Raw genomic sequence first — 115,343 nt, 5'->3', positions numbered from 1 at the left:
GGCGGCGCACTGCCGGTCAACACCGACGGCGGCTGCATCGCCAATGGCGAACCCATCGGCGCCTCGGGCTTGCGCCAGGTCTACGAAGTCGTCCAGCAGCTGCGGGGCCGGGCCGGTGAACGCCAGGTCCCCGGCGGGCCCAGGGTCGGCTTCACCCATGTCTACGGTGCCCCGGGCGTCAGCGCGTGCACGGTGCTGTCCCGCTGAACACCCGACCGACCATGCCCCGCTGAACGGAGGTGGAGGAGCAGATGAGTGGTCCCCCGGAACCCGAGGAGTTCCGCGCGCAGGCCCGGAAGTGGCTCGCCACGGCGGCCCGGCCCCGCACCAGCGACGGGGAGTGGGGCAGTGGCTCCGACTCCGTCGCCGTGTTCGAGAACCGGACCGAGGAGCAGGAGCGCGAGCACACCGCCCGCACCCAGGAGTGGGAACGCACCCGCTACGACGAGGGGTGGGGAGCGCTCAACTGGCAGGCGGCGTACGGAGGTCGCGACCTGCCCGCGTACTACGAGCAGCTCTACCGCTCCGAAGAAGCGGCTTTCGACGTGCCGCACCGCACCGAGATCTTCCCGGTGACGCAGCAGCTCGTCGCCCCGGCGATCGGCGTCTGGGGCACCGAGGAGCAGAAACGGCGCTGGCTGCGCCCCATGCTGCGCACCGACGAGCTGGCCTGTCAGCTCTTCTCGGAGACCGAGGCAGGCTCCGACCTCGCCGCCGTGCGGACGAAGGCGGTGCGCGACGGCGACAACTGGGTGCTGGACGGGCACAAGGTGTGGACCTCCGGGGCGACGGTCGCGACCTGGGGTGTAGCGGTGTGCCGCACCGATCCCGACGTACGCAAGCACGCGGGCATCACCGTCTTCCTCGTACGGATGGACGCACCCGGCGTCACCGTGCGGCCCATCCGGCAGATGACCGGAGGCGCCAGCTTCAACGAGGTCTACCTCGACGGCGTGACCGTACCCGACAGCGACCGGCTCGGACCGGTCGGCGAGGGCTGGCGGGTCACCCTCAGCGTGCTGGCCGCCGAGCGCCTCGACTCCGGCAACCTCGGCCTGGACAACGCCGACCGGGCACTGGAACTGGCCAGGAACCTGCCCCGCCCGCTCACCGGCGGCGAACAGCAACAGGCCGCCGATCTCTACCTGCGCGCCCTCGTGCAACGGCTCATCGGGCTGCGCGTGACCGGCGCGCTCGTCTCCGGCCGGGAACCCGGCGCGGAAGCCTCGGTCGGCAAGCTGTACGCCACCGCGACCATGCGGCGCACCAGCGATCTGGTGTCCGAGCTGCTCGGCCCGCGCCTCGTCGCGGACACGGGGGAGTGGGGCACCTACGCCTGGACGGAACACCTGCTCGGAGCGCCCGGCTACAGCATCGCCGGCGGCACCGACGAGATCCAGCGCAACATCCTCGCCGAGCGCGTACTCGGCCTGCCGAAGGAGCCCTCCCGATGAGCACGGCGAGCACGGCGACCCAGGTGACGGAGCTGGCCGCCCGCGTCCGCGACCGCCTCGCCGCCCGGCATCCGGGCGCCCCGATCGGCGAGTTGAAGACCCTGCCGGGCGGCCATTCGGGACTGACGTACTCGGTCACGGCGGGAGACGCGCGGTACGTCGTCAAGGCGGTCCCCCCGGGGCAGCGGCCCATCGGACGCAACGACGTGCTGCGCCAGGCGCGGGTCCTCGCGGCGCTGGCCGGGTCCCCGGTGCCGGTGCCCGGCGTCGTGGCCCTCGACGAGACGCAACCTGCCTGGTTCGCGATGGACTTCGCGGCCGGAGAAGCCGTCGAGCCCGTACTCGACGAGCCCGAAGTGCCCCCGGAGACGGCAAGGGCCCGGATGCTGGAGATCGCCTCCGTGCTGCGGCGACTGCACGACACCGATGTCCGTGCCCCGGAACTCGACGCACCCGAACCGCTCGACTCGGCGGGCGAGTTGGCACGGTGGAGCCGCACCATGCACGCCGTGCCCGCCGAACTGCGACCCGGTGGGGAGGAGCTGCTGGCGCGCCTGGCCGAGGAGGTGCCCGGCGACCTCCCGCCCGTACTGCTGCACGGCGACTTCCGCCTCGGCAATGTGCTGTGCGTCGGCGAGAGCCCCGTGGCGGTCGTCGACTGGGAGATCTGGAGCGTCGGTGACCCGCGCATCGACCTGGGCTGGTTCCTGCTCCTCGCCGAACACCGCAACTTCCCGCAACTGGGCCGCGCCGTGCCGGGCCTGCCCACCGAGACCGAGTTGCTGGACGCCTACCTGGACGGACGCCCCGCGCTGCCCGCCATGGACTGGTTCCGGGCCCTCGGCCGCATGAAGATGGCCGCGATCATGGGCCACAACCTGCGCCGGCACCGCGAGGGCAGGCACCACGACCCGGACCAGGAGCGCCTGCCGCCCACGATCGCCGCGATGATCCGCTCGGCGCGCGACATCCTCGGCTGATCCGGACCGAGCACACAAGTCCAAGAGGAGCAATCGTGGATTTCGGATTCTCGCCGCAGGCGAGTGAACTCCAGGACCGCATGCGGTCGTTCATGGAGCAGTACGTCTTCCCCGCGGAAGCCGTCTACGACCGGCAGCTCGCCGAGGCCGACGACGGGCACGCGCTGCCGCCGGTGATGACCGAGCTGAAGGAGAAGGCGCGCGCGGAGGGTCTGTGGAACCTCTTCATGGCACACGGCGACTGGGGCGCGGGGCTCACCAACCTCGAATACGCCCCGCTCGCCGAACTGGCCGGCCGCTCCATCATCGGCCCCGAGGTGTTCAACTGCTCGGCGCCCGACACCGGCAACATGGAACTGCTCGCCCTGTTCGGCACGCCCGAGCAGCAGGAGCGGTGGCTGAAGCCCCTGTTGGAGGCCGAGATCCGGTCCTGCTTCGCCATGACCGAACCCGAGGTCGCCAGCTCCGACGCCCGCAACATCCGTACCCGCATCACCCGCGACGGCGACCACTACGTCGTCAACGGGCGCAAGTGGTACACCTCCGGGATCCTCGACCCCGACTGCAAGCTGATCATCCTGATGGGCAAGACCGACCCGGACGCACCCACCTACACGCAGCAGAGCATGCTGCTCGTCCCCCGGGACACCCCTGGCGTCACGGTCGTGCGTGACCTGCCGATGTTCGGCTACACCGACCGGTGCGGGCACGGCGAGGTGCTCTTCGAGAACGTCCGCGTACCGGTGGAGAACATCCTCGGAGGGGAGGGGCAGGGCTTCGCCCTCGCCCAGGGACGGCTCGGCCCGGGACGCATGCACTACGCGATGCGCGCCGTCGGTTTCGCCGAGCGCGCGCTGCAGCTGATGTGTGAGCGCACCACCGAACGCGTCGCCTTCGGCGGACCGCTGGCCGATCAGGGCGTGGTGCGCGAGTGGATCGCCCGCAGCCGCATCGAGATCGAGCAACTGCGGCTCCTCGTCCTCAAGTCGGCGTGGCTGATGGACACCGTCGGCAACGCCGCCGCCCGGACGGAGGTCGCCGCGATCAAGGTGGCCGCCCTTGAGGTCGCCCACAAGGTGGTCGACCGATCGGTGCAGGCGCACGGCGCGGCGGGCGTCAGCGACGACACCGTACTGGCCCGGCTGTACGCCATCACGCGGGCGCTGCGCATCGCCGACGGCCCCGACGAGGTGCACCTGCGGACCGTCGCCCGCCAGGAACTCGCCAAGTACAGGAAGCCCGGTCCGGACACCGGACACCACCCGACGGACACGAAGGCAGGAGCGGCGTGAGCGCCAACACCCTCGACGGCAGGGTCGCCGTCATCACCGGCGGATCCCGCGGCATCGGCCTCGGCATCGCCACCGCCTACCGCGCGGCAGGCGCGCACGTGGTGATCGCCGCACGCAAGGCGGCCGGACTCGCCGAGGCACGCGAGGAGTTGCTGCGGGTCAAGGGCGACGGCGACATCCACACCGTCGTGGCCAACGCAGGCGAACCGGAGCAGGCCGAGGCATGCGTCGACGAGACGATGGCGCGCTTCGGGCAGGTCGACATCCTCGTCAACAACGCGGCGACCAACCCGTACCACGGCGACCTGCTCGACCTGGACCTGCCGCGCGCGGAGAAGACCGTACGCGTCAACCAGTACGGGATGATCGCCTGGACGCGCTGCGCCTGGCGGGCCTGGATGGCCGAGCACGGGGGAGCGGTGATCAACATCGCCTCCGTCGGCGGGCTGATCGTCGACCCGCACATCGGCTACTACAACGCGACGAAGGCCGCCGTGCTGCACATGACCCGGCAGCTCGCCTACGAACTCGGGCCGCGGGCCCGGGTGAACGCGATCGCCCCCGGTCTGATCAAGACGGAGCTGGCGCGTGCGGTGTGGGAGGTCCGCGAGCCGGTCCTCACCGCCAAGCTGCCGATGCGCCGCCTCGGCACGGTGGAGGACGTCGCGAACGCGGCACTGTTCCTGGCCTCCGACGCCTCCTCCTGGATGACCGGCCAGACCCTGGTGCTCGACGGCGGCGCGACCGCCCTGCCGATCGGGGTGGACGAATGAGCGCGCCACGAGCCGCCGCCGAACTGTTCTCGCTGGCGGGCAGGACCGCCATCGTGACCGGCGCCTCCGCCGGGCTCGGGGCACGCTTCGCCGCCGTCCTCGCGCAGGCCGGCGCCACCGTGTTCGCCGCTGCCCGCCGCATCGAGCGGCTGACGGAACTCGCCGACTCCGACGCGCGTATCCACCCCGTGGCCTGCGACGTCTCGGTCGAGGCCGACCGGGCGAGGCTGGCCGGAACGGCACTGGCCGCCACCGGCCGCATCGACATCCTGGTCAACAACGCGGCCACATCGGGCGAGACACGTGCGCAGGACGAGTCCCCGGACGCCTTCGCCGAGGTACTCGGCGTCAACCTCACCGCGCCCTTCCACCTCGCCCGGCTCACCGTGGAGGCCCCCGCAGCGGAGGGCGCCCCCACCACGGGGAAGAGCATCATCAACGTCTCCTCCATCCTCGGCCTGGTCTCCGCCGCCCCCCTCGGCGGCGCGAGCTACTCGGCGTCCAAGGCCGGACTGATCGGCCTGACCCGGGAGCTGGCCGGCCAGTGGGGCCGCAGCGGCACCCGCGTCAACGCACTCGCCCCGGGCTGGTTCCGTACCGAGATGACCGCCGACCTCTTCGGCGACGAGGCTTCGAGCCGCTGGGTCGACCGCAACACCCTGTTGCACCGCGGCGGCGACGGCCATGAGCTCGACGGCGCGCTCCTCTACCTCGCCTCGGACGCCTCCACCTACTGCACCGGTCAGGTCCTGACCGTCGACGGCGGATGGACGGCGCGATGAGCGTCGGCATCGAGGTCCAGGACGACGGCCTGGCCCGCGTCACCCTGCGCCGGGGCGACGCGGGCAACGCCATCGACCTGAACATGGCCCGCGGACTGCTGGACGCGGCACGGGTCTGTGAGCGGGAAGGCGTCCGCGCCGTACTGCTCACCGGCGAGGGGAGGTCCTTCTGCGTCGGCGGCGACCTCAGGGAGTTCTCCCGGCTCTCCGGCGAGACGCTGGAAAAACACCTGTTCGCGGTGACCGACGCGCTGCACGACGCCCTGCGCACGTTCGCCGCGCTCGACGCGCCCATGGTGGCAGCGGTTCAGGGCGCGGTGGCCGGCGCCGGTATCGGCCTCGCCGCGGCAGCCGATGTGACCCTGGCCGCCGACAACGCCTCGTTCACCGCCGCGTACACCGGGATCGGCTATGCGCCGGACGGCGGAGTGAGCTGGTTCCTGCCCCGCCTAGTCGGACCCAAGCGGGCCCTCGACCTGCTGCTGACGAACCGCAGGCTGCCGGCAGCGGAAGCCGCGGCGATCGGGCTGGTGAGCCGGGTCGTGGCCCCCGGCGAACTGACCGCCGAGGCCGCGCGGACAGCCGAGGCGCTGCGTCGCGGCCCCACCGCCGCCTTCGGCGCCACCCGCCGGCTCGTCGCCGCCGGACTGACCTCGGAGCTCGGCCCGCACCTGGACCGCGAGGCCCGCGCGCTCGCCGCCGCGGCCGCCTCCGACGAGGGTCGCGAGGGTGTCGCCGCCTTCCTCGGCAAGCGGGCACCCGAATTCACCCGCGTCCCGCCCGGGCCGTGAGCCCCCTCCCCTCCACCGAACGCAGCGAACGCAGCGAACGCACCGAACGCAGCGAACGCACCGAACCGACCGAACTCATGGAGCCCACCGTGCCGGAAGCATTTGTCGTCGGAGCCGTCCGCACCCCCGTCGGCCGTCGCAAGGGCGCGCTCAGCGGCGTGCACCCCGCCGACCTCGGCGCCCATGTGCTGCGCGCACTGCTGGACCGTACCGGCGTGGACCCCGGCGCCGTCGACGACGTGTACTTCGGCTGCGTCGGCCAGATCGGCGCCCAGACCGGCAACATCGCCCGCACCGCGTGGCTGTCGGCGGGTCTGCCGCAGCACGTACCCGGCACCACCATCGACCGGCAGTGCGGGTCCTCGCAGCAGGCTGTGCACTTCGCCGCCCAGGCGGTCGGGTCCGGGGCCGCCGACTTCGTGGTCGCCGGTGGCGTGGAGGTGATGAGCCTGGTGCCCATCGCCAGCCCGATGTTCGTCGGTGAACAGGCGGGCCTCGGCCTTCCCTACGCCGGTGACGGCTGGCGCGAGCACTTCGGTGACCAGGAGGTCTCACAGTTCCGCGGGGCCGAGCTGATCGCCGAGAAGTGGGCCGTCTCCCGCGAGGACATGGAACAGTTCGCGCTCACCAGCCACCAGCGGGCGCTCGCCGCCCAGGCCGCGGGAGCCTTCGACGACGAGATCGTCCCGGCCTTCGGGCTCACCGCCGACGAGGGCCCGCGCGCCGACAGTACGCTGGAGAAGATGGCGGGCCTGAGGACCCTCACCGAGGACGGCCGACTGACCGCGGCGGTTTCCAGCCAGATCTCCGACGGCGCGGCAGCCCTCCTGATCGCGTCCGAGGAGGCGGTACGCCGCCACGGTCTGACCCCGCTCGCGCGCGTGCACACCATGGCTGTGGTCGGCTCCGACCCGATCCACATGCTGACCGGACCGATCCCCGCCACCGAGAAGGTGCTGGACAAGGCGGGCCTGTCGATCGGTGAGATCGACCTGGTCGAGATCAACGAGGCCTTCGCCTCCGTGGTCCTGGCCTGGCAGAAGGAGGTCGGCGCCGCCCCGGAGCGGGTCAACGCCTTCGGCGGCGCGATCGCGCTCGGGCATCCGCTGGGTGCCACGGGTGCGCGGCTCATGACCACGCTCGTTCACCAGTTGCGCAGGACCGGCGGGCGCTACGGTCTGCAGACGATGTGCGAGGGTGGTGGCATGGCCAACGCGACCGTGCTCGAAGTCCTGTGAGCATGCCAATTGGCAACTGAGTTCAACTTGGGTTTACTCTCGGGTACGGACACGCTGTGTGACGGCCAGGAGAGAGGGTCATGACCAGGATCGTTGAACCGGAGGCGGGGCCGCGGTCCAAGCGCGCGGCCATCCTCCTGGCCGCGGTGGACTGCTTCGGCGAGGCCGGCTTCGAAGCCACCAAGTGGTCCACCGTGGCCGAGCGGGTGGGGATCGGGCAGACTGCCCTCTACCACTACTTCGAGTCGAAGACGCACTGCCTGCTCACCATCATGCGGCTCGAACTGCAGCGTTCCCACGACCGGTTCGTCGAGGCGACCCAGGACGCGGAGGGGCCCGCCGAGGCGTTGCGGGCCGCGGTCCGTGCCGCGTACGACGTGTCCCCGCACGAAGTCCTGCAGATGCGCATCCTGCAGAACCATATGGACCTGCTCTCCGGTGGGCGCCGGTCCAAGCGCGAGGAGGACGAGCGGATCGCGGCCCGTCAACTGGTCCAGGTCGTCGAGAGGGACTGGACGAACCTACTGGTGAAGGGCATGTCCCAGGGTGCCTTCCCGCTGCGGGACGCGCACCTGCTGGGTGCGAGCGTGCTCGGTCTGATAGTCAGCGTATGGCGGTGGTACCGGCCGTCGGGGCCCACGCCGCTGTCGGAGATCAGCGAGCTCATCGAGGGCGCCTGCGTGCGGATGGTCGCCTCCTGACGCCGGCACCGGCACTGAGCCGGCACCGGCACTGACGCGCTGAGCGCACGCGACGCGGCCCCCTGACGGATCTCCGTCAGGGGGCCGCGTCGTCGTTCCCCGGTCCCCGAACGCCGGCCGAGTGCCGGTCGTGTGCGGTCGGGTGGATCGAGAATGTGACCAGCCATTGCCAGGCGCGTTTCCGCAGGATTAATATCGCCACTAAATTGAACTGAACTCAGGTCGATCTGAGGAGGGTCATGCGACGGCGCAGGACACGCTCGCTCATCGCCGTATTCGCCGCCCTGCTCGCCGTGACGGCGAGTGCCTGCGGCGGAGGTCCCTCGGCGGGGGACGACAAGGTCATCAAAATCGGTGCCTGGCTACCGCTCACCGGAGCCCAGGCCACTTTCGGGGTGCCCGAGAGGGCGGGCGCCGAAGCGTATTTCAAGCTCGTCAACGCACGGGGCGGGATCAACGGCCGCAAGATCGACTGGATCGTCAAGGATCACGCCGCCGACCCGCAGCAGACGGTCCAGATCGCCCGTCGTCTCGTGGACCAGGACGGAGTCGTGGCCATTGTCGCCGCGAACGGCACGTCCCAGAGCCAGGCCACGTTTCCCTTCGTGCTCGAACAGTCGAAGGTGCCGATCCTCAACACGCTCGGCGGGGACGCGTCCTGGTACGAGCCGGCCCGCGAGGGACTGTTCGGGCTGCAGACGCTGTACGAGGACCAGGCAGCCGCGCTGGGGGACTGGGTGGCGCGCGACGGAGCGAAGAAGGTGCTCGTCGTGCACAGCGACCCGGCGGCCTTTGTGAACGTCGCCGAGCAGATCGCCCCCGCTGCCCACAACACCGACGCGTCCGTCCAGGTGAAACAGCTGAAGGTCAAGCTCGCGACCACCGACTACAGTCCGGTGATCAGCAAGGTGAAGGGTCAGAAACCCGACGCCGTCGTCCTGATCCTGCAAGCGTCGGAAGCCGCGTCCTACCTGAAGGAAGCCAAGCTGCAGGGACTGAAAACCCCCTCGTACGGCTATGCGCCCGTGGCGGCCCAGTCCACGCTGACGCTGGCGGGCAAGGGGGCCGAGGGGCTCAAGTCGGTGCAGTTGGTCAAGTCGCCGAATGACGACGACGACCCCGCCATCAAGGAGTTCCGTACGGCGATGGCGAAGTACGCGCCCAAACAGCCCGCCGACTTCATCACCTTGTGGGGCTGGGAAGCGGCCAAGGCGTTCGTCGAGATCGCCAAGACCATCGACGGGCCGGTCACCTCGGAGTCGCTGACCCGGGCCTACCAGAAGGCCCGCGACGTCGACACGGGCGTGGGGCCGGTCCTCAGTTTCGGCGCCGGCCGGCACCTCGGCACCCGCGATGTACAGAAAGTGGTCGTCAGAAACGGCCAATGGGAGTCACTGGGTGACTTCTTCACCCCGCCCGTCCGTGACTGACGTCAGCGGCGGGCCCCGTCCGACCGGAGAAAGGACCACCATGGCCGGCGTACTGCGCGACTACATGGCACGTATGGACAGCGACCGCCCCGAGCGGGCGCTCGAACTGCTCACACCGGACTTCCGCTTCCGCATCGCCCTGCCGGGCCGCGAGGAGACGGGATGGTCCAAGGAGGACTTCGCCGCCTACATCGCGGGCCGCAACGCCGTCGAGAGGGCACATGTAGTGCTCCGCCACAGCATCGACGCCGATCTGGAGACCGTGTACGGAGTCCTGACCGAGGCGGGGGAGCCCGTCGGGTCCTTCCTGTCGGCCGCTGTCGTCACCGCCGACGGCCGGATGGCGCGCTACCAGTCGTACTTCACCACGACGTACGACCTCATCGACTGGCCGGAGAAGTAGTACCGGACCAGGCACGTGCAGCCCCTGCAGCTCGCGCAGCCCCTGCAACACATTCGGCACCTGCACCACGTACGGCACCTGCATACCCGCAGCATGCAATACCTGCACACGCCCCACCGCACAGAGCCGTAAGGAAGCCCGTATGACCGACACTCCCACCGGCGCCGCCCCCGCCCCCTTCCTCACCGCCTGGTTCGAGATCCTCGACAGTGACGAGCCGAACAGGATCCTCGACCTGATCAGCGACGACTTCTCGCTCTCCATCCTGTTCTCCGTCGGCGACGGCAAGGCCACCGACTTCGCCGGAGACCGCGCCGCACTGGTCGGCTACCTCGAACAGCGCGAGCGGGGCACCCGGACACATCACCTGCTGTCCGCGACCACACTCGGCCAGGACGAGCTCTTCCTCGGGGAGGTGCGGCGCGAGGGCGTTCCCGAGGCCAGCTTCGTCGCGGCCGGGCGGGTGGACGCGAACCATCGGCTGCAGCGTCTGCTGATCGGCCGGTCGTCCGAGATCCGTTTCGACTGACCGCAACCGACCGCAGACAACTGACTGCAGACAACTGACTGCATACAAGCGAACACATACAAGTGAACGCATACGACCGACCCACATACGGAGGACAGCCATGTACAACCTCGTCCTGCTGGCAGCGCGGCCCCCGGAGTGGACGCACGAGCAGTTCATCGACTGGTGGCGGGACGATCACGCCGCCCTGACCTACCGCCTGCCCGGACTGCGCGCCTGGCGGCACACAGCGATCGACCAGGCACTGGAGAAGCGCTCCGAGGGCTGGGACGGCCTCTCCGTGCTCAGCTTCGACTCCCCGGAGGACCTGGACAAGGCCCTTGCGAGCCCGGAGTGGGCAGACGCCGTGGCGCAGGTCGGGAACATGAAGGGCCGCCGCATCGCGGTGATGGGGCACGAGGCGCAACTGTTCACCGGCTGAGGGGCCCGGATCGCCACGGCCACGCACATCAGCCATGTACATGGGTCACGCACATCAGCCATACCCAGCAGGATTCACAGGTTCGTCACGGAGTTCGGCACAGCGTAGCGAGGAAGCGGCATGCGACAGGTAGTGCGGGAGTTTCAACAGAAGGCCGAACTGGCCGACTTCGTCGCCGTCATCGACGACATGGGCAGCCATACGGCCCGCGAGCTGCTCGCAGAGGCGGCCCGGCTCGCGAAGGCGATGTTCCCGGACGGGCCCGGCGGCACCGTCATGCTCCAGGCCGACAACTCATGGCGCACCGTCGCCGGCACCCTCGCCGTGGGCCTGAGCGGCGGGGTTCTCGCGGTGGTCAACCGGCACACCACTCGAGCCGAGTTCGCCGCGGCCTTCGAGGACATCCGCCCGGACGTCGTTGTCGCCGAGCCCTCGGCGATGGCGGAATGGGCGGTGCCCGAGCTGCTGCGGGGTATGGCGCAGGACACCGTGCTCGACGGCTGGACCGCCCACCGCGCGCCGGGACCGCCGGACGTGTCGCGCTGGGCGGGCGGCGTCCTCATCGGACTGACCTCAGGATCGACCGGCCGGCCCAAGGGCGTGGTGCAGTCCGAAGGGGCGCTGCGCTACGCCGGGACGAGCACCATCGAGATCAACGGCCTGAACCGCGGGGACGCGGTGGCCGCGATCGTGCCGCTGTCGTCGACGGCCGCGTACTGCTTCGGCGTTCACCTCGCGCTGCTGCTGGGCGGGCCGCTCGTCCTGACGGCGAAGTGGGACCGAGCGACCGCCATGCGGCGGATGGCTGACGCCGACGTCCGGTGGACCATGTGCGTACCGACGATGGCGCTGCAGATGGGGGCCGAAGCGGCAGGCTCCGGCATTCTCTCGGGAGTTCGCGCGATCACCGTGGGCGGCGGCCCGATGGACCGCGGTGCCCTGGCGCGCGCCGAACAGTCCCTCGGCACGAAAATCCTCCGTGTCTTCGGCATGTCCGAGTGTCTCGGCCACACCTCGCCGCGCCCGGAGGAGCCCGAGGACATCCGGCTCGGCAGGGACGGCCGCCCCTTCCCCGGTACGGACCTGCGCGCGCTCACCCCCGACGGGGCCGAAGCCGGACCGGGCGTGTCCGGCCTGGCGCACGTACGCGGCCCCTCACTCTTCCTCGGCTACGCCCGGGACGGCCGGGTCGACCCGCCGGCGCTGACGCAGGACGGCTACTTTCCCACCGGGGACCTGCTGATGACCCATGAGGACGGCACCGTCAACATCATGGGCCGCGAGAAGGACATCATCATCCGCGGCGGCCGCAACATCGACATCACCGAGATCGAGCGTGCTGTCGCCAGCTATCCGCGGGTGGCCAGGGCCTGCGTCGCGGCCGTCCCGGACGAGGTGCTCGGCGAACGGGTCGCCCTGCTCGTCGTCACGGAGGACGGCAGGGGCATCGACCTCGCGGAGATGACGGGACACTTGGAGGGCGTCGGCCTCGCCAAGACCAAATGGCCCGAGTTCGTCTACGGCATCGAGGAGCTGCCCCAGACCAAGGTCGGCAAGCTCGACCGCTCGGGTGCCCGGGAACTGGCCCACCGGCTGCGTGCGGAAACTGCGCACCCGGCCTGACGAGGGCGGTGGCCGGGGGTCGCCCCGGCACGTGTCCGGCCTGATCCACAGCGGCACACCAGCAAGCGAGGGACAAGCGAGGGAGAGTTATGACAGCGCGGTTCGACCAGGGCCCGTGGGCCGCAGCCGGAATCCAGACCGTGCAACCCGGAGTGCACCGCGTTCCCCTGCCGCTGCCCAACGACGGACTGCACGCGGTGAACATCTATCTGCTGGAGAACCTGGCGCAGGACAACGGCATCGTCATGATCGACGGCGGCTGGGCGATCCCCGAGGCCCGCAAGGCACTTGGGGAGGCCCTGCACGCCATCGGCCGCGACCTGGGCGACATCAGCCACATCCTGGTCACCCACATCCACCGTGACCACTACACGAACGCGGTGGAACTACGACGCCTGCTCGGCTCGCGCGTCTACCTCGGCGCGGGTGAACGGCCCGGCCTGGAGATGCTCGACCGGCTGCGCAGCGACGCACCCGCCGGCTCACTGGAGACGTTGCGCAGGGCCGGCGCCGGCGAACTCGCCGACCGCGTCGGGGCGATGGACCACGGCGGCTACGACCCCAGCGTCTGGGAGGCTCCCGATCGCTGGCTCGGGGCCGAGACCCTCCGTTTCGGCGACAGCGCGCTGCGCGTCGTACCGACTCCCGGACACACCAAGGGACATGTGGTCTTCCTGGACGAACAGCGCGGGCTGCTGTTCTCCGGGGACCACGTCCTGCCGCACATCACCCCGTCCATCGGCTTCGAACTGGCCGAGCCCGGGGGTCGGCCACTCGCCGACTACCTGGACTCGCTGCGGCTGATGACGCGGTACGCCGACACCCGTCTGCTGCCCGCGCACGGGCCGGTCGCCGACAGCGCCCACACCCGGGTCGCCGAGCTGCTCACACACCACGACAACCGGCTGGCCAAGAGCCTGACGGCGCTGGGGGAGCGCACGCTCGACGCCCACGCGGTGGCGCGGAAGCTGGGCTGGACACGTCGGGAGGTGCCGTTCGGTGAGCTCAACGACTTCAACCAGATGCTCGCGGTGAACGAGACCGCCGCCCACCTGGATGTCCTGGTGCTGCAGGGACGGGCCAGTGCGGCGTTCGTGGACGGGGTGACCCAGTACACGCGCGTGCGGTGAGACCGCATGGGCAACAGGGTGGGGGCGCGGCGGTTGCCGCGCCCCCACCCCGTTGTCAGCGCGCCGTCCAGCCGCCGTCCACGTACAGCTCGGACCCGGTGACGAAACCGGAGTCGTCCGAAGCGAGGAACGCCACCGCCCCCGCCACCTCGTCGGTCCTGCCCAACCGGCCCATGGGAGTGCCCTCGACCATCGCGGTGTACCGGGGCGTGCCCTTCCACAACTCACGGGAGAGGGGCGTCTCGATGAAACCGGGATGGATCGAATTGACACGGATGCCACGCGTGGCCCAGTGCAGGGCGGCGTTCTTCGTCATCAGCCGAACCGCGCCCTTCGCAGCGTGGTACGAGAACTGGCTCCCGAAGCCGCCGACCGTGCCGAAGATCGAGGCGACGTTGATGATCGAGCCACCGCCGGAGCGTTCGATCGCGGGCCCGCCATGCTTCATACCGAGCCAGACGCCGCCTTGCGTGACCGAGATGACCTCGTCCCAGGACTCCTGCGTCTCTGTCTCCACGGTTCGCATCCGCGCGATACCCGCGTTGTTGACGAGCACGGACAGGCCGCCGAAGTCGGTGACCACCCGCTCGACCGCGTCGTTCCAGGCCTGCTCGTCGCTGACGTCGAGTGGAAGACCCAGGGCCCGCGCCCCGTTGTCCGCCAGCTCCTTCACCAGTTCCTCGCAGCGGTCGGCGTCCAGGTCGGTCACCACCACCGTGGCCCCCTCCGCGGCCAGGCGACGCGAGACGGCACTGCCGATGCCGCCCGTCGCACCGGTGACCAGCGCGATCCGGCCGGACAGTCGGTCCTGCATGAGCTCTCCTTCGTTGCGCGAGTAACGCGAGTAAGCAGTAAGGGCAGTGGTCGGGGCAACAGCGGGGGCAGCCGTCACGGCAGCAGTTCCAGGCCCAGGTGCAGCAGGGCGGGCACCGCGGTGCCGACTCGCTCGAATCCGGCGCCGACGGTCTGTCCTGCGAGGTAGCGGGCGTGGATGCCCTCCGCGATCACGGCGAGCTTGAAACAGCCAAGGGCCTGGTAGAAGGCCAGGTCTGCGATGTCCCGGCCGGACTTCGCGGCGTATCGTTCGGCGAGTTCGCGGCCCGAGGGGAAACCGGGATTGGCCGTCGGGACGTGGCGCGCCCCGAGGACCGGTTCGCAGGTCGGGTCCCAGTACATGAGCAGCATGCCGAGGTCGGCGAGAGGATCGCCGAGCGTGGCCATCTCCCAGTCGACGATCGCTGCGATCCGCCCGAAGTCGCCGGGCGCCAGGATGGTGTTGTCCAGTCGGTAGTCGCCGTGCACGATCGCCGCTGCGCCGCTCGCGGGCACGGCGCGGACGAGCCGCCCGTGCAGCGCGTCGAGGTCGGGAAGGGCCCGGGTGGCGACCTTGTCCCACTGGCCGCGCCAGCGTCGCACCTGGCGGTCCAGATAGCCCCGGGGACGGCCGAAGCCGCCGAGCCCGACCGCGTCGGCGTCGACCGAGTGCAGTGCGACCAGGGCGTCCACGAGTGCTTCGGCGGCCTGCCGGACGTCGGCGGGCGGCAGGGTGGCGGCCTCGTCACCGTCCCGCAGGACCGCACCCTCCACGTAGTCGACGACGCAGAACGGTGCTCCGATCACTTCGGGGTCCGTGCAGGACAACACGGCTCGGGCGACGGGGACCCCGGTGCCCCCGAGCGCGGCGACGACACGGTATTCGCGATCCATGTCGTGTGCGGTCGGCGTCAGCACCCCCAGCGGCGGCCGGCGCAGCACCCAGCGGTGCGGCCCGTCGGTCACGGCGTAGGTGAGATTGGAGCGCCCGCCGTGCAGCAGTTCCAGACTCAACGGGCCCGCGCACTGCGGCACATGGCGCTCGAAGTAACGCTGAAGGGCGGGAACATCGACGCCGACCACTTCCGTGCCGGCCACTTGTGCGCCGACCACTTCCGCGCCGGGCGTTTCGGGCGTTGTCACAGCGCGGCCCGCCGCTCGTTCGCCGTCCGCACCGCGCGCTTGGCGATCGCCCAGCGGTGTGTCTCGGAGGGCCCGTCATAGATACGGAACGGACGCACCTCCCGGTAGAGCCGTGACAGCGGGGCGTCCGCCGAGATGCCGAGCGCGCCGCACACCTGCACGGCCCGGTCCACGACGCGGTTCACCGCTTCGGAGACGTACGTCTTGGCGATAGAGGTGTGCTGGGCGGCCGAGCGCCCCTGGTCCAGTTCCCAGCAGGCCCGCCACAGCACCGCCCGGCTGGTCTCGATGTCGATCTCGGAGTCGGCGAGCATCTGCTGCACCATGCCCAGTTCGGCCAGCGGCCTGCCGAAGGCCGAACGGCCTGCCGCCCGTTCGAGGGCGAGGTCCTGCGCCCGCCGCGCCACCCCGAGCCACCGCATGCAGTGCGTCATGCGCGCGGGTCCGAGACGTACCTGGGCGTACGTGAAGCCCTGGTCGACGGCGCCCAGCACGGCGCTGTCCGCGACCTCGCAGCCCTCGAAGACGACCTCGCTGTGGCCGCCGAACAGGCCCTGGTCCAGGGTGTCGATGTTCCGGACGATCCGCATGCCCGGGTTGTCGGCGTCGACGAGGAACATCGTCGCGCCGCCCGCGTCACCGGGGTGGCCGCTGGTGCGGGCCATGCAGATGGCGAACGCGGCGCCGTCCGCCCCGCTGATGAACCACTTGCGGCCGTCGATCCGCCAGCCGCCCCCGGTCTTCGTCGCGGTCGTGGCGAGCGCACGCGGGTCGGACCCCGCGCCCGGCGCAGGCTCGGTCATCGCGAAGCAGGAGCGCACCTCACCGGCGGCCAGTGGGCGCAGATACCGCGTCCGCTGCTCCTCGGTGGCCACCACCTCCAGCAGATGCATGTTGCCCTCGTCGGGTGCGGCGCAGTTGAGCGCGAGCGGTCCGAGGAGCGAGTATCCGGCTGCTTCGAACACCACCGCCTGCCCGCAGAGATCCAGCCCGAGTCCGCCCCACTCCTCGCCGACATGCGGGGCGAACACCCCGGCGGCGCGGGCCGACTCCTGGAGCCGACGGCGCAGCGGCTCAGGTCCGGCATGGACGTTCCCGTCGCACTTCTGCTCCTCGGGCAGCACTACCTCCCGTACGAAGTCCGTGGTGAGCCGCGCGATGCCGGCGACCCTCTCGTCGATCTCGAACCCGATGGACACGTTCACTCCAGAGTTTGGCTAATGACCATTAGCCATCAGAAAGGTGGAGAGGTATGCGCGTCAAGGGCGCGGGCTGTAGTGTTGCTTTCGTAGAGACGATGCCTGAGACCGTGCCCGGCTAATCACTGATAGCTTCAGGAGTCCGCGTGAGTGCAACCCAGGGCGGGCCGTACGAGCGGGCGCACCGGCCCGGGCGGCCGGAGGGCGCGCCCGCGGCCGACCGCAGGTCGGCGATCCGGCAGGCCGCGCTGCGGCTCTTCGCCTCACAGGGGTACCGGTCCACCACGATGACCGACATCGGAGCCGCGGTCGGCATCCGTGGCCCGAGCCTCTACAAACACGTGGCGTCCAAGCATGAGCTGCTGGCCGAGATCATGATCGGCACGATGGACCAGCTCATCGCGGACAACGCGGCGGCCGTCGCCGGTACCGATGACGTGCGCGAGCAACTCCGCCGCTCCGCCGAGGCACACATCCGCTACCACGCGCGCCACCGTCTGGAGGCCTTCGTCGGCAACCGTGAGATCGGCAGCCTGGAACAGGCCGATCAGGACCGGGTGCTCGGCCGCCGAAGCGACTACGAGCGCCGCTTCCGCGAACTGATCGAGCGGGGCGTGGCCGAGGGCGCCTTCCGGGTGCAGTCGGCCAGAATCGCCTCGTACTCGATCCTCGACATGGGTATCGGCGTGGCCAGCTGGTTCCACGAGGGCGGCGAGTTCTCCGTCGACCAACTCGCCTATCAGTACGGCGACATCGCGCTGCGCGTCGTGGGCGTGCGGCCTCCGGGTCCCGTACACGAGGGGCACGACGCGCCGGGTGCCTGAAGCGCGGCGGTTCGGCCCCGCACAGATGACACGGAGCCGCGGTGGCGCCCGTGGGCGGCGGCCGTGGAGTGTGTGGGCCGTGGTGTGGGGGCCGGTGGTCAGGCGGTGTGTCGCGGTGCTGGAAGGCGGGGGCCGCTCATAGTCGCGTGGCTGTGCGGACCAGGCCGGCGAGGGCGAGGGAGCGGCTGTGCGCGGGCCAGGCGATGTGGGTGACGACGGGGGTGGCGTCGGTCAGCGGGACGGCAGTGTGCTCGGCCCATAGCCAGGCGCGGGCCGAGTCGGGGAAGACGGCCATGGTGCGTCCGAGGGCGATCAGCTGGGCCAGCTGCGTCTGGTCGTGGATCTCGGGGCCCGGGCCGGGTGGGTACGTGCCGTGGCGGGACCAGCGGGCGAGCGGAAGGTCGGGGACGTCGCTGACGTCGGCCAGGGACAAGGTCCTCTGTGCGGCGAGGGGGTGCCCGGCGGGCAGGATGGCGATCTGCCCCTCGGTCATCAGTTCCTCGCTGTCGAACCCGGCGAGGGAGTTGAACGGCGCGTGCATGAGCGCCACATCGGCGCGGCCGTCGCGCAGCATCCCTTCCTGCTCACACAAGCCGCTCGGCAGCACCTCGATCTCGGCGGCGTCGGGCTCGGCCGCGTAGGCGTCGAGGAGCTTGTGCAGCAGCTCGTGGGACGCGCCGGCCTTCACCGCCAGCACCAGACGGTTGCGGAGGCCGCCCGGACTGTCGGCGCGGCCGGCGCGACGGGTGCGGCGAGCGGCAGCGGTGGTCGCGTCGAGTGCCGCGCGGCCCTCGTGCAGCAGCATCTCTCCGGCGCCGGTCAGGGAGACGCCACGGCGGTTGCGCTTCAGCAGGGGGACGCCGAGGCGCCGCTCCAGCTGCTGGATCGCCCGGGACAGCGGCGGCTGGGCCATGCCGAGGCGCTCGGCGGCGCGACCGAAGTGCAGTTCCTCGGCGACGGCCATGAAGTACCTCAGCTCGCGGGTCTCCAAGGTGTCCATGACCACAGCGTACCCCTGTGATACCTACCGAGTATGACAGGGCACCGTATCGGTATTGGATGCGCCGCCTGTCCGCGAGCGAGCATCGACGGCATGAGCGAAACCACGAACACACCCTCCGTGTCACTGCCCGGCGGCACCTGGACCCTGGGCGATCTGACCGTCACCCGCTTCGGCTACGGCGCCATGCAGCTCGCCGGCCCCGGGGTCATGGGTCCGCCCGCCGACCGCGACGGCGCGCTCGCCGTCCTGCGCGAGGCCGCCCGCCTCGGCATCACCCATATCGACACCGCAGGCGCATACGGACCACGTGTCACCAACCAGCTGATCCATGAAGCGCTGCACCCCTATTCCGGCTCGCTGCACATCGCGACCAAGGTCGGCGCGGTCCGCGATCAGCAGGGCGGCTGGCCCTCTGCCCGGCGGCCCGAGGACCTGCGCCGCGCCGTCCACGAGAACCTTGAGGACGTCGGTCTCGATTCGCTCGACGTGGTCAATCTCCGGCTCGGCGACGCTCAGGGCCCCCGGCCCGGCTCGCTCGCCGAGCCCTTCGAGGCCCTCGTCGAACTCCAGCGACAGGGCCTGATCCGGCACCTCGGAGTGAGTAACGCGACGGCGGAACAGGTCGCCGAGGCGCAGACGATCGCGCCGATCGTGTGCGTGCAGAACATGTACAACCTCGCCCACCGTCAGGACGACGAGCTGATCGACGAACTGGCCGGCAAGGCCATCGCCTACGTGCCCTTCTTCCCGCTCGGCGGCTTCACCCCGCTGCAGTCCACAGCGCTTTCCGCCGTGGCCACCCGGCTGGACGCGACGCCGATGTCGGTCGCCCTGGCCTGGCTGCTGCGGCGGTCGCCGAACATCCTGCTCATTCCCGGCACCTCGTCGGTGGCGCACCTGCGCGAGAACGTCGCCGGCGCGGGACTCTCGCTCTCCGACGAGGAACTCGCCGAGTTGGACAAGATCGGCCACTAGGACCTGTCCGGTCGGGCCGACCCTGGTGACCTGGCTGAGCCGGGTCGGCCGGGAGACGATCACCACCGGCAGGTCATACCCTCAGCCCTGTGAACGGTGACGAAGGCACAGCGCAGCTGGAGTGGTGGGCCAACAGCTCAACTTGCTTGGCCTGCATACCGGTTCGCATCGCGGCCGTACCAGGCAGCCAAGCCTGGGACGCCGTCACTTCACCCGCACTCGACGAAGACGAACCGGAAGGCATCCAGTTCCTCCTCGATCTCAGTCCCTTTTTCACCCTCCGCTTTGCAGACAACTCGGGCACCGAGGTTGAAGTGGAACAGGTCGGCGACGCGAACCATCTGCGACTCAGGACCACCGCAGGTCCGAACAGGAGCAGTCGCGGCCGTCAGTGACGCGAGCCGGCCCCCGGACCCCGCTGCTCCCGGCCCCCGTTGCTCCCGGCCCCCGCGGACCGCACCTCACGGTGTGGACAGGGCCTCCGTCGGGGGGAGTTGGGAGGCGCGGAAGGCGGGGTAGAAGCCGGCCAGGGCGCCGATCACCAGGGTTGTGGCGACGCCGCCCGCCATCGCCCAGGCCGGGACGACCACGGGCCAGCCCTGGGACAGGGCGTACGCGGTGGTCACGCCGATACCCAGGAGGACGCCTCCGATTCCTCCCAGGCCGGCGAGGAGTTGGGACTCGGCCAGGAACTGGGTGCGGATGTGGCCGCGGCGGGCGCCCAGCGCGCGACGCAGGCCGATCTCGGCGCGGCGTTCCAGGACGGAGATGACCATCGTGTTGGCCACACCGACGCCGCCGACCAGCAGGGCCACCGAGCCCAGGCCGAGCATGAGGCCGGTGAAGGCCTGGTCGGTGGCGCTCCTGGCCGCGAGTGCGTCCGAGGGGCGGGAGACCTTGACCTCGGTCGGGTTCTCCGGGTTGGCGGTGGCGGCGAGAACGTCGCGTACGTCGGAGACGGCGGAGTCGACGGTCCGGGTGTAGAGCGTGGTGGGGTGGCCGTCGAAGTCCAGGAGCTGCTCCGCGATCTTCCAGCCGACCAGTGCGGCGGAGTCCAGCTCGGGGGCGAGAGGCACCGGGTCGAGGACGCCGCTCACCGAGAACCAGTGGCCGCCCAGGTAGACCTTGGTGTCGGGGGTGATGGCGCCGATACCCAGCCGCTCGGCCGCGCCCGATCCCAGTACCACGGCCGGGTAGGCGGAGGTGGCGCTGTTCAGCCAGCTGCCGCGGGCCGGCTGCCCGGTGACCGCGTCCAGAAGGTCGAGGCGGGCAGCTTTGACGCTGATGCTGCCGGTCTCGAACTCGGGGATGCGGTCGTTGCGGTAGACCTTCGCGGCCGTGTCACCGGTGGCGGTCGCCGACTGGACAGGGCCTATACGTCTGACCGCGTCGACGGAGGTTTTCGGCAGTTCGGCCTCGCCTCCGGTGAAGGTCTGTCCCGGTGACGCGGTGAGCAGGTTCGTTCCCAGCAGGTCGAGGGTGCGCTGCAGTTCGGCATGGCTGGAGGTGGAGATGCCGACGACACCGACCATGGCGGCGATACCGATGGCGATACCGAGCGCCGAGAGGAACACCCGCATCGGGCGGGCGCGCAGGCCACCGGCACCGGTGCGCAGGACGTCGCGGGGGCTCAGACGGCCGGTCTTCAGCATGTCCGTACCCCGCCTTCGGGGTTCGTGTCCTGAATGACCCGGCCGTCGCGTAGATGCACCTGGCGGGGGAGCGACGCCGCTATCTCACGGTCGTGGGTGATGACGACGACGGTGGTGCCGCCGGCGTGCAGTTCGTGCAGCAGGTTCATGACGGTGGCCCCCGACTTGGAGTCCAGTGCGCCGGTGGGTTCATCGGCGAGCAGCAGACTCGGGTTGCCGACCAGCGCGCGAGCGATGGCCACACGCTGCTTCTCGCCGCCGGACAACTGGTGCGGACGGTGGTGGACACGGTGGCCCAGGCCGACCCGCTCCAGTGCGCTACGAGCCGCGCGGCGGCGTTCGGTGAGCGGCGGACCGCAGTAGAGGAGTCCCTCCGCGACATTGTCGACGGCTGGTACCCCGGCGCTCAGGTGGAACTGCTGGAAGACGAATCCGATGCTGATGGCGCGCAGCGCGGACAGCTCGCGGTCGTTGAGTTCGGAGACATCATGGCCTTCGACGCGGACGGTGCCCCGGCTGGGACGGTCCAGGGTGCCGATCATGTTGAGCATCGTCGACTTGCCCGAGCCGGACGGGCCCGCGACTGCGACGAATTCGCCATGGCCGATGTGAAGGGACACGTCATCGAGTGCGGTGACGCCACCGGGGTGGACGCGGGTGACGTTGTCGAGGCGGACGACGGGAGAATCGAGCCGCGTCACCTGGGCACACCCACCTTGTCGCCCTGCTCGAGTCCGTACCCGCTGATCTCGACTCGGCCGCCTGCGAACAGGCCCGTCCGCACCGCGACGACGTGGGTACGGTCCTTGTCGATGACCTCGACGCCGTAGCCCCCTTCGGCGAGAGCCAGCAACGCCGAGATGGGCACGGTCAGTACGTCCTTCTTGGCCTCCGCGGTGATGTCCACGTCGACGGGAGCACCGTCGTACGTGCCGAGTTTGCGGCGGTCCTTGTCGCCGACGCCGACGGTGACCTTGATGACGGACTTGCCGCCGCCCTGACCGCCGCCTTGACCGCCGCCCTGGCCCTCGTCCGTGTCGTTCTCGCGTGTGGCTACCTTGCCGACATCGGTGATCGTGCCGGTGACGCGGGTCTGATCGGGCAGCGTGACGCCGACCTTGTCGTTCTTGTGCACGAGCTTCTGCTTCTTGGCGTCGAGGTCGATGGCGATCTGCCGCTCGGTGCCGGTGTACTGCAGCACGGTGGCGCCGGGCTGCAGGTTCTGTCCGGGCTGGGCTTCCAGGTCGGACACGCGTATCCGGCCCCGGGCGACCACTGCCTCACCGGCGCCGAGGGTGCCGGTCTGCTTCCAGCCGAGATGCTTTCGCCAGCGATCGAGGGCCTGTGCGGTGTAGGAGGTGAACTCGTCGTCGACGGTGAAGCCGCCGTAGCCGAGTCGGGACAGACTGGACTCGAGCTGGCGCACATCGGATCCCTCGACTCCGGGCTTCAGTTCACGGAAGAGGGGCGTCGTGCCGTACAGCAGCGGCACCTTCCGGCCGTCGACGCTCAGCACGGGCTCGCCGACGCTGATCGTGGACCCCGGCTGAGGCAGCCAGGTCACCGTGCCGGCCGCCGCGCTCGACAGGGGTTCCGAGGTGCCGTAGCCAAGCGTTCCGGGGACGGTTTCCTGCTGGGCGAGGTCGGTCCGGCTGACGGTCGCGGTGGACGGCGGCAGATCGGCGCGCTCACTTTTCGGGTCCGGCTCTCCGCCGAAGCCGACGGCGGCACCACCGGTGGCCAGGACGACCAGGATCGCGACGGCGATCAAGGTGCGCCTGCGCCGACGTGACCGGGGCGGTTCCGCACTGCTCATTTCCTCGGCGCTCATCACTTCTGGAACGCCGGGTTGACGGCGTCACACTTCTCGGCGGCCGACTGGAGCTTGTCCATGTCCATGTCCTTCTCGACACTCAGGCCGCCGGTCTCGGGGTCGGGGTCCGGGGCGTCGTAACCGTTCTTGCGCAGACACTTCACGTACTTGCGCATCTGCTCCAGTTGACCGGCGGAGGGCTTCTGGTTCTGCTCGTCCGCCGCGGTGGGCGCATAGTTCTTACAGGCTTTGAGCGCAGCCTCCACCTCGGCCTCGGAAGCTGTCTGCTCGGGTATCTCTTCGCCCACCTTGCCGCCTGCCGGAGCCACACCGCGCTCGGCCAGGCAGGCGTTGTACTTCTTGGCCTTCTCCTCGCTGCTGACCTTCGTCCCAGCGCCCTTCTTCTCACCGCCAGCCGAGGCGACCGAGTCGTCGTCCCCACCGCCGCTCCCGCCGCAGGCGGCCAGTGCCAGGCTCAGCAGTGCCACAGAGGCCGACAGGCGCAACTTCCCACGCATCATGTTCCTTTCCGCGCCGGGTCTCTCCCGGGGCGGGACCAACTAGATCGACAGCGGGGTATCCGGGGCGTAACCGGTTCCGGTTACGCCCCGGTTATGCGGCCCGTGTGATTCTTGGGGCTGAACAGGGCCGTGCGACGGGAGCAAGATCATCATGCGTGTACTTGTCGTCGAGGACGAGCGGATGCTCGCCAACGCCGTGGCCGAGGGGCTGCGGGACGAGGCGTTCGCCGTCGACGTCGTCCATGACGGCGACGCGGCACTGGAGCGGCTCGCGGTCAACGAGTACGACGTCCTCGTGCTCGATCGCGATCTGCCCGTGGTGCACGGCGACGAGGTGTGCCGCGCGGTGGTCGAGTCCGGCGGACGCATGCGGATCCTCATGGTCACCGCTGCCTCCGACGTTCCCTCCCGCATCGACGGCCTGGCGATCGGCGCCGACGACTACCTGAGCAAGCCCTTCGCCTTCGGCGAACTCATCGCGCGGGTACACGCCCTGGCCCGCCGTTCACGGCCCGCCGGGCCACCCGTCTACGAACGGGCCGGAGTGCGCGTCGAGACGGCACGCCGCGAGGTCTACCGCGACGGCCGCTACGTACCGCTGGCCCGCAAGGAGTTCGCCGTGCTGCTGGAGTTGCTGCGTGCGAAGGGCGCGGTCGTCACGGCCGAGGACCTGTTGGAACGGGCGTGGGACGAAAGCATCAATCCCTTCACCAACGTCGTACGTGTCACGGTGATGAAGGTACGCAAGAAGCTCGGTGGCCCACCGGTCATCGAGACCGTGCACGGGGGGTACCGCATCCGATGAACCGCCGTCCCGGGCTCCCGGTCCCGAGGCTGCGACGGCCCCCGATCCGGGTGCGCCTGACCATGCTGTACGGGGCGCTCTTCATGACCGCCGGGGTGATCCTGCTCGGCGTCACCTACCTGCTGGTCCAGAACACACTCGGGGACAGACTCTCCGGGGTGGCGATAGAGGTCACCCGTCACACCGAGGCAGTCGAGTCCGGCGGACCGACCACCCCGAACCCCGGTGAGGGCATATCCATCCGGAAGCTGCAGACCGGCTTCCTGGACGCCACGCTGCGCTCCCTGCTCACCCAGGGCGCGATCGCCCTGGGCATCCTGACCATCGTGGCCACTGTTTTCGGCTACCTGATGGCGGGCCGGATTCTGCGTCCACTGCACCACATCTCCGAGACCGCCGGCCGTATCTCGCGAGGCAACCTCGGCGAACGTCTCGCCTTCTCCGGACCACATGACGAGATCAGGAACCTCGCAGACACCTTCGACTCGATGATGGACCAGCTCCATCATGCCTTCGACGATCAACAGCGGTTCGTGTCCGACGCCTCGCACGAGCTGCGTACGCCGCTGGCCATCAACCGCACGCTGATCGAGGTCGCGCTGCGCAAGAAGAACACCAGCGACGACGCCCGGCGTCTGGGCGGGGCGCTCCTGGTGGTGAACGAACGGCACGAGCGGCTGATCAACGGCCTGCTGGCGCTGGCCAAGGGGGACCGCGAGATCCGCGACCGCTCCACCGTCGACCTCGCCGACATCGCCCGGCACGTCACGCAACTGTGCCGCGACGAGGCGGATGAGGGCGGCGTACGGCTGCGGCTCTCCGCCAGGCCGGCCCTGACGAGCGGTGACCCGGTGATGCTGGAGCGCGTCGCACACAACCTGTTGGAGAACGCCATCCGCTACAACGAGCCAGGCGGCTGGGTGTCCGTGGCGACAGCGGTCGAGCCCGATGGAACGGCAGTCCTGGCTGTCAGCAACACAGGCACCGTAGTGCCCGGTTACGACATGGAAGCGATCTTCCAGCCCTTCCGCCGACTGCAGGCCGACCGAGTCGGCTCCGAGCGAGGCGCGGGCCTCGGTCTCGCGATCGTCCGCAACATCGCCCGCGCCCACGGTGGCGACGTGAGCGCTGAACCACGCGAAGGAGGAGGCCTGGTGGTCACGGCGCGCCTCCCGGCCCACGCCGCGACTCATTGACCGTCCCGCACCAGCTGTGGTTCAGGGGCGGGCGACGGCATGGGCGTCCGCCCAGTCCCATACGAGATCGCGAGTCGTGTCGGGCTGCTCCATCTGGGGCAGGTGACCGGCCCCGTCGAGTTGCGTGAATGCCGCGCCCGGGATCGCGGCGGCGTAGGCGCGGCCGTAGCCGGCGGTGACGATGCGGTCTGCTGCGCCCCATATGACGTGCACGGGGGTGGTCACCGCCGCGAGGCGCGCCCGAAGCGTCGGGTCGTGCATGTAGGGGGTACCCGCGTACTGGGCGAGGGTCTCCGCGTTGGTCTTCATCTGGGCCTGTTGCTGAGGGGGAAGACTGGCAGGGTCGATACGGAACCGCTCCGGTTCGGCGTAGCTGAATTCGGCGATCTGAGGCAGGGTCAGCCCGGAGACGTCCCGGATCGGGTGTTCAGGTGTGAGGATTCCGACGGCGTTGAGCAGAACGGCACTGCTGATCCGCCCGGTGGCCCGGGGGTGGGTGAGCATCTCGGCGGCGGTCCAGCCGCCGATCGAGTTTCCGACGACGGCGACGTCCCGCAGGTCCTCTTCTTCCAGCAGGTCCAGCCATGTTGAGGCGAGGCCGGCGATGGTGTCGAGCCCGTCGGGGCGGGGCGAGCCGTTGTAGCCCGGGATGGTCGGGGTGAGGACGCGAGCGGGGCGGGTGGTGGCGAGATGTTCGGCGAACGGCAGCACCGAGCGGGGGCCTGCGCCGCCGTGAAGCAGGAGGAAGGGGTGGCCAGTGCCGCGGATGTCAATGATGTCCAGGAGAGTCATGCCGACCACAGTAAACAAGGATCCTTAGATGTGCAAGGGTCCTTATATAAGAATCCTTGGTAGGCTCCCTTCATGGAGTTTTCCGAGCTGTTGGCCACCGGCCAGGCGGTGAAGCGACTGCAGCACCGTCATCACCACGCACTGGACAGTCGGCTGCGCAAGATCGGCACCTCGCTCTCTCAGTGGGACGCGCTGCGGCACGTTGCGGGCTCACCCGGGGCCTCCACGCATGAACTGGCGCAGATGACCTTCATGACGGACCAGTCATTCGGAGCCCTGGCCATCAAGCTGGCCGAGCAGGGACTCATCGCCCGAACCCAGGGCCGGGGCCGGGTGGTGCATCACCGGATCACACCGGAGGGAACAGCCTTGCTCGAGGAAGCAGCCTCAATCACCGAGAAGGTGATGTCCGAATCCTTCGCCCCGCTGTCCGCCGCCGAACGCCGCAGCCTGCGCACGCTGCTCGAACGGGTACTGGCCGGTTGACAGGACGTCTGCTTGATGTGCGTGGGGAGTTGGGCGTCGGAGTCAGCAATCGCCGCCCACGGCAGCGCGATCTGTACGCACTGCCCGCTCTCGCCGGTGCGACCAGTCCCTGCTGATCGAAGGCGCCCCGGGGCATCGTCTGGTGACGTACCACGCCCTGCCCGGCACACCGGACCACGACGCCGTGGTCCTCCTCGACCCTCGACCAGGCGGATCAAGGTCACGGTGCGACCCCCGCCGAGCAGCCCTCGGGCTGAGAGCCTGTCGGGAGTGTGGGCGCCGAGGTCGAGGCCGATGGGGGAGTGCAGGCGGGCGAGGTGGACGTGGACAAGGGGCAGTCTCCTGGACTGGGAAGGCGTGGTGCTGACAGCTACCGAGCCTCGCGCTGTTCAGGACCAGGTGGCAGGCCGAGACGTGCCGGGGAGTGGCGTTCAGGGGTGTGACAGGGCCCCCCACGCGCCTGCCGCACAGGTCAGCGCGGTGTGAGACTGGAACCATGGCATCCGAGCAGAGCACCAGCAGGAGCGCCGACATGGAACTGGGCCGGTTCCTGCACGCGCGCCGCAACCAGACCAGCCCCGAGCAGGTCGGTCTGACCGTGGGCACGGGCCTGCGCCGCACCCCTGGGCTGCGCCGCGAGGAGCTGGCCACGCTCGCCGGGATCAGCATCGACTACTACGTCCGCCTGGAGCGCGGCAAGGAGACCCGTCCCAGTCCCGCCGTAGTGGATGCCCTCGCCCGTGCCCTGCAACTAGACGACGCCGAACACCAGCACCTGCGGGAGCTCGCTGTCCTGGCCGCACGGTACGCCCCCGAGCCGTCGCCGCCGCCCAGTCGCATCGTGCGCCCGCACCTGAAGCTGGTCCTGGAGACGATGCGGCCGAGTCCGGCCTACGTCCTCAGCCGCAGCATGGACCTGCTCGCCTGGAACCCCGGCGGACTCGCCCTGTACGCGGGCCTCGCCGACTGGCCCGCCACTCAGCGCAACCTCGCCCGCTACCTCTTCCTGCACCCCACCGCGCGCACCCTCTTCCCTGACTGGGCCTACCAGGTCCGTGGCTGCGTCGCCCGGCTGCGCGCCCTGGCCGGCACCGACCCGGACGCCCCCGATCTCGCCGGCCTGGTGGGTGAGCTCCTGCTCAAGAGTCCCGACTTCGCCAAGCTGTGGGAGCGCTACGAGGTTGCCGGGCGCAAGAAGCTCCAGAAGACCTTTCATCACCCCCAGGTCGGCGTCCTCACCCTCAGCAGCCAGAGCATGCTCATCGAAGGCACCCCCGGCCAACGCTTCGGCGTCTACACCGCCGAACCCGAAACCCCCGACCACGACGCCATGCTCCTGCTCGACATGACGGCACCGCGGCCTGCCGGCCGTCCTGATATGCAGGCCGAACAGCGACAGCGCCCACTGTCCTGACTCACACCACTGCCCGCCCGGGCGGTTTCAGGTGGCGGACGACGTGGTTTCGTCCTGAGACGAGGTCGGGGACATCGGGGCCGGTGCCGGCCGGGGCACGCAGCCCGCCAGCTCGCCCACGTGTACACGGCCCACTCGCCGGCCTCGTCCACGTCGTCGGGATCCATGAGGACGTGGATGGCGTCGGACTCGACGTCGAGCTGCAGCCCGCGCCGCCACATGTCGGCCTCCCGCTGCTCCTCGGGCCCGGCGTCCTCGTCCAGGTACTCCTCGAACATGTCGGCGAGCCCGGACTCGTTGTTGTGCCAGTGCGCGTCCGTCGTCCCCGCCAACAGCCACACGAACCCGCCCGCGTGCCGCCACCCGTCGCTGACCTTGAGGAATTCCCGGTACGACGGGGGCATCCGTCGGCCGAGGCGCTCCTCCATGGCGGCGATCCGCTCCTCCGACGCGGGTGGAAACCCCAGCCGTCGCGTCCGTCGCGCGGCTTCGTCGTCCTCGCTCTGCGTCTCGCCGTCCGGCAGGGAATCCGCCCATTCCCCGCTCCACCTGAGCAGGAAGGGCCGCCAGTCGAATGCTGTGGTGTCCGTCATACGCCCGATGCTTCCAGTCGCCACTGACAACGCTCCCCTGCCTGCCTGCCTGCCTGCCTGCCTGCCTGCCTGCCTGCCTGCCTGCGGCCGGCGGGGCCCTGTCGTCGTACGCGGCCATCGCCGGCGCGCAGCCGAATGAGGCGTCGACCCTGCCGTAACCTCGTACGGGGCGACGTCAGATGCTGTGTGTATCCATGTGGGGGAGACGATGGTGTTCGGAAGGGGCGCGCGGCTGTTCGCGATCGTCGTGACCCTGGTGTGCGTGGCGCTCGTCGGCCCCAGCGCGCCAGGCAGTGACCTCATCAGCAGGCCACTGCCCGCCGGTGCCGTCAAGGCCGTCGTACCGAACCGGGTCATGACGTGGAACATCTGCAATCCCTGCGACGTACACAACGTCGACCGGGCAGCGGAGATAGCCACGTACGCGCCCCAGGTCATCGGCCTGCAAGAAGCCTGTGTGCGTGACGTCGAGAGGATCCGGGAGTATCTGAGGAGCCTTTACGGGCTGGTCTACCACGTCGAGTACGGGTCGGTTCTTCGGAGTTGGGGCCGCTGCGGGGGAGTGCCGTGGAGTCCGGGAGCGTTCGGCCAGGCGGTGCTTTCGGCGGCACCGATGACGGACAGCGTCAACACGGAATACCCCGACGGGGGGTCCGAGGACCGCGGGTACATGGCGGTCACCACCCTGGTGGGCGGTCAGCCCGTCCGGGTCTTCAACACACACCTCGCGCAACGGCGTCAGGAAGCGGTCCGGGCAGACCAGGCCGGAGTACTCGCCGCAGACGTCGCCCGGCACGACCGCGCGATAGTGCTCGGTGATTTCAACGCCGTGCCGGAGTCTCCCGAACTCACCCCGATTTGGGCGCTGGCCACGGACACGGACCCCCAGTGCCGTCCCTCGCCCGTCGCCCTCTGCGAGCCGACCACCGACTGGCACAGCAAGTTCGACTACGTCTTCCTGCGCGGCATGGTCCCGCTCAAGCACCGCGTGCGGCCCACCTCGTACTCGGACCATCACCTGCTGCACACCGACCTGGCCCTTCAAGGGACCACGGTGTGACGGACATGGGAGGCCTGACACAGAGCGAAGACGTACGTGTCGAGATACGTGGGACAGGGACAGGGACAGGACCACGGCTGCGGACGCTGACGCTGGATCGGTCCCACCGGCATCCTGTTCATGGCGGTGGACGTCGTCAGCGCGACGACGTCCACCGCTCGGTACTCGGACTCAGCTGCACTTACGTCCGGTGTTGATGCACTGGACCGCCTTGTTCATGACCTTCGCGTCGAAGACGTCGATGAAGTCACCGTGGTCGGTGACCGGCTTGTGCTGCTGTTCGGGGAAGCTGTCCAACGAGAAGAACGGACGGGTCTTGCCGTTGTCCTTCACGCTCGGCGCGTCCACGTCGTAGACCAGACGCTGTACCAACTGCGGGATGGCCTTGAAGCCGGTCGGGCAGGTGCCGTTGGCGGCAGCGAAGGCCACGTGCGTACGGTGGTTGGCGCTGTCGATGTTCGTGCCGTCCCAGCAGCTCTGGAACTTGAAGGTGCGCACCACGTCGCTGCCTGACGGGCAGAGGGGGTACTTGTCCTTCAACTGCACCTTCTTCTCGAAGCCGGTGCAGCTCCAGGAGGCGTTGGCGTTGGTGGTGCCGTTGACGAACGCCTTGGCGTCACCGGTGATGATGCGCAGGAACTTGGGCATCGCGACCACCTTGCCGCGGGGGCTGCCCACGAAGTCCAAGGTGGCCTTCTTGGCCGTCAGGATCCGGCCCGTGTTGCCTTCGGCGCCGCCGCCCTGTTTGGCGGCGTCGAAGTCCTTGGTGCCGTCCTGCAGGCGCAGCACCGGCCAGTAGTAGGACGACTTGTCGCCCTTGTTCTGGCAGCTGGTCCCGGCCTTGGCGAAGTCCTGGTCGCTCGAGAAGGCGTCGTTGTCCTGGTTGCCGACGTAATCGTGCAGGTGGTGTGCGCCGTTGGTGACACCGGGCGCGACGATGACGTTGTCGCTGTTGTACAGCTTGTTGGCGTTCACTCCGCACTTGCTGGCGAAGACACCCTTGGAAGCCTTTGCCGACTTGGCCGGCGTGCGCACATTGGACTTCACCTTGGTGATGTCCACGAAGTCGGCGGCGACGGGGCCGTTGCCGGTTCCTCCGGCATTGGTGTTGTTGCCACCCTGGTTGTTGTTGCCGCCCTGACCGGCGGCGGGCTGGTTGCCGGTGGCGCGCAGCGTGCAGGCCGCCAAAGCGTCAAGGCCCTGCGGCTTGGCTGCCACACGGCTGATGGCGGTGGAGATCCGGGCGATCGTCGCCTTCCGCTTGTCCTTCAGCGGACCCACGATCGCGTTCTGGGCGAAGTTGGCGTCCTGCTGAATCGCCTTCTGGGAGGTGGAAAGGCGCTGATATGCCTCGGATATCTGCTTGTCGAGGAGTGCCAGTTCCTTGTCGACCTGGGCCTTCGCCTGGGCAGGCACCGACGTCAACTGCTGGCCGACGTCGGGGCAGTCAATGGTGGAGGTGCCGGCCGCGAGCGCCTGGTTCTGGGCGGAGCCCTTCGACGCGCTGGTTTCGTCGGCCGAGGCGTAGATGTTGACCGCCGCCAGTCCACCGGCCCCTATGGCCAGTGCGGCCGCCGCGCCTATCGCCCGGCGGGTGGTCTTCGATCTTTTCCGCGTGTTGCGTCTCATGGGGCCTCTCAAGGACATCTCCGGAGCCGGCAGGACTCCCGGCATGGGGGCAGCGCGTCCTCAGATACGAATATGCGCGCAGAATGCTCAGCGAATTCTCAGATTCGTATGTTCCTCCATCCGTAAATCGTGCGGTAGTGCCCAATTCGGGCCTGGTTGGCCTCCAATAATTGCTGCGGCCCCCGTTTGTGAGCCCTTCTTTGGGGCTGACCCAAGTCGCATGGGCCGACTACGTAGCGCCATAGGAGCGGACGCGTTTGCGAAGGCGTGCGGGGGGGGCATGCCCGGCCCCGCAGCCAGGGTAGGAGTGCTGTTCCCAGGAAGCTCTTTCCCTTACCCCCCTGTCGGTGGCGGCCCCAGTCTTGTTCTCGACGCCAGATCACAAGCACAGGAGGACATGATGTCGCTCACCCTTGACACCTACCGGCTTCTGGGCCGCTCCGGGCTGCGTGTCTCGCCGCTGGCTCTGGGGGCGGCGACTTTCGGCACCGACTGGGGCTGGGGCGCCGAGCAGAATGAGGCGCGCAAGCTGTTCGACCTCTACGTCGAGCGCGGCGGCAACTTCATCGACACCGCCAACACCTACACGAACGGCAGCTCAGAGCGGCTGCTGGGGGAGTTCACCCGCGACAACCGCGAAAGCCTGGTGCTGGCGACCAAGTACACGGCGCTGCGTCGGCCCGGCGACCCGAATTCCGGAGGGCCGCACCGCAAGAGCCTGTTCACGTCGGTCGAAGCCAGTCTGCGACAGCTGAACACCGACTACATCGACCTGCTCTATCTGCACGTGTGGGACTTCACGACACCCGTCGACGAGATCCTGCGTGGCCTGGATGACCTGGTCCGCCAGGGCAAGGTCCTGTACGTGGCGATCTCCAACGCCCCGGCCTGGCAGGTCTCGCGCATGCAGGCGATCGCCGACCTGCGGGGCTGGTCGCCGCTGGTCGCGCTGGAGATCGAGTACAACCTCATCGAGCGTGGCGCGGAGCGTGACCTGATCCCCATGGCGCGGGAGATGGGTCTGGGCGTGGTCCCGTACTCGCCGCTCGCCGGCGGGGTGCTCACCGGCAAGTACAGCCGCGACGACCTGACCGCGGCGGACGCCGCATCCGGCGAAAGCACCCGTAAGAGCTTCAACCTCGCCCTGGGGGCAGTAACAGAACGAAACCTTGCTGTCGCGGACGTCGTCAAGGAGGTCGCGGCGGAGCTGGGTCACACCCCTGCACAGGTAGGGCTGGCCTGGACCCTGCAGAACCCCGACGTGACAGCGCCGATCATCGGCGCCCGCACCCTCAAGCAGTTGGAGGACAACCTCGGCGCCCTGAAGGTCGACTTCACAGCGTCCCAGCTGGCGCGGCTCGACGAGGCCAGTGCCATCGCCCTCGGCTTCCCGCACGACACGCTCGCCAGTGACCACGTCCGCAATGTGACCGCTGGTGGCCTGAAGATCGAAGCCCGCCGCTGATACCCGATCGAGCGCCGAGGGCAGCACGACCGCTGCCCTCGGCACGATCTCGGCATGGCCCGGGGCCGGTTGCGTTCCGCTGTCGGATACGACCGTTCACCTAGGTCGTCGACCGAGAGCGTCCCGTGCTCGACGACGACCTCGTCGGCAGTCCGCTCCACGAAGGCATCCGAGTACGCGTTGGCCCGCGAGGTGACGAGTACACCGTTCTCCCGACGGACCGACCGGAGGCGTCCCTCCCGACGGACCGACCGGAGGCGTCACCTGGCCGACCACGGAATGGGAGGGCTCCTGAGCCGATCCCTCGTCCATCGCGCCTACGGCTTGTCGAGCACCGTTCCCGTCAGCGCCGGCCTGTCGGGCAGCGGCTCGGCGTTTCTGTCGGTCCGCGCGAGGCGCATCGACTCGGTCGGCTCGGTCACCTGGTCCCGCACGGTCGGCACGACGAAGTCGACGCTGGTGCTCCCGGGCGGGATGTTCAGCCACACCCACAGGTTCGCGTCGGACAGCGGCCGCTCGGGCTCGGGTACGTCACCGGACCAGTCCCTGAGCCACTGCGGGTCCACGTCCTTGGTGGACAGCTCGGCGCCCCCGGTGACGGGAAGCACCCGCACCGGCGTCCAGATGTCCACCGCCGTGGGTGCGTCCACGGACAACCGCCAGATCAGGGTCTCTCCCTCGGTCACCCGGTCCGCGACCGGCGACAGGGTGATCACCGGCTCGGGGTCGTCGTTCTCGACGGTGAGCCCGCCCCGGTGTTTGCCGACGACGGCGCCCCGGACGGCCTTGACGACGATGTCGTGCTCTGCGTCGTCGCCGTAGACCGTGTCGCCCTTCACCTCGACGGGCACGTCGATCGCGTCGCTGCCGGGCCGTACGGTCACGAGGCGGTTCTCGGCCCGGCCGCTGTCCGGGTCGAGGACGTACACGCGGACCTGCCCGCTGCCGTGCCCGGAGATCTCGACCGGGATCCGGTAGGTGCGGGTGCCCGAGTCGCCTTCCTTGACGATCGTACGGCCCACGTCGACGCGCGGCAGTGCGGCCGCCTTCACCGCCGAAGTGCCGGGCGCCCAGCCCCAGGCGTCCATCAGCCAGACCCGCCCGGACCGCGAACGGGGCGTCACCTCAAGGGACGTGACATGCCGGAGATCGAGCCCGGCCCGGGTCGCGGCCGACAGCGGGACGCGCAGCTCCTGAGCCCAGTAGGAGGCGGTGTTCGCGGAGCCCGGGAGCCCGTCCACCCGGACCGTGCCCAGCGTCACCCGACGGTTGGAGGAGTCGGTGACGGACACGTCGAGCTTCGTGCCGGTCGTGTTCGGCGGTACGAAGAGCCGCAGTGCGAGCTTCTGGGAGCCGTGGAGGGAGAGCGGCTCGGCCGGAGTGACATGGGCGGCCGTGCCCGGCGCGGACCACTTCAGGTCCACCGCGCTGCGGCCGGTCTCCTGTTGCATCTGCCACTCCGCGAAGTGCGGTGACGATCCGAGCGTCTCCGGGTCCAGGCAGGTCACGGCAGGGTCGGGGTCGATGGCCGAGCACAGCCGGGCGCCGGTCACCTTCGCCCCGCCGTCCGGCAGGAAACCACCGCTGCGGCGGCCGCCGACCGCGTGGGTCAGCACCCGGGCCGGGTCGGCGGACGGGGCCCGCTTGCCTGAACCGTCGAGCAGCGGACGCACCCGGTCGTCCCCGGCGAGGAAGAGCCGGGCCGCAGCGGCGATGTACGTGGCGCCTGCCTGGTGCTGCTGGGCGGCGGTCAGCCGGGTCGCGGCACCCGGCGTGCACACCGGGTCCGGCTGCTCCGGGTCGGTCCCGAAGTCGTCCCTGGCCGGTGCGACGGCCTCGCCCGGGGTCCACTCGCTGTTGAAGTAGTTGTGGTTGGCGCCGACCATGTACACGGCGCTGTGCAGTGCCGTGCCCTGGCTGATCCCGCGCGTCCCGTCGACGAAGTCCTCGCCCTGCAGGTCGGAGACGTCGCCGTCGCAGCCTGGCAGCAGCGTTACGGACGGCACGTCGGCGACGGGATTCCGGCCGTAGGCCGTTGGTCCGATGAGCACAGTCCCGCGCACCTTCCAGCGCACCGGGCCCCGGTAGCCGTCCTCGGCGGCCGGCGGTGCGTAGAGGCTGTCCATGGCGGCCCGGTTGACGCCCTCACCGCCGCGCGAGTGGCCGACGAGCAGGACCTGGGAGAGGTCCGCCTTCGCCGCCTCGCGTACGACGGCCGGTGCGGAGGAGCGATGGGCGGTCCAGTCGGCCCAGCGTGCGAGGTGCTGCCGTACCAGCGAGGAACGCGCCTGTGCGCCGGCGTCCTCGGCCTCCTGGTCCTGGGCGTTGATGCCGTTCGCCGAGATCGACACCGTCACATAGCCCTGGGAGGCCAGCAGTTGCTGGTCGCGTAGATAGCCCTTGTGGCTCGGGATCGGCTTGTAGCCGTCCGCGCAGGGCCAGTCGCCGGTCACGTCGTTCTCGGAGCCCGGCTTGTAGCAGGAGTGGTGGCGGCCGTGCAGGAACAGCGCGAGCGGCCGGCTGCCGGTGGCACCCTTGGGAGCCACCACCTCGGCGGTCATCTCCACCGGGGCGCCGAACCCGGGCAGGCGGACCGGGTCGAGGGCGTACTCCCCGGTGACCGTGCGGTACGAGCCGGGTCTGCCCGGATCAACGCCGTTCGCCGGCGCCTGCGCGGGCATCCCTGCCACGGGCGAGCCGGATCTGTGCGGGTCGTCGGCCGCCGCGTCCAGCCGGCGCCCCGCGGCCGTCACTTGAAGGCCCGTCAGTTGCTCGGGCCGCGTCTCGCCGAGGGCGAGCCGGAAGGTCCGCCCGTCCCTCGCCGGCTTCGGCACCCCGAGCCGCCGGTCCCCGGTACGGAACTCGACCCGCGCATCCCCCATGGGCACGGCCTTCGGCGCACGCCAGACCAGCTCGCGCGTCCCGCCCTCCCCGTCGATCCGCCACCCCGGCGGAAGTGGGTCGTCGTTCGTGGCGCTCAACAGCCCCGATTCGTGCGGCTGTTCAGCCTGTGCCAGTCCGGGCGAGCCCGCCAGGACCGCCAGCACCGCCACTGCGGTCACACATATTCGCCGGGCACGGATCATTGGTTCTCTCCTCAAAACCCAGTGCGCAGACGTCCCTTCGGTCCCGGGCGCCTCTCGTGTCATCTAGGACGAGGGAGGGGTGTCTGTGGGTTGTCTGTGATCAGACGCCGATGGCGGGCGAGCGATGCGATCAAGCCAGTGCGGCTGATCGCACTCCGATACGTCGTCGTGCAGCATGCTGGTTGCCGCGTCTTCGAGCACGAAATGGATGACCAGGTGGAAGTTGGTTTCACCCGTCCCAGCGGGCACTTGGGGCAGAAGCGGTGTGGTGAACTGACGGCCTCCGGGCCCGACCGGTTCGGTGTCTACGTCTCTGGGCGGCACGGCAGCGTCAGCCGCCGCGAGGGCACACCGATCGGCTCGAAGGCGGGCAGTACGATCTCACCTCGTCCTCGCGCAGATGGCCTGTCATCCAGGGCTCTGTCCGATGTCCGGAACGTGCTGTCGGAGCGAGGTCAGCCGGCGGCATTGCCGACACCCGGTAGAAGGCACCCCGGATCTCCGCGGTGCTCGTCGGGTGGTCGCGTGCGGTTCCTGGGCCCTGCTGTGGCGGATCAGTTGGTGCGGTTGGCCCAGCCTGCGGGGAGTGCGGCCGGGGCCACGGCCACCGCTTCCTCGTTGTCCTCGCCGACGTACTCGTCCAGCGTGATCTTCGCGAACTCCGGGACGGTGCAGATGGGGTACGACGGGCCTGCGTCGCGGAATGCGCGCATTTCGTCCAGGTGGTCGTTCTGGAAGAGTACGGTGCGCTGCGGGTTCTCCTCGACCCAGCGCGGGAAGAAGATCACGCCATGCAGGACGCGCTCGGACGGGACGATGTTGACGCTGACCGATGTCCCGGTGGGTTCGTTCCAGGACACCTTGTAGACGCCCGGCGTGAGCATGACCAGGTCGACCTCCTGGTCCCTGACCCAGCGACCGCCGACCATGCCGGTGTGGATGCAGTAGTCGATGGTGGTGGCGTTCTTCACGTACATCTCGTACTGCCAGCCATTGGCGTACGTGTAGATGAAGCGGTGTCCTACGGCGCCGGAGAGGTCCTGCTCCGGGACGGGGCTCTCGATGGTGGTGGTCACGTTGCTGCTCCTCTGCCGTGCTCTGCGGTCGCCCTGTTCAGCGATCCATTCATTGATCCACTCATTTAACTTTGCCACAAAAGTAGTTTGTGACGAAACGAAACGGGCGGCACAATGAGTGACATGGACGACACAGCCTTTCAGCTCAGCCGACTCCTCGGGCCGCTGCGCCGCGCGGTTCTGCGTTCGACCCGAAGCGCGGAGGGACTGCCCGACCTGCCCGAGGCTCAGATCGAACTGCTGCGTTCACTGGCCGCCGAAGGGCCCCTCGGTACGCGCGATGCGGCTGCCCGGCTGCGTATCGCGCCGTCGACGGTCAGTAATCTGGTGAAGACCATGACGGGGGCCGGGCTGGTGGAGCGCACATCCGACCCGGCCGACCTGCGGGCAGTCGTCCTCACTCCCTCCGCGGCCGCCCTCGAACTGCTCGACCGCTACGACCGCACCAGCGCGGAAGCGCTCACCCGGACCATCGGCGAGCTCCCGGCCGCCGACCGGCAGGCCCTGACCGCCGCACTGCCGGTACTGGTCAGGCTTGTCACCGCCTTGGAGAAGTGAGCCACGCCGCCGACGCGACGGCCGCACTGCTCCCGGGGTGCGCGTCGAGAGATGGTCGATCTGCGGGATTCGTCCTCCTCGCGCCGGGGTCTGGGTTGGTCGGCCGTCTTGCGCGAGGAGAGCGCCACCGCCCCCGTGGCCCTCGGCGAGATCGACCACCCTCACGACATGCCCGTTCACGGGCACCTTGTGCGGGAGGGTCGGCCAGTGTGTGGGATTCACCGTGACCCTGGTGATCCGGCCCCACAGCGGATCGAGCACGGCTGTCGGTGAAGGAAGTTCCGCTCTGAGATCGCGGGAGCGGTCGGGATCGGCCCGGCGTGGACAATCGCCGAAAACGACACAAGCGTGGAGGCCGGTGCGTGAAATACTCTCGGTAACCTCGGGGTACTCCTCCGGCGGGCCGTACGAACTCTGTCCGGGCACGGCGGTGATCCGGTGTTCCGGCCCCTTGGCCCGCTCCTGGCAGGGGCGTACGTTCGGTGGAGGTGGAGCAACAGCGGCCGGGGCCGGGTCGGGACGCCCGTACAGCGGCGCGGTCCGCGCGGGCATACCCGGTGCCATGCACGGTACTGGGAAGGAAGCGCGGAAACGTGGCGACCGACAGCCGCCCCGACATGGCAGTCCGCGCATCGGCCGAGGAGGTGGCTTCGCATGACGGAGCCGAACGGTTCAACCCTGCAGAAGGCAGATCCCGACGAGCCCCGCGCCGGCGTGGGCACGATGTTGCAGGCCGCACGGCCCGGACCTCAGGAACCACCGGGGACCCGCGGCCGTACGACCATCGCGGACGGGGTGGTGGAGAAGATAGCCGGGATCGCCGCACGCGAGGTCCCGGGCATCAACGCACTGGGCGGCGGTTTCACTCGCACCATGGCCGCCGTGCGCGACCGGGTCCCGGGAGGGCGCTCGAGCACTGGGCGCGGCGTCAAGGTCGAGGTCGGTGAGAAGCAGACCGCCATCGACCTCCAGGTCGTCGTCGAATACGGGATAAGCATCACCGACGTCGCCGCGGAAGTCCGCGAGAACGTGATCGCGGCGGTGGAGCGGATGACGGGCCTGGAAGTCGTCGAGGTGAACATCGCAGTCAACGACGTGCACCTTCCGGGCGAGGACGCGCCGGAGAGCGGCGAGGACCGCGTGCACTAGGGGGTGTCCGGCCGATCAAGTCGCAGGAAGACGGCGATGTTTGGAGGCGTACGCCCGCGACGGCGTGCCTGTGGCCGCCCGAGGCAGCATGGGGCTCAGCCCGGGGGCGCCACGCCCTCTACTCCGGCGAGTGGCGGGAGACCGCGCCGACGGTGAGGACGATCTTGCCCCGGAGGTGACCGCCGTCGAGCAGTCGGTGTGCGTCGGCGACGCGCTCGAACGGGAACGTCTCCTGTACATGGACCCGGAGCCTGCCCTGTTCGACGAGTTCCACGAGACCTCGCAGGGCGACCGGATCGGGGTCGACCGCGATGCCGCTGAAGCGCATGCCGGCCGCCTCGTACTTGGCGACGAGCACCGAATCCTCCTCGGCGACCGCCGTCACCAGGTGACCGCCTGGGCGGAGCACTTCGAGTGACCGCTCGACGGTGTCGCCGCCGATCGTGTCGAGCACGACGTCGATGTCGCGGACCGCCTCGGTGAAGTCGACCGCCGTGTAGTCGATCACCTCGTCGGCGCCGAACCCCTCGACGAACTTCCGCTTGCTCCCGTCGGCGGTCGTGATCACGTGCGCGCCGAGCGCTTTCGCGATCTGGATCGCGACGTGGCCGACCCCGCCACCACCGCCGTGGACCAGGACTCGGTCGCCCTCGGTCACGCCGCCGAGGTCGACGAGTCCCTGCCACGCCGTCAGTCCGACGACCGGCAGCGCCGCCGCCTCGACGTGCGAGAGCGACGCCGGCTTGCGTATCAGGTGCAACGCCGGCGCCGACACGACCTCGGCGTACGCGTTTGCTGCCCGCGGGAACAGCGGCATCCCGAACACCTCGTCGCCGGGCCTGAACCGCCATGTCGACGCCTCCTCGACCACGCCGCTGATGTCCCAGCCGAGGACGAACGGCGGCCGGCCGAGCAGCGGGAACTCCCCGGCGCGCAGGCGCGCTTCCAGTGGGTTCAGCCCGATCGCGTTGACGCGGACGAGAACCTCGGTCGGGAGGGGCCGGGGCTCGGGCGCGTCCACGATGCTGAGCACGTCGGGACCGCCGAGCGACTGCTGGGTGATGACTCGCATGACTCTCCTGGCTTTGAAGGGGGGAGAGAACCCAGGCTAGGTTTCCGACAGGAACCAGCAGGTACCTCTGGCGCAGGTACCTTTGGCGCCATGAGCGGTTTCGGTCCCGGTGATCCCTTCCTCGCCGACTGTCCGGCGCGTCTGGCGGTCGAGCTGATCGCCGACAAGTGGACGGCGGTCGTGCTCTACGGCCTCAGCGAGGGCCCGGTGCGCCATGGCGAGCTGATCGAGCTGATCGGCGGCATCTCCCGAAAGATGCTCACCCAGACGCTCCGACGGCTCCAGGCGCACGGACTCATCCGCCGCCACGCCTACGCCGAGGTGCCGCCCCGCGTCGAGTACGAACTCACCCCGCTCGGGGCGACGCTGATCGATCCGATCCACATGCTGACCGAGTGGGCGAGGGCGCACGGTGACGCAGTGCTCGACGCGCTCGACGCCGATCCCGAGCCGGTGGCCCAAAGTGACTGAGGCCCCCGCTGACTTGATCTTTGACGTCCGGCGTCGAATGGTGCGTCGAACTTGATCACCCGGTTCGGTAACTGGCTTACACGGAAGCAGACTTCGGCAGAAGAGCCCAGCACGGGAAACCGATGTGGGCCAGGACCGGCGCGAGGGCAAACGCTTCTGAAGGCCGGGCCTCAACAGCGCCTGCAACGGCTACCCTGTCGCGGTGACGCCCTCGCGAGTACTGTCGATCGCCCTCCAGGACACCGGCCGGCCCCCACTGCGTCCACTGCCGACCGAGGTAGCCGAACTGCTTCACAGTGTTGACGCTCCGCCGCGCCTGGTCGCCCATCTGCGAGCGGTCCACGATGTTGCAGGGCAACTCCTCGAATGGATCGCCACGCGCGACCTCGATCTGAGCATCACCCCGGAGGCCGTTCTCTTCGGAGCCGCCACCCACGACATCGGCAAGGCCCTGCACCCCGCCGAGTTGTCCGCTCCCGGAGCACAGCACGAAGAAGCCGGCCGTGAGCTGCTGATGGCCCGAGGCGTCGACTCCGCCATGGCACGCTTCGCCGGAACACACGCCGCCTGGACCACCGAGGAGGCCGGGATGGAAGACCTCCTGGTCAGCCTGGCCGACAAGATCTGGAAGAACAAGCGGGTGCCCGAATTGGAGGACCTGGTCGTCGCCAGACTCGCGGCGGCGAGCGGAAGGCCGGTCTGGGAGGAGTTCCTCGACCTGGACAGTGTGCTCGCTCGCATCGGTGACGAGGCCGATGAACGCCTCGCCTTCCAGATGTCCTACCCGACAGCCGGGAGCGGCCATTGACTGCCGAACCTCCCAGGGCATTGGTCCGCGGCCGGCCGGTGCTGGATCGCGAGGGGTTCGCGCTGCACGACTGTGCGGAGGGTGTCGTTCAGCGCGCTCCGAGGCGCTCCCAACTCGGACCGGGTGCGGTCACGGGTAGCTTCCGTGGTGGACCAAATGCCTACGCGGGGCCTATGTCCTGTGTGTCTCGCAGTTGCCGCGGTGGCAGGGCAACGCCGGACTGGTGGGCGAAGGCGATGGCCGACGGGCCGTGTGGAGCGACACCTGCTTTTCGGCGAAGGCCGGCGCTACCCTGGCGAGGCCCCTGACTTGTCAGGAATCCCTCGACAACACCCCGACCTCGCAACCGAACCCGACCGCGAAGCGCCCGCCCGGTGCCGCCGCGAGTGAGTGCACGGGGAAAGGGAGCAGGTGGTCGGTACCGGCGGGGCACCCTGCGGTGAGGTCGCGGAACCGCACGGTGCGGTCGTCGCCGAGGGCCGCGACGAGCCGTCTATCGGCCATCGCCGAGACCGCCAGCGTGGTGCCGGAGCCTGACTCGGCGGCCTGGGCGTCGCGGATCTGCTGCCCCGTGGACAGGTTCCACAGGCGTATCGTCCGGTCCCGGCCCTTGCTGATCGCGACAGGAGCTCCGCCCAGGGTGGCGGTGGCCACGGCGGTCACCCAGTCGGTGTGGCCGGTCAGGGGTTCGCCGAGCTGTCGGCCGGTGGCGAGGTCCCACAGTCGTACCGTCTTGTCCCAGCTGCCCGTCACTGCCACGGTCCGTCCGTCGAGAACCGCGGTGGCAACGGCGGTAATACGGCTGGAGTGGCCGGTGAGAGGTGCGACCAGGGGCTGTCCGGTGGTGAGGTCCCAGACGCGCACGACGCGATCGCTGCCCGCGGTGAGGGCGACGGGCAGGCCGTCCAGGGTCGCCGAGGCGATGGCCAGGACTCTGCCGTGGCCGCTGGGGAACGGACGATGGACGGGTCGGCCGGTGGCGAGCTCCGAAACGTGCAGGGTGGCGTCGGGAGCCGCAGTGACGACGACCGAGTGTCCGCCCACCACCCCCGTCGTCATGGCGGACACCTCCGCGCTCAGGGATTCGGAGGCCTGCGAGCCGGTGGCCAGGTCCCAGGTGCGCACGGTGTGGTCGGCGCCCGCGGTGACGACCACGGGGACACCGTCGAAGACCGTTGTGGCGACCGCCAGGACGGATTCGGCGTGTCCGGCGCGCAGTCGGCCGCCGTCCCCTCGGGCAGTGGTGATGTCCCAGGTGCGCACCGTGTGGTCCTCCCCTGCGGTGACGGCGACACACCGTCCGTCCACCACGGTGGTGGCGACGCCCCACACCTGGCCGGTGTGCCCGGTGAGGGGCTCACCCTCCTGTTCGCCGGTGGCGAGATCCCAGACCCGTACGGTGCGGTCGCGGGATGTCGTGACCGCCAGGGTGCGCGTCCCGGCCGGGGCGCTGTCGATGGCCCACACCCGATCGGTGTGACCGGTGAGCACACTGCCCGCGGGCGACTGGTCGAGCGTGCGCAAAGGCGTGACGGTGCCGTCCGGACCGGGGACGAGGGAGACGGGCGTGTCCCCCAGCACCAGGTTCCGGGAAGCGTCCCTCACCTGGATCTCCCGGCCGGACTCGGCGACGACCAAGCCGTTCGTCCGGGCGGAGAGCAGGCTCACCAGGTCGACGTGGTCTCCTTCACCGCCCTTGATCAGCTCCTTGCCTGCGGTTGCTTCCAAAGGGATGCTGCGCATGCTCCGCGTACCGTCAGGGCCCGTCGAGTCCATGGGGCTCGTCGGCAGGTCCCAGAAGCGCAGTGTGTGGTCCACGCCCACGGCGAGTGCGACACTGCGCCCTTCCAGGGTCAGTGTCGGGGACGGGCCGTAGGGAGTGGAAACGGGGACGAGGTCGCCGACGAGTTCCGGTGGACCCTCGTAGTGAGTGTCGAGGACCACGACCCGGCCGTCGACGACCGTCAAGGTTGACACTGTGTCCATGGACGCCAGGGCTGACACCGCGTGTTCGTACTCGGCATCGGCCAGCAACTCCCGCAGGCCGGCTGCCAGAAGCACATGGCGGTCCAGATCCCACACACGGCCTGGCTGGCCCTTCTCCTTGGTTACGCCGATGTCCCGCCCGTCGAGTGTCCACGGTCCCTCGGCCGGCAGGCACTCGCCGACCTCGCGGCCGGTGGCCAGGTCCCACACCTGCGCTTGGTGGTCCGGTGGGCACGTCACAACGACGTCGCGTCCATCCAGCACCCCTATGTCCACCATCCAGGGGAACACGCCGAGCCGACTGCCGGTTGCCCGGTCCCACACGCCCAGCGTCCGGTCCGCCTGGACGGCCAGCACCACGTGCCGACCGTCCAGGACCAACTGTGCCAGCCCCAGGGCCAGTTCGCCCGCAGAGCGCCCCGTCGCCGGATCCCGCAGCCTCGCGGTCCCGTCGATGTGGCATGTGAGGACCAGAGGTTGCCCGTCGACCACCATCGTGGCCAGGGCCACCAACTCGGGCGACAACGACGACATGGGGTCGGGAGGAGCTGCCGTCAGCGTATGCAGCCGTTCCCCCGTCGCCAGGTCCCAGACGCATACCGTCGCGTCGCGGCTCGCCGAGACGACAACCGGACGCCCGTCGACGACCGCCGTCGCCACTGCGACCACGGGGGAGTCGTGACCGTTGAAGGAGCGGAGCAGCCGAGGGTCGGACGCGGAACCGCATGTCCAGTCCGTCCGCCAAGAGGCCGGCTCATACGAGGAAGTCACTTCCCGGGACACGTGATCAGAACTTTCCATCATGGCCCCAAAGCTATGGGGCCGCACTGACAACGACCCCGGAGTGCCGGCCGCCGCGCGGCCCAGCGGCTGGGGACCGGTCCCGAGAGCGAGCCGTACCGTGCGTATCAGAGTTGGGCAGGGACGTACGGCGCCTCATCGCCGAGGAGAAGCCCCGGGCCGGCTTCGTCATCGACTACGGGCCTACGGAAAAACGATCGGACGCGGCGCAGAAAGCTGCCGAGAAGATATGCGGGCACAGCCTTCCCGACCTCGATCAGTAAGAGAAAATCGGTTGAACAGCAGGGAAAGGTGCAGGCGCATTCCTGGAACTGAGCCACGTCGACGTGTGTGAGAGGGGCCCGCTCGCGGAGTAGCGCGGCGGGCCCCTCCACGTCCTCTCCACGTCCTCTGTGTCACCGCGTCCTCTGTTTCACCGAGGACCGAGGTCCCCATGGGTCACCCGGATCTTGGACTGGCCGTGCGGGAGTTCCTCCCAGTCGTCCATGAAGCGCGCCCGCAGTCCGTGTTGTTCGGCCAGGGCCGTGAGCGTCTCGGTGCGGTAGTAGAAGTCCTCTCGCAGGACGTGGTGTTCCTCACCCTCGGTGCGGTCGAAGGTGAAGTCGAACCAGCCGCCAGGCGCGAGCACCCGGCCGACGTTGGCCAGACATTCGTCGATGACGGAGAGCGGCGAGTGCGAGAAGACGCTGTGCGCGTGCACCACGTCGAAGTGGGCGTCGGGCAGGAACCGCAGCGTCAGGTCGCGGACCGGAGTCAGCGTGGGGAGCTGCTGTTGCAGGCCCATCTCCACGACGGTGTCCTGGGCGGCGACGAGGATGTCGGGCGAGATGTCGATGCCGTGGTAGTGCCCGGGCTCCAGGTGCCGGATGAACCGCCAGCCGCCCCGCAGGTTGCCGCAGCCGATCTCCAGCATGCGGTGTTCTCGGCGCAGGCCGTGGCCGAGCAGGTAGTCGAACTGCATCGCCCCCAGCGCGAGCCATCGCTCACGGGTGCTGCTGCCGACCGCCGTGTCCGGGTCGGCGCGGGTGTCGGAGCGCATCACGGCACGGTAGTAGGAGACGTGGTCGGTGTGACGGTGGCGCAGCCACAGGTCCCGGGCGGCGCGGGTCAGATGGCGGGGCACCCGGTCCGGGTGGCGCAGGGCGTAGCCGATGCGGTGGCCGAGGGCGGCGCGGTTGGCGGTTAGGTTCTTCGGGGGCATGTGGTCGCAGCCTTTCCGAGAGGTACAAGGTGTGGTTTCAGCCTCGGTGCGGGAGCGGTGCGGTCGGCTCGGCCAACAGGCTGCGGTCCTGTGGAAGTTCGAGTGACGGCCGGGTCAGCCGATCGGTTGATGCGGTGCCGCGGCCGACGCGTTAGACACGGAGGGTGAGAGTGAGGATGAGGATGAGACACGGTGATCCGGACGAGCGCTGGCTGGGCGCAGTCGTGCACGCCGCGTTCTTCCTGCTGCTCGGCTCCTCGTTCTTCCGCTTCCTGACCCGCGACGCCGGCGGGGCGCGTACCGGGTGGGTGGTGGCGCTGTTCGCGGTCTTCTGTCTGCTGTACGTCCTCGGTCGCCTCCTGGCTCCGGCGCCGCCTTCCGGCTCGCCGCCGACCAGGCTCCATCTGGTCTGGCTGGGCTCGGTTTCCGCGGTCTGGGTCGTGCTCCTGGCCCTCGCGCCGAGCGCCACGTGGTGCGCGATGCCGCTGCTGTTCGCGGGTCTGCACGCGCTGCCCCCGCGGATTGCGGTGCCGGTGGCGGCCGTGCTCACCGCGCTGGTAGTGGCCTCCCAAGTACGCGTCGCTGAGGGCGCGTTGAACCCCAACATGGTGATCGCCCCGCCCGCTGTCGCCGCGGTCGCCACCGCCGTGATGGTGCATTTGCAGCGTCAAGGGGCCCGACAGCGCGTCCTGATCGAGGACCTGGTCCATACGCGTCACAACCTTGTTGTCACCGAACGGCGGGCGGGTGTCCTGGCGGAGCGCCAGCGGCTGGCCGCGGAGATCCACGACACGGTCGCGCAGGGCCTGTCGAGTCAGCGGATGCTGCTCCAGGCCGCCGGGCGCGTCTGGCGGACCGACCCGGACGCGGCCCGCGAGCACGTTCGCAGGGCGGCGGAGATCACCTCCCGCAGCCTCGCGGAGGCCCGTCGGTTCGTGCACGACCTGGCGCCGGCCGATCTCGCCGACGACACGCTGCCGGGCGCGCTCGCCGTACTCGCCGACCGGGAGAGCGGTCCCGGGCTGGCTGTGGAGTTCCGGCTCGACGGTGAGCCGGGCAGGGTGCCGGAACGGGTCGAGGCGGCGCTGCTGCGGATCGCCCAGGGGTCGCTGGCCAACGTGCGCGAACACTCGGCGGCGACCCGGGCCGCGCTGACCCTGACCTGCCTGGACGACCAGATCTCGCTGGACGTCGCCGACAACGGGCGCGGATTCGAGGCGGACCCCTCGCGGGCCCTGTCCGGACCGCCCTCGGACAGCGCGCGCGGGCACGGGCTGCCCGCCATGCGCATCCGGGCCGCACAGGCGGGCGGCACACTCACCGTGGAGTCCACGCCGGGCGAAGGCACCGTCGTGTCGGCGGCGATCCCCCTGGCACCCTTGGCCTCCGCGCCTTTGTCCCCCTCGACCACCCCGAAGGAGCCCGTCCTGTGACGCCCGTCCGGCTGTTGTTGTGCGATGACCACGCCGTGGTACGTGCGGGGCTGCGCGCCCTCCTGTCCAGCGCCGACGGCATCGAAGTGGTCGGTGAGGCGGCCACCGGCGAGGAGGCACTCGCCATGGCTGCCCGGCTGAGTCCGGACGTTGTGCTGATGGACCTCCAGCTCGACGGCGGGATGGACGGCGTGACCGCCACCCGGCGCCTGACCTCCGAGGGCGGTGGGACGGCCCCCCGGATCCTGGTGCTCACGATGTTCGACACCGACGCCGACATCACCCGGGCCATCGAGGCGGGCGCCACCGGCTATCTGCTCAAGGCCGAACACCCTGATGAACTGTTCACGGCGATCCGCCACGCGGCGTCCGGTCGCACGGCCCTGTCGACCCCGGTGGCCGACCGGTTGATGACCCGGCTGCGCAGCCCGAGTCCCACCCTGTCCCCGCGCGAGCACGAGATCCTCGGACAACTCGCCCGCGGCTCGGGCAACCGGGAGATCGCCCGAGCCCTGTTCATCAGCGAGGCGACGGTCAAGACCCACCTCGGGCGGATCTACGGCAAGTTGGGAGTGGAGACGCGGGCGGGGGCCGTGGCGGTCGCCAAGGAGAGGCGGCTGTTGGAGTGAGTATTTTCAGCGTGGCCACTGAACAGGTGACGGCGCTGCTGGGGGGTGAGGGGCCGCAACGCCCGAAACCCCCCTGCCGTTGAGGGAGGTGTTCGAAGTCTCACCTCACCGGCACAGGAGATGCTCCTGATTCTCTGTCAGGTGACCTGGTCGAGCGGGCACGACGCCTCACCCCTTCCCCCTCCCCCCCTCACTCCTTCAGGACATCAGCCCTTGACGGGGCCGCCGTTGATGGCGACGCGCTGGCCGTAGCGGGCGTAAGGGTAGTAGTCGTACGTCGCGTGGTGCTGGACGCACCGGTTGTCCCAGAAGACGAGCGTGCCCGGGGTCCAGCGGACGCGGCAGTGCAGGACCGGCCTGCGGGCGATCATGTCGAAGAGCATGTCGAGCAGGGCCCGGCTCTCGTCGGGGGAGAGCTGCGGGATGCGGCTGGTGTAGGCCTTGTTGACGTAGAGCAGTTTGCGGTCGGTCTCGGGGTGCCGGGCGACGAGGGGGTGTTCGCTCTTGGGGATGACGTAGTCCGGGGGCAGCGCGTATCCCGCCAGGGCCTGCGCGCCGTCGTGTATCGCGGTCAGCGGGTCCAGCAAGGCGCGCATCGTCGGTGAGAGCATGCCGTAGGCGAGGTGCATGTTGGCGAAGAGGGTGTCCCCGCCGCATCCCGGCTCGGGGGTCTCGGTGATGTAGAGCATCGACCCCAGGGACGGTTCGGCGTCGGCGGTGCCGTCCGCGTGCCAGCCGTTGCCCGCCACGTTCGCCGCGGCCGACGTCGTGCGGATCTCCAGGATGTAGGGATCGCCCTCGGGCGGCGGTGGGTTGACGGGGCGCAGTTCGCCGAAGGCGGCGGCGAAGCGCCTGTGATGCTCGGCGGTGATCGTCTGATCGCGGAAGACGAGGACGTGGTAATCGCGGAAGGCGGCCCGGATCTCTTCCAGTTGCTCCGCCGCAATCTCCTGCGACAGGTCGACGCCTGAGACTTCCGCTCCCAGAACGGGAGTGATCCGCTCGACGGTGAGCGTGCGGTAGGGGTACGCGGGACGAGTGGTCACTGCTTCCAGCGCTTCGAGTTCGTACGACTCCATGTCAACCTCCAGAGGCGGGGTGGGTTTACAGGTCGGCGGTCCCGCGGGCACCGGCACCCGGGGACGCCAGCGTCGCCCTGATGGTCTCTGCCACCGTGTCCACGTGGGGTGCCGCGACAATGCCGTAGTGGTCCGTGGGCAGATACCTGCGTACGGCGGACGGCGGCAGGCAGGTGTTCCACTGCCGGTCCGGCTCCTGAGGGTCTGCGGGGGTGGGCATGCCCGCCGTGGGGTGTTCGGCCAGCCACAGATATGTGGGGACGGAGACGAGTGGCCGTACGCGATGTTCCCCGAGGCTGCGCAGGTTCGCGCGGCAGCAACGGGCCAGCCTCTCGGCGTACGCCTGTGCGCGCTCGGCCGGCAACGAGAAGGCGCCGGCGCCGAGTTCGGCGGCGAACACTCTGTCCAGGTCAGCCTCGTCGTAGGCGGCGACCAGTGCTTTTGCCTCGGGCGGTGGCGGATCCAGAAGGTGGAGCGACTCCAGCGGCCGGCCGGCCGACTCGGAGAGGCCCGCCATCTCCATCGCCACGCGGGCGCCGTAGGACCATCCGGCCAGGTGGAGCCGGTGGTCCGGTCCGCCGAAGCGCTCACGTAGCTGCGCGTCGTAGTGGTGGGCCCGCTCGGTCAGTGACCACGCGGGTATCCCGGTGTCGCGGAGTGCCGGGTCGGCGATGAGGCACACCGTCGGTGCGGGGCCGAGCGCTGCCACCAGGGAGCGGTAGGCCTGGATGTCTCCGCCCACGGGGTGCACCAGGCACAGGACGGCCGAGCCGGTTCCCTCCTGCCAGATGTCGAGGACGACCCGGGAGGTGCCCCGGGCCGCCTCGGTGGTGGGCTCGGCGGAGGTGAGGGCCGCCTCGATGTGTTTCAGGATCTCCGTGAGGCTGACGCGGTGGCTGAAGGAGGCCAGGTCGAACTCGACGCCGTAGTCGTCCTCGATCCGGGCGATCAGGCTGATCAGGGTCAGTGAGTCGGCGCCCAGGTCGTAGAGGGAGTCCTCGGGGTCCAGTTCGTCCACGCCCAGCAGATCCTGGATCACCCGGGCCATGGTGTCCGCCTGCTCTCCGGAACCGCCGGCGTCGGAGCCTACGACGAGGGCTTCCTCCTCTGCGTCCGTCGGGTGCACCGGTCCGGAGCGCGCGGACGGGGCCGCGATCCCGGTCGGAGCGTAGAAGGCTCGGGAGACATCGATGTCGGTGGTGGACACGAGGAGTTGAGGCAGTTGCAGGGCCAGGGCATGCGCGAAGACCGCTTTGCCCTCCTCGACGGTCAGGCCGACCGCGAGGTGGGCCTGATGGCGGCTGTCCTGGTTCAGGACCCGGGTCGCCATTCCGGTCTCGCTCCAGATGTCCCAGTCGATGCCGATCCGGACGGTCGTCTCCGTCTCGGTGGCCCGGTGGCGGGCGAAGCCGTCGAGGAGGCTCGCGCCGGCCGCGTAGTCGCTCTGGCCGACACCGCCGAGCAGGGCGGACATCGAGGAGCAGTAGACCGCGATCTCCGGGCGGAAGGCTCCGATCAGGTGCTCGACGACGAGTGCGCCCCTCTCGCGGGCCGCGGCGGCGTCACGCATCGCGGTGGCGTCACGTCGTACCAGCAGCCCGCCGTGTCCGAGACCGGCCGCGTGGATGACGCCGTCCAGCCGTGACGTGTGCTCGGCGACGGCCGCCGCCACATCGTGGACGGGCATGGTCGCGAGGTCCGCCGGGACGAGGCCGACGCGGTGGGCCCATCCGTTCAACTCCTCCGGCAGCCGCGGGTTTCGCGACAGCAGCAGGACGCGACCGCGGGTGTGTTCGAGCAGCCAGGCGGCGATGGCGCGGCCTATGCCGCCCGTGCCGCCGAGCACCAGGTGGACGGTGTCCGCTCCGGCCGGTACGAGGGGCCGCGTCCCCTCCGGTTCCGGTACGGGTACGGTGCCCGGCCGCCACCAGTAACCCTGCCGCAGCGCGAGCTGGCGCGGTAGATCCGGTCCGTCGGGACGACCGGTTTCACGTGTTCCGGCGATGACCGAGGCCACGTGTCCGGCCCAGCGGCTGAGGTCGCCGTCGGGGAGATCGAGCCAGTGTCCGTTCAGGGCGGACTCCTGATGGGCGACCTCGACCGGCCCGGCGAGGAGCGCCAGCTCAGGTCTTTCCACCGTGCCTGTCACGGGCCGGGCGCCGTACGACAGCCACCACACACGGGGGGAGCCGTTTCGCCCGGTCAGTGCCTGGGCCAGGGCCGCAGTGCTGTCCAGGCAGGCGTGACGGGCGTGTTCCAGGGTGCCGGGACCGACCGGCCCCGTCACGTCGAGGGGCAGGGTGTGCACCCACTCCGTGTCCGCGGAGGCGGGGACACCGTCCGCGGACAGCGCGTCGAGCAGCCGGCGCAGAGACGCCGGGTCGGCGGGGTCCGCGTCGTAGGCGTTCGGTCCTCTGCGGGCGAAGGCGCCGGCCGGGTGCACCCGTATCACCCGCGCTGCCACCGCCTCGAAGGGTGCGAGCGCTGTCCGCGGAGTGTTCTCGGACGCTACGACGACCACGGTGGACGCGCGGCCGGCCGGCGCGCCGGTGTCCGCGACGGCGGCACGGCGCAGCCGGACCCAGTGCGGCTGGTGCAGCCAGTTCTCCCGGGGAAGCCGCCGGGGTGTGGCGGCCGGGACCTCGCGAGGCTTCTCGGGCAGCCGGTCGAAGTCGTGTTCCGAGAGGGAGAAGGACGGGGGAGGGAAGTCCCAGGGCGCCGGAGCGGAGCCCGCCCCCCAGTCGACAGTGCGTCCGGCTGCCCAGTCCTCGGCGAGGTCGTGGGCCGTGCGACCGGCCGCGGAGACCGTGATGGCGTCCGGGTCCGCGGTACCGGGCGGCACCGCTCCCGCGGCCACCTCGCGCAGCCAGCGCTCGGCCGCGGCGGCGTCCGTCACGGGTGCCGCGGTCCGCAGGCGGCGAGCGACCCGCCCGGCCTGGAGATGACGCAGCACGAACCCGTAACGCTCCGGGTGGAGTTGGAGGTAGTCGGCGAGCCGCGAGGCGTCGGCGGCGAGGGCGTCCGTCGTGGAGGCCGACAGCACCAGGCACTCGGGTACCTCGCGGGTCGCCACCGGTCCGGGCGCGGTGTCCTGCTCCACGATGACGTGGGCGTTGGTGCCGCCGATCCCGAAGCTGCTGACCGCGGCCACCCGTTCGCGTCCCCCGGGCCAGGGTGTGGCCTCGGCCGGGACGTAGAAGGGAGCGGGATCGGGGCCGATCTCGGGGTTGAAGGCACGGAAGTTGAGGTTGGGCGGGAGCGTCCCGTGGTGCACGGCGAGGACCGCGCGTACGAGGCCCACCACACCGGCGGCCGCGCCCATGTGGCCGAGCTGGCTCTTGACGGAGCTCAGAGCACAGCGGCCGGACTCGCTCACGTCGAACGCCTGCCGAAGCGCTCCCACTTCGATCGGGTCGCCCAGCCGGGTGCCGGTGCCGTGTGCCTCCACATAGCCGAGGTCGGCGCCTGTGCGTCCGGCGCGGGACAGGGCGCTCCGGATCACCTCCCGCTGTCCGGCGAGGGACGGCGCGGTGTAACTCATCTTCGCCGCACCGTCGTTGTTGATCGCGGAGCCTGTGATGAGTGCGTGGACGGTGTCGCCGTCGCGCCGTGCCCGTCGCAGCGTCTTGAGGACCACGACGCCGACGCCGCTCGCGCCGACCGTGCCGGTGGCGTCGTCGCTGAAGGGCCGGCAGTCGCCGTCCGCGGAGAAGATGTGCTGCGGGCGGTAACGGTAGCCGCCGGTCAGCCCGGGGTCGATGAGTACTCCTCCGGCGAGCATCACGTCGGCTTCGCCCTGCCGGAGCAGACCGGCGGCGAGGTGCACGGCGACCAGAGAGCTGGAGCAGGCTGTCTGGGCGCTGAAGACGGGGCCGGTCAGCCCGAGGTGGTACGCCACCTTGGTGGCCAGGAAGTCCTTCTCATGGTGGAGGGCGAGCTGGAAGCCGTCGGGCAGCCGGTCGGGGTCCGCCTCGCGCAGCAGGGACTGGAAGTAGGTGTTCTCCCCGGCTCCGGCCACCAGGCCCACCCGGGTGGCCGAGGTGTCCGACAATCCGGCGTGCGCCAGGGCCTGCACGCCGGCCATCAGCAGGTGACGCTGCTGGGGGTCCATCAGACGTGCCTCTTGGGGGCTGATGCCGAAGTGGCCCGGGTCGAAGTCGAGCATGCCGTCGAGCGTGCTGTGCGCGCCGACGACTCCTTCCGGCGCGTCGATGCGGCGGATTCCGGTGCCGCCGGAGACCACCAGCTCCCAGAAGGCGGCCAGGTCCGGGGCGCCGGGCACCCGTACCGCCATGCCGACGACCGCGATCGGCTCGCCGGGGTCGGGGAGCTCGTCATTCTCCGCGGCCGGTGGGGTGAGCGGCCGCGGGGTGGTGAGGTGGCGGGCCAGGGAGCGGACGGTGACGTGCTCGAACAGATCCGCGATGCTGAAGCGCAGACCGAGTGCCGTGGTGCAGCGCAGGTGGAAGCGCATCAGGGCGAGACTGGAGGCACCCGCCTCGAAGAAGGTCTGGTCCGGTGCGATCGCCGACCCGGTGACCTCCTCGAAGGCGGCGGTGAGGCGCTCCTCCTCGGCCGACAGACCCGTGCGGGTGATCGCGGAACGACGTATCTCTTCCCCCGGTGCCCGGGCGGCCGACTGCCGGTCCAGCTTGCCGCTGGGTGCGCGGGGCAGTCTCTCCAGCTTACGGAAGCGGTCCACCCGTACGTAGGAGGGCAGCAGGGCGGACAGATGCGCGGTCAGTTCCGCGGCGGACGGCGTTTCGCCACGGATCTCCAGGCCGGCCGTCAGCTGCTCTCCGTCACGTGTGACGACGGCGTTGACCACCGCCGGATGGCGCAGCAGTGCCGCCTCGACGGAGCCGAGTTCGAGCCGGTGCCCGCTCAGTTTGATCTGCTGGTCGTCGCGGCCCGCGTAGTGCAGCAGGCCCCCACGGTCGAAGAACGCCCGGTCACCGCTGCGGTAGAACAGACCCGCGCCGGGGAGTTCGACGAAGCGGGTGTCGTCCGGTGCGGTTTCGTCGAGGTAGCAGCGGGTGGTCATGGTGCCGCCGATCAGCAGCTCGCCGGCGCACCCGGTCGGGACCGGGTCGCCCTGGGCGTCCACCACCCGCAGATCGGCGCCGGCCACCGGGCGTCCGATGGCGGGCCGCTCGGGCCACTGCCCGGGATCTCCCTCCAGACACAGGGCGCTCACCACATGGGTCTCGGTCGGCCCGTAGTGGTTGAACAGACGCGCGCCGGGGAGTCCGGCGAACCAGCGCCGGATGCTGTCCGTACACACCAACTGCTCGCCCGCGGTGACCACTTCGCGCAGCCGGGAGGGATACCTGTTCAGGCGGACGGCGTACTCGGCGAGCAGGTGCAGGGCCACATAGGGCATGAAGATCCGCTCGGCGCCCGCGGAGTCCAGCCGGTCCAGGAGCGCGGGCACGTCCTGACGCCACTCAGGACGAATGAGCTGGAGGCTGCCACCCGTGCACAGCGTCCCGAAGATCTCCTGGAAGGACACGTCGAACGCCAGCATCGAGAACTGCTGGGTGACTGCGGGGGCGGTCAGGCCGCCGGGGCCGGACTGCCACCTGATCAGGTCGCACAGGGTGCGGTCGTGGATCTGCACGCCCTTGGGGACGCCGGTGGAGCCGGAGGTGAACAGTGTGTACAGGGGGCGGGCGCCGTCGTGTGCCGACGCGTCGACCGTGCGTCGGCCATACGTCTGCCCGTCGTACGACGCGCTCGTGCCGTCGCCCTTCACCGGCGCCGGGACCACCGGTACGACGAGGTGGCGCACCACACCGTCCGGGAGCAGCGTGTCCAGCGTCGTCGAGCCGTCCCGCGTGGCCAGGACGCACAGCGGGTCGATCTGTTTCAGGACGCGGCGCAGCACGTCGGCCGGGTAGGAGGGGTCGAGGGGCGCGGCGGTGACGTTCAGCCGTGCCAGCGCCAGCAGCGCCACCACGTGCTCGACGGAGGGCTCCAGGTACAGGGCCGCCCGGCAGGGGCTGCCGCCGGCCGGGATCGGGTAGCGGTCGGCCAGTTCCGTGGCGAGTGCCGCGGCCCGGGCGTCGAGGGCCGCGTAGCTCAGGGTGACGCCGTCGGCCGTGACGACGGCGGGGGCGTGCGGAGTGCGGGCGACCTGCCGGCCGAAGCCTTCGGCGATCGTGCTGAAGCCGGTGTCCGGGGCGGGTCCGCGGCCGTGCTCCGGAAGGGAACGCCGGTACGGCACGACGAGCTCCCGGGCGGTGGAGCGGCCACCGGCCGCGAGCGCGTCCACGCCTCGCCGCAGCAGCTCCGCCATCGCCTCGACGTCCTCGCCGGTGAACCGGTCCTCGGCGTACTCCCACAGCACGTCGAGTCCGTCCGCGTGCTCGACCACGGTGACCGTCATCGGGCACTTGGCCTCCGGCGCCGCCCACCACAGGGGGCGCTGGGCGCAGCCGGGCAGCCGCAGTGCCCCGAAGTCGGTGTTCTCCAGGACGAACAGAAAGTCGAACGGCGTGCTGTCGCCGACGCCCTCCCAGCCGGTCAGGACGTCCGTGAGCGCCACGTCCTGGCATCCCAGTACCTGCCCTGTGCCGGTCCTGGTACGGGCGAGGTGTGAGCGCAGGTCCTCACCGGGCGCGACGGTCACAGGCAGCAGCACGGTGTTCGCCATCATGCCCACGCTGTTCTCGAACTCGCGCACCGGGCGGCCCGCGACCGGAGCGGCGACGCGCGGGCTGACCAGGCCGGTCACGCCGTACAGGCACCAGGAGAACACGCTCAGCAGGACCTGGAACCGGGTCAGTCCGAACTCGGCGCACAACTGGTCCACTTGGGCCCGCCGGACGACGTCGAGCGACGTGTGCAGCAGGTGCGCCCGCGGTGCCGGAGCGGCGTCCTGGGCGGGCAGCGGCTCCAGCGGATCCGCCAAACCCCGGTAGAACGTGAGGAGTTCAGCGCGCTGCGCCTGGTAGGCAGGGCTCGCGAACCGGTCGCTCTGCCAGACGGCGAAGTCCAGCGGGGTCGGAGCGGGTGCCTCGGGCCGGCCGTTTTCGGCGTAGGCGGCCGACAGGTCGTGCAGCAGGATGCTCAACGACCAGCCGTCCACGGCGATGTGGTGCAGGTGAAGCAGGAGCGTGCCGCCGTCGTCACGCGGCAGCCAGCAGGCTCGGAGCATGCGGGGGACGGCGAGGTCGAAGGGCTCGGCGAAGAAGGTGTCGGCGAAGGCGTGTGCTTCTTCCTCGTCCCAGGCGTGCTGGGGGCCCGGTTCGTGCCAGGGGTCGTAGGGCTCTGAGACGGTCTGCTCCAGGCCGTCCGGCCCGGGGCCGAAGCCCGTCCGCAGCGCCTCGTGGCGTGTCACCAGGCCGCGCAGCGCTCGCCGGAGGCCGGCGGTGTCGACAGGTCCGTCCACGCGGAAGGCCTGGTTGACGGAGTAGGCCCGGGAGCCCGGCGTGTGACGCTGTACCAGCCACAGCCGCTGCTGTTCGCTGGTGGCGGGCGCCGAGCGGGCACCGGAGACCACCGGTGCCGGCAAGGCACTCTCCTCGCCGGGACGGACCGTGGCGACCGACCCGGCGACGGCGGCCAGGTCGCCGTGCAGGACGGCCGCCTGGGACAGCTCGCGGCCCCATCGCTGTCGTACCGCGAAGCAGAACCGGAGCGCCTTCAACGAGTCACCGCCGCTGGCGATCCACCGGTCGCCGAGCCCGAGGCCGGTGGTGCCGAGTATCTCCTCGGCCAGATCGACGACCCCGCGCTCCGTCTCCGTCATGGCCGGTCCCTCGGCGCCGGGGGAGGCGGGCCGCCAGGGCCGGTCGGCCTGCCGAAGCAGGGCGGCCTCGTCGATCTTGCTGTTGGCGTTCAGCGGCAGCTCGGCCACGAGATGGATCCGGTGGGGGCGCATGTAGGCGGGCAGGTGGGCCGCCAGGTGGCTGTCGAACTCCTCGTAGGACAGTTCCTGTCTCAGGACGACGAACGCCAGCAGTTCGTTGGGCCCCTCCTGGCCCGCGCGGCGCGTGCACACGTAAGCCTGTTGGACAGCCGGGTGGGTGAGAACGCGCCGTTCCACCTCGCCCGGCTCGATCCTGAAGCCACGGACCTTGACCTGGCGGTCGGTTCGTCCGACGTACTCCACCAGGCCCTCGTTGTCGGCCCGTACGAGGTCACCCGTGCGGTAGTACCGTTCCTCGCCGCCGTCCAGCCACGTGAGCCGCACGAAGCGCCGCTCGGTCTCCTCGGGGAGGTTGCGGTATCCGGCGGCGAGCCCGGCTCCGCTCAGCAGCAGTTCGCCGACCTCACCGGGTGCGGCGACCCGCTCCTGACCCGGTACGACCAGGACGGCACCGGTCTGCGGTAAGGGCCGGCCGATCGGCACCACAGCCCCGTCGAAGTCCCGCGGGATCGGGTGGCACAGGGCGAAGGTGCTGGCCTCCGTCGGTCCGTAGGCGTTGAGCAGACGGGTGCCGCTGTCGGGGTTGTCACGGTACCAGCGGCGTATTGTCCGGGCGTCGAGCTGCTCACCGCCCACCAGCACCTCGCCGGCCGCGGCGAAGCAGTCCGGCACGGCCGTGACCATCGCGTTGAACAGGGCCGTGGTGATGAAGACGGTGTCCACGCGCTCGTGCCGCAGTGCCGCGGCGAGCCGCTCGGGAGTCCGCACGTCCCCGTCGCTCAGGATCACGCAGCAGCCACCGGTCAGCAGGGGCACCCAGACTTCGAAACTCAGCGCGTCGAAGGCCGGATTGGCCAGGCAGGCATAGCGCAGACCGGGCTCGACGCGGATGTAGCCGGGTTGTGCCAGTCGCCGGACCCCGGCGTCACGGACCTCGACTCCCTTGGGCTGCCCCGTCGTTCCGGAGGTGTAGAACAGGAAGGACACCTCGCCGGGGACGGACGGTGCCTCCACGGCGGCCACGGCAGCCGCGGCGTCGGGGAGTTCGGGCACAAGGGCGTCCGCGGCGAGCACCTCCACGTGCTGCGGGAGCCCGGCGACGCTCTCGATCGCCTCGTGCACCAGAGCGACCGCGGCGGAGTCCCGGAGGATGAAGTGACGGCGTTCCACGGGGCTCTGCCTGTCGAGGGGCACGACCTGCGCCCCCAGCCGCAGAATGCCCAGCATCACGCAGACCAGCCGCCACGACCGCGGCAGCGCCACCGCCACGGCCTGCCCCGCGGTGACACCCCGGCGCCCCAGCTCCTGGGCGACGCCGGCGGCTGCCACGTTCAACGTCGCGTAGTCGAGGCGGACTTCGCCGTCGACGACTGCCTCGGCGTGTGGTGTGCGAAGAGCCCGGCGGTGAATCTCAAGTGCTATCCCGGCCGGGGCGCTCACGTCCTCGGCCACGTCGGTGGGGGACGCTTCGACATGCGGTTTCATCGTGCCTCCGACGTGCCTGAAAGTGTGGTGCACTCCGTCTCGCCCTGGCCGGGGTCGGAGGTCAGCCGATGCAGTTCGGCGGTGAGGACGGCGGCGACGCGGGGCAGTTCGTCGCTCTCCAGCATGTCCCAGTGACCGCAGGCAACCGGCTCGACCACGAACTCGCCGCTGACGCGATGCCGCCAGAACGCCCGTAGCCGAGCGGCGGCGTTTTCGGCGTCCGCTTCCTCGTCCTCCACGGCCGTCGCCTGCATCAGCACGACACGGGCGGGCGATCGGGGAACGGCGTAGTCGCGCCCTGTCTCGCGGTGGTGGTTGTAGACGTTCAGGTACCGGGCCACCTGGTCGTCGTCGATACCCGGGTACATGCCGTTGAAGCGCACCAGCTTCTCCCGGAACTCCTCCATACCGACCGGCGCGATCGCTGCGCGCTGCTCGTCGTCCTGGGCACCGTGGGTGTCGAGAAGGACCACGCTCACCTTCTTGTGTCCGGCCGCCACCAGGCGGCGGCCCATCTCGTACGCGATGAGACCGCCGTAGGAGAGCCCGCACAGCACCAGTGCCTCGTCCGTGCGGGGACCGACGAGCCGCAGATACTCCTCGGCCATCGCCTCGACACCGGGCAGGGTGGACTCGCCGGCATCGATGCCGGGTGCCTGAAGCCCCACCACACCGATGTCGTCGGCCAGTTCGGCGGACAGTGGCAGGTAGCAGAACGCGGTGCCGCCGGCGGGGTGCACACACACCACGCGCTGCCGGCCGCCGCCCGCACGGAATTCGACCAGGCTGCCGGGTTCCGCGGACCGCGCGGTATCGCCCCCGTTGCCGCGCACCCGCTCGGCGAGCGCCTCGATGGTGGGGTGCAGCATGACCTCCCGGACGGGCAGAGCGACGCAGAGTTCCTCCTGGACGGCGGACGCCATCTTGATCGCCGATATCGAAGTGCCGCCCAGCTCGAAGAAGTTGTCACCGATACCGAAGTCCGGGTGCAGCAGCACCCCGCGCCAGACCCGGTACAGCGCCATCTCCACATGGTCGCGGGGCGCGGCCGTGTTGACCTGCCCGGCGCGGGTTTCCGCCGCGGCGCGCAGCACCTGTGTCCGGTCCACCTTGCCGCTGCGGATCAACGGCAGTCGCGGGAACTCGGCCACCACGGCGGGGATCATGTAGTCCGGCAGCCTGTCCTTGAGGGCCGCACGCCACTCGTACGGCATCCGCGTGGCCCCGGCGTCACAGCCCACGCCGGCGACCAGACGGGGGCCACCGGGGGCGTCGCGATCGGCCAGGACGACGGCCTCCCGCACCCCGGGGACCGCCAGCAGCGCCGCCTCGACCTCGCCGGGTTCGATACGGAATCCGCGCAGCTTGAGCTGGTCGTCGCGGCGGCCGACGTACTCGGCGTTGCCGTCCGGCAGCCAGCGCGCCAGGTCGCCGGTGCGGTAGAGGCGTTCACCGGGGACGAACGGGTCGGGCACGAAGAGTTCGTCGGTGAGGTCGGGGCGGTTCAGATATCCACGGGCCAGACTCGCTCCGCCGAGGTAGACCTCTCCGGGAACTCCCACGGGTACCGGACGCATGCGGTCGTCGAGCAGGTACAGGCGTGTGCCACGCAGCGGCCGTCCGATGGGACAGGACCGCTCGTACGGCTGTGGGTCGGTGTAGGCGGTGGAGTAGAGCGTGGCCTCGGTCGGGCCGTAGCCGAAGCAGATGCGCAGGCCGGGCAGCAGCTCACGCATGCGGTGCAGGGTGCTCTCAGGCAGGGATTCCACTCCGGTGAGGAGCTGACGCAGGCTCGATCCGGCCAGGCGCTCCGCCGGATCCTCGCCGATCCACAGGACGTAGGACGGAGGCAGAAACGCCTGGGTGACCTTGCGTTCGCGCATCCAGTCCAGCAAGGCCCGTGGGTCTCCGCGGAGTTCGTCGGGAACCAGGTGGAGTACGGCGCCGGTGGCCAGCGGAACGAGGAGTTCGTGCACCGACGCGTCGAAGCCGATGCTCGACCAGGCGGAGGATGCCTCGCCGGGGGCGTCCCCCATGAGTTCGCGCCAGTGGTCGAAGAGATTGACGACGCTGCCGTGCGTCACCGCCACGCCCTTGGGGCGGCCGGTCGACCCCGAGGTGTAGATGACGTAGGCGAGCCGGGTCCGGTCCACGTCGATGACCGGTGCCTCGTCGTGCGACCCTTCTGCCTCCACCTTCGCCAGGTACTCCCACAGCCGTCCGCGGTCGTCCGCGGTGTCCCTCTCGTCGGTCAGCACGAGGACCGGTGCCGCGTCGCTCACCATGGCGCCGAGCCGCTCCGAGGGCTGGCCGGGGTCGAGAGGCAGGTAGGCGGCTCCGGATTTGAGGATCCCGAGCACGCCGATGACGAGTTCGGCCGTACGTCCGGCGTGCAGGCCCACCACGCGATCGGGACCGGCACCGCGGGCGATCAGCGCATGGGCGAGACGGTTGGCCCGGCGGTCGAGTGTCGCGTAGTCCAGCTCCGCGTCGCCGGCCACCACCGCACACTGCCCGGGGCGTTCTCGGACCTGCGCGGCGAAGCGCTCCAGTACGTCTGCCGACGCGGGATCGGCCACGGTGGGCCCTGTGCTGAAGTCGGCGAGGAGCGCCCGCTGCTCGTCCTCGTCGAGCAGTGTCAGGTCGGCGATCTCAGCATCGGGCCGCTCGGTCATCAGCCGCAGCACGCGCCGGAATTGACGTATGAACCGTTCGATCGTCGCCCGGTCGAAGAGCGCCACCGCGTAGTCGATCTCCCCGGTGAGGCGCCGCCCCTCGTCGGCCAGGGCCAGGACCATGTCGAACTTCGCGGGTACGTGGGCGGCGTCCTCCCGCAACTCGACCCGCAGGCCAGGAAGTTCGAGCTCCAGCCGCATGGAGGGGACCCAGGCGAACATGGTCTGGAACAGGGCTGTGTAGGACGGGCTCCGCGGTGGGTTGACCAGTTCGACGACTCGCTCGAAGGGGAGATCGACGTGCTTGAGGGCGTCACGGATCCGCTGGTTCACCCGCTTCAGGGCGTCCTTGACGCTGAGTGAGCCGGAGAGGTCCGCGCGCAGGGCGAGGGTGTTGACGAAGAAGCCGATCAGGCCCTCGACGTCGCCGCGTCGACGGTTCGACGTGGGGGCGCCGACAACGATGTCGTCCTCCCCGGAGAGGAGGGACAGCAGCACGGACCAGCCGGTGAGGACGGTCGCGTAGAGGGAGACATCGTTGTCTGCGGCCAGCGCACGCAGGGCTCGCGTCAGATCCTCGTCGACGGTCACGGGCACCCGATCGCCGTGGAAGCCCTGCTCGGGCGGGCGGGGCCGATCGGTGGGAAGGGAGATCACGGCCGGGATGCCGGCCAGTGCGGTGGTCCAGTAGTCGGCGTGCGAGGCGGGCTCGTGTCCCGACATCCACTCCCACTGCCAGCGCGTGTAGTCCCTGTACTGCCAGGCGAGTTCGGGCAGCGGGACGTCCTGCCCCTGCTGAAGCGCGGAGTACGTCACGCCCAGCTCTTTCAGTAGCAGGGAGCGGGACCAGCCGTCGAAGATGAGGTGATGCGCCATCAGGATCAGTACGTGATGGTGCGGTTGGAGCGCTATCAGGCAGCCGCGCACCATGGGCTCCTCGCCCAGGCGGAACGGGGTGCCCTCCACCTCCGACCGTATGCGCGCGAATCGTTCGGCCGCGTCCGGCAGTCCCGTCAGGTCCTCGAAGGTCACCGGGAACCCCGTGTCCGGCGGATCGACGACTTGAAGAGCCGAACCCTCGAAGGGGACCAGCCGGGTGCGCAGGGCCTCGTGCCGGGCCGCGAGCAGATGCAGCGCCTTGATGAGCAGGTCCCGGTCCAGCGGCCCCTGGATTTCGAAGGGCATCGGCTCGTTGTAGGCGGCGCTGGCGTCGCCGTCCATGCGTGCCATGACCCACAGGCGCTCCTGCGCCAGTGACAAAGGCGCGGGTTTTATGTCTTCGCCGGAATGATTACTGACTGCGATTCGGGGTAAAGACACGGGTTACCCTTCACGAGAAGAGAACGCGGCGAAAATCGGGTAAAGCGCGATCTGAAAGAAAGACCTGCAGGGCTGGGGTCTTCGGCCGGACCTCAGCTGGAGACGAGCGGCTATCCGGCCTGGTCAACGCTGTCGTTGCACTGCCGTGCGGGCAGTGCGGAGTGCGGGAGAAGCTCTATGGAGTTGAGCGGGGTACCTGCAGAGTGGCGATTGTGGACGGTTCTGTTTATTCGGCCGCCCGCATGGTGGCACATTTTTGTTGATGCTAAATGCGCTTCGATTGGGTGGTCAACTGTGACCAATGCCACACCCGTTCACTGATGGAATGCTGTTTGCGCTCGGCGTACGACATTAAGGGTCTTGCCTGAAGATAGCGGGCTACAAGGGGTCAATGGTTCACTTCGGTCGTGCCGCGCTCCCCCCGTCGGGGACCGCGTATCCGGAGACAGAAGGCCATCGCAAGGTCATGACCACGGAGTCGTCCTCGGCGAACCAGGAGTGATCCACCCCCTGGCCCCAGACGACGTAGTCGCCCTGTCGCTCCAGCAGCACGCTGCGGCCGGGGAACTCCATACGGAAGCGTCCAGTGATGAGAACCAGCAGCGCTGTCCGCACCTCACCCTGCACCCACTGGGCTCGTTGCTCACCGCGTGGATGGACACCCCATTTCACCTCGACGGCGTCACTGTGGCGGGGATCGCCCTGCTCCATGAAATGCCCGAGCAGCCATCCCCGGTTCACTGTCGCGTCCTTGCCCGCATTGCCTACGTACACGCCGTCGTCCATGAGCCCGAACGCTAGCAACCGGGGGTGCGGTGTCAGCCGCAGCACGATCAATCACGGGGCCACGGTCCTCACTTGCCGACGCCCCGGACGGGTTCACCCCGGCCGGGGCCCTGCGCTCGGACCGGCCCGAGCGCTACGGGCCGACCCCGAGCACTACGGGCCGACGTCGTTCACCGAGACCCGTCGGCCAACCTGCGTGCGGCCACCTCCGCTCCGTCGGTGCGGAGCCGGCTGCCCAGGGACTTCGCACGCGCCCGGGTCTCGGGTGACAGAGCGGTCTTGAGCGCGATGCCCAGAGATTCGACGGTCGTGGTCGGAGCGTCGAGGGCCGCACCGAGGTCCAATGCCGCCACCCGGCCTGCCCAGTAGGGGTTGTCCGACAGTTGGAGAGGTATCACCACTTGGGGCGTGCCCGCACGGGCCGCCGTCAGCGTCGTACCCGCGCCGCCGTGGTGGACCACAGCGGCCACCTTGCCGAACAGGTTCTGATGGTTGGCCTCGCCGACGGCGAAGCAGTCGTCCCCGTCGCGGACGAGATCCAGGTCCGCCCACCCGCGGGACACGAGCACGCGGTGCCCCTGTGCGCGGATCGCCTCGACGGCCATGCCTCCGACGCCTTCGGCCGGGGGCAGACTGCCGAAGCCGACGTAGACCGGTGGGGTGCCCGAGTCCAGGAACCTCGCCAGGTCCGCCGGGAGGGGCCGTTCGTCCGCGAGGGTCCACGCGCCTGTCTGTGCGACGTCGAGCCCGGGGGTCTCCCGCCACGGTCCCAGGACCGGGTCCGCCGCCAGCCACGGACGGTCGGTGAGGATGTGATCGCGCACGTTGTCCACCGGCGGCAGACCGATTTCTGCCCGGTGGCTGTTGAGTGCCTCGCCGAACTGCGCGTTGACGTTCTGGGCGTCCAACTCCCACAGCGTCCGGTTGTCGGCGACCTCGGGCTCCGGCCAGCCCGGCCGCGGTGGTGGCGTGTGGTGCGGCGACGGCAGGTGGACCGCCGCATAGCTCACGTACAGGTAGGAGATACCCGCGGCCTCGGCCACGGATCGCGCGGCGACCTGCCCCAGACCTGCCGCCACCACCACGTCACAACCGTCGAACGCCGCAGGGAAGGTGTCGAACTGCGTCTCGACCAACTCGTTCCTGTAGCGGGCCAGGTCCTTTGCCGAGGGCAGGCTCTTCCCGCGCATCAACTCCCGTACAGGCGGCCCGACCGGCACCAGCCGCACTCCGATACCTGCGAGCCGCTCGGCGAACTCCTCGTCCGGCGGGGCGCACATCCGCACCTCCGCACCGAGCGCCCGCAGCCGCACGGCGAGTGCCACCAGTGGTTCGACGTCGCCACGTGTCCCGTATGTAGACAACAGCACCCGCATTCAGCGTCCTCTTTCGTCGGGTCGTCCATGCGCTTCTGTCGTTTCCGCCCAGGCTCGGGGTGGTGGCCGCCGGCGGCGATATGTTCGTTGTCGGGAATGACCGGCAGCAGTGTAGGTCGCGTGTCGGCCAGGGCGGGGGAGGGTTGCCGCGCATCATCGCGCTTGGTCGCGTCGGTCAACTTGGCTATGTCGCAGCAGACTTCGGCCTTCGGAAGTTACTGGAGCAGACATCTCGGTGGCTACGGTGCGCGTGAGGCTCGGTGGCTACGGTGCGCGTGAGGCTCGGTGGCTACGGTGCGCGTGAGGCAGGAGGTTCGGCGTCGGCCGGCTCTGGGCAGTCTGTGCTTGGCGAGGTGTGCAAGATCCCCCATCGTCCACACAACCGGAGTGCTACGCGATGCAGAGTCCGTCCACACCCGTACCTGATGTCTCGGTCATCCTGCCCTGCGCCGGAAACGCAACACGTTTCGGGGCGCCTTACCCGAAGGAGTTGCACTGTCTGGCTCCTGGGGTCACCGTGCTGGACCGCAGCCTGGAAGCCGTCGTCGAACTCGCCAAGAGCGGACTCAAGGTGCGCCTGGTCGTCGTGTTCGGAACACACAAACTGGACACCGTGAGTTATCTCCTTCGCTATGCCGACACCTTCCAAATGGTCTTCGTCCACCAGGACGAGTCGTTCGGACCTGGTCTCGACGGCGCGATCCGGTCCGCTCTGCCGATGACCCAGGGGCCGGTTGCCCTCGTGCTGCCCGACATCGTTGTCTCAGGGGCGGATACGCCTGGCAAGCTCCTTGACGCCTTACGGCAGGTGGAGGTGACGGGCTGGAGCGTAGTGGCCGCCGAGGAGCGGGATCACGACACGCTCCGGCAGATGGGCGCGTTGGCCGTGACTGAGGCGGAAGGCGTTCTGACCGTGGGGGCGGCCACCGACAAGCCGACGGATCCCTCGGGCTTCAACGCGTTCTGGGGCATGGTGGCCGTCACCGAGAGCGAGGCGCACAAGCTGCCCGACGTCGTGGGCACAGGAACGATCAACCCGTTGGCCGGTGCGGTCGCTCTCATGGTCGAGGAGATCGTCAACTACAACACTCCCGCGGGCTGACCTATTGCACGCCGACGCATTCGAGCGCGGTTGGCACGATCGGCGTAGGACAAACCCGACACTCGTCAGGCGCGGATTCCTTTCCGGCCGCGCCGGGCGACCCGGTGCGCCTGGACCGTTGGCAAGCGCCACCGGCGGCGGCACCGCGTTACGGGATGTTCGAGATTCCGAACTGCGTCGCCCTGACTACCTGACTAGCTGCGCCGCACGGCGGATCCACGCACAGCCGCACCGCGGATCCGCGCACAGCTTCCGTGCCCTTGCCCGTAGCACTGCAGGGTCGCAGCCGTGACAGGTCATACGGCATCGCTGGGCATTCCGGGCGACTGGGCGATCTCTTGTTCGGCGGCTTCGACGACGGCCAGTACGGCGGCGGCCGCGGCCGCAGGATCGCGGGCCTCGACGGCTCGCACGATCGCGCGGTGACCCGGCAGCGAGGCTTCCACCGCGCCGGGGGTCTGGGTGCTGACGAGGAAGCTGTGTTCCAGCGCGATGTCGACAGCGCGGCCCAGTGAGCCGAGAAGACGGTTGCCGCTGGCGTCGAGCAGGGCCCGGTGGAAGGCGATGTCGGCCTCGACGTAGCCGCTGCGGCCGGGCTCCGCCGCCGCGGCCTCCATGGCCGCCAGGGAGTCGTACAGGGCTCGTACATCGTCGGGGCCGGCCCGGTCGGCAGCGAGCCGGGCCGCCTCGGGCTCGACGATCCGGCGCAGTTCACCCGTGTCGCGCAGCAGAGCCGTGGCGTCCCCGGCCTGTTTCCAGCGCAGCACGTCACGGTCCAGATGGTTCCAGTGCTCCGGGGGCAGCACGCGCGTGCCGGTGCGCGGGCGTACGTGCAGCATCCCCTTGGCCACCAGTGCCTTGACCGCTTCCCGCACCACCCCTCGGCTGACGCCGACCTCGGCCGCGAGCGCGTCCTCGACCGGCAGCGGATCCCCCGGCTCCCACGCGCCACCCACGATGCGCAGCCCGAGTTCGTCGACCACGCGCTGGTGCATGGTCAGGAAGTGCGCCACGATTTCTGCTCTCCCTCTGGACGCCATTCATCGAATCATTTAATGATTGCGTCACAGGGTACGGCCTGTGGGTCCTCACCCGACAACGCCCCATCGCGAAGCGGACGACGCCAGAGCCACGGGAGTGACTGCATGACCGACGGTCAGAAGACGAGCCGCCGCAGCCAGGCATGGTTCGGCGCACAGGGCCGCAGCGGGATGGTGTACCGCTCCTGGATGCGCAACCAGGGTTTCGGGCACGAGGTGTTCGACGGGCGTCCCGTCATCGGCGTCGCGACCAGTGCCTCCGAACTCGCCCCGTGCAACGCCCATCTGACACGCGTCGCCGAAGCCGTCAAGCGCGGCGTGTGGCAGGCGGGCGGCCTACCGCTCGTGTTCCCCACCATGGCCACCGGCGAGACCCTGATGCGCCCCACCGCCATGCTGTACCGCAACCTCATGGCCATGGAGGTCGAGGAGCTGATCCGGGCCAATCCGCTCGACGGTGTCGTGCTGCTGTCCGGCTGCGACAAGACGACCCCCGCCATGCTCATGGGCGCCGCCAGCGTCGACCTGCCCGCCGTCATGGTCACCGGCGGGCCGATGCTCAACGGCAAGTACCGGGGCCAGGACGTGGGATCCGGCACCCACGTGTGGAAGTTCGAGGAGGACCTGAAGACCGGCCGGATGACCGAGGAGGAGTGCTTCGTCGCGGAAGGGTGCATGGCCCGTTCGGAGGGGCACTGCATGACGATGGGGACCGCCTCGACGATGGCCTGCATGGCCGAGGCGCTCGGGATGCAGCTGCCGGGCTCGGCTGCCTGGCCCGCGGTCGACTCCCGGCGGATGGAAACCGCGCAGGCGGCGGGGCAGCGCATCGTACGGATGGTGGGGGAGGAGCTGCGCCCCTCGCAGATCATGACCCGGGAGGCGTTCGAGAACGCCATCCGGGTCAACGCGGCCATCGGCGGCTCCACGAACGCCATCATCCATCTCACCGCCATCGCCGGACGCCTCGGCGTCGAGTTGAGCCTGCGGGACTTCGACGACCTGGCCCGTGCGGTGCCGACCCTGGTCAACCTGATGCCGAGCGGCAAATACCTCATGGAAGACTTCTGCTACGCGGGCGGCCTGCCCGCCGTCATGGCCGAGCTGCTCAGCGGCGAGCTGCTGCACGGCGGACAGATCACGGTCACCGGACGCACCATCACCGAGAACACCGAGAACGCCGAACGCGTCGACTCCGACGTCATCACCGGCCTCGACGCCCCCTTCCAGCAGGCCGGCACCGGTATCGCCGTCCTCCGCGGCAACCTCTGCCCCGACGGCGCTGTGATCAAGCAGTCCGCCGCCTCACCGCACCTGCTCACCCACCGCGGCCCCGCGCGCGTCTTCGACTCCCCAGAGGCCTATCACGAGGTGGCCGACGACCCGGAACTCGACATCGACGAGAACACCGTCATCGTCATCCGCAACGCCGGCCCCAAGGGCTACCCGGGCATGCCCGAGGTCTCCAACGTCCCGCTGCCCGCCAAGCTGCTGAAGGCCGGCGTCAAGGACATGGTGCGCGTGTGCGACGGCCGGATGAGCGGCACCGGGTACGGGACGGTGGTCCTGCACGTAGCGCCCGAGGCCGCCGTCGGCGGACCTCTCGCCCTGGTGCGCGACGGGGACCCCGTCGTCCTCGACGTCCCGAACCGCATTCTGCGCCTGGACGTGGACGACGCCGAGCTCACGCGGCGCCGGGAGGCATGGAGGGCACCCGTTGAGCGGCACACCAGCGGCTACGCCTGGCTCTACACCCAGCATGTGGAACAGGCCGACCAGGGCGCCGACTTCGGTTTCCTGCGCGGAAGCCGTGGACACGAGGTCCCCCGCGACTCCCACTGAGTCCGCCCCGGGCGACCGCACCCCTCGAATCCAGGAGAGCATCGATCGTGGAATCGTCAGCAGCGCGCCCTCGTCCGGTCCTCACAGCCGGCTCCGTCCTGCCGGTGGACGCCGATCGAGCCGCCCTCGTCGCGCGCGTCCACGACCCGGAATGGGACGGACCGTGTGTGGCCGCGGTCCGCGGGGAGCAGGTCGTCGACCTGACGGCCGTCGCACCCACCGTCTCCGACCTCATGGAACGCGACGACGCGGCGGCAGTCGTCCGCGAGGCCGACGGCGGACACGTCTGGCGCCTGGACGAACTGCTCGCGGCACCGACCGGCCGCCGTGACGTTCCGCACCTGCTCGCCCCCGTCGACCTACAGGTGATCAAGGCCGCGGGCGTCACCTTCGCCCGGAGTCTGCTGGAACGCGTCATCGAAGAGCGCACGGGCGGCGATCCGGCGCAGGCCGCGAGAGTGCGGGCCCGCGTCGGGCAGGTGGTGGGCGGCACGCTCGACGGCATCCGTCCCGGATCGCCGGAAGCGGACAAGGCCAAGGAACTGCTCGTCTCCGAAGGACTGTGGTCGCAGTACCTGGAGGTCGGGATCGGGCCGGACCCGGAAGTGTTCACCAAGGCCCCGGTACTGTCCGCGGTCGGCACCGGCGCCGACATCGGCGTGCTCGGCGCCTCGGTGTGGAACAACCCCGAGCCCGAGGCAGTCCTCGTCGTGGACTCGCGCGGCCGGGTCCGCGGCGCGACGCTCGGTAACGACGTCAACCTCCGCGACATCGAGGGACGCAGCGCCCTGCTGCTGTCCCGTGCGAAGGACAACAACGCCTCATGCGCGATCGGCCCGTTCATCCGCGTGCTCGACGAGGGCTTCGACCTCGACACCGTACGCGGGCTCGACATCGACCTGCGGATCGACGGCCCGGACGGCTACGTACTGCACGGCAGCAGTTCCATGTGCGAGATCAGCCGCGACGTACTGGACCTGGTGGCCGCCACGCACGGTCCGCACCATCAATACCCGGACGGCTTCGTGTTGTTCACCGGAACGCTGTTCGCCCCCACCGAGGACCGACAGGCACCCGGCTCGGGCTTCACCCACGAGTACGGCGACATCGTGCGGATCTCCAGCCCGCGACTCGGCGCTCTGGCCAACACCGTCGTCCCCAGCGAGCAGGCCGCGCCGTGGACGTTCGGCGTACGAGCGCTGATGCGCAACCTCGCCCAGCGTGGCGTGCTGTGAGATGACGAAGACTCATACGGCGACCACCGCGTTCGTTCACCCGCAAGCCTCGCGATCCCGCACGCCCCGCGATCCCATGTGCGCAGCGCTGCCGCTGCCGCGACGTGCGCTGCGCACGCCCGGTTCATGCCCGGGCAACCGGCTCCTGCCCGATGATGGTGTGCAAGCGCCGCGTGTGATCCACGTGGCGCTCGGCTCCGGTCAACGTGACCCTGGCCGTCAGGCGCGGATCCGCGCTGGAAGCGGCCAACCGCACCTCCAGCTCGCCCGGTTCAACGACGCGCCGACCGTCGCGTCCGGTGAAGGAGGCCAGGTCGGCCGGGACCGTGACACGTAGGCGCCGTGCCTCGCCCGGTTTCAGTTCGACCCGGGCGTAGCCGACGAGGCGCTGCACCGGCTGGACGACGGAGGCAACCGGGTCGTGCAGATAGACCTGGACGACCTCGGTTCCGGACCGCCCGCCTGTGTTGCGGACGGTGAAGGCGAGGGTGAACTCGCCGTCCGTCGGGACCTCCTGGACGTCCACGGTCAGGTCTGTCCAGTCGAACCGCGTATAGGACAGACCGTGCCCGAAGGCGAACGCGGGGGTCGGGTCGATGTTGGACACCTCGCTGGCGTGAGCGAGCCGCGCCCCGAGGTACGTGGCCGGCTGGGATCCCGGCCCGCGCGGCACGCTGACCGGGAGACGTCCGGAGGGATTGGTACGGCCGCTGAGCACCCCGGCGATCGCGTGAGTGCCCTCCTCACCCGGGAAGAAGGACTGCACGATCGCAGCGGACTTCTCGACGGCGCGGCCGAGGGCGTAAGGCCGTCCCGCGAGCAGCACGGTGATCACGGGTGTCTGCAGGTCGAGCAGGGTGTCGAGCAGTTGCTGCTGCGCGCCGGGCAGCAGCAACGACTCGACGTCGCATCCCTCGCCGCTGGTGCCCCGGCCGAAGAGCCCCGCGCGGTCGCCGAGCACCACCAGGGCGACGTCGGCCTCGCGTGCCACCCGGGCGGCCTCGCCGATGCCGGAGAGATCTCCGTCGTCGATTCCGGTGCCGCGGGCGACCGTGATCTCGGCGTCGGGGAACTCTGCGGCGAGCGTGTCGCGCAGCGTGGGCAGCTCGATGCCGAGTGGGGTATCGGGGTGGCGGACGCCGATGTGCTGGGGGAAGGAGTAGCAGCCCAGTACGGCGATGGGCTCGTCGGCGTTGGGACCGAGCAGGGCGATGCGGCGTGGCCTCCCGAGCGGCAGGGTGCCGTCGTTGCTCAGCAGCACGACCGCTTCCTCGGCGACCGTGCGGGCCAGCGCGCGGTTCTGCGGACCGTCCAGGTCGATCCGACCGCGCAGGGCGGCCGGATCGTCGAGGTCCGCCCCGTCGAGCGCGGCCGGTACGGGGTTCCAGTCCGGGTCGAGCAGGCCGAGCATCGCCTTCTGGGTGAGTATCCGGCGCAGGGCGCGATCGACCAGCGCCTCCGGTGTGCGGCCGTCGGCGACGGCCTCGGCCAGGGGCGCGCCGTACGTCTTGACATTGGGCAGTTCGACGTCGATGCCCGCGCGCAGCGCCGTGCCGGCGGCGCCGGCCCAGTCCGCTGCGACGCCGTGCAGGGTCTTCAGGAAGGCGATGGCGAAGTAGTCGGCGACGACTGTGCCGTCGAAGCCCCACGTGTCCCGCAGCAGCCCGGTGAGCAGCTCCTCGTCGGCCGCGGAGGGCATGCCGTCGGTGTCGGTGTAGGCGTTCATCACCGACCGGGCGCCGCCTTCACGGATCGCCATCTCGAAGGGAGGCAGCAGAACGTCGGCGCGTTCACGCGGACCCACGGAGGAGGGGGCGAGGTTACGGCCGGCGCGCGAGGCCGAGTAGCCGACGAAGTGCTTGAGGGTGGCGACGATCCCGGCGGACTCAAGGCCCTGCACGTATGCCGTCCCGATGGTGCCGACGAGGTACGGGTCCTCGCCGATGGTCTCCTCGACCCGGCCCCAGCGGGCGTCGCGCACGACGTCCAGGACGGGCGCGAGTCCCTGGTGGACGCCGACGGCACGCATGTCGCGGCCGATGGCGGCGGCCATGCGCCGCACCGTGTCCGGATCGAAGGTGGCGCCCCAGGACAGCGGAACGGGGTAGGCCGTCGCCCCCCAGGCGGCGAAGCCGGCCAGGCACTCGTCATGCGCGAGAGCGGGGATGCCGAACCGGTTCGTGGCGGCGATACGGGTCTGGGTGCGGGCCAGGGAGAGCGCACCCAGGGCGGGGTCGACCGGGACCGTGCCGAAGGGCCGGGTCAGCTGGCCCAGTCCGGTGGGCAGGAGTGCGTCGAGATCGACGGCCTCCTCCATGTCGTGCTGGTGGGGGGCCACTTCGCCGCCCTGATCGGAGGCGCCCACCCACACTCCGTACAGCTGGGCGGTCTTCTCCTGAAGGGTCATCGCGTCGATCAGGGCGTCGACTCTCGCGGTGACGGAAACGGTGGGGTCGTTCCAGAGGGAGATCCCGGGGGTGTTGTCTACAGCCACGTTGTCGTTCACTTTCCTCCCACGCCCGTCAGCCCCTTGGCCAGGGCGCGACGGGCGAACAGGTAGACGAGCAGGATTCAGGGCGGGGCAGATCGCGTCCGGGACCCGGCCCGGCCCGGATCCGCTTCGCCCGCCCACCGGCCACGGCGTCAGTGTCGGTCAACGGCTGAATCCGGCGGTCAGACCGCTCAGCAACTGGCGGCGGCCGAACGCGTACAGCACCAGGAGGGGCAGTGTCGTGAGGACGACGGCGGCGAGAACGGCAGGTACGTTGACCCCGTACTGGCCCTGGAAGGTCCACAGCGCGAGTGGCAGGGTCCGGCGGTCGGGACTCTGAGTGAGGATCAGTGGCAGCAGGAACCCGTTCCAGATGGTCAGTGCGTTGAAGATGGTCACGGTGAGGATGGCCGGTCGGGTGAGTGGCGCCGCCAGCCGCCACAGTGTCGTCCATTCGGTGGCACCGTCGACCCGCATCGAGTCGAACAGCTCCTTGGGCACGTCGCGGATGAAGTTGGTGAGCACCAGGACGGACAGCGGGATGGCGAAGGCGATCGACGGGAGGATCAGCGCCAGCAGACTGTCGTACAGACGTAGTTTGATGATGATCAGGTAGACCGGGATCACCGTGGCCTGCAGCGGGATGGCCAGACCCATGAGGAACAGCCCGTTCATCGCGCGAAGGACCCGCATGCGCCGACCGCGAACGATCGCGTAGGCGGCCATGAAGGAGAACGCGACCGCCGGTATGACGGCTCCGGCGGTGACCACGACGCTGTTCACGAAGTAGCGAAGGAAGTCGGACTCGATGACCAGCCGGTAGTTCTCCAGTGTCGGATCGCCCGACGGCACCAGCGGGTTGCTCGCGTAGTAGCGGTCCTGGGCCTTGAAGCTGGTGATGAGGGACCAGTACAGGGGTACGGCGACGACGACGAGCCAGATCCATCCGGCCAGGCCGCCGGCCCAGTTGCGTCGGCGGGACGCCGGACGGGAGTGGCGTTGCCCCTCGCGGTGTGCGGTCTTCTGCGGTGGTCGCGGCTCGGTGAGTGTGGTGGTCACCTCAGGCCCCCTCAAGTTGGCTCGCGCCGGCGTCCCGGCCCCCGAGCCGGCGCAGCAGCAGCGCGAGGGCCAGGCCCACCAGGACCAGGATGACCGCGATGGCGCTGGCCGGCCCCATCAGGCTGGCCTTGAATCCCCGCTTGTACATGTCCAGTGCGAGGACCCGGGTGGCGTCGCCGGGGCCGCCCTCGGTCAGGATGAAGATGAGGTCGAAGAAGGTCAGCGACCCGACCACCATCAGCGTGGACGAGGTGATGATGGTGTACTTCAGTTGGGGCAGCGTGATGCTGAAGAACTGCCGGATCCGTCCGGCCCCGTCCAACTGGGCTGCTTCATAGAGGGACTTGGGGATCTGCTGGACACCACCCTGGTAGATCAGGGAGTGGAACGGGATGAACTGCCAGGAGACGACGAAGACGACGAGTCCGAACGCGAGCCCGGGCCGTCCCAGCCAGTCCTGGCTGAGCACCTCGATCTTCAGCCCGGCACCGAGCCCGAAGTTGGGGTCCAGCAGGGCTTTGTAGGCGATCGCGATCGCCGCGGAGCTGAGCATCAACGGGACGAAGTACACGACGCCCAGCACCGCACGGTAGCGCTGGCGGCCTGCCATGAACGTACCGAGCAGAATACTCAGCGGCGTCTGAACGGCCCAGGACACGGCCATCACCAGAAACGTCACCCAGAGGGCGTGCGGCAGCCCGGGATCGTTGAGAACCGCACGCCAGCTGGTCAGCCCCGACAGGTGGATCGCACCGATCCCGTCCCACGTGGTGAAGCTCAGCGCGAAGACACCGACGAGCGGGATCACGGCGAAGCCGACGAAGAGCACCAGCGCCGGCACCGCCAGCCACGGCAGGATGCTGCGCGGTGCGCGGCGCGGCGGATGGCCGGTGATTGAGCTCATTTGCCGGTGACCGCGTTCAGGTTGCGGGCGAACTGCTGCGGTGAGATGGACAGTTGGAACAACTTGACGATGTTTTCCAGCATGGCCTCGGCCGGCGTCGGAGTGAGGGCTTGGTCCCAGGACTGGCCGAACACCTTGGCCTTGGTGGCGACGTCGTAGGTGAACTGCAGGAAGTCGGCGCTCTTGGAGGCGGCCAGCAGTTTCTCCGTGCCCAGTCGGATCGGAACCGACCCGTTGTCGATCCACTTCTTCACCTCGGCGTCCTGGAGGACGCCTGTGGCGAGGAAGTCCTTGGCGACCTTCTTCTGTTTGGCGCTGGCCTTCGAGGAGATGGACAGGTACTGAGCGGGGTTGCCGACGGTGTTGCTCGGATCGCCCTTGCCGCCTTCGACGGGCGGGAAATTCATGTAGCCCAGCGCGCCGCTGGGGACGAAGTCCCCGCCCCTGGCCTGCTGGATGCCGTACGACCAGGCGCCGTGCAGCATCATCGCGGCCTTGCCGGTGTACAGCAGCGCCTGGTCGGCGTTGGAGTCCGCGGTGATCGAGGAGAAGCCCTTGATGAAGCCGCGGGCCTTGACCAGCTCCTGCACCTTGGTCAGCGCGGTGATGGCGTCCGGGTTGGACCAGGCGTTCTTCTCGCCCTCGATGACGGCCTGGAACAACTCCGGACCACCGATGCGATCGAACAGGAACTCCAGCCACATCATGTTCGTCCACTGGGACTGGCCACCGAGGGAGAACGGCGCTATGTCCTTCGCGTTGAACTTGGGCACCAGCTCCATGATGTCGTCCCAGGACTTCGGTGGCTGCACGCCGACCTGCTCGAAGACCTTCTTGTTGTAGTAGAGGATGATCGGCTGCACGGTCTCGCACGGCATCGCGTAGATCTTGCCGCTGACGGTTGCCGCGGCGAACGAGGACGGGAGCAGCCCCTTCTTGACCTCGGAGTGCTCGCCGAACCACGAGGTGAGGTCCTCGACCTGGCCCGCTTTCACATAGGTGCGCAGCGTCCCGCCGCCCCAGCCCCAGATGAGGGTGGGCGCCTTGCCGGCACCGATGGAGGTTTTGATCTTCGCCTTGTACGCGTCGTTCTGGAAGGTGAAGTCCTCGATCTGCTCCTTGGAGTGGGCCTTGTTGAACGCATCCACCGCGCCGGCTCTGACGCCTTCCTGCGGTTGACCGTTCAGGTACCAGTACGTGGCCCCACTACCGCTCTTGCCGGGGCCGGACGAGCCACAGGCCGCCAGGGCCGCCGAGGCCGGCACGCCGGCGGCAAGACCGAGGAGAGTACGTCGGGAGAGCGCCATGTTCTTCTCCGCACCCGAGAGCCATCGGCTTCTCGTGAGTCATGGTGAAAGGTTTTCGAAACATCCTTCTCCGAGCTCTGTCCGTGCAAATTAAGTTTCGGGCTGACGCCGTGTCAAGACTCGTGCGTGCACGTTGTCGAGCTGCAACCAGCTGCGTAATATCGGGCGAGAACGACTCCTGAAGAACCTTGGCAGGGACCGAAACATTTCGAAATGGGCTGGCTGAAAGCGGGGGTGATGCGATGACTGCGGCGGACACGCTGTCGGTGCAGGTCCTGCCGCGCAGGCAGGACCCGGTGCCGCCCGTACCGGACCGGGTCGATGCCCTCCTGGCTGAGACGACGGTGGTGGGCAGGGCCGCGCAGTTCGGCAGCCGGCCCGCTGTGCCCAGGTACGGCTGGAGCCGGGCGCAAGCGCATGCGCACGGGTCGGCGTGCATGTCGGTCGGACCGCGTGCAACCGGACGCGGTCCTACCCAGATCGTCGGACGTGTCGAGGCCGAGGAGCTCGTCGGCGCCTCCCATGACGAGCCCGGTGCCGGGTTGCCGTACGGTTGACCGGTTCCACCCGCCTTGCCGGCCCGACCGGCGGCTCACCACACCGGTGGACGTACAAGCTGGGAGGAACCGATGCGACCGAACGCCAGGCGCACCACTTTGGCGGACATCGCCCAAGTGGCTGGGGTCTCCGTCGCGACCGTGTCCAAAGTGGTCAACGGTCGCGGTGACGTGGCGCCGCATACCCGCACCCGGGTGCAGGAACTGCTGCATCAGCACCACTACCTCGCACCCGTGTTCCGGCACACCGAGGCCGTCGAAAGCCCGACCATCGAGGTGCAGTTCCAGGGCGGCCTCAAGTCGTACGTGGCCGAGACCCTGGAAGGCATCATCGACTCCGCCGCTGAATTGAGGGCCTCGGTGGTGATCAGCAAGGCGTCCCACGCCCCACACTGGGCCCGGGACCTGGTCTCAGCCGGGCGCCGCGCAGTCATCGCGATCACCAGCGTGTACACCACAACGCACCTGAACGAACTGGCCCGTTCCGGGCTGCCGCTGGTCGTGCTGGACCCACTGCACCTGCCGGACAGCCGGGTCCACAGCGTCGGGGCGACCAACTTCGCCGGCGGCCTGGCCGCGACCCGGCACCTGCTCTCCCTGGGCCACCGCCGCGTCGCCTACATCGGCGGACCGGCCATGGCCGTATGCAACCAGGCACGCGTGCACGGCTACCGCGCGGCCATGGAGGCGGAAGAAGCGCAGGTACCCGACGCCTATGTCCGGCCCGGAGAATTCACGTTCGAGACCGGGCTGCTCGGCGCCACGGCGCTACTGGGCCTGCACGAGCCACCGACGGCGATCTTCGCAGGCAACGACGAGATCGCCGTCGGTGTCATCGAGACCGCCCGCGCCCGAGGCCTGCGCATCCCTGAAGACCTGAGCGTGGTCGGCTTCGACGACACGAGCCTCGCCCCGATGGCCTCACCGCCGCTGACCACCGTGCGCCAGCCACTACGGGAGATGGGCGGTGCAGCCCTGCGCACCGCCCTCCGACTGGCCAACGGCGAAAAGGTCGAGTCCCACCACATCGAACTCGCCACCGAACTCGTGGTACGCGCCTCAACGGCACCGCCGCGCGAAGGGACTTCAGCGCGCAGGTAGTGGCCAGGTGCCGACCTGGAGGCTGACCGCGGCCCGGTGGAGATCGGTGTGGGTGTCGATCCCGTCGATGACCGCTGTCTCGTCTGCTGCCATGCTGGTGTGTGCTGCCCTTCCAGCGGCTTCGCCGCACTCGTGTGCCGGGCCACCAAGGGACGGCAGACCTGCGACCGGCCTGTGAGCCGTCTGCCGCTGACCTCGCTGACGGCGGACCCGGCCCGAGCCGAAGTGGGTCGACCAGTCGTCACCCCTCCGCGCGGACGCGATCCGCGATGCCTACTGTCAGAGCCTCCGCCTGGTCCTCGAGGTTCCATTTCCCGTCGCGGTAGGCGTGGTTGCTGATCCAGAACACGAGGACGCCGTCGCGCAGGGACCGGCTCAGGAGCCCCAGGGACCAGTCGTTGCCACCGTCGTGCCAGGCGAGAGGGCCGTCCGGGGTGTCACGGATGCTCCAGCCGTATCCGTACGAGTTCTCTGTTCCCGGCTCTGGTACGCGAGGTTCGAAGAGCTTCTCCCTGGCCCACGCCGGCAGGATCCTGTCACCGAGGAGTGCGCGGTGCCAACGGAGCATGTCCTGGGCGGTGGAGAGCATCCCGCCGTTGCCGCGCAGGTTCCAGTACGGTCCGTCGGCGGCCCAGGGGTGGTCGAAGGGTCTGCCCATGCTGCGGCCCTTGCTGTCGTACTCCACCGCAACGAGGTGCAGCGGCCAGCGGGGCAGCACATATCCGGTCTGCTCCATCCCGGCCGGGGCGAACAGGTGCCGGGCCAGGAACCGTTCGTACGTCTCCCCGGACGCCTCCTCGACGATCGCGGCGAGCAGGCTGTAGCCGGTGTTGGAGTAGTGGAATTCCTTGGCCGGGGCGGACCGCAGCTTCGACGCCAGGGCCCGGCGCACCAACTCCTCCCGTGACAAAGGGTCGTAGTCGTCGCCGAGCGCCTCGGTCAGGCCCGACCTGTGGGTGAGCAGGTGCTCGATCGTGATGCCGCGTTTGTCCTCGGGCACGGGCCGCCCGTGTCCGAGGAACCGGCTGATCGGATCACTCACCCGGAGCCGGCCCATCACCTCCAGCTTCACGATCGCGGCCGCGGTGAACTGCTTCGTGATCGACATGACGTCGTACACGGTCCGGCAGCTCGCGGGGGTTCCGGCGGCGCGGTCCGCTGCTCCGAACCCGCCGCAGTACGCGAGCCGGTCGCCGCGGGCGGCGATCACGGTGCCACTGGGCCCGGCGGGCAGGGTACGGCGGAGAAAGTCGGCGACCGACTCGCCGTCACGGGGCTGGGACTTCGGGGTGCGCGCCGGCGACGCACCGGCACCGGGTTCTTCGGCGCATCCGCCGAGCATCAGCAGAACACCGAGGGCAGTGGCGATGGCCGTACGGCGGTGGTGGCGGCGATGACGAGACGCAGTCGTGCCCATACATCCTCCAACGTCGGGAATGGGCTCCGAGGTTGACCGCCGCTCTCGCCGTTCCTCAAGCCGTTATGGTGTTCGAGCTTGTGCGAGCCCGTGTACGTCCAGGTCAACAGGGGGACCATGATGACCACAGCACCGCCCACACCGCCGGACACCGACGCGGTCGCCTTCGTGGCGGCGCTCCGACGCCTCAAGGCGTGGTCGGGCCTCAGCTACCGCCAACTGGAACGCCGCGCGACGGAAGCGGGCCACGCTCTGCCCTACTCCACGGCGGCGACCATGCTCGGCAGGGACCGGCTGCCCCGCGAGCAGTTGGTCGCCGCGTTTGTGGCGGCCTGCGGGGTGCGGTCGGACGAGGCGGAGGCGTGGTTGGACGCACGCGTGACCATCGCGTGCGGGCGGCCCGCCGAGACCAGGCGCACGACACGGAACAGAAGGTTCTGGCAGCCCCGTTGGGCGCTCGCCGGCGCCGTGGCACTCGCCACCGCGTTCCTCGGTGGGGCATCGGCGGTCGGCGCCTTCACCGATGACGTCGAGGTCGACGTCGAGGAGACACGAACCTCGCTTCATCTGCCCGGTTGAGGAGGGTGGGCGGCGATGTGGGCAGTCCCCGTCCGGCCGCGGTCCAGCACCTTCTCGCCGGGCAGGACGCGCTGCCCGTGCAGTTCGCGGCGAAAGCTCGCCTCTTCGCACAGCGAAGCGCCCGGATCCGTCGACCGTGACAGACCCGGGCAGTCCGCTTGCGGCACCGGCCGCGCCGTGGGCGTGCTTGGCCGCAGGGCGTAGGACGTGAGGTCCCGCTGCCTGGCCTCCGCGCGCGCCACGGCGCCGCCGGTGGTGTTTACCTCATTGCGCCTGCCGTGCGTACGGCGCGACGGCGATCCGGTCGATCAGTGGTGCGTAGCGGGAGCGGAGCGGAACGCCGGGGAAGGTGTCCGAGGCGTAGGTGGTGCCGTCGAAGTTCGGCAGTTCCTCGGAGCGGAAGGCGATCGTGTTCTGTCCCTTCTTCAGACGGACCGGGACGGTCACCTCCCAGAAGTTGTTCTGGTGGAAGCTGTGCGGGAAGCCGACCCGCTGTTTGTCACCGCCGTTGACGCTGACGTCGGCGTGGCGGGCGAGCGGGTCCGGGTTGTAGTGGGTGGCCTCGGCCTGCTCCGGGTTGGAGTAGCGGATGCGCAGCGCGTACAGACCGGTCCGGTCGGCAGCGACGGTGAACGTCGCGGTGTTGCCGTTGCCCGGCTCGCCGCCGATGCCGGTGATCGCCGTGCCGTCGGTGGCCAGCGAGAGCGGGGTGAGCGTGGCCGAGCCGACGAGCTTGGCGTCGCCGGCCTCGTACGTCCGCGCCTTGAGCGTGCCCTCCGTCGGCGTGACCGTGAGGCGGTCGACGAGGGTGGTGGACGAACCTCCGGTCAGTGTCACCTTGTTGATGCCGCCCGAGAGGGAGACCGCCGTACTGCTTCTGCCCTTGGACAGGCGCAGGACGTCGTGTCCGTTGACGGAGAGCCGGGCGCCCGAGCCGCTCAGGGCACCGGCCTGGAGCGTGGCCTCGCGGTCGGCGGGGGAGTAGACCCAGAACGTGGCGGTCCCGTTCTTCGGGAGCCGGACCGCGCCCGAGCCGGTGGCCGGAACTCCGGCCTGCTTCGGCAGCTCGTAGACGGGCTGCGCCCCGCCGCCGAGCCACGCCAGCTCGCCCTCGTACACCTGGGTGGCGGCCGACGCCTTGGGGAGGGAGAGGGTGAGGCGGTCGACGATGGCGTCGCCCTTCGTGGCGCGTTTGCCGTCGGCGCTCTTCGCGGCGATCGTGAGGGTGTGCTTGCCCTTGGTGAGCTGGACCTTGGTGTCGGCGTGGTCCCAGACCACCCACTTGTAGCCCAGCGGCAGGTACAGCTCCTGCTCGCTGTCCGTTTTGCCGTCCACGCGCAGGAAGACGTTGGTGGGGCCCTGCTCCTTCACCTTGTCGAAGCTGTTGAGGGAGTTGGCGAAGACGCTCAGGTCGTAGGCGCCGTCCTCGGGCACGTCCACGGTGACGTCGAGGGTGACGTCCGAGCCGGTGCGCAGGCCGCCCACGTCGTACCCGCCGGACGTGTAGAACTTCGACACGTCGCTGGGCGAGCCCTCCGGTCCGTTCTTCGCGTAGTCGGAGCCGGTGTGGGCGGCATCCTCCGCCTCGTACGAGCCCTGCCAGCGCACGGGCGGGGACTGCGTGCCCTTCGCCTTGCCGGCCGGGCTGAGGACGATCTCGTACGCCGAGGACTCCTTCAGCTTCGGCAGCCCGCCGTCGCCGAAGTCGACGACGACCTTGCCGTCGTCACCGATCCTCAGGTTCTTCTCGGAGAGCAGCTTCGGACCGGCGGAGTCGCCCACCTGACCGCTCCACTCGATCTCCCGCACCCAGGCGTGCACGCGGTCCCCGAAGAGCTTCTTCGGGACGCCCGCGAAGGTGATGTGGCCCTTTCCGTCGGAGCCGCCGAAGATCAGCCGGGCCTGCCGCTTCTTCTCGTCGAGTGTGCCGACGCCCTGCATGGTGTAGTTCTCGCCCGGGAACGGCGGGGTCACCCGCACCGTGTGTCCGCTCATGGAGGCGTACGAGTTCAGCAGCCACCACTGGCCGTTGCCGCGGTTGGACTGCACCGCGGAGTCGGAGAGGTTGCCGTCGATGTTCCAGTACGCGATGTCGGCGTCCACCTTGGACTCCTCGATCGCGGACACCCACTGGATCATCTGCCCGGGCACCGAGGTGTGGTAGTTGAAGGCGTACTCGTTGATGTTGACCGGGAGCTGCGTGCCCTCACGGTTGGTTCCCTTGAACAGCTCCTTCTCCCAGGTCCGGTACTCGGCGACGCTCTCGCGAACCGCTTCCGGGTGGCTCAGCTCGTGCCAGGTGATGACCTCGGGGAGGGTGCCGGCGGCCAGGGCGTGGGCGAGGAAGCCCTTCACCTGGTCGTACAGGACGCTGGTGTTGGGGCCGGCGATGCGGGCGGCTGGCATCTTGCTCTTGATGAGTTTGTACGCGTCGTCCCAGGCGGCGAAGTAGTCGTCCGGGTCGTTGAGCCAGCTGACCTTGTTGTAGCTCCACTCGCCGGTGCCGAACATGTTGCCCTCGGGCTCGTTGAACGGCACGAAGACGATGTTGTCCTGGTACTGCTCAGGCAGCTTCAGGACCTGGTCGACCTGGACCGCGATCTTCTCCTTGTAGAGCTTGAGCTTCTCCTCGGGGGTGTCGCCCGGCCACTGGTACGGGAAGCCGCGGTGGATGTCGGTCATGTAGATGTACACGTCACCGTTGGTGGAGTCGGCCAGCGGCTTGACCACCTCCAGCGCGTCGGCACCGGGGTGCTGCGGGCCGTCCTGCGCCTTGGTGGAGACCGTGCGCAGGCCCATGCCCTCGATGAGGTTGTTGGTCGGTACGTCCGGTCCGTACACGCCGTAGAGCGTGCCGGAGGCGCCGCCGTGGAAGGCGCCGGTGTCCGAGCCGAGGTCGACGGTGAGCTGTCCCTCGCGGACCACGGTGACGGTCGCCTTCACCGCGTGCCCGGCCGCGGTTCCGGCCACCGTGAACGTGCCGGGCCGGGCGTACTTGTCGGAGGGTACGGCGTCCCAGGTGACCGGCGTGTCACGGTCGTAGCCGTCGGAGAAGGTGGCGCGGACGGTGGCGGGGAGGGACGGAGCGGTCCCGGACGTGGTCCGGGCCTCGAAGGACGTCCGCGAGAGCTCCCGGAGGGTGGGCAGGGGCCCGACCGTACCGGCCACCTGCTCGGGGCTGAGTGCCGAGTGCCACACGGTGAAGTCGTCGACCGCGCCCTTGAGCAGCGGATCCGGATAGAACGACTTGCCGATGTACCCGGCGGCGGAGGCCGAACCGTCCAGCAGATCATGGGCCTTGACGTTGGTCTTCGAGGACGAGACCGCCACGCCGTCGAGGTAGGTGGTGACCCGGCCGGCGGAGGTGTCGAGGGTGACGGTGATGGTCCGCCACTGGTCGGCGGGGAGCTGCGCGTAGCCGCGGACCTGTGCCTCCGCGCCGCCTCCGCCGGTGGTCACGGAGGTCTGCAGCAGTCCGTTTCCGTTGTGCGGGGTGGTGAAGAGGTACTTGGTGGTGTCGGTGCCCAGATCGAAGACCCGCTGCCAGGGCGACTGGTCGTCGCTCCACTTGACGCGGGCGGAGACCGTCAGGTCCGTTGCGTCCCCGAGCACTTCACGGGGCAGGCGGACGTACGCGCCGTTGGAGTCGGGCGCGCCGCCGGGCAGGGCGAGCGCCTTGCCTCCGTCCGTGCCCTCGACGGGCCGGGCGGTGGAGCCGTTCACCAGGCTCGCCGTCAGGCCGTTGCCGGAGCTGTCGGTGATCCTGCCCGAGGCGAACTCGTCCTGGTCGAAGGTGTAACGGGCGGCGGGCTGGGGTGCCTCGGCCGCTTGTGCGGAGACGGCCGGTGCGGCCAGCAGGCCCGCGCCGAGGGTCAGTGCCACGGCGGCGGCATGGGCTCGGCGCCGGGCGGATCTGTCAGCGGGTGGCATGGACTCGTCCTCATCCTTGAGTGAGCGGTTTCGGGTCGCCCGCCTCGGGCGGCTCAGCCCTGACTGAGCGCTGGTGCCTGACGGTGGGCCATCTCTGCCCGGCCCGGCCCGGCCGGCGGTCGGTGGAGTGAGCACCGGGGCCGGGACGGCAGTCGCCCGCGGGCGTCGTCCTTCGTCACGCAGGGCTCAGTCATGCAGGGCCTCCCTCGGTTCCGTACCGCCCGGATGGTGGAAGGGGAGTGTGTCGAACCGGTTCGATCCAGATGTACGGCAGAGGTGAGGTGCTTCTTGAACGGTGCTTCTTGAACGTGGCAGGGATGGTGGCTCTGCGTTTCGGCGGGTCCGCGGAGAGGGGCGCGGCTGTTGGAAGGATCGCTTCCTCGAACCGGTTCGGCGAAGCTAGCACCGGGGGAACCTGGCCGACAATCCCTCCGACGCCAGGTCTCGTAGCCGTTTCCGTGAGGTTGCGGAAGTGCGGTCCGAGGTGTTGACAGCCGTTCGGGTTGTTTCTACCGTCACTTCACGCGAACCGGTTCGACGACCGGTAGCCGTCCCTGCCTCTATTCCAGCCCCACGCGACCAGTGAGTGGTTCTTCTCGGAGAATGTCGAACCGGTTCGAGCTAAGGAGTCGCCGTGAACATCGGTGAGATCGCCCGGCGGGCCGGTGTCTCGCGGAGCACCGTGTCCTACGCGCTGAGCGGCAAGCGCCCGGTTTCGGACGACACCCGCCGGAAGATCCAGCGGGTCGTCGACGAGCTGGGCTACCGGCCCAGCGCCAGTGCGCGGGCACTGGCCAACGGACGGACCAGCACCCTCGGTCTGGTCTTCCCGCCGGCCGGCAACCACTACACCGGCATGCAACTGGACTTCATCGGCAGTGTGGTGGAGGCCGCCGCGTCCTACGACTACGACGTGCTGCTGTCTCCCAGCGGTGCGGACAGCGACCGCTCCTTCCAGCGGCTGCTGGCGGAGCGGCGGGTGGACGGTGCGATCCTGATGGAGATCAGGCTGGCGGACGACCGGGTCGACCACCTCACCGCGGTGGGCTTCCCGTCTGTCGCCATCGGCCGCACCGCCCACCCGGAGGCCGGCTGGTGGGTGGGCCTGGACCACACCGCGCTGGCGGCGGCGTGTGTCCACCATCTCGCCGACCTGGGCCACCGCCGTGTCGCCTTCGTCAACCGGCCCGAGCAACTGCTGCGGGCCGGATACGAGTCGGCCCACCGCGGCCTGGAGGGGTTCACCAAGGCCGCGGCCGAGCGCGGGCTGACGGTCCGGACCTACTGCTGCGGCGACGACGCCGCCTCGGGCCAGGCATGTCTGGAGCGGATCCTGCACGACGACCCGGCCACCACCGCCCTGGTCACGCTCAACGAGGCCGCGCTGGGCGGACTCTACCGCGGGCTGGCCCAGGCCGGCCGGCATGTGCCGCGCGACTTCTCCGTCACCGGGGTGGTGGCCGGCCGCTGGGCGGAGACGGTGACCCCGCAGCTCACCGCGGCGGACGTGCCCGCGGAACAGCTGGGCCGCCTCGCCGTCGAGCTGCTGGCCGAGAGGCTCGACCATCCCGACGCGCCTCCCCGTCACCATCTCCTCGTACCACCCATTTCCCTGCGGGCCAGCACCGGGCCCGCAGGGGCCACGCCCACGGGGGACGCCGCACCCGACACGACGCCCTGACCGCACGCCACGACGAGTCCCTCTCCTCCTCGCTCATCCCATGGGGCCCTCGGACGGCTCACCAACCGCTCAATACCGCCGTTCGGCGTGCCCGCCCCCTCGCGCCCCTCGTCCTGGGCACCCGCATGCCAAAAACAAAGGAACCCGCGATGAACACCTTCTCCAGAGGCCGCCGCCTGAGCGCCGCAGCCCTGACAGCCCTGGCTGTTGCCGCCAGTGCCACCGCCTGCGGATCCGGTTCGGGCAGCAGCGGCTCGAAGGCCGCCGACGGCGGCACGTACACGATCTGGGACCCCTACCCGCAGTTCGCCGAAGGCTCGGCCTGGACGAAGCTGCTGGACGCCTGTGGCGCCAAGGCCGGTGTGAAGGTCAAGCGGACCGGCTTCGACACCAGTGACCTGGCGAACAAGACGCTGCTGGCGGCGCAGCAGGGCAACTCCCCGGACGCCCTCATCGTCGACAACCCGGTGGTGTCGACCCTGGCCGAGGCCGGCGTGCTCACCACGACCGACGACACCAAGCTCGACACCTCGGCCGTGGATCCGAACCTGCTCGCGGCAGGCCAGTCGGACGGCAAGACGTACGGCACGCCGATCGGCGCCAACACCCTTGCCGTCTACTACAACAAGAAGGTGCTGAAGGAGGCCGGGGTGGACGTCGCCTCGGTCAAGGACTGGCCGTCGCTGACGGCGGCGCTGGCCAAGGTGAAGCAGGCGGGCAAGAAGGGCATCACGTTCTCGGCGATCGGCACGGAGGAGGGCAGCTTCCAGTTCCTGCCCTGGTTCTGGGGTGCGGGCGCCGAGCTGACGCAACTCGACTCCGACCAGGCAGTCTCCGCCCTGACGCTGTGGAAGGACTGGCTGGGTAAGGGCTACGCCCCGAACTCGGTGCTCAACAACACCCAGACGACCAGCTGGCAGGAGTTCGCGAGCGGCGACTACGCGTTCGCCGAGAACGGCACCTGGCAGCTCGCGAATGCCAAGAAAGCGGGCTTCGACTACGGGGTCATACCTGTCCCCGCCGCCTCCGGGGGCAACGCCGCGGCCCCGACGGGCGGCGAGTTCGTCACCATCCCGGTCCAGGACTCCACCGGCCGCTACGCCACCTCACAGAAGCTGGTGACGTGCCTGACCAGCACGAAGAATCTGTACGACACCGACACCACCCTGTCCTACGTAGCCCCCACCACCGAGATCCAGGACAGGCAGGTGGCCGCGAACGCCCAGCTGAAGCCCTGGGTCGCGGCGGTCAAGGCGGCCAAGGGCCGCACCAGTGACGATCTCGGCACCAAGTACCCGAAGATCTCGGAGCAGTTGTGGAAGGCGGTCCAGTCCGCGCTCAGCGGGTCCACGTCGCCGAAGGACGCGCTGTCCGCAGCCCAGTCCGCGGTCAAGTAACCGGCAGTCAAGGTCCGTTGATGAGCCACACGACGCAAGTGCCGCACAGGCGGCCCGTGCACGACCCCGGCGGTGCGGCCCCCGTCGCATCCCGCCGGGCACGGCGCCGCCCCACCTCACAGCAGTGGGCCGCCTGGGGATTCCTGGCCCCGGTGACCCTCTACCTCGCTCTCTTCTACGCCTATCCGCTCTACCGCAACATCGACCTGAGCCTGCGCAACTACACCGTCCGCTCCTTCGTCCAGGGCGACGCCCCGTTCACGGGCCTGAAGAACTACCGGACCGTCTTCGACGACCCGGCCTTCGCACCGGCGCTGCTGCACACCGTGGTGTTCACCGCCGTGTGCCTGGCCTTCCAGTACGCCATCGGCCTGGCGCTCGCGGTCTTCTTCAACCAGAACTTCCGGCTCTCCGCCACCCTGCGTGCCCTGTTCCTGGTGCCGTGGCTGCTGCCGCTGATCGTGTCGGCGTCCACCTGGTCGTGGATGCTCAACAGCGACTCCGGCATCGTCAACGCCGCCCTGCACGTCCTCGGTGTCGGCCCGGTGAACTGGCTGACCTCACCGTCGTGGTCACTCACCTCGGTGATCATCGCAAACGTCTGGATCGGCATCCCGTTCAACCTGGTCGTCCTGTACAGCGGCCTGCAGGCCATCCCCGCCAGCCTGTACGAGGCGGCCGCGCTGGACGGCACGAACGCCTGGCAGCGCTTCCGGCACATCACCTTCCCGCTGCTGCGCCCGGTCTCCGCCATCACCCTGCTGCTGGGGCTGGTCTACACGCTGAAGGTCTTCGACATCATCTGGATCATGACCAAGGGCGGCCCTGCCGACTCCTCCACCACCTTCGCCACCTGGTCGTACCAGCTCGGCTTCGGCAACCTGCTGCCGGCCTTCGGCCCCGGAGCGGCCGTCGGCAACCTGCTGGTCGTCGCCGCCCTGGTCTTCGGGCTGGTCTACGCCCGGGTGCAGCGAAAGCAGGCGCTGTCATGAACCGACGCACCAGCCACGCGTGGTGGAAGACGGCAATCGGCCTGCTGCTGACCTCGATCATGCTCTTCCCGGTCTACTGGATGCTCAACGTGTCCTTCACTCCCGACCAGGACATGCGCAAGAGCCCGCCGGACCTGTTCCCCGCCAACGGCACCCTGGACGGCTACCGGGCCGTCCTCGACCAGCAGTTGCCCTACCTCGGCACCAGCCTCGCCGTCGCCCTGGGCACCGTCGTCCTGACCGTGGCCCTGTCCGCCCCGGCCGGCTACGCGCTGGCCAAGCTGCGCCCGCGCGGCGGCGGCGCCCTCAGCTTCGTCCTGCTGACCGCCCAGATGATTCCCGGCATCATCATGGCGATGGGCTTCTACGCCATCTATCTCAGCCTCGGCCTGCTCCAGTCCGTTCCCGGCCTGATCGTCGCCGACTCCACTCTGGCCGTCCCCTTCGCGGTGCTCATCTTCACCGCGTTCATGTCCGGGATCCCCGGCGAACTGCTCCAGGCCGCGACGGTGGACGGCGCCGGGACCTGGCGCACCTTCCGGTCGATCGTCCTGCCGATGAGCCGCAACGCCGTCGTCACGGTGTCCCTGTTCGCGTTCCTGTGGTCCTGGTCCGACTTCGTCTTCGCCAGCACCCTGGTCAACGGCGGCGCCCACGAGCCGATCACCCTCGGCATCTACCACTACATCGGCAACAACAACCAGGAGTGGAACGCCATCATGGCGACCGCCGTCGTGGCCTCACTGCCGGCCGCGGTCATCCTCGTCCTCGCCCAACGCTACGTCTCGGCCGGTGTGACCACCGGTGCCGTCAAGGACTGACGCGCCATCACCACTTCGTCGATCAGCACCCCTTGAAGAAACGAGTCACGCCTCCATGACCGCCGCCTCGCCCGGTCCGGCCTTCTCCGTCCACGACATCCCGTTCAGCGCGCACGGTTCCTGGTTCGACATCTCGCCCGTGGTGGCGGAGAAGACCTACGCCGAGGACCTCCACCTCGTCTCCCACCAGAACGGCATGCACCCGGTGCTGCGCCTGGTCCCGCTCGACGCGGCGACGGGCGCCCGGGCCGAGACCCGCGTCGAGGCGACACCTGGTCTGCTGAGCTGGATCGACGCGGCCGACCGCGTCGACCTCGCCTACGAGTCGCCGGACACCGTTCGCCTGCGCGGGAGCGGACTGGACCTCAGCATCTGCGCAGCAGCACAGGCCCTGACGCCCTTCAGCGGCACGTACTTCTTCCACGACCCGGGCGTCGACGCGCACGTGTTCACCTCGTACGAGACCGGGCGCCGCTACCGGGTCACCGTACTGTCAGGGACCGTCGCCGACACCTCCGGCACACAGGCCCTGGGCAGCGCCGACCGCAGCCTCACCGTCGCCGCGGACGCGGACGGCACCTGGGAGATCGCGGTTGAGGAACTCGACACCGCCCGCCCGCCCTACACTTCGTCGGCGGCCTTCGGCAAGATCGTGGAGAGCGCGCAGAACGCCTTCGCCGACTTCGCGGACGCGGTAGCCCCGTGGCGCTCGTCCGCCACGCCGGCCGCCGAACTCGCCGCCTATGTCGTGTGGTCCGCGACCGTACGCCCGGCAGGGCTGGTCACCCGGCCCGCGGTCCTCATGTCCAAGCACTGGATGGACAAGGTCTGGAGCTGGGACCACTGCTTCAACGCCCTGGCCCTGGCGCCCGGATGCCCCGAACTGGCCCGGGACCAGTTCCTGCTGCCCTTCGACCACCAGGACGGGGCCGGTGCCTTGCCCGACTCGGTCACCCACTCCGAGGTCCTCCACAACTTCGTCAAACCGCCCATCCACGGCTGGGCCTTCCGCCTCCTGCGCCGCCGGCTGCCCGAACCACTCGGCCGGGAGGAGCTGGCCGCGACATACCGCGGACTGAAGCACTGGACCGAGTTCTGGCTCACCATGCGGCGCGCACCCGGCGCCGAACTGCCCCACTACCAGCACGGCAACGACAGCGGCTGGGACAACGCGACCACCTTCGATCCGGAGCGCGTCGTCATCACCGCCGAACTGGCCGCCTTCCTCATCCTCCAGCTCCACGAACTTGCCGAACTGGCGGCGGAATTGGGGCACACCGACGATGCGCTCCGCTGGACGCGGGCGGCCCGGGAAACCCAGGCGGCGATGCTCGACCGGCTCTGGACCGGCGACCGGTTCGTCACCCAAGGGGTCGACAGCGGAGACACCTGGACCAGCTCCAGCCTGCTCGACCTGATGCCCATCGCCCTCGGGGAACATCTGCCGCAGGACATCAGCGCCGTACTGGCCGACCGGATCGAGGCCCACCTGACCCCGTACGGCCTCGCCACCGAACTGCCCGCCTCGCCGCACTACCTCTCCGATGGCTACTGGCGCGGTCCCATCTGGGCCCCCTCCACGGTCCTCGTCGAGGACGGCCTGCGCCGAGCGGGCCACCACGGACTGGCGGACGAGATCAGCGCCCGCTTCCGCGCCCTGTGCGAAACCCATGGCTTCGCCGAGAACTTCGACGCCCTGACGGGCAGGGGACTGCGCGACCGCGCCTACACCTGGACCGCCAGCAGCTATCTCATCCTCGCCGAACACCACGTACGCGGAGACCGCCACTGACCCTGGACCGCACACGCAGACGTTCGGCTGGGAGTGCGGTGCTCCATCCGCGGGTCGACGCGAGCGAGTACCGCAATGTCTCCTCCACCATCAAGGCTGCCTTCAACGACGCCTTCCACCACAGCTCACTCGGCCGCTGCACGCGCGAAGGCGACCTGGATACCTCCGGCGCGACGCAGGCCGCGCGGGCGCTCGCACCGGACGAAGGCCTGGTGCTTCAGCCGACGGTCAGCGTCCGTCGCGCGAGAGCCCAGACCATCAGAGCGATGGCGAACAGGACGGCGGCGCCGGTCATCACCAGGGACCATCCTCCGGCCCCCCACAGGGCGGCCGCGAGCGCGGAGCCGATCGTTCCGCCAATGAAGTTGCCGGTGACGAACGCGGTGTTCAGTCGGCTGCGGCTGTGCTCCGCTGGCGCATCGAGCACGACTACCGGGAGATGAAACAGGCCCTGGGACTTGCCCACTTCGAAGGCCGCACCTGGAACGGCTGGCACCACCACGTCACCCTCGGCTCCGTCGCGCACGCCTTCTGCACACTCCAACGACTGGCCAAGGCCCCCAAAGACACGGCGCCGGCCTGAGCCTCTACCAAGTCGTCCGCGAGCTACAGACACTCCTCGCCCTCTGGACCGGCGCCTGCCCCACCTGCCACCGCGACATACCCACCCCAATGCGAACCTGACCAGGCACTACTAGCGGCGTCGGGCGAGCGCGCGAGTCAGCCGTTCGAGGCCTTCGGTGAGCGGGTCGGTCGGGCCGCCGAAGCCGATCCGGACATGTCCGGGAGCGCCGAAACACGATCCCGGGATGACCAGCACGCCGCACGTCTGGAACAGCTCTTCGCAGAACGCGTCGGTTTCGGTGAACGGCAGCAGTCGGGGGAAGGCCGCGACGCCGCCCGTGGGCGGGACGAGTGACACCTGCTCGGGATGGGCGTCCGCCCAGGCGCGCAGGAGGTCGCGGTTGGTCCTCGCCCGTTTCAGGCGCGGCTCGATGAACGCGTCCGCGTTCTTCAGCACGCCCAGCGCCAGCAGTTCGACGAGCGGGGACACGTGCAGCGTGGTGTAGTCGCGGATGCGCACGCACTCCGTGAGCAGCTCGCGTGGCCCGACGCACCAGCCGAAGCGCAGCCCCGGCAGCCCGAACGCCTTGGAGAACGTGCCGAAGCTGACCCCGCGCCCGTAGCGCGACGAGACCGGGGGCAGGGGTTCGGTGTCGTAGGTGAGCGGAGCGAACGCCGCGTCCCACAGCACATGGGCGCCGACACCGTCGGCGATCTCGACCAGCCGGGTCTGCTCGGCGACCGTGATCGAGACCCCGGTCGGGTTCTGCGGGAAGTTGACGATGATCGCCTTGGTGCGTTCGGTCACCAGTTGGGCCAGCTCGTCCAGGGACGGCTGCCAGTCGCGGCCCGGATCCAGCCGCCAGGTCCGGACCGTGCAGCCCAGCCCGGCGGCGAACTCGACCAGCAGATGGTAGCCGGGCTGGACCGCGACGACCTCGTCACCGGGCTCCAGGAGGGCCATGAGGACGAGTGAGATCGCCTCGCCCGACCCGCTCGTCGTCATGACCCGCTCCGGGTCGGCCTCGCCCCAGTGCCCGGCGACGGCCGAGCGGACCGCCGGGGCGCCGAGGGAGTAACCGTCGTCGAACATCAGGGTGTCGATCTCGTCGTGGCCCACTCCCGTCATGGCACGCAGTTCCGCCATGGAGTAGGACGAGACGCCACTCGAACTGATGTCGATCTCCGCGGTGAAGTAGTAGTCGCGGAGCCAGTCCTCCAGAGGTGCCGCCTTGGGCCGCACGCCTACCAGCGCCATTCGCGCTGCCCGAGCAGGTGCTCGGCCTTGACACTGTGGTCCGCGCTCCAGGCCATGAACTCCTCTATCTGCCGCAGTTGGTAGGAGTCCTCGTTGTAGCTGGTGGCCATGACGTGCCCCAGCCACTCCTCCTCGCCCATCGCGTAGATGTACGCCTCCGACGCGCCCAGTTCCGTCACGATCGCACCCGCCTGCGCCGCGTTCGATCCGGAGAGCTTGCGCGAGTCGCTCATCTTCTTGGTCACCGGCTTGGTCAGCAGCGCCTGGTAGAGCCAGGTCAGCGGGGCGCCGTCACACTCCATGCCCAGGAACGCCATGTCGGCCGCGCCGAGGTGGGAGCGGACGTAGCGGTAGAGCGTCGGGTCGATGCCCGACGAGTCGGCGCCGACGAAGATCCTGCGGCCGGCCAGCTCGACCCAGTAGGTGGACTTGCCGCGTATGTCGAGGTCGGCGTGCTCGCCGAGGAACGGCGTCGCGGTGACCCTGCCGCCGGGGAACTCGACCTCGGTGAAATCGTCCACCTCCGTCACGGGAAAGCCGAGGTGTTCGAGGTAGAGCCCGAGCGACGGGTCGCACAGATTGCCCCGGGACGACCGCGGCACGACGACCGTGCCGACCCGGCCGCGCAGCTGCAGCAGTGTCTCCAGCACGATGTGGTCCTGGTGGCCGTGTGTGATCAGCACCAGGTCGGCGTGGTCGGGCAGGTCGTCGTAGGTGTACCGGCCGCCGGCGTCACTGTCGGCGCTGATGAACGGGTCGGTGATGATCGACGCTTCCGGGGTCTGCAGCACCAGACAGGCATGCCCGAAGTAGCGGATACGGCCGCCCGAACCGATGTGCCGGTCCTCGTTCAGACTGCTCTCGGAGCTCAGCAGACCGTCGAGCAGGGCGAACTGCGCCTCGTCCGTCAGCTCCAGTGCCTCCCGCAGCCTCTCCGCCGTCGTCGGCCGGACCCGGGCCCGGAAGAGTTCCTGGAGACCCGGGTGACGGAACGGAATCGGCAGGTCGAGGACGTCCGGTGACCGCAGCCTGGGCGTGCTCAGGATGAACGGGCGCTCATGTCCGGGCTCGATCGACAGCTGTACGGACTGCCGGTCCTCCATGAAGGCGTCGCTCTTGTAGGTGAGCGGCTCGATGAAGCGCAGCGACGCCTGGTTGTCGGTGTCGTAGGCGATCTCGACCAGCCCGTTCAGCTCCGGCGGCAGCTTTGGGTAGAGCGGGGTCAGGGCGAACCCGCCGGCCTCTTGCCGGACCAGGTCCTCGGCCTCCGCGACGGCCTCGGCGAACCGCAGCATCGGCGCCCGGTCGCGCTTGATCGACGCCAGCAGATCACGGATGTCCTTGACCCGCTCCTCGGGGATGTTGACGAAATAGCCGCCGCGCAGCTCGGGATTGCCGCCGGCCGCGATGTGCACCTGCGGTGACTGCAGGTACGACTCGAGCATCGGCACCTGGAGGAAGGCGAGGTTCATCGAGGCCTGCACGGGAGCCACGGTGTGGTGCCAGGCGTAGAACCTGTCGACCAGCGGCTCAATGATCGCTTTCGAGCGGAGAAAACGTGGCACGTCACTCATGCGGGTGTCCCTTGTCGAGAGCTGGACTACGAGCTGGACTACGTCGGGGCCGGCCGCTCAGCCGACGGCGGTTCGGACATCGGCGGACGTGTGCGCCGCCCGGAACTTCCGTATGTCGCTCGTGAGGTTGAGCCGCTTCAGCCATCGGTCGGTGCCGTCATGGCGGGCCTTGAACGGCTTCCGGCCGTGCACGACGCGGAAGTTGTCCAGGAAGCAGAAGTCACCGCTCTCCAGCTTCAGATCGAACATGACCTCGTCCATCTGCCGGACGAGCACGTCCAGTGCCTCCCCTGCCTCGTCGTCGCCCTCGCGAACGGCCATGAAGTAGGGGTCTGCCCTGATGTAGGGACGGTTCGGGTCACCGAACAGGACAGCCACCGGATCCGGATTGCGCTGGAGGTTCTCGATGTCCTCGAACGGGCCGGGCACCGAGTTGTTCTTGGCCAGGTGGGACTCGTCGGGATGGATGATGAACCGCTCCTGGGAGAGCACCGCCCGGGCCTCGTCCGGGAGGTCCAGCGCGTCGGCGTACCCCACCGTGGTCGCCGCCGCGTAGGGGTTGCGCAGACAGGCGAAGGCCAGGAAGTCGCCGCGCATCGGGTGGAAGGCGTCCTCGGTGTGCCAGGTCAGCAATGCCTCGCTGCTCGACCCCAGCTGCTCGTGCTCATGACCCGCGATGGGCACGACGTCGTGGATCAGCCGCCCGTTCTGCTGGGTCGCCCAGCTGAACGGGTCGCCGAGCAGTGAGCCGCACAGCAGCAGGAACAGCTCCTCACGACGGGCGTGCGACCGCTCCGACCCGTCCCGCCAGTGCGCGGGTGTCGAACCGAGCCGCTCCTGGTCCACCTCGTACCCCGAGATGCACAGCACTCCGGACAGCCACTCGCGCCGGAAGGCGTCGAGGTGCAGCCGGATCCGGGTGGGCAGCCGGTGCGCGAGCACGGTGGCGCGGTGCAGCACCTCCTCCTGGTCGAGCCGGTCGACATCCTCCTCGAACTCGTCCAGTAACTCCCGTATCGCGTGCAGTTCCACCGCATCGATTTTCAGCCTGTCCATGCTGAACGTCCTCTCCGTACCCAGACTTCGACGATCGAATATCCCCAGATGCGCCAGCGAGATCAACTCTCCGGCCCGGTCGAAAAGGAGTTGGTCGGGGCGATCCCCGACCGCGATCCTTCGACACCGACATCCGCACAGATCTCTGCCATGTGCTCTGCGCTGCCAAGCACGCAATTTCGTGCTCTTCACCGGGCGATGGCTGCTTTCCGCGAACAACACCGCCAGTCAGAGGTGGAGCTGATACGTTCCGTTATCCGCCTCTTTTTCGTGTGCGTTGGACATATTCACATGGCCGGTTCGGTCCGACAACTGTTCGTGCGAGTGCCGCGACGGGGGTGCTCAGGCGTCACAGGACCGACGCAGCCACCAGGGGATCACCGGGCCGGCCCGCGCCATGTCTCCCTCGTACGGGGGAGAGTGCCGTCCCTCGCACGAGGGGCGAGGCAGCCGCCTCGCGGGGGATCTCCGCGCGGGCCCTGGCTGCCATACTTACCGCCATGGAGCGCGCGGACGTCCCACGTCGTCGGTGGGCCGTCAACAGACAGCGGATCGGTCGGCTCCCGACCCGGCACGTCGTCGCCGTGGCGCTCCTGGCGTCGCTCGCGATGGCGGAGCTCGCCGTGCGCCTGCTGCCGGGCAGCGCTTCGACCGTACCCGCCGCCACGAGCGGGTCGTCCGGGGGCGACGCCACGGTGCAGCTCGTGCTGGGGCTGCTCGCACTGCTGTTGCTGTGTCTGTCCGCGACGCTGCCGGTATTGCTGACCCGACCGGTCCCGGCCGTCGTGGTGGTCACGGTGGCGAACGTCGTGTCCTTCACCCTCCTGGAGGCCGTCACCCTCGCGGGCCTGCTCGCCCAGCTGATCTGCGCCTACCGGCTGGGCCGGGCCGGACCCGAACTGCTGGCCGTCGCCGTCGACCTGCCTTTCCTCGTCCTCGCGCTCGCGGGTCCCGCCGCTACGGGGTTCCGCGTCCACGCGGTGGCACTGGCGGCACTGGTGCCGGTGGCGGCGCTGGCGGGCACGGCACGCCGGGCCCGCCACGAGGCCCAGGAGAACAGCGCGAACCGCCGCGCCATCGAGGGCACGCTGCTCGAGCACACCGCGCGCGGCGAACGGGCCCGGATCGCCCGGGAGTTGCACGACGTGGTGGCCCACCACATCTCCATGATCTCGGTACAGGCCGAGACGGCACGGATGGCCACCCCCGGCATGCCCGCCGAGGGCGCCAAGCGGTTGCTGGGGATCGGCGACACCGCCCGCGCCGCGCTCACGGAGATGCGGCGCCTGCTCGGTGTGCTGCGCGAGGACACCAGCCGCGACAGCGGCACCCGGCACCCGCAGCCCGGCCTGGAGCAGCTGAACGAGCTGATCGACGAGGCCAGGGACGCTTCCGGGGGCGTCATGCGGTTCATCATGCGCGGCTCACCCGAGGCGCTCGATCCGGGGGTCGAACTCGCGGCCTACCGGATCGTCCAGGAAGCCCTCACCAACGCCCGCAGGCACGCGCCTGGCGCCGCGGTCGACGTGGAACTGCACTTCACCGACGACATCCTGTGGCTACGCGTCCGCGACAACGGGCCGGGGGGTGCGCCCGCGACCCCGTCAGGCGGCCACGGGCTGCTCGGCATGCGGGAGCGCGCGGCGTCCGTCGGCGGCTCGGTCCGCACCGGTCAGGCGGCGGCGGGTGGGTTCCTCGTCGAAGCCAGCCTGCCCGCCAAGACAGAAGGGCCTTGATGAGCGACCCCTTGACGCCGGTCCGGATCGTCATCGCCGACGACCACCCGGTCGTCCGCACCGGCTTCGCCGCGGTGCTGGACACCCAGCCGGACTTCACGGTGATCGAGACAGCCCCGGACGGTGCCGAGGCGGTGCGGATCTGTCGCGAACTGACGCCGGACATCGTGCTGATGGACATCCGTATGCCGGGTGTGGACGGCATCGAGGCCACCCGGGAGCTCACCTCGGACGGCACCGGCGGGCCACGCGTCCTCATCCTGACGACCTTCGACCTGGACGAGTACGTCTATGACGCCCTGCGCGCGGGTGCCAGCGGCTTCCTGCTCAAGGACGTCAGCGCGGAGCGGCTGTTCGACGCCGTACGGATCATCGCGGCCGGCGACGCGCTGCTGGCCCCCGCCGTCACCCGCCGGCTCATCAGGGAGTTCGTCCAGCTGAAGCCCGAGCCCGCCGACACGAGGTTCGTGAACGCGCTCGCCGAGCTCACCCCCAGGGAGACGCAGGTGCTGCGGCTGGTCGCGGCCGGCCTGTCCAACCTCGAGATCGTGGCCCGGCTGGCCGTCACCGAGGAGACCGTCAAAACGCACGTCAGCCACATCCTCGCCAAACTGGGCCTGCGCGACCGTACGCAGGCGGTCATCGCCGCGTACGAGGCAGGTCTGATCGTGCCAGGCTCCTGGGAACAGGGCCGATGAGCTGAGAACAGAGCCCATCAGCAAGGTGTTCAACTGCGGTGGAGCGGCAGTTGATTGCAGTGCCGACCTGTTTCAGACTGCGTGCGGGAAGGACGCGAAACAAAGGGCGCAGAGGAGATATATGCGGTGAGCAGTGTCCAGCAGGCACCAAGTCTGCCGCCGGGCCAGGGACGTTTTGTCGATCCGGTGAAAAAGGGGCAACGCGTCAGGCCCGGCACCATTCGCCGAATCATTCCGTACGCCAAGCACTACCGTTGGCAGTTGGCGTTGCTGTTGACCGTCTCCGCTGTCGGTTCGCTGGTGACAGTGCTCAGTCCGCTGTTATTGGGATTGGCCATCGACAAAGGTGTCCTGCCGCACAAGATGTCCGTCGTCACAACCTTTGCCGGCCTCATGATCGGGCTCGCGATCGTGGAGGCGATCACTGAATACGTTCAGGTCAGAGCATCCGCCCGGATCGGACAGGGGCTGATCTACGACCTGCGCACCGAGGTCTTCTCGCATGTGCAGGAACAGCCGTTGGCGTTCTTCACCCGATCGCAGACCGGCTCGCTGGTCAGCAGGCTCAACACCGACGTGGTCGGGGCCCAGCACGCGGTCACGAGACTGCTGGCCGGTGCCGTCAACACCATCCTGACCTTGATCCTCGTGCTCGCCGCCATGTTCTACCTGTCCTGGCAGATCACCGTCGCCGCCTTGCTGATGACCCCCCTCTTCGTCCTTCCCGGCCGGTTCTTCGGGCATCGGCTGCAGCGGCTGACCCGCCGCGAGATGGAACTCGACGCCGAGCTGGGCTCGATGATGAACGAGCGGTTCAATGTCGCCGGTGCCATGCTCTCCAAACTGTTCGGCCGCCCGGAGACAGAGTCCCAGCTGTTCTCCGGCCGCGCCGCCGCGAAGCGCGACATCGGCGTCAGGACGAGCGTCACCGGACAGATGCTCGGAATCGTCATGGGACTGGCGGGCGCGGTCACACTCGCGCTGATGTTCGGCATCGGTGGCGCGCTGGTCGTGGACGGCGCGTTCGAGGTCGGCACGCTGGTGTCGCTGACGATTCTGGTCACCCGGGTGTACGACCCGATCATCCAGCTCTCCAACCTGCAGGCCAACGCCATGAGCGCACTGGTGAGTTTCGACCGCGTCTTCGAGGTGCTGGACCTCGAACCGCTGGTGGCCGAGCGTCCTGGGGCGACCCCACTGCCCCGGCACATCTCCGGCAACGGCGCGGCGCCCGACGTGGAGTTCGAGCGGGTCTCCTTCCGCTACCCCAATGCCAAAGAGGTGTCGCTCGCCTCACTGGAGTCGATCGCACTGCCCATGCCGGAACGCAGCGACGACTCGTGGGTGCTCGAAGACGTGAGCTTCCGCGCGCCCGCCGGGAAACTGACCGCGTTGGTCGGCCACTCGGGTGCCGGCAAGACGACGATCACACATCTGGTACCGCGGTTCTACGACCCCGGCTCAGGAGCGGTGCGGGTCGGCGGTCGCGACATCCGGGAGGTCACGACCAGATCGCTGCGCGACACGATCGGGGTGGTCACCCAGGACGCGCACCTGTTCCACGACACGATCCGGGCCAACCTGCTCTACGCGCGCCCCGACGCCACCGAGGCGGAACTGGTCGGGGCCTGCGAGGCGGCGCGTATCCGGGAGCTGATCGAGTCACTGTCCAACGGGCTCGACACCGTGGTCGGCGACCGGGGATACCGGCTCTCGGGCGGTGAGAAACAGCGGATCGCGCTGGCCAGACTGTTGCTCAAGGCACCGCCGATCGTCGTCCTCGACGAGGCGACCGCGCACCTGGACTCGGAGTCGGAGGCGGCGATCCAACGAGCCCTCAAAACCGCCCTGTCCGGCCGTACGTCGCTGGTCATCGCGCACCGGCTGTCCACGATCCGCGACGCCGACCAGATCCTCGTCATCGACGAGGGCCGGATCCACGAACGCGGCACCCACGAGGAACTCCTGGCCGCGGGTGGTCTGTACGCCGACCTCTACACAACCCAGTTCGCCCGGCAGGAAACAGCTGGGAGCGAGACCACCGCCTAACCGAGAAGGAGACCTGTTGTGCGGACGGTGAGCTTCGACTTCGAGAGCACCGAGGCCCGGTTCAAGGTGCTCGTCAACCACGAGGAGCAGTACTCCCTGTGGCCCGCCGACCTGGACGTCCCCGGCGGCTGGAAGGAGACCGGGGTGTGCGCCTCCAAGGAGGAGTGCGACACGTACATCGAGGAGACCTGGACCGACATGCGCCCCAAGAGCCTGCGCATCGCCCTCGACGGCGAGTGACCGGACGACACCATGCCGCATGTGTTCACCAACGGTATCCGGCTCTCCTACGAACGGTCGGGCAGAGGTGAGCGGGTACTCATGATCATGGGGTCGTCGGCCGCCGGCCGGGTGTGGTCCCTGCACCAGACGCCCGCGCTCGCGGCGGCCGGCTACCAGGCCATCACCTTCGACAACCGGGGCGTACCACCTTCGGACGTTCCTCCGGGCAGGTACTCGCTCGCCGACATGGTCGCCGACACGAAGGGTCTCATCGAGGCGCTGGGCGCGGCGCCGTGCCGGATCGTCGGGACCTCCCTGGGTGCCGTGATCGCGCAGGAGCTGGCGATCGGCTGGCCGCACCTGGTCCGGTGCGCGGTCCTGATCGCCACCAAGTCCCGGTCGGACGCCGTCCGGACGGCGCAGGAACAGGCGGAGCGGGTGCTGCTGGAGAGTGGTGTGAAGCTCCCGCCGGAGTACCAGGCGGTCATGTCCGCGGTGCAGATGCTGTCGCCGGCGACGCTGAACGACGACGGCGCCGTCTCGCTCTGGCTGGAGACGCTGCGGCTCAACGGGGGCGAAGCGGCCCGCGGCCAGGCTTATGCGGACACCGGAGCGGACCGGCGCGAGGCGCTGCGCGGGGTGAACGTGCCGTGCCGGGTCATCGCGTTCGGCGACGACATGGTCACACCATCACACCTGGCGGCCGAGGTGGCCGAGGCCATCCCGGACTGCGACCTCGTGGAGATCTCCGACTGCGGTCACTTCGGCTATCTCGAACGGCCGGTCGAGGTCAACTCGGCGATCATCGAATTCCTCGACAAGCACTGAATCGGCAGGCGCTGATTCCCGGTCGGGCACTAACGGAAGGCAGAGGAGCGTGGGACTCCGCGAAGGCCCGCCGCCAGTCACCGCGGTCAGCCGTGACCAGGCGTTGCCGCTGTCGTTCGCGCAGCAGCGGCTGTGGTCCCTGGCCCAGGCGGAGCCGGGGTCGGTGACCGACAACCTCTCGATGCTGGTCAGACTCGGCGGCACGCTGGACGCCGCCGCGCTGACCGCCGCTGTCAACGCCGTGGTGGGCCGGCACGAGGTGCTGCGCACCCGGTTGGTGGCCGGCTCGGACGGAGCGGCGCGGCAGGTCATCGATCCGCCCGCGCCCGTGCGGATCCCGGTGGCGGACGTGTCCGCCGAGGCGCACCGGGTGCGCGTGGCGGAACGGCTGGTGGCCGCCGACGCGGTGACCCCGTTCGACCTGACCCGCGGACCGCTGATCCGCGGATGCCTGATCAGACTGGCCGCCGACGAGCACATGCTGGCGTTGTCGATGCACCACGCTGTCTCGGACGAACGGTCCGGGCGAATCTTCGAACGTGAACTCGCGGCGCTGTACGAGGCGTTCCGCGCCGGTGAGCCCGATCCACTGCCGCCGCTGAACCTGCAGTACGCCGACTTCGCGGCCTGGCAGCGCGAGTGGTTCGCCGGTGACGTACTGGAGCGGAACCTGACGTACTGGCGCGACCAGCTGGCCGACGCGCCCACTCTGGAGCTGCCGACCGACCGGCCCCGGCCGCCCGTCCGGTCGTCGGCGGGCGCGGCTGTCCGGTTCACGGTCCGCGCCGCGACCGCCCAGGCGCTGCGGGCGGTGGCGCGGGCCGGCGAGGCGGAACCGGCGACGGTACTGCTGGCCGCGTTCGCCGTGGTGCTCGGCCGCACCTGCGGACAGCGCGAGGTGGTGATCGGCGCCTCGGCCGCCGACCGGCACCGGGCCGGGACCGAGGACCTGATCGGGTTCTTCGCCGACCCCCTGCCCGTGCGCATCGACCTCTCCGGCGACCCGGCGTTCACCGAACTGCTCGCCAGGGTCCGCCGCACGGCGCTGGGCGCCCACGCCCACCAGGACCTGCCGTTCGCCCGGCTCGCGGACACCTGGGACGCCGAGCGTCTGCGCGGGCTCTTCCACTGCTCCGGTTCGGCCGCGGGGCAGAGCGGCACCCTCGGGACCACCACGATCGCCCGGTCCGACCTGCGGCTCGTCGTGACCGACGACGGCGAAACCCTCAGCGGAGCGATCGAGTACAGGACCGACCTGTTCGACGCCGCGACGGTGGAACGGACGGCGGGCCACCTGGCCACCCTGCTGGAGTCCGTGGCGGCGGACCCCGGCCGGCCCCTGTCCCGTGTCCCGATGCTCACCGGGACGGAACTCGATGTCCTGCTGAACGGGTGGAACGACACCGCCGCACCGCTTCCGGCGGCGGCAGGCGTGCACGAGCTGATCGCGGCCGCGGCGGCCGCGTTCCCCGACGTACTGGCACTCACGTGCGGTGGGACCGCGCTGACCTACGCGGGACTGCTGGCCAGGGCGGGCCGCCTCGCCCACCGGTTGAGCGCGGCCGGGGTGGGCGCCGAGTCGATCGTCGGGCTGTGCCTGGAACGCGGCGTCGACACGGTGGTGGCGGTCCTGGCGGTCTGGCAGGCCGGCGGCGCCTACCTGCCGCTCGACCCGGACCATCCGGCGCACCGGCTGGAGTTCATGCTGGCCGACAGCGGGGTGGACGTGCTGGTCGGCCACCGGAGCGCGGCGGCAGGCCTCGCCCTCGACGCCCTGGTGGAGAGCGCGGTGTGGCTGGACGACCCCGCGACGGCAGCCGAGGTGGCGGCACTTCCGCCGACGGCGCCCGAGGCAGCCCCGGCGCTGCCCGGGCAACTCGCCTACGCGATCTACACCTCGGGCTCCACCGGACGGCCCAAGGGCGTCCTGGTGCCGCACGACGGCGTGATCAACCTGGCGACGGCGCTGCGGCCGGCGTTCGGTGTCACGGTCGGGGCACGCGCGCTGCAGTTCGCCTCCTTCAGCTTCGACGCCGCGCTGATGGACCTCGCGGTGGTGCTCGCGGGCGGCGGCACCCTGGTGATCGCCACATCGCGGGAGCGCACCGAACCGGCTCTCCTGGCCGCGGCCGTCCGCAGCGCCGGAGTGCTGTCCACGAGCGTGGCACCGTCGCTGCTCAGCTCCCTGGACCCGGCCGATCTCCCGGACGTCACCGGTCTGTTCGTGGGCTCGGAGCGCGTCGACGAGCAGGTGGTACGGGACTGGGCCCCGGGCCGACGGATGTTCAACGGTTACGGCCCCACCGAGATCACGGTGATCTCCTGCACCGAGCAGATCGACGCCGGTGCCGTGGGCGCGCCACCGATCGGCAGGCCCCTGGCCAACACCCGGGCCTACGTCCTGGACGAGTGGCTGCACCCGGTGCCGGTGGGTGTCGCGGGCGACCTGTACATCGGTGGCGCCGGGGTGGCGCGCGGCTACGGCGGGCGCCCCGCGCTGACGGCGGAACGGTTCGTGGCCGACCCCTTCGCCGCCGACGGCACACGGCTCTACCGCTCGGGCGACCGCGTGCGGTGGCGGCCCGACGGGCGCCTGGAGTTCCTGGGACGGGCCGACGACCAGCTCAAGGTGCGCGGGTTCCGGGTCGAGCCGGGTGAGATCGAGGCCGTGCTGACCGCCCATCCGGTGGTCCGGACCGCGGTGGTGACCGCCTTCGCTGACGGCGGCGACCGGCGGCTCGTGGCCTACGTCGTGCCGTACGGCGACGACGACCGCGCGACCGAGCCGGGCGGGGCCGACGCCGAGCGCCGCGTCGGCGAATGGCTCCAGGTCTACGACGCCATGTACCGGGCAGCCGACGAAGCCGGCCTCGGCAGGGACTTCTCGGGCTGGACCAGCTCCTACAACGGCGTGCCGATCCCGTCCGAGGAGATGCTCCGGTGGCGGGACGGGGCGGTGCGGCGGATCCGCTCACTGCGTCCCGCCCGCGTCCTGGAGATCGGGGTCGGCTCCGGCCTGCTGCTCGCACAGCTCGCGCCGCACTGCGAGGAGTACTGGGCCACCGACTTCTCCGCGCTCGCCATCGACCGGCTGCGCGAACAGGTGGCGGCGCGGCCCGAACTGGCCGGACGCGTCGTACTGCGACACCGGACCGCCGACGACCTCGACGGTCTTCCCGCCGGACGGTTCGACACCATCGTCCTGAACTCGGTGGCGCAGTACTTCCCCGGTGCCGACTACCTGACCGAGGTGCTCACCCGCGCGGTCGAACTGCTCGCCCCGGGCGGCGCGCTGTTCGTCGGCGACGTGCGCAACCGGCGCACGCTGCGGCTCCTGCACACAGCGGTGGAACTGCGCCGTGCCGAGCCCGACGCCCCGGCCGCCGACATCCGGCGGGCGGTCGAGCATGCCCTGGTGGCCGAGAAGGAACTGCTGGTCGACCCGGACTTCTTCACCGCGCTCTCCGCGGCCCTGCCCCGTGTCACCGGGGTGGACCTCAGGCTCCAGCGCGGTGAGTACCACAACGAGATGACGCGTCATCGCTACGACGTCGTCCTGCACACCCGCGCGGATCTGTCCGACCTGGCCCGCGTCCCCGCCTTCCGCTGGGGCGACGACGTGAGCGGTCCGGCCGGGCTCGCCGAGCTGCTGGCCGCCCGGTCGCCCGCACCGCTGCGCGTGATCGGGATGCCCAACGGACGCCTGGCCGGCGAGGCGGCCGCCACCCGGGCGCTGGGCGAGGGCCTGTCGCCGCGCGAGGCCGCCGCACTTCTCGCGGACGGCTCCGGCCTCGACCCCGAACACCTGCACGGCCTGGCCGCCGAGGCCGGGTACCGGGCTGTGGTGACCTGGTCCGGCGACCTCGCCGACGACCGCATGGAAGCCGTGTTCATGCCTGCGGCCGAAGCCGGGTCACCGGCGCTGACCGGGACGTTCGTCCCACGGGCCGGGGCCCGCCCGCTCTCCGCCCGCGCCAACACGCCCATCACCTCGCTCGACGTCGGGGTGCTCGCCTCCGAGTTGCGCCGACACGTCGCGAGGGCCCTGCCCGAGTACATGGTCCCGGCCACCGTCGTGGCGCTGGCGGCGCTCCCGCTGACACCCAACGGCAAACTGGACCGCGCCGCGCTCCCGGCCCCCGAGGTGACGGTGTCCGACCGGGTCCCGCGCACCGCGCGCGAGGAGATCCTCTGCGATGTGTTCGCCGAGGCGCTCGGCCTGCCGCGGGTCGGCATCGACGACGGGTTCTTCGAGCTGGGCGGCCACTCACTCCTCGCCGTCCGGGTGCTCTCCAGGATCCATGAGCTGTTCGGGATCGAGCTCGGCCTCCCGGCGCTGTTCGAACAGCCGACCGTCGCCGGGCTGGCACGGGCCCTGGCGGGTTCGCCCGAGGGCGTGGTGGCCCCGCCGGTGACGGCCGTGGACCGCGACCGTGAGCTGCCGTTGTCGTCCGGGCAGCAACGGCTGTGGTTCCTCGACCGGCTGGAGCCGGGATCGGCCGCGTACAACGTGCCGGTGCCGCAACGCTGGACCGGTCCTTGCGACGTCGCCGCTCTCGGGGCCGCGCTGACCGCCCTCACCACCCGCCACGAGGTGCTGCGGACCAGGCTGGTGACCGGTCCGGACGGCACACCGCACCAGGTGATCGACCCGCCGGCGCCGTTCCCGCTCCCGGTCGCCGACGTGACCGGCGAGCAGGATCCGCGGGCCGCCGCCGACCGGCTGGTCGGGCAGGACGCGCCCGCACCGTTCGACCTGGTGGGCGGGCCGCTGATCCGCGCGCTGCTGATCAGGCTCGGGCAGGCCGAACACCTCCTCGCCCTGGCCGTGCACCATGTCGTCTTCGACGAGTGGTCGCACCGGATCCTGCGGACCGAACTCGACGCGCTGTACGAGGCGATCCGCGACGGCGAGCCCGACCCGCTGCCACCGCTCCCGGTGCAGTACGCCGATTTCGCGAAGTGGCAGCGCGACCGGCTGAGCGGGGACGTGCCGGAGAGAGGGCTCGCCTACTGGCGCGAGCAGCTCGCGGACCTCCCCGCACTCGATCTGCCGGTGGACCGGCCGCGCCCGCCGACGCGCTCCACCGACGGAGCGGTCACCGAGTTCACCGTCCCTGTGGCGACCACCGAGGGCCTGCGGGCGGTGGCGCGCGAGAACGGCGCGACGATGTCGATGACGCTGCTCGCCGCCGTCGACGTGGTGCTCGGCCGGTACTGCGGCACCGAGGACGTCGTGGTGGGCACGCCGGTCGCGGGCCGCGACCGTGCCGAGGCCCAGGACCTCATCGGGTTCTTCGTCAACACGCTCGTGCTGCGCACCGACCTGTCCGAAGACCCCACGTTCACCGAACTGCTGGGACGGGTGCGGCGGACGGCGCTGGACGCCTACGCCCACCAGGACGTCCCGTTCGAGCGGCTGGTGGACGCCCTGGTCACCGAGCGGGACCGCTCCCGCACCCCGCTCTTCCAGGTGATGTTCGGCTACTCCGCCCGGGACGGCGACCACACCGTCGAGACCGTCGCACCAGGCATGCTGCCGGTGAGGTTCGACCTGGAGTTCCGGCTCGTCGAAACCGGCGACGCACTGGCCGGGTCCGTCGAGTACAGCACGGCACTGTTCGACGCGGCGACGGCCGACCGGATGGCCGGGCACCTCGTCACGCTCCTCGAAGCCGTCGCCGCGGACCCGGGGCGGCCGCTCTCCCGACTCCCGATGCTGACCCCGGCCGAACGCGACACCCTCCTCCGCGACGGCGACGGCGACGGCGACGGCGACGACCGCGATGCCGCGCCGATGCCCGCCGCGTCCGGGGTACACCAACTGATCGCCGCCCAGGCCGTCGCCGCACCGGACGCGGTGGCGGTGGTGTGCGGCACGGCGTCGCTCAGCTATGCCGGTCTGGTCGAACGCGCGAACAGGCTCGCCCACCATCTGCGCGGGCTGGGTGTCGGGCCCGAGACGACCGTGGGCCTGTGCCTGCCCCACACCCCGGACATGGTCGTCGCCGTCCTCGCGGTGTGGCAGGCCCAGGGCGCCTACCTGCCGCTCGACCCGGACTACCCCGCCGACCGGCTCGCGTTCATGCTGGCCGACAGCCGCGCACGGGTCCTGGTCACACACGGGACGGCCGCGGCCGGACCGGCCGCCGTCGACACGGTGGTGCGGCTGGACGATCCGGCGACGGCGGCCGTGCTCGCGGCACTGCCGGGCACGGCGCCCGAGCACCTGGCGGTCCGGGCCGGGCAGGCGGCCTACGTGATCTACACCTCCGGGTCGACAGGACGGCCCAAGGGCGTGGAGGTCGCCCACGCCGGTGTGGTCAACATGGCGACCGCGCTGCGGCCCGTACTGGGCGCCGGGCCGGGTGTACGGGTGCTGCAGTTCGCCTCGTTCAGCTTCGACGCCTCCGTACTCGACATGGCGGTGGTGCTGGCGGCCGGAGGCACCCTGACCGTGGCCACCGCCCTGGAACGCGCCGAACCCGAACTGCTGACCGCGCTGATCCGCGACGGCGGGGTGCGGGCGACCAGCGTCACACCGTCGCTGCTCGGCATGCTCGACCCCGCCAGGACGGCGGGTCTGCAGACACTGCTGCTGGGCGCCGAGCCGCTCACCGAGCAGGTCGCGGCCGCCTGGACCGGAGGCCGGGAGCTGGTGAACACCTACGGCCCGACCGAGGCGACCGTCATGGTCACCACCGGCGCGGTCGGCCCCGACGTCCAGGGCCCACCGCCGATCGGCACGCCCTTGCCCGGCAACCGGCTGTACGTACTGGACACCCGCCTCGACGTGGTGCCCGTGGGGGTGGCCGGCGAGATCTTCATCGCCGGCCGACAGGTGGCACGCGGCTACCGCGGCCGCGCCGCGCTGACCGCGGAACGCTTCGTGGCCGACCCGTTCACCGCCGACGGCACCCGGATGTACCGGACCGGTGACCGGGCGCGCCGGCTGCCCGACGGCCGACTGGAGATCCTCGGACGCGCCGACCACCAGCTGAAGGTGCGCGGCTTCCGGATCGAGCCCGGCGAGATCGAGGCGGCGCTGACCGCCCACCCACGGGTGCGGTCCGCGGTCGTCACGGCGGCCGGGGACGGATCCGACCGGACACTGGTCGCCCACCTCGTGCCGGACGGCCCACTCCCCGCGGCGGCCGAGCTGCGGGAGTTCGCGGCGACACGGCTCCCGGCGTTCATGCTCCCCTCGCTCTTCGTCGAACTGGACGAGCTGCCCCTGTCGCCGAACGGGAAGCTCGACCGCGCCGCACTGCCCGCCCCCGACGCGACCCGGCTGGGCGGGAACGCCTTCGTCGCGCCTGCGAGCCCGTCCGAGGAACTGCTGGCGGGCATCTGGGCACGGGTATTGGGCGTGGACCGGGTCGGTGCCGAGGACGACTTCTTCGAGCTGGGCGGACACTCGCTGCTGGCCACCCAGGTGACCTCCCGGATCCGGGACGTGTTCGGCGTCGAGGCCCCGCTGTCGGTCCTGTTCGACCGCCGGACCGTACGCGACCTCGCGGCGTGGGCCGACAGCGCGACGCGCGGCATCGTGCTGTCGCCGGTGACCGTGGCCGACCGTGACGAGCCGCTGCCGCTGTCGTTCGCGCAGCAGCGGTTGTGGTTCCTGGACCAGCTCGACCCGGGTTCCCCCGAGTACAACCTGACGATTCCCGTGCGGCTGGGGGCCCTCGACGTCGAGGCCCTCGGCGCCGCCCTGAGTACGGTGCCGGCCCGGCACGAGGTGCTGCGGACCCGGCTCGTGGCCGGTGCGGACGGGGTCGCCCATCAGGTGATCGACCCGCCGTCACCGTGCCCGCTGCCTGTGGTGGACCTCTCGCACAGCGCGGATCCGCTCGCGGCGGCACGGGCCCTGGTGGCGGCCGACGCGGTGACCCCGTTCGACCTGGCGGGCGGGCCACTGATCCGCGCGCTGCTGATCAGGCTGGACCCGGACGAGCATGTGCTGGCGCTGTCCATGCACCATGTGGTCTTCGACGAGTGGTCGTACCGGATCTTCCAGCGCGAACTGTCGGCCCTCTACCGGGCCTACCGGGCGGGCGGGCCCGACCCGCTGCCGCCGCTCGCGCTGCAGTACGCCGACTACGCCGTCCGGCAGCGACAGAACCTCACCGAGCAGGTCCTGGACGGCCAACTGTCCTACTGGCGGCGGAAGCTGGCCGCGCTCCCCGAACTCAAACTGCCCGCCGACCGGCCGCGCCCGCCCGTGCGGTCGATCGAGGGGGCCGTCGCCGGGTTCACCGTGCCCGCGGCGACCGCCGAGGGCCTGCGGGCGGTGGCGCGCGGAAACGGCGCCACCATGGCGATGACGCTGCTGGCCGGCCTCGCGGTCGTGCTCGGCCGGTACTGCGGGACCGAGGACGTCGTGGTGGGCACGCCGGTCGCGGGCCGCAACCGCGCCGAGGCCGAGGACCTGATCGGCTTCTTCGCCAACATGCTGGTCATGCGCACGGACCTGTCGGGCGACCCGTCCTTCGACGAGATCGTGGCCCGGGTACGCGAGACGGCGCTGGACGCCTACGCCCACCAGGACCTCCCCTTCGAGCAGTTGGTGGATGCCCTGGTGACCGGCCGCGACCGGTCCCGTACCCCTCTCTTCCAGGTCGTGTTCAACTACGCCACCGCCGACCCGGCCGACCGGACCGAGGACGGCACCCTCGGGGACGCGTCCGGCGGCTCGCTGGGCGCGGACGTGCTCGCCGGGTCGTTGCCGGTGAAGTTCGACCTGGTGGTACTGCTGGGCGACCGCGAGGATGGCCTGGTCGGCGAGATGCAGTACAGCACCGCCCTCTTCGACGCGGCCACGATCGAACGGCTGACCGGCCACCTGATCAGCCTGCTCGGCGCGGTGGCCGCCGACCCCGCGCACCGGTCGGCGAAACTGCAACTGACGACCCCGGCCGAACGCGACCTGCTCGTGCGCGAATGGAACGGCCCCGCGGTCCCGGCACCCGTCACGCACGGGGCACCCGAGCTGATCACCGCACGCGCCGCGGCGACCCCGGACGCGGTGGCGCTGGTGTGCGACGGCGCGGCGCTGACCTACGCCGGGCTCATGGCGCGTGCGAACCGGCTCGCCCACCACCTGCGGGCGGCGGGCGCCGGGCCCGAGACCGTCGTCGGGCTGTGCCTGGAACGCGGCGTCGACATGGTGGTGTCCATGCTCGCGGTCTGGCAGGCCGGCGCCGCCCACCTACCGCTGGACCCGGCCCATCCGCCGGAGCGACTGGCGTTCATGCTGGCCGACAGCTCCGCACGGGTCGTCGTGACGCGCTCCGGCCGGACGGACCTGGCGCCCGCGGACGGCACCCGGCTGGTCGTGCTGGACGACCCGCGGACGGCGGCGGCCATCGCCGCCCGCCCCCTTGACGCGCCGGAGGTGGCGACGCACCCGGCCGGACTGGCGTACGTCATCTACACCTCGGGCTCGACCGGCCGCCCCAAGGGCGTCCTCATCCCGCACACCAACCTCACCGCGCTCTTCGACGCCGCGGACGCCACGCTCGGCATCGGCTCCGACGACGTGTGGAGCGTGTGCCACTCCTACGCGTTCGACTTCTCCGTATGGGAGATCTGGGGCGCGCTGACCCGCGGCGCCCGGTGTGTCCTCGTCCCCATGAACACGGTGCGCGCGCCGGAGCGGCTCGGCGCGCTCGTCGCCGCCGAGGGGGTCACCGTCCTGAGCGCGACCCCGGAGCTGTTCCGTCAGCTGTCGCGGGCGGCCGCCACCGCGGGGCGCCGCTTCGCCCGCCTGCGCCTGGTCGTCCTCGGCGGCGACGAACTGACGCGGCCGCACCTGACCGCCTGGTACGAGCGGTACGGGCTCGACACGCCCGCGCTGGTGAACATGTACGGCATCACCGAGACGACGGTGCATGTCACCCACCACCGTGTCACCGCCCCCGAGCCGGGCCGCGGCCCGCGCGTGCCGATCGGCCGCGCCCTGCCCGGCTGGCGGGTGCACGTACTGGACGAGGCCATGAACCCGGCCCCGGTCGGCGTGCCGGGCGAGGTGTTCGTCGGCGGTTCCGGGGTGGCGCGCGGCTATGGCGGCCGTGCCGCGCTGACCGCCGAGCGGTTCGTGGCCGACCCGTTCGCCGCGGACGGCTCACGCCTCTACCGGTCGGGCGACCGGGCCCGGTGGCTGCCCGGCGGAGTTCTGGAGTACCTGGGCCGCGCCGACGGCCGGCTCAAACTGCGCGGCATCCGGATCGAGCCCGGCGAGATCGAGGCTGCGCTCACCGCGCATCCACGGATACGCACAGGGGTGGTCAGCGCCTTCGGTTCCGGGGCGGACCAGCGGCTGGCGGCCTACCTGGTACCCGCCGACCCCGACACGGGCCTGCCGGCCCCCGGCGAGCTACGGGATCTGCTGCGACGGAGCCTGCCCGAGTACATGGTCCCGGCGGCCTTCGTCGAACTGGCCGCGCTGCCCCTGACCGCGAACGGGAAGCTGGACCGCGCCGCCCTGCCCGCCCCTGAGTCAGGCCGCCCGGACACCGCCGGTTTCGTCGCACCGCGCGGCGCGACGGAGGAACTGCTGGCAGGCATCTGGGCGGACGTCCTCGGCGTCGAACGCGTCGGCGCCGAGGACGTCTTCTTCGATCTGGGCGGGCACTCGCTGCTGGCCACCCAGGTCATCTCGCGGGTGCGCACCGCATGCGACACCGAGGTCCCGCTGTCGGTGCTCTTCGACCGGCCGACGGTACGCGCTCTGGCCGCCGCGATCGAGACCGCGGAGCGGGGCGCGACGGCGCCACCGGTGACCGCGGCCGGGCGCGACGAGCCGCTGCCCCTGTCGTTCGCGCAGCAGCGGCTGTGGTTCCTCGACCGGCTGGAGCCGGGGTCGCTCGAGTACAACCTGCCGATGTACATGCGCCGGGACGGGCCCCTGGACGTGGCGTCGCTCGGTGCCGCGCTGACCGCGCTGACCGGCCGGCACGAGGTTCTCCGGACCCGCCTCGTGGCCGGTGCGGACGGGGTGGCGCACCAGGTGATCGACCCGCCCGCGCCGTTCCCCCTGCCCGTGACCGACCTGACCGGCGCCGCCGACCCGTACGGCACGGCGCAACTGCTGGCCACCCGCGACGCGGTGACACCCTTCGACATGGCGGCCGAACCCCTGCTGCGCAGCTGCTTGCTGCGACTCGGACCGGACGAGCACATCCTGGTGCTCTCCACCCACCACGCGGTCTTCGACGAGTGGTCGGCAGGCATCTTCCAGCGTGAACTCCTCGCGCTGTACGAGGCGTTCCGCGACGGTGAGCCCGACCCGCTGCCGTCGCCCGCCGTGCAGTACGCCGACTTCGCGGTGTGGCAGCGCGCCTGGCTGAGCGGCGAGCTCCTGGAAGCGCAACTGGCTTACTGGCGTGGCCAGTTGACCGGAGCGCCGGTACTGGAGCTGCCGACCGACCGGCCGCGCCCGCCCGTGCGGTCGATGGCCGGGGCGATGACGCGGTTCACCGTGCCGCCCGAGGTCGCCGACGGGCTGCGGGCGGTGGCCGCCGACGGCGGCGCGACGATGTTCATGACGCTGCTGTCGGTGTACGCGATGCTGCTGGGCCGCTACTGCGGCACGGACGATGTCGTCATCGGCACGCCGATCGCGAACCGCGACCGCGCCGAGACCGAGGACGTGATCGGACTCTTCCTCAACACCCTGGTCATCCGCGCGGACCTGTCCGGTGACCCCACGTTCGCCGCGCTGCTCGACCGCGTGCGCACCACTGCCCTGGACGCCTACGCCCACCAGGACCTGCCGTTCGAGCAGTTGGTGGACGCCCTGACCACCGACCGGGACCGGTCGCGCACCCCGATCTTCCAGGCGCTGTTCAACTACGACACCGTCGACCCGTCGGCCACGGCGGACGAGGGCCGCCTGACACTGGGTGCGCTGAACCCCGGCGAGGTGATCGCCAAGTTCGACCTGCGGCTGATCCTGGTCGACGACGGCCGCACACTGGACGGCACGATCGAGTACGGCACCGCCCTGTTCGACGCCACGACGATCGAGCGTATGACGGGCCATCTGGTCGCCCTGCTGGAAGCGGTGGCCGCCGACGCGACCCGGCCGGCCCTCGACTTCCCGCTGGTCACCGCGGGGGAGCGGGACCTGCTGCTGGACGAGTGGAGCGGTGCCGCCGCCGTCCCGGCGCACGGGCCGGACCTGACCCACGAGCTGATCGCCGCGCGCGCCGCGACCTACCCCGCCGCGGTCTCGGTGGTCGCCGGCACGGAACAGGTGACCTACGCGGAGCTGTCGGAGCGTGCGGGGAGGCTGGCGCACTACCTGCGCGGCGCGGGTGTCGGACCAGAGACGGTGGTCGGGCTGTGCCTGCCGCGCGGCGCCGACATGGTCGTCGCCGTGCTGGCGGTGTGGCAGGCGGGCGGCGCGTATCTGCCGCTGGACCCCGCCTACCCGCCGGAACGACTGGCGTTCATGCTGGCCGACAGCCGGGCGACCGTGCTGGTCGGCACGAGCGACATCGTCGACGACCTGCCCGCGGGGCGGCTGCGCACGATCAGCCTGGACGAGTCGGCCGTCCGCGCGGCACTCAGCACCCTGCCGACCACACCGCCCGGGACCACGACACGGCCGGCCCAGACGGCCTACGTGATCTACACATCAGGCTCGACGGGACGCCCGAAGGGTGTCCAGGTCACGCACGGCGGACTCGCCGCCTACCTGGCGGCCTACGTCGCCGAGGTGCTGGAACCGGCCGGGCTCGCCGAACCGGGCACCCGGCACGCCCTGCTCCAGGCCCAGGTCACCGACCTCGGCAACACGGTGGTCTTCAGCAGCCTGGCCACCGGCGGGGTCCTGCACATCCTCGACCAGGACGCCGTCACCGACCCCTCTGCGGTGGCCGGATACCTGGCCGAGCACCGCATCGACCACCTGAAAGTGGTGCCCTCGCACCTGGCCGCGCTCGCCGCCGAGGCCGGACAGGCCGCCCTGATCCCGCGGCGCGGCCTGGTCCTGGGCGGCGAGGCGGCACCGGCCGACTGGGTGCGCGAACTGCTCGCGGCCGCCGGGGACCGGCTGGTGGTCAACCACTACGGGCCGACCGAGACCACCATCGGCGTGGTCACCACACCTCTCACCGAGGACCTGCTCCGCGGCGGGACGGTCCCGATAGGTACGCCGCTCGCCGGCACCCGCGTATACGTGCTGGACGACCGGCTCCGACCGGTACCGGTCGGAGTGACCGGCGACCTCTACGTGGGTGGCGCGCAGGTCGCTCGCGGCTACGCGGGCCGTCCCGCGCCGACGGCGGAACGGTTCCTCGCCGATCCGTTCGCCGGTAACGGCTCGCGCCTGTACCGCACCGGCGACCGGGCGCGCTGGCGTGCCGACGGCAAGCTGGAGTTCCACGGCCGCGCCGACGGCCAGCTCAAGGTCCGCGGTCACCGGATCGAGCCCGGCGAGGTGCAGGCCGCGCTGCTCGCACACGCGGCGGTACGGGCCGCCGTGGTGACCGTGGACGGCACCGGCGCCGAACGGCGGCTGGTGGCCCACCTGGTTCCCAGCGACACCGACACGGGCATTCCGCCGGTCGGTGAACTGCGCGCACACCTGGGCGGGCGGCTGCCCGACTTCATGATCCCGGCGCTCTTCACCGAGCTGGCCTCCTTGCCGCTCACCCCGACCGGCAAGCTGGACCTGGCCGCACTGCCAGCGCCGGACGGAGCCCGGCCGGAGCTGGGCGGATTCCTCGCACCGTCGGGCGCGACCGAGGAACCGCTGGCGCGGATCTGGGCACAGGTGCTCGGCGTGGACCGGATCGGCGCCGAGGACGACTTCTTCGAGCTGGGCGGACACTCGCTGCTGGCCACCCAGGCGATCTCCCGGATCCACGAGGTGTTCGGTGCCGACATCCCGCTCGCGGCACTCTTCGACCAGCCCACCGTCCGAGCCCTGGCACGGGTGATCGACGAGGCCGGGCCGGGAACGTCGTCGTCGCCGGTCACGCCCATGGACAGGGACGGCAGGCTACCGCTGTCCTTCGCCCAGCAGCGGCTGTGGTTCCTCGACCAACTCGAGCCCGGCTCGGGGGAGTACAACACCCAACTCCCATTGCCACTGGGCGAGGACGTGGACGTCGCGGCGCTGGGCGCGGCGATGGCCGCCCTGGTGACGCGGCACGAGGTGCTGCGGACCCGGTTGGTGGCGGACGCGGACGGGGTGGCGCGGCAGGTGATCGACCCGCCGTCGCCGTTCACACTGCCGGTGGTGGACGCGGGGTCGGCCACCGTGGCCAGGCAGCTCATGACGCAGGACGCCGCGGCGCCGTTCGACCTGGCTTCAGGCCCTCTGCTGCGGGCACTGCTGCTCCGGACAGCTGCCCGGGACCACGTGCTGGCGCTGTCGATGCACCACGTGATCTTCGACGAGTGGTCGGGCCGTGTCCTGCGTCGTGATCTGGCGGCGTTGTACGAGGCGTTTCGCGTGGGTGAGCCGGACCCGTTGCCGCCGCTCGCCGTGCAGTACGCCGACTTCTCGGTGTGGCAGCGCCAGTGGCTGACCGGCGAGGTTCTGGAGCGGCAACTCGACTACTGGCAGCGCCACCTGGCCGGGGCACCCGAGCTGGAACTCCCTCTCGACCGGCCGCGTCCACCGGTCCGGTCGGGCGTGGGTGACTGGCTGGCGTTCACCGTTCCCCCGGAGACGGCCGAGGGCCTGCGCCGGGTCGCACGTGCGGGCGGCGCGTCCATGTTCATGACGCTGCTGGCAGCGTTCTCGGTGGTGCTGGGCCGATCCTGTGGCCAGGACGACGTGGTCGTGGGGACACCGGTGGCGGGCCGTAACCGGGCCGAGACCGAGGACCTGATCGGGTTCTTCGTGAACACGTTGGTGATGCGAACCGATCTGTCGGGCGACCCGACCTTCAGCGAGTTGCTGGGCCGGGTGCGCGAGGCCGCGTTCGGCGCCTACGCGAACCAGGACCTGCCGTTCGAGCAACTGGTGGACGCGTTGGAGACCAGCCGGAACCGCTCGCACACGCCGCTGTTCCAGGTGTTGTTCGGCTACGACACCAACACCACCGGTGCGGGCGTCGGGGGCGGTGCGGGTGACGCGGGCGGTCTGGTGCAGGTCGACCTTGAGCCGGACGGTCCGCCGGCGGCGAAGTTCGACCTGGCACTGCGGCTGGGTGACACCGGTGAGTCCATGACGGGCGAGATCAAGTACAGCACCGCACTCTTCGACACGGCGACCGTCGAACGGCTCCTGAGTCACCTGCTGACGTTCCTCGACGCTGTCGCGGCGGGTCCGGAGCGGCCGTTGTCGATGCTGTCGATGGTGACGGTGGCGGAGCGTGGGGTGCTGGTTGGGGAGTGGAATAACACGGCTGTTGCTCTGCCGGGTGTGGGTGGGGTGCATGAGCTGGTCGTGGGGCGGGCGGGGGTGTGTCCGGATGCGGTGGCGGTGGTGTGTGGGGGTGTTTCGCTGACGTATGGCGGACTGCTGGAGCGGGCCGGCCGGGTGGCGTGTTATCTGCGTGGGGTGGGGGTGGGTGCGGAGTCGGTGGTGGGGCTGCGGCTGGGGCGTGGTGTGGACATGGTGGTGGCGGTGCTGGGGGTGTGGCAGGCGGGTGGTGCTTTTCTTCCGCTGGATCCGGAGTATCCGGTGGAGCGGCTGGAGTTCATGGTGGGTGACAGTGGGGCCGGGATTGTGCTCGGCCCGGATGAGATGGCGGTGGCGCTGGCCGGGCCGTCTCGGGCTTGCGATCTGGTGACGCGTGCGGGCCAGTTGGCGTATGTGATTTATACGTCGGGTTCGACGGGGCGTCCGAAGGGTGTGCAGGTTACGCATGGTGGTGTGGTGAATCTGGCGGTGGCGTTGGGGCCGGTGCTGGGTGTGGGTGTGGGTGTGCGGTCGTTGCAGTTCGCGTCGTTCAGTTTTGATGCGTCGGTGCTTGATGTGGCGGCGGTGCTGGTGGCCGGGGGCACGCTGGTGGTGGCGCCGTCCGCTGATCGGGCCGAGCCCGCGGGGCTGTCCTCGATGGTGGTGGCGGGTGGTGTGGCGTCTGCGAGTGTTCCGCCGTCTCTGCTGGGGATGTTGGATCCGGCTGGGCTGGCGGGTGTGTCTTCGTTGTTGGTGGGTTCGGAGCGGGTGAGTGGCCGGGTGGCTGCTGAGTGGGCTCCTGGGCGTCGGTTGTTCATCGGGTATGGGCCGACGGAGGCCACGGTCATCTCGTGCGTGGCGGCTGTCGGGGTCGCCGACGAGGATCTGGGAGCGCCGTCGATCGGTTCGCCGGTCGCCAATACGCGGGTGTATGTGCTGGATGAGCGGCTGTG

At 70.1% G+C, this 115,343-nt stretch carries 78 protein-coding genes and 4 pseudogenes (1 of these 82 running past the window's edge); 49 read left to right on the top strand and 33 right to left on the bottom strand.

Translation table 11 applies throughout. From position 1 onward, the window contains the following. The 15 genes from AB0D14_RS28915 to AB0D14_RS28845 form a co-directional block, all read left to right on the top strand. Positions 1 to 207, top strand: partial view of a thiolase family protein gene (locus tag AB0D14_RS28915; RefSeq protein WP_362784718.1) — the 3' end only. 939 nt of this gene lie to the left of the window's left edge; 207 of the gene's 1,146 nt are visible here — the last part of the coding sequence; its start codon lies beyond the left edge, outside the window; the stop codon is at positions 205 to 207. Positions 208 to 251: 44 nt separating this feature from the next. Then, entirely contained in the window at positions 252 to 1,454 is a 1,203-nt protein-coding gene (locus AB0D14_RS28910; RefSeq protein ID WP_362784715.1) for an acyl-CoA dehydrogenase family protein, read from the top strand. Next, a complete protein-coding gene (locus AB0D14_RS28905) occupies positions 1,451 to 2,434 on the top strand; it encodes a phosphotransferase family protein (protein ID WP_362784712.1) in 984 nt (327 codons plus the stop codon). The genes AB0D14_RS28910 and AB0D14_RS28905 overlap by 4 nt, the downstream gene beginning before the upstream one ends. 35 nt (positions 2,435 to 2,469) lie before the next feature. Next, a complete protein-coding gene (locus AB0D14_RS28900) occupies positions 2,470 to 3,726 on the top strand; it encodes an acyl-CoA dehydrogenase family protein (protein WP_362784709.1) in 1,257 nt (418 codons plus the stop codon). Beyond that, positions 3,723 to 4,499, top strand: coding sequence for an SDR family oxidoreductase (locus tag AB0D14_RS28895; protein ID WP_362784707.1), 777 nt, complete (start codon positions 3,723 to 3,725; stop codon positions 4,497 to 4,499). The genes AB0D14_RS28900 and AB0D14_RS28895 overlap by 4 nt, the downstream gene beginning before the upstream one ends. Continuing rightward, the gene (locus tag AB0D14_RS28890) at positions 4,496 to 5,281 is read left to right on the top strand and encodes an SDR family oxidoreductase (protein ID WP_362784705.1); all 786 of its coding nucleotides are present in this window, start codon (positions 4,496 to 4,498) and stop codon (positions 5,279 to 5,281) included. The genes AB0D14_RS28895 and AB0D14_RS28890 overlap by 4 nt, the downstream gene beginning before the upstream one ends. Continuing rightward, entirely contained in the window at positions 5,278 to 6,072 is a 795-nt protein-coding gene (locus AB0D14_RS28885; protein WP_362784702.1) for an enoyl-CoA hydratase-related protein, read from the top strand. The genes AB0D14_RS28890 and AB0D14_RS28885 overlap by 4 nt, the downstream gene beginning before the upstream one ends. 89 nt (positions 6,073 to 6,161) lie before the next feature. After that, the gene (locus tag AB0D14_RS28880) at positions 6,162 to 7,310 is read left to right on the top strand and encodes an acetyl-CoA C-acetyltransferase (RefSeq protein ID WP_362784742.1); all 1,149 of its coding nucleotides are present in this window, start codon (positions 6,162 to 6,164) and stop codon (positions 7,308 to 7,310) included. An 80-nt stretch (positions 7,311 to 7,390) separates the two neighbouring features. Then, the gene (locus tag AB0D14_RS28875) at positions 7,391 to 8,011 is read left to right on the top strand and encodes a TetR/AcrR family transcriptional regulator (RefSeq protein ID WP_362784700.1); all 621 of its coding nucleotides are present in this window, start codon (positions 7,391 to 7,393) and stop codon (positions 8,009 to 8,011) included. Positions 8,012 to 8,250: 239 nt separating this feature from the next. Next, positions 8,251 to 9,441, top strand: coding sequence for an ABC transporter substrate-binding protein (locus AB0D14_RS28870; RefSeq protein WP_362784698.1), 1,191 nt, complete (start codon positions 8,251 to 8,253; stop codon positions 9,439 to 9,441). A 40-nt stretch (positions 9,442 to 9,481) separates the two neighbouring features. Then, positions 9,482 to 9,844 (top strand): nuclear transport factor 2 family protein, encoded by a 363-nt coding sequence (locus tag AB0D14_RS28865; RefSeq protein WP_362784695.1) that lies wholly within the window; start codon positions 9,482 to 9,484, stop codon positions 9,842 to 9,844. A gap of 142 nt (positions 9,845 to 9,986) precedes the next feature. Then, positions 9,987 to 10,373, top strand: coding sequence for a hypothetical protein (locus tag AB0D14_RS28860; RefSeq protein ID WP_362784692.1), 387 nt, complete (start codon positions 9,987 to 9,989; stop codon positions 10,371 to 10,373). Between the two features lie 100 nt (positions 10,374 to 10,473). Further along, positions 10,474 to 10,794 (top strand): EthD domain-containing protein, encoded by a 321-nt coding sequence (locus AB0D14_RS28855; protein WP_362784689.1) that lies wholly within the window; start codon positions 10,474 to 10,476, stop codon positions 10,792 to 10,794. A gap of 120 nt (positions 10,795 to 10,914) precedes the next feature. Next, positions 10,915 to 12,417, top strand: coding sequence for a class I adenylate-forming enzyme family protein (locus tag AB0D14_RS28850; protein ID WP_362784688.1), 1,503 nt, complete (start codon positions 10,915 to 10,917; stop codon positions 12,415 to 12,417). An 89-nt stretch (positions 12,418 to 12,506) separates the two neighbouring features. Further along, complete coding sequence (locus AB0D14_RS28845; protein WP_362784685.1) at positions 12,507 to 13,547, top strand: MBL fold metallo-hydrolase; 1,041 nt, start codon at positions 12,507 to 12,509, stop codon at positions 13,545 to 13,547. Between the two features lie 55 nt (positions 13,548 to 13,602). On the opposite strand, the gene AB0D14_RS28840 is transcribed toward AB0D14_RS28845, so the two are convergent. The 3 genes from AB0D14_RS28840 to AB0D14_RS28830 all read right to left on the bottom strand — a co-directional run bounded on the left by AB0D14_RS28840 (position 13,603) and on the right by AB0D14_RS28830 (position 16,702). Beyond that, positions 13,603 to 14,361 carry an SDR family NAD(P)-dependent oxidoreductase gene (locus AB0D14_RS28840; RefSeq protein WP_362784683.1) on the bottom strand — a complete coding sequence of 253 codons (759 nt, stop codon included), beginning with the start codon at positions 14,359 to 14,361 and terminating at the stop codon, positions 13,603 to 13,605. A gap of 74 nt (positions 14,362 to 14,435) precedes the next feature. Then, on the bottom strand, positions 14,436 to 15,503 hold the full coding sequence (locus tag AB0D14_RS28835) for a phosphotransferase family protein (RefSeq protein WP_362784680.1): 1,068 nt from the start codon (positions 15,501 to 15,503) through the stop codon (positions 14,436 to 14,438). After that, a complete protein-coding gene (locus AB0D14_RS28830) occupies positions 15,500 to 16,702 on the bottom strand; it encodes an acyl-CoA dehydrogenase family protein (protein ID WP_362784677.1) in 1,203 nt (400 codons plus the stop codon). The genes AB0D14_RS28835 and AB0D14_RS28830 overlap by 4 nt, the downstream gene beginning before the upstream one ends. Positions 16,703 to 16,848: 146 nt before the next feature. Between AB0D14_RS28830 and AB0D14_RS28825 the strand changes: the two genes are divergently transcribed. Then, the gene (locus AB0D14_RS28825; RefSeq protein ID WP_362784675.1) at positions 16,849 to 17,526 is read left to right on the top strand and encodes a TetR/AcrR family transcriptional regulator; all 678 of its coding nucleotides are present in this window, start codon (positions 16,849 to 16,851) and stop codon (positions 17,524 to 17,526) included. A gap of 136 nt (positions 17,527 to 17,662) precedes the next feature. On the opposite strand, the gene AB0D14_RS28820 is transcribed toward AB0D14_RS28825, so the two are convergent. Then, positions 17,663 to 18,526, bottom strand: a complete 864-nt coding sequence (locus AB0D14_RS28820) for a LysR family transcriptional regulator (protein ID WP_362784673.1) — start codon at positions 18,524 to 18,526, stop codon at positions 17,663 to 17,665. 93 nt (positions 18,527 to 18,619) lie between these two features. On the opposite strand from AB0D14_RS28820, the gene AB0D14_RS28815 reads away from it, so the two are divergent. Next, positions 18,620 to 19,504 carry an aldo/keto reductase family oxidoreductase gene (locus tag AB0D14_RS28815; protein WP_362784670.1) on the top strand — a complete coding sequence of 295 codons (885 nt, stop codon included), beginning with the start codon at positions 18,620 to 18,622 and terminating at the stop codon, positions 19,502 to 19,504. An 89-nt stretch (positions 19,505 to 19,593) separates the two neighbouring features. Then, positions 19,594 to 19,899, top strand: coding sequence for a hypothetical protein (locus tag AB0D14_RS28810; protein ID WP_362784667.1), 306 nt, complete (start codon positions 19,594 to 19,596; stop codon positions 19,897 to 19,899). Between the two features lie 66 nt (positions 19,900 to 19,965). Here the strand turns inward: AB0D14_RS28810 and AB0D14_RS28805 are convergent, their stop codons facing one another. The 4 genes from AB0D14_RS28805 to AB0D14_RS28790 are packed head-to-tail and all read right to left on the bottom strand — an operon-like array spanning position 19,966 to position 23,490. After that, entirely contained in the window at positions 19,966 to 21,156 is a 1,191-nt protein-coding gene (locus tag AB0D14_RS28805) for an ABC transporter permease (RefSeq protein ID WP_362784665.1), read from the bottom strand. After that, positions 21,150 to 21,857, bottom strand: coding sequence for an ABC transporter ATP-binding protein (locus tag AB0D14_RS28800; protein WP_362784663.1), 708 nt, complete (start codon positions 21,855 to 21,857; stop codon positions 21,150 to 21,152). The genes AB0D14_RS28805 and AB0D14_RS28800 overlap by 7 nt, the downstream gene beginning before the upstream one ends. After that, positions 21,854 to 22,972: an efflux RND transporter periplasmic adaptor subunit gene (locus AB0D14_RS28795; protein ID WP_362784660.1), complete on the bottom strand. Its 1,119-nt coding sequence runs from the start codon at positions 22,970 to 22,972 to the stop codon at positions 21,854 to 21,856. The genes AB0D14_RS28800 and AB0D14_RS28795 overlap by 4 nt, the downstream gene beginning before the upstream one ends. 14 nt (positions 22,973 to 22,986) lie before the next feature. Next, on the bottom strand, positions 22,987 to 23,490 hold the full coding sequence (locus tag AB0D14_RS28790; protein ID WP_362784657.1) for a hypothetical protein: 504 nt from the start codon (positions 23,488 to 23,490) through the stop codon (positions 22,987 to 22,989). A gap of 151 nt (positions 23,491 to 23,641) precedes the next feature. Here AB0D14_RS28790 and AB0D14_RS28785 point away from each other — a divergent pair, with 151 nt between their 5' ends. Both AB0D14_RS28785 and AB0D14_RS28780 read left to right on the top strand, forming a co-directional pair. Further along, positions 23,642 to 24,295, top strand: a complete 654-nt coding sequence (locus tag AB0D14_RS28785; protein WP_362784654.1) for a response regulator transcription factor — start codon at positions 23,642 to 23,644, stop codon at positions 24,293 to 24,295. Beyond that, complete coding sequence (locus AB0D14_RS28780) at positions 24,292 to 25,491, top strand: ATP-binding protein (protein WP_362784651.1); 1,200 nt, start codon at positions 24,292 to 24,294, stop codon at positions 25,489 to 25,491. Before AB0D14_RS28785 ends, AB0D14_RS28780 begins: the two co-directional genes overlap by 4 nt. Positions 25,492 to 25,512: 21 nt before the next feature. Here AB0D14_RS28780 and AB0D14_RS28775 read toward each other — a convergent pair whose 3' ends face one another. After that, entirely contained in the window at positions 25,513 to 26,283 is a 771-nt protein-coding gene (locus tag AB0D14_RS28775) for an alpha/beta hydrolase (protein ID WP_362784649.1), read from the bottom strand. Between the two features lie 72 nt (positions 26,284 to 26,355). Here AB0D14_RS28775 and AB0D14_RS28770 point away from each other — a divergent pair, with 72 nt between their 5' ends. From AB0D14_RS28770 to AB0D14_RS28760, 3 genes and pseudogenes are all read left to right on the top strand, one after another. After that, entirely contained in the window at positions 26,356 to 26,769 is a 414-nt protein-coding gene (locus tag AB0D14_RS28770) for a MarR family transcriptional regulator (protein ID WP_362784646.1), read from the top strand. 103 nt (positions 26,770 to 26,872) lie between these two features. After that, positions 26,873 to 26,968: pseudogene (locus AB0D14_RS28765) on the top strand (transcriptional regulator); the annotation flags it as partial. Between the two features lie 297 nt (positions 26,969 to 27,265). Then, positions 27,266 to 28,183 (top strand): helix-turn-helix transcriptional regulator, encoded by a 918-nt coding sequence (locus tag AB0D14_RS28760; protein ID WP_362784644.1) that lies wholly within the window; start codon positions 27,266 to 27,268, stop codon positions 28,181 to 28,183. A gap of 83 nt (positions 28,184 to 28,266) precedes the next feature. On the opposite strand, the pseudogene AB0D14_RS28755 reads toward AB0D14_RS28760, so the two are convergent. Further along, a pseudogene (locus tag AB0D14_RS28755) lies at positions 28,267 to 28,776 on the bottom strand (SMI1/KNR4 family protein); the annotation flags it as partial. 208 nt (positions 28,777 to 28,984) lie between these two features. On the opposite strand from AB0D14_RS28755, the gene AB0D14_RS28750 reads away from it, so the two are divergent. Next, positions 28,985 to 29,836: an endonuclease/exonuclease/phosphatase family protein gene (locus AB0D14_RS28750; protein ID WP_362784641.1), complete on the top strand. Its 852-nt coding sequence runs from the start codon at positions 28,985 to 28,987 to the stop codon at positions 29,834 to 29,836. A gap of 171 nt (positions 29,837 to 30,007) precedes the next feature. Here the strand turns inward: AB0D14_RS28750 and AB0D14_RS28745 are convergent, their stop codons facing one another. Next, positions 30,008 to 31,465 (bottom strand): DUF1996 domain-containing protein, encoded by a 1,458-nt coding sequence (locus tag AB0D14_RS28745; RefSeq protein WP_362784639.1) that lies wholly within the window; start codon positions 31,463 to 31,465, stop codon positions 30,008 to 30,010. A gap of 400 nt (positions 31,466 to 31,865) precedes the next feature. On the opposite strand from AB0D14_RS28745, the gene AB0D14_RS28740 reads away from it, so the two are divergent. Beyond that, entirely contained in the window at positions 31,866 to 32,930 is a 1,065-nt protein-coding gene (locus AB0D14_RS28740; protein ID WP_362784637.1) for an aldo/keto reductase, read from the top strand. A 317-nt stretch (positions 32,931 to 33,247) separates the two neighbouring features. Here the strand turns inward: AB0D14_RS28740 and AB0D14_RS28735 are convergent, their stop codons facing one another. Beyond that, complete coding sequence (locus tag AB0D14_RS28735; protein ID WP_362784635.1) at positions 33,248 to 36,016, bottom strand: hypothetical protein; 2,769 nt, start codon at positions 36,014 to 36,016, stop codon at positions 33,248 to 33,250. Between the two features lie 554 nt (positions 36,017 to 36,570). Continuing rightward, positions 36,571 to 37,092: a phenolic acid decarboxylase gene (locus tag AB0D14_RS28730; RefSeq protein ID WP_362784633.1), complete on the bottom strand. Its 522-nt coding sequence runs from the start codon at positions 37,090 to 37,092 to the stop codon at positions 36,571 to 36,573. Between the two features lie 123 nt (positions 37,093 to 37,215). On the opposite strand from AB0D14_RS28730, the gene AB0D14_RS28725 reads away from it, so the two are divergent. Then, entirely contained in the window at positions 37,216 to 37,650 is a 435-nt protein-coding gene (locus tag AB0D14_RS28725) for a MarR family winged helix-turn-helix transcriptional regulator (RefSeq protein WP_362784629.1), read from the top strand. Positions 37,651 to 37,806: 156 nt separating this feature from the next. On the opposite strand, the pseudogene AB0D14_RS28720 reads toward AB0D14_RS28725, so the two are convergent. After that, positions 37,807 to 37,953: pseudogene (locus tag AB0D14_RS28720) on the bottom strand (DUF5994 family protein); the annotation flags it as partial. Between the two features lie 420 nt (positions 37,954 to 38,373). Between AB0D14_RS28720 and AB0D14_RS28715 the strand changes: the two are divergent. Continuing rightward, positions 38,374 to 38,799: an Asp23/Gls24 family envelope stress response protein gene (locus tag AB0D14_RS28715; RefSeq protein ID WP_362784739.1), complete on the top strand. Its 426-nt coding sequence runs from the start codon at positions 38,374 to 38,376 to the stop codon at positions 38,797 to 38,799. Between the two features lie 118 nt (positions 38,800 to 38,917). On the opposite strand, the gene AB0D14_RS28710 is transcribed toward AB0D14_RS28715, so the two are convergent. Further along, positions 38,918 to 39,871, bottom strand: a complete 954-nt coding sequence (locus tag AB0D14_RS28710) for an NADP-dependent oxidoreductase (RefSeq protein ID WP_362784626.1) — start codon at positions 39,869 to 39,871, stop codon at positions 38,918 to 38,920. 90 nt (positions 39,872 to 39,961) lie between these two features. Between AB0D14_RS28710 and AB0D14_RS28705 the strand changes: the two genes are divergently transcribed. Both AB0D14_RS28705 and AB0D14_RS28700 read left to right on the top strand, forming a co-directional pair. After that, on the top strand, positions 39,962 to 40,342 hold the full coding sequence (locus tag AB0D14_RS28705; protein WP_362784623.1) for a helix-turn-helix domain-containing protein: 381 nt from the start codon (positions 39,962 to 39,964) through the stop codon (positions 40,340 to 40,342). 202 nt (positions 40,343 to 40,544) lie between these two features. Beyond that, positions 40,545 to 41,150 carry an HD domain-containing protein gene (locus AB0D14_RS28700; protein ID WP_362784621.1) on the top strand — a complete coding sequence of 202 codons (606 nt, stop codon included), beginning with the start codon at positions 40,545 to 40,547 and terminating at the stop codon, positions 41,148 to 41,150. Between the two features lie 312 nt (positions 41,151 to 41,462). Here the strand turns inward: AB0D14_RS28700 and AB0D14_RS28695 are convergent, their stop codons facing one another. Together AB0D14_RS28695 and AB0D14_RS28690 are read right to left on the bottom strand one after the other, a co-directional pair. Further along, positions 41,463 to 43,937, bottom strand: a complete 2,475-nt coding sequence (locus AB0D14_RS28695; protein WP_362784737.1) for a WD40 repeat domain-containing protein — start codon at positions 43,935 to 43,937, stop codon at positions 41,463 to 41,465. Positions 43,938 to 44,349: 412 nt separating this feature from the next. Further along, positions 44,350 to 45,138 carry a class I SAM-dependent methyltransferase gene (locus AB0D14_RS28690; protein WP_362784618.1) on the bottom strand — a complete coding sequence of 263 codons (789 nt, stop codon included), beginning with the start codon at positions 45,136 to 45,138 and terminating at the stop codon, positions 44,350 to 44,352. Positions 45,139 to 45,320: 182 nt separating this feature from the next. Here AB0D14_RS28690 and AB0D14_RS28685 point away from each other — a divergent pair, with 182 nt between their 5' ends. Continuing rightward, entirely contained in the window at positions 45,321 to 46,571 is a 1,251-nt protein-coding gene (locus AB0D14_RS28685) for a sensor histidine kinase (protein WP_362784616.1), read from the top strand. Then, positions 46,568 to 47,200 (top strand): response regulator transcription factor, encoded by a 633-nt coding sequence (locus AB0D14_RS28680; protein WP_362784613.1) that lies wholly within the window; start codon positions 46,568 to 46,570, stop codon positions 47,198 to 47,200. Before AB0D14_RS28685 ends, AB0D14_RS28680 begins: the two co-directional genes overlap by 4 nt. Before the next feature lie 206 nt (positions 47,201 to 47,406). Here AB0D14_RS28680 and AB0D14_RS28675 read toward each other — a convergent pair whose 3' ends face one another. From AB0D14_RS28675 to AB0D14_RS28655, 5 genes are all read right to left on the bottom strand, one after another. Then, positions 47,407 to 48,279, bottom strand: coding sequence for a TauD/TfdA family dioxygenase (locus AB0D14_RS28675; RefSeq protein WP_362784610.1), 873 nt, complete (start codon positions 48,277 to 48,279; stop codon positions 47,407 to 47,409). Between the two features lie 25 nt (positions 48,280 to 48,304). After that, complete coding sequence (locus AB0D14_RS28670) at positions 48,305 to 57,637, bottom strand: amino acid adenylation domain-containing protein (RefSeq protein ID WP_362784607.1); 9,333 nt, start codon at positions 57,635 to 57,637, stop codon at positions 48,305 to 48,307. Continuing rightward, entirely contained in the window at positions 57,634 to 61,632 is a 3,999-nt protein-coding gene (locus AB0D14_RS28665) for an amino acid adenylation domain-containing protein (RefSeq protein ID WP_362784604.1), read from the bottom strand. Before AB0D14_RS28665 ends, AB0D14_RS28670 begins: the two co-directional genes overlap by 4 nt. Before the next feature lie 396 nt (positions 61,633 to 62,028). Beyond that, positions 62,029 to 62,418, bottom strand: coding sequence for a signal peptidase I (locus AB0D14_RS28660; protein WP_362784601.1), 390 nt, complete (start codon positions 62,416 to 62,418; stop codon positions 62,029 to 62,031). A gap of 170 nt (positions 62,419 to 62,588) precedes the next feature. Beyond that, positions 62,589 to 63,794 (bottom strand): glycosyltransferase, encoded by a 1,206-nt coding sequence (locus AB0D14_RS28655; RefSeq protein WP_362784600.1) that lies wholly within the window; start codon positions 63,792 to 63,794, stop codon positions 62,589 to 62,591. Between the two features lie 517 nt (positions 63,795 to 64,311). Between AB0D14_RS28655 and AB0D14_RS28650 the strand changes: the two genes are divergently transcribed. Further along, positions 64,312 to 64,896 carry a hypothetical protein gene (locus AB0D14_RS28650; protein ID WP_362784597.1) on the top strand — a complete coding sequence of 195 codons (585 nt, stop codon included), beginning with the start codon at positions 64,312 to 64,314 and terminating at the stop codon, positions 64,894 to 64,896. A gap of 296 nt (positions 64,897 to 65,192) precedes the next feature. Here AB0D14_RS28650 and AB0D14_RS28645 read toward each other — a convergent pair whose 3' ends face one another. Further along, complete coding sequence (locus AB0D14_RS28645) at positions 65,193 to 65,936, bottom strand: FadR/GntR family transcriptional regulator (RefSeq protein ID WP_362784595.1); 744 nt, start codon at positions 65,934 to 65,936, stop codon at positions 65,193 to 65,195. Positions 65,937 to 66,041: 105 nt separating this feature from the next. Here AB0D14_RS28645 and AB0D14_RS28640 point away from each other — a divergent pair, with 105 nt between their 5' ends. Together AB0D14_RS28640 and AB0D14_RS28635 are read left to right on the top strand one after the other, a co-directional pair. Further along, positions 66,042 to 67,778 carry an IlvD/Edd family dehydratase gene (locus AB0D14_RS28640; protein ID WP_362784592.1) on the top strand — a complete coding sequence of 579 codons (1,737 nt, stop codon included), beginning with the start codon at positions 66,042 to 66,044 and terminating at the stop codon, positions 67,776 to 67,778. Positions 67,779 to 67,825: 47 nt separating this feature from the next. Then, positions 67,826 to 69,013, top strand: coding sequence for a fumarylacetoacetate hydrolase family protein (locus AB0D14_RS28635; protein WP_362784590.1), 1,188 nt, complete (start codon positions 67,826 to 67,828; stop codon positions 69,011 to 69,013). 124 nt (positions 69,014 to 69,137) lie between these two features. Here the strand turns inward: AB0D14_RS28635 and AB0D14_RS28630 are convergent, their stop codons facing one another. The 4 genes from AB0D14_RS28630 to AB0D14_RS28615 form a co-directional block, all read right to left on the bottom strand. Beyond that, the gene (locus tag AB0D14_RS28630) at positions 69,138 to 71,519 is read right to left on the bottom strand and encodes a glycoside hydrolase family 3 N-terminal domain-containing protein (RefSeq protein WP_362784587.1); all 2,382 of its coding nucleotides are present in this window, start codon (positions 71,517 to 71,519) and stop codon (positions 69,138 to 69,140) included. Positions 71,520 to 71,666: 147 nt separating this feature from the next. After that, positions 71,667 to 72,563, bottom strand: a complete 897-nt coding sequence (locus AB0D14_RS28625) for a carbohydrate ABC transporter permease (RefSeq protein WP_362784585.1) — start codon at positions 72,561 to 72,563, stop codon at positions 71,667 to 71,669. Position 72,564: 1 nt separating this feature from the next. Further along, a complete protein-coding gene (locus tag AB0D14_RS28620; protein ID WP_362784582.1) occupies positions 72,565 to 73,467 on the bottom strand; it encodes a sugar ABC transporter permease in 903 nt (300 codons plus the stop codon). Then, positions 73,464 to 74,774: an extracellular solute-binding protein gene (locus AB0D14_RS28615; protein ID WP_362784579.1), complete on the bottom strand. Its 1,311-nt coding sequence runs from the start codon at positions 74,772 to 74,774 to the stop codon at positions 73,464 to 73,466. The genes AB0D14_RS28620 and AB0D14_RS28615 overlap by 4 nt, the downstream gene beginning before the upstream one ends. A 242-nt stretch (positions 74,775 to 75,016) precedes the next feature. Between AB0D14_RS28615 and AB0D14_RS28610 the strand changes: the two genes are divergently transcribed. Together AB0D14_RS28610 and AB0D14_RS28605 are read left to right on the top strand one after the other, a co-directional pair. Next, on the top strand, positions 75,017 to 75,331 hold the full coding sequence (locus AB0D14_RS28610) for a hypothetical protein (protein ID WP_362784577.1): 315 nt from the start codon (positions 75,017 to 75,019) through the stop codon (positions 75,329 to 75,331). Positions 75,332 to 75,403: 72 nt separating this feature from the next. Beyond that, complete coding sequence (locus tag AB0D14_RS28605) at positions 75,404 to 76,432, top strand: substrate-binding domain-containing protein (RefSeq protein WP_362784575.1); 1,029 nt, start codon at positions 75,404 to 75,406, stop codon at positions 76,430 to 76,432. A 241-nt stretch (positions 76,433 to 76,673) separates the two neighbouring features. On the opposite strand, the gene AB0D14_RS28600 is transcribed toward AB0D14_RS28605, so the two are convergent. Continuing rightward, positions 76,674 to 77,849 carry a serine hydrolase domain-containing protein gene (locus AB0D14_RS28600; protein WP_362784573.1) on the bottom strand — a complete coding sequence of 392 codons (1,176 nt, stop codon included), beginning with the start codon at positions 77,847 to 77,849 and terminating at the stop codon, positions 76,674 to 76,676. Between the two features lie 78 nt (positions 77,850 to 77,927). Here AB0D14_RS28600 and AB0D14_RS28595 point away from each other — a divergent pair, with 78 nt between their 5' ends. Then, positions 77,928 to 78,428, top strand: coding sequence for a hypothetical protein (locus AB0D14_RS28595; protein ID WP_362784570.1), 501 nt, complete (start codon positions 77,928 to 77,930; stop codon positions 78,426 to 78,428). A gap of 264 nt (positions 78,429 to 78,692) precedes the next feature. On the opposite strand, the gene AB0D14_RS28590 is transcribed toward AB0D14_RS28595, so the two are convergent. Then, on the bottom strand, positions 78,693 to 82,358 hold the full coding sequence (locus AB0D14_RS28590) for a LamG-like jellyroll fold domain-containing protein (protein WP_362784567.1): 3,666 nt from the start codon (positions 82,356 to 82,358) through the stop codon (positions 78,693 to 78,695). 634 nt (positions 82,359 to 82,992) lie between these two features. Here AB0D14_RS28590 and AB0D14_RS28585 point away from each other — a divergent pair. The 5 genes from AB0D14_RS28585 to AB0D14_RS28565 all read left to right on the top strand — a co-directional run bounded on the left by AB0D14_RS28585 (position 82,993) and on the right by AB0D14_RS28565 (position 89,041). Then, positions 82,993 to 84,039, top strand: a complete 1,047-nt coding sequence (locus AB0D14_RS28585; protein ID WP_362784564.1) for a LacI family DNA-binding transcriptional regulator — start codon at positions 82,993 to 82,995, stop codon at positions 84,037 to 84,039. A gap of 149 nt (positions 84,040 to 84,188) precedes the next feature. Then, positions 84,189 to 85,436, top strand: coding sequence for an extracellular solute-binding protein (locus tag AB0D14_RS28580; protein ID WP_362784561.1), 1,248 nt, complete (start codon positions 84,189 to 84,191; stop codon positions 85,434 to 85,436). Between the two features lie 20 nt (positions 85,437 to 85,456). Further along, a complete protein-coding gene (locus AB0D14_RS28575; RefSeq protein ID WP_362784558.1) occupies positions 85,457 to 86,428 on the top strand; it encodes a sugar ABC transporter permease in 972 nt (323 codons plus the stop codon). Next, positions 86,425 to 87,249: a carbohydrate ABC transporter permease gene (locus tag AB0D14_RS28570; RefSeq protein ID WP_362784555.1), complete on the top strand. Its 825-nt coding sequence runs from the start codon at positions 86,425 to 86,427 to the stop codon at positions 87,247 to 87,249. Before AB0D14_RS28575 ends, AB0D14_RS28570 begins: the two co-directional genes overlap by 4 nt. Before the next feature lie 55 nt (positions 87,250 to 87,304). Further along, on the top strand, positions 87,305 to 89,041 hold the full coding sequence (locus tag AB0D14_RS28565; RefSeq protein WP_362784552.1) for a trehalase family glycosidase: 1,737 nt from the start codon (positions 87,305 to 87,307) through the stop codon (positions 89,039 to 89,041). A 217-nt stretch (positions 89,042 to 89,258) separates the two neighbouring features. Here the strand turns inward: AB0D14_RS28565 and AB0D14_RS28560 are convergent, their stop codons facing one another. Then, positions 89,259 to 89,468, bottom strand: a complete 210-nt coding sequence (locus tag AB0D14_RS28560) for a hypothetical protein (RefSeq protein ID WP_362784550.1) — start codon at positions 89,466 to 89,468, stop codon at positions 89,259 to 89,261. Between AB0D14_RS28560 and AB0D14_RS28555 the strand changes: the two are divergent. Beyond that, positions 89,442 to 89,624, top strand: a pseudogene (locus tag AB0D14_RS28555) (IS701 family transposase); the annotation flags it as partial. The gene AB0D14_RS28560 and the pseudogene AB0D14_RS28555 overlap by 27 nt on opposite strands. A gap of 111 nt (positions 89,625 to 89,735) precedes the next feature. On the opposite strand, the gene vioD reads toward AB0D14_RS28555, so the two are convergent. Genes vioD through gntD form a run of 3 tightly spaced genes read right to left on the bottom strand, consistent with a single transcriptional unit; the run spans position 89,736 to position 93,493 of the window. Next, positions 89,736 to 90,863 (bottom strand): capreomycidine synthase, encoded by a 1,128-nt coding sequence (vioD, locus tag AB0D14_RS28550; protein ID WP_362784547.1) that lies wholly within the window; start codon positions 90,861 to 90,863, stop codon positions 89,736 to 89,738. Further along, positions 90,851 to 92,437 (bottom strand): MBL fold metallo-hydrolase, encoded by a 1,587-nt coding sequence (locus AB0D14_RS28545; RefSeq protein ID WP_362784545.1) that lies wholly within the window; start codon positions 92,435 to 92,437, stop codon positions 90,851 to 90,853. The genes vioD and AB0D14_RS28545 overlap by 13 nt, the downstream gene beginning before the upstream one ends. Positions 92,438 to 92,494: 57 nt before the next feature. After that, positions 92,495 to 93,493 carry a guanitoxin biosynthesis L-enduracididine beta-hydroxylase GntD gene (gene gntD / locus AB0D14_RS28540; RefSeq protein ID WP_362784542.1) on the bottom strand — a complete coding sequence of 333 codons (999 nt, stop codon included), beginning with the start codon at positions 93,491 to 93,493 and terminating at the stop codon, positions 92,495 to 92,497. A gap of 500 nt (positions 93,494 to 93,993) precedes the next feature. Between gntD and AB0D14_RS28535 the strand changes: the two genes are divergently transcribed. From AB0D14_RS28535 to AB0D14_RS28510, 6 genes are all read left to right on the top strand, one after another. Then, the gene (locus AB0D14_RS28535) at positions 93,994 to 95,229 is read left to right on the top strand and encodes a sensor histidine kinase (RefSeq protein ID WP_362784540.1); all 1,236 of its coding nucleotides are present in this window, start codon (positions 93,994 to 93,996) and stop codon (positions 95,227 to 95,229) included. Next, complete coding sequence (locus AB0D14_RS28530; protein WP_362784538.1) at positions 95,229 to 95,927, top strand: response regulator transcription factor; 699 nt, start codon at positions 95,229 to 95,231, stop codon at positions 95,925 to 95,927. Before AB0D14_RS28535 ends, AB0D14_RS28530 begins: the two co-directional genes overlap by 1 nt. A 126-nt stretch (positions 95,928 to 96,053) precedes the next feature. Continuing rightward, on the top strand, positions 96,054 to 97,976 hold the full coding sequence (locus AB0D14_RS28525; protein WP_362784536.1) for an ABC transporter ATP-binding protein: 1,923 nt from the start codon (positions 96,054 to 96,056) through the stop codon (positions 97,974 to 97,976). A gap of 27 nt (positions 97,977 to 98,003) precedes the next feature. Beyond that, complete coding sequence (locus tag AB0D14_RS28520) at positions 98,004 to 98,216, top strand: MbtH family NRPS accessory protein (protein ID WP_362784733.1); 213 nt, start codon at positions 98,004 to 98,006, stop codon at positions 98,214 to 98,216. Between the two features lie 12 nt (positions 98,217 to 98,228). Next, positions 98,229 to 99,026 carry an alpha/beta hydrolase gene (locus tag AB0D14_RS28515; protein ID WP_362784534.1) on the top strand — a complete coding sequence of 266 codons (798 nt, stop codon included), beginning with the start codon at positions 98,229 to 98,231 and terminating at the stop codon, positions 99,024 to 99,026. A 49-nt stretch (positions 99,027 to 99,075) separates the two neighbouring features. Next, on the top strand, positions 99,076 to 115,343 hold a 16,268-nt coding region (locus AB0D14_RS28510; protein WP_362784532.1), incomplete at its 3' end, for an amino acid adenylation domain-containing protein.

Origin of the sequence: Streptomyces sp. NPDC048484, from assembly GCF_040651415.1 — a bacterium.
Taxonomy (GTDB): Bacteria; Actinomycetota; Actinomycetes; order Streptomycetales; family Streptomycetaceae; genus Streptomyces.
Note: the sequence above shows the minus strand (reverse complement) of the source record. Positions and strands in the feature narration are given on the sequence as shown.

Coding starts and splice junctions, on each gene's coding strand:
- AB0D14_RS28910 (WP_362784715.1), top strand. CDS start 252: ATGAGTGGTCCCCCGGAACCCGAGGAGTTCCGCGCGCAGGCCCGGAAG.
- AB0D14_RS28905 (WP_362784712.1), top strand. CDS start 1,451: ATGAGCACGGCGAGCACGGCGACCCAGGTGACGGAGCTGGCCGCCCGC.
- AB0D14_RS28890 (WP_362784705.1), top strand. CDS start 4,496: ATGAGCGCGCCACGAGCCGCCGCCGAACTGTTCTCGCTGGCGGGCAGG.
- AB0D14_RS28885 (WP_362784702.1), top strand. CDS start 5,278: ATGAGCGTCGGCATCGAGGTCCAGGACGACGGCCTGGCCCGCGTCACC.
- AB0D14_RS28875 (WP_362784700.1), top strand. CDS start 7,391: ATGACCAGGATCGTTGAACCGGAGGCGGGGCCGCGGTCCAAGCGCGCG.
- AB0D14_RS28870 (WP_362784698.1), top strand. CDS start 8,251: ATGCGACGGCGCAGGACACGCTCGCTCATCGCCGTATTCGCCGCCCTG.
- AB0D14_RS28865 (WP_362784695.1), top strand. CDS start 9,482: ATGGCCGGCGTACTGCGCGACTACATGGCACGTATGGACAGCGACCGC.
- AB0D14_RS28860 (WP_362784692.1), top strand. CDS start 9,987: ATGACCGACACTCCCACCGGCGCCGCCCCCGCCCCCTTCCTCACCGCC.
- AB0D14_RS28855 (WP_362784689.1), top strand. CDS start 10,474: ATGTACAACCTCGTCCTGCTGGCAGCGCGGCCCCCGGAGTGGACGCAC.
- AB0D14_RS28850 (WP_362784688.1), top strand. CDS start 10,915: ATGCGACAGGTAGTGCGGGAGTTTCAACAGAAGGCCGAACTGGCCGAC.
- AB0D14_RS28845 (WP_362784685.1), top strand. CDS start 12,507: ATGACAGCGCGGTTCGACCAGGGCCCGTGGGCCGCAGCCGGAATCCAG.
- AB0D14_RS28840 (WP_362784683.1), bottom strand. CDS start 14,361: ATGCAGGACCGACTGTCCGGCCGGATCGCGCTGGTCACCGGTGCGACG.
- AB0D14_RS28820 (WP_362784673.1), bottom strand. CDS start 18,526: ATGGACACCTTGGAGACCCGCGAGCTGAGGTACTTCATGGCCGTCGCC.
- AB0D14_RS28815 (WP_362784670.1), top strand. CDS start 18,620: ATGAGCGAAACCACGAACACACCCTCCGTGTCACTGCCCGGCGGCACC.
- AB0D14_RS28805 (WP_362784665.1), bottom strand. CDS start 21,156: ATGCTGAAGACCGGCCGTCTGAGCCCCCGCGACGTCCTGCGCACCGGT.
- AB0D14_RS28795 (WP_362784660.1), bottom strand. CDS start 22,972: ATGAGCAGTGCGGAACCGCCCCGGTCACGTCGGCGCAGGCGCACCTTG.
- AB0D14_RS28790 (WP_362784657.1), bottom strand. CDS start 23,490: ATGATGCGTGGGAAGTTGCGCCTGTCGGCCTCTGTGGCACTGCTGAGC.
- AB0D14_RS28785 (WP_362784654.1), top strand. CDS start 23,642: ATGCGTGTACTTGTCGTCGAGGACGAGCGGATGCTCGCCAACGCCGTG.
- AB0D14_RS28780 (WP_362784651.1), top strand. CDS start 24,292: ATGAACCGCCGTCCCGGGCTCCCGGTCCCGAGGCTGCGACGGCCCCCG.
- AB0D14_RS28775 (WP_362784649.1), bottom strand. CDS start 26,283: ATGACTCTCCTGGACATCATTGACATCCGCGGCACTGGCCACCCCTTC.
- AB0D14_RS28770 (WP_362784646.1), top strand. CDS start 26,356: ATGGAGTTTTCCGAGCTGTTGGCCACCGGCCAGGCGGTGAAGCGACTG.
- AB0D14_RS28760 (WP_362784644.1), top strand. CDS start 27,266: ATGGCATCCGAGCAGAGCACCAGCAGGAGCGCCGACATGGAACTGGGC.
- AB0D14_RS28750 (WP_362784641.1), top strand. CDS start 28,985: ATGGTGTTCGGAAGGGGCGCGCGGCTGTTCGCGATCGTCGTGACCCTG.
- AB0D14_RS28745 (WP_362784639.1), bottom strand. CDS start 31,465: ATGAGACGCAACACGCGGAAAAGATCGAAGACCACCCGCCGGGCGATA.
- AB0D14_RS28740 (WP_362784637.1), top strand. CDS start 31,866: ATGTCGCTCACCCTTGACACCTACCGGCTTCTGGGCCGCTCCGGGCTG.
- AB0D14_RS28735 (WP_362784635.1), bottom strand. CDS start 36,016: ATGATCCGTGCCCGGCGAATATGTGTGACCGCAGTGGCGGTGCTGGCG.
- AB0D14_RS28725 (WP_362784629.1), top strand. CDS start 37,216: ATGGACGACACAGCCTTTCAGCTCAGCCGACTCCTCGGGCCGCTGCGC.
- AB0D14_RS28715 (WP_362784739.1), top strand. CDS start 38,374: ATGTTGCAGGCCGCACGGCCCGGACCTCAGGAACCACCGGGGACCCGC.
- AB0D14_RS28710 (WP_362784626.1), bottom strand. CDS start 39,871: ATGCGAGTCATCACCCAGCAGTCGCTCGGCGGTCCCGACGTGCTCAGC.
- AB0D14_RS28705 (WP_362784623.1), top strand. CDS start 39,962: ATGAGCGGTTTCGGTCCCGGTGATCCCTTCCTCGCCGACTGTCCGGCG.
- AB0D14_RS28695 (WP_362784737.1), bottom strand. CDS start 43,937: ATGGAAAGTTCTGATCACGTGTCCCGGGAAGTGACTTCCTCGTATGAG.
- AB0D14_RS28690 (WP_362784618.1), bottom strand. CDS start 45,138: ATGCCCCCGAAGAACCTAACCGCCAACCGCGCCGCCCTCGGCCACCGC.
- AB0D14_RS28685 (WP_362784616.1), top strand. CDS start 45,321: ATGAGACACGGTGATCCGGACGAGCGCTGGCTGGGCGCAGTCGTGCAC.
- AB0D14_RS28675 (WP_362784610.1), bottom strand. CDS start 48,279: ATGGAGTCGTACGAACTCGAAGCGCTGGAAGCAGTGACCACTCGTCCC.
- AB0D14_RS28670 (WP_362784607.1), bottom strand. CDS start 57,637: ATGAAACCGCATGTCGAAGCGTCCCCCACCGACGTGGCCGAGGACGTG.
- AB0D14_RS28660 (WP_362784601.1), bottom strand. CDS start 62,418: ATGGACGACGGCGTGTACGTAGGCAATGCGGGCAAGGACGCGACAGTG.
- AB0D14_RS28655 (WP_362784600.1), bottom strand. CDS start 63,794: ATGCGGGTGCTGTTGTCTACATACGGGACACGTGGCGACGTCGAACCA.
- AB0D14_RS28645 (WP_362784595.1), bottom strand. CDS start 65,936: ATGGCGTCCAGAGGGAGAGCAGAAATCGTGGCGCACTTCCTGACCATG.
- AB0D14_RS28640 (WP_362784592.1), top strand. CDS start 66,042: ATGACCGACGGTCAGAAGACGAGCCGCCGCAGCCAGGCATGGTTCGGC.
- AB0D14_RS28620 (WP_362784582.1), bottom strand. CDS start 73,467: ATGAGCTCAATCACCGGCCATCCGCCGCGCCGCGCACCGCGCAGCATC.
- AB0D14_RS28615 (WP_362784579.1), bottom strand. CDS start 74,774: ATGGCGCTCTCCCGACGTACTCTCCTCGGTCTTGCCGCCGGCGTGCCG.
- AB0D14_RS28610 (WP_362784577.1), top strand. CDS start 75,017: ATGACTGCGGCGGACACGCTGTCGGTGCAGGTCCTGCCGCGCAGGCAG.
- AB0D14_RS28605 (WP_362784575.1), top strand. CDS start 75,404: ATGCGACCGAACGCCAGGCGCACCACTTTGGCGGACATCGCCCAAGTG.
- AB0D14_RS28600 (WP_362784573.1), bottom strand. CDS start 77,849: ATGGGCACGACTGCGTCTCGTCATCGCCGCCACCACCGCCGTACGGCC.
- AB0D14_RS28590 (WP_362784567.1), bottom strand. CDS start 82,358: ATGCCACCCGCTGACAGATCCGCCCGGCGCCGAGCCCATGCCGCCGCC.
- AB0D14_RS28580 (WP_362784561.1), top strand. CDS start 84,189: ATGAACACCTTCTCCAGAGGCCGCCGCCTGAGCGCCGCAGCCCTGACA.
- AB0D14_RS28575 (WP_362784558.1), top strand. CDS start 85,457: ATGAGCCACACGACGCAAGTGCCGCACAGGCGGCCCGTGCACGACCCC.
- AB0D14_RS28570 (WP_362784555.1), top strand. CDS start 86,425: ATGAACCGACGCACCAGCCACGCGTGGTGGAAGACGGCAATCGGCCTG.
- AB0D14_RS28565 (WP_362784552.1), top strand. CDS start 87,305: ATGACCGCCGCCTCGCCCGGTCCGGCCTTCTCCGTCCACGACATCCCG.
- vioD (WP_362784547.1), bottom strand. CDS start 90,863: ATGGCGCTGGTAGGCGTGCGGCCCAAGGCGGCACCTCTGGAGGACTGG.
- AB0D14_RS28545 (WP_362784545.1), bottom strand. CDS start 92,437: ATGAGTGACGTGCCACGTTTTCTCCGCTCGAAAGCGATCATTGAGCCG.
- gntD (WP_362784542.1), bottom strand. CDS start 93,493: ATGGACAGGCTGAAAATCGATGCGGTGGAACTGCACGCGATACGGGAG.
- AB0D14_RS28535 (WP_362784540.1), top strand. CDS start 93,994: ATGGAGCGCGCGGACGTCCCACGTCGTCGGTGGGCCGTCAACAGACAG.
- AB0D14_RS28530 (WP_362784538.1), top strand. CDS start 95,229: ATGAGCGACCCCTTGACGCCGGTCCGGATCGTCATCGCCGACGACCAC.
- AB0D14_RS28515 (WP_362784534.1), top strand. CDS start 98,229: ATGCCGCATGTGTTCACCAACGGTATCCGGCTCTCCTACGAACGGTCG.